General features: G+C 73.0%; 111 protein-coding genes and 3 pseudogenes (1 of these 114 running past the window's edge). 49 read left to right on the forward strand and 65 right to left on the reverse strand.

The features are described from left to right. From JT723_RS35085 to JT723_RS13815, 6 genes are all read left to right on the forward strand, one after another. On the forward strand, positions 1–551 hold a 551-nt coding region (locus JT723_RS35085; protein ID WP_443608058.1), incomplete at its 5' end, for a fascin domain-containing protein. Between the two features lie 170 nt (positions 552–721). Continuing rightward, positions 722–2,290: an MFS transporter gene (locus JT723_RS13795; protein WP_205044887.1), complete on the forward strand. Its 1,569-nt coding sequence runs from the start codon at positions 722–724 to the stop codon at positions 2,288–2,290. 109 nt (positions 2,291–2,399) lie between these two features. Further along, entirely contained in the window at positions 2,400–3,566 is a 1,167-nt protein-coding gene (locus JT723_RS13800) for an ABC transporter ATP-binding protein (protein ID WP_205044888.1), read from the forward strand. Continuing rightward, a complete protein-coding gene (locus tag JT723_RS13805; protein ID WP_205044889.1) occupies positions 3,563–4,288 on the forward strand; it encodes an ABC transporter permease in 726 nt (241 codons plus the stop codon). The genes JT723_RS13800 and JT723_RS13805 overlap by 4 nt, the downstream gene beginning before the upstream one ends. Then, positions 4,285–4,953, forward strand: a complete 669-nt coding sequence (locus JT723_RS13810; protein WP_205044890.1) for an ABC transporter permease — start codon at positions 4,285–4,287, stop codon at positions 4,951–4,953. The genes JT723_RS13805 and JT723_RS13810 overlap by 4 nt, the downstream gene beginning before the upstream one ends. A gap of 159 nt (positions 4,954–5,112) precedes the next feature. Continuing rightward, a complete protein-coding gene (locus JT723_RS13815) occupies positions 5,113–6,120 on the forward strand; it encodes an ABC transporter substrate-binding protein (RefSeq protein ID WP_251513127.1) in 1,008 nt (335 codons plus the stop codon). A gap of 58 nt (positions 6,121–6,178) precedes the next feature. On the opposite strand, the gene JT723_RS13820 is transcribed toward JT723_RS13815, so the two are convergent. The 5 genes from JT723_RS13820 to JT723_RS13840 form a co-directional block, all read right to left on the reverse strand. Continuing rightward, positions 6,179–7,927: a glycoside hydrolase family 35 protein gene (locus tag JT723_RS13820; protein ID WP_205044892.1), complete on the reverse strand. Its 1,749-nt coding sequence runs from the start codon at positions 7,925–7,927 to the stop codon at positions 6,179–6,181. Positions 7,928–8,086: 159 nt separating this feature from the next. Beyond that, positions 8,087–9,079, reverse strand: coding sequence for a LacI family DNA-binding transcriptional regulator (locus JT723_RS13825; RefSeq protein WP_205045129.1), 993 nt, complete (start codon positions 9,077–9,079; stop codon positions 8,087–8,089). A 179-nt stretch (positions 9,080–9,258) separates the two neighbouring features. Next, positions 9,259–10,596 (reverse strand): ABC transporter substrate-binding protein, encoded by a 1,338-nt coding sequence (locus JT723_RS13830; RefSeq protein WP_205044893.1) that lies wholly within the window; start codon positions 10,594–10,596, stop codon positions 9,259–9,261. Positions 10,597–10,651: 55 nt separating this feature from the next. Then, positions 10,652–11,521 (reverse strand): carbohydrate ABC transporter permease, encoded by an 870-nt coding sequence (locus JT723_RS13835; RefSeq protein WP_205044894.1) that lies wholly within the window; start codon positions 11,519–11,521, stop codon positions 10,652–10,654. Positions 11,522–11,526: 5 nt separating this feature from the next. Continuing rightward, on the reverse strand, positions 11,527–12,462 hold the full coding sequence (locus JT723_RS13840; protein WP_205044895.1) for a carbohydrate ABC transporter permease: 936 nt from the start codon (positions 12,460–12,462) through the stop codon (positions 11,527–11,529). 301 nt (positions 12,463–12,763) lie between these two features. Between JT723_RS13840 and JT723_RS13845 the strand changes: the two genes are divergently transcribed. After that, positions 12,764–14,266: an RICIN domain-containing protein gene (locus tag JT723_RS13845; protein ID WP_205044896.1), complete on the forward strand. Its 1,503-nt coding sequence runs from the start codon at positions 12,764–12,766 to the stop codon at positions 14,264–14,266. Between the two features lie 37 nt (positions 14,267–14,303). Here the strand turns inward: JT723_RS13845 and JT723_RS13850 are convergent, their stop codons facing one another. The 5 genes from JT723_RS13850 to JT723_RS13870 all read right to left on the reverse strand — a co-directional run bounded on the left by JT723_RS13850 (position 14,304) and on the right by JT723_RS13870 (position 17,830). Continuing rightward, positions 14,304–14,519 carry a helix-turn-helix transcriptional regulator gene (locus JT723_RS13850; protein WP_205044897.1) on the reverse strand — a complete coding sequence of 72 codons (216 nt, stop codon included), beginning with the start codon at positions 14,517–14,519 and terminating at the stop codon, positions 14,304–14,306. A gap of 95 nt (positions 14,520–14,614) precedes the next feature. Continuing rightward, positions 14,615–15,061, reverse strand: a complete 447-nt coding sequence (locus tag JT723_RS13855; protein ID WP_205044898.1) for a hypothetical protein — start codon at positions 15,059–15,061, stop codon at positions 14,615–14,617. Positions 15,062–15,095: 34 nt separating this feature from the next. Continuing rightward, positions 15,096–15,674 carry a GNAT family N-acetyltransferase gene (locus JT723_RS13860; protein ID WP_205044899.1) on the reverse strand — a complete coding sequence of 193 codons (579 nt, stop codon included), beginning with the start codon at positions 15,672–15,674 and terminating at the stop codon, positions 15,096–15,098. Positions 15,675–15,684: 10 nt separating this feature from the next. Next, positions 15,685–16,239: a GNAT family N-acetyltransferase gene (locus JT723_RS13865; protein ID WP_205044900.1), complete on the reverse strand. Its 555-nt coding sequence runs from the start codon at positions 16,237–16,239 to the stop codon at positions 15,685–15,687. A 163-nt stretch (positions 16,240–16,402) separates the two neighbouring features. Further along, positions 16,403–17,830 carry a multicopper oxidase family protein gene (locus JT723_RS13870; RefSeq protein ID WP_251513129.1) on the reverse strand — a complete coding sequence of 476 codons (1,428 nt, stop codon included), beginning with the start codon at positions 17,828–17,830 and terminating at the stop codon, positions 16,403–16,405. Between the two features lie 370 nt (positions 17,831–18,200). On the opposite strand from JT723_RS13870, the gene JT723_RS13875 reads away from it, so the two are divergent. Continuing rightward, positions 18,201–18,872: a DNA polymerase ligase N-terminal domain-containing protein gene (locus tag JT723_RS13875; RefSeq protein WP_205044902.1), complete on the forward strand. Its 672-nt coding sequence runs from the start codon at positions 18,201–18,203 to the stop codon at positions 18,870–18,872. Between the two features lie 34 nt (positions 18,873–18,906). Further along, positions 18,907–19,824, forward strand: coding sequence for a non-homologous end-joining DNA ligase (gene ligD, locus JT723_RS13880; protein WP_205044903.1), 918 nt, complete (start codon positions 18,907–18,909; stop codon positions 19,822–19,824). A 24-nt stretch (positions 19,825–19,848) separates the two neighbouring features. Here the strand turns inward: ligD and JT723_RS13885 are convergent, their stop codons facing one another. Together JT723_RS13885 and JT723_RS13890 are read right to left on the reverse strand one after the other, a co-directional pair. Beyond that, positions 19,849–20,955, reverse strand: coding sequence for a carboxylate-amine ligase (locus JT723_RS13885; RefSeq protein ID WP_205044904.1), 1,107 nt, complete (start codon positions 20,953–20,955; stop codon positions 19,849–19,851). Between the two features lie 40 nt (positions 20,956–20,995). Beyond that, on the reverse strand, positions 20,996–22,468 hold the full coding sequence (locus JT723_RS13890; RefSeq protein WP_205044905.1) for an aminotransferase class I/II-fold pyridoxal phosphate-dependent enzyme: 1,473 nt from the start codon (positions 22,466–22,468) through the stop codon (positions 20,996–20,998). Between the two features lie 140 nt (positions 22,469–22,608). Here JT723_RS13890 and JT723_RS13895 point away from each other — a divergent pair, with 140 nt between their 5' ends. Then, positions 22,609–23,676 carry an SDR family oxidoreductase gene (locus JT723_RS13895; RefSeq protein ID WP_205044906.1) on the forward strand — a complete coding sequence of 356 codons (1,068 nt, stop codon included), beginning with the start codon at positions 22,609–22,611 and terminating at the stop codon, positions 23,674–23,676. 577 nt (positions 23,677–24,253) lie between these two features. On the opposite strand, the gene JT723_RS13900 is transcribed toward JT723_RS13895, so the two are convergent. Both JT723_RS13900 and JT723_RS13905 read right to left on the reverse strand, forming a co-directional pair. Continuing rightward, positions 24,254–24,463, reverse strand: a complete 210-nt coding sequence (locus JT723_RS13900) for a hypothetical protein (protein WP_205044907.1) — start codon at positions 24,461–24,463, stop codon at positions 24,254–24,256. A 190-nt stretch (positions 24,464–24,653) separates the two neighbouring features. Next, positions 24,654–24,908, reverse strand: coding sequence for a hypothetical protein (locus JT723_RS13905; protein WP_205044908.1), 255 nt, complete (start codon positions 24,906–24,908; stop codon positions 24,654–24,656). A gap of 267 nt (positions 24,909–25,175) precedes the next feature. Between JT723_RS13905 and JT723_RS13910 the strand changes: the two genes are divergently transcribed. Further along, positions 25,176–25,631 carry a hypothetical protein gene (locus JT723_RS13910; protein WP_205044909.1) on the forward strand — a complete coding sequence of 152 codons (456 nt, stop codon included), beginning with the start codon at positions 25,176–25,178 and terminating at the stop codon, positions 25,629–25,631. 67 nt (positions 25,632–25,698) lie between these two features. On the opposite strand, the gene JT723_RS13915 is transcribed toward JT723_RS13910, so the two are convergent. Next, positions 25,699–27,555: a cholesterol oxidase substrate-binding domain-containing protein gene (locus tag JT723_RS13915; protein WP_205044910.1), complete on the reverse strand. Its 1,857-nt coding sequence runs from the start codon at positions 27,553–27,555 to the stop codon at positions 25,699–25,701. A 39-nt stretch (positions 27,556–27,594) separates the two neighbouring features. Between JT723_RS13915 and JT723_RS13920 the strand changes: the two genes are divergently transcribed. From JT723_RS13920 to JT723_RS13930, 3 genes are all read left to right on the forward strand, one after another. Next, positions 27,595–28,215, forward strand: a complete 621-nt coding sequence (locus JT723_RS13920; protein ID WP_205044911.1) for an L-threonylcarbamoyladenylate synthase — start codon at positions 27,595–27,597, stop codon at positions 28,213–28,215. 98 nt (positions 28,216–28,313) lie between these two features. Further along, entirely contained in the window at positions 28,314–28,484 is a 171-nt protein-coding gene (locus tag JT723_RS13925; RefSeq protein WP_205044912.1) for a DUF5670 family protein, read from the forward strand. Positions 28,485–28,670: 186 nt separating this feature from the next. Beyond that, a complete protein-coding gene (locus JT723_RS13930; RefSeq protein ID WP_205045130.1) occupies positions 28,671–29,894 on the forward strand; it encodes a PP2C family protein-serine/threonine phosphatase in 1,224 nt (407 codons plus the stop codon). 18 nt (positions 29,895–29,912) lie between these two features. Here the strand turns inward: JT723_RS13930 and JT723_RS13935 are convergent. Then, positions 29,913–30,451: pseudogene (locus JT723_RS13935) on the reverse strand (GNAT family N-acetyltransferase). Positions 30,452–30,581: 130 nt separating this feature from the next. Between JT723_RS13935 and JT723_RS13940 the strand changes: the two are divergent. The 3 genes from JT723_RS13940 (at position 30,582) to JT723_RS13950 (ending at position 32,607) form a co-directional block, all read left to right on the forward strand. After that, the gene (locus tag JT723_RS13940) at positions 30,582–30,905 is read left to right on the forward strand and encodes a plasmid stabilization protein (RefSeq protein WP_205044913.1); all 324 of its coding nucleotides are present in this window, start codon (positions 30,582–30,584) and stop codon (positions 30,903–30,905) included. Between the two features lie 21 nt (positions 30,906–30,926). After that, on the forward strand, positions 30,927–31,967 hold the full coding sequence (locus tag JT723_RS13945) for an SDR family NAD(P)-dependent oxidoreductase (protein ID WP_240165597.1): 1,041 nt from the start codon (positions 30,927–30,929) through the stop codon (positions 31,965–31,967). Between the two features lie 79 nt (positions 31,968–32,046). After that, positions 32,047–32,607 carry a type 1 glutamine amidotransferase domain-containing protein gene (locus JT723_RS13950; protein WP_205044914.1) on the forward strand — a complete coding sequence of 187 codons (561 nt, stop codon included), beginning with the start codon at positions 32,047–32,049 and terminating at the stop codon, positions 32,605–32,607. Positions 32,608–32,618: 11 nt separating this feature from the next. Here the strand turns inward: JT723_RS13950 and JT723_RS13955 are convergent, their stop codons facing one another. The 10 genes from JT723_RS13955 to gvpO are packed head-to-tail and all read right to left on the reverse strand — an operon-like array spanning position 32,619 to position 37,803. After that, entirely contained in the window at positions 32,619–32,903 is a 285-nt protein-coding gene (locus tag JT723_RS13955) for a gas vesicle protein K (RefSeq protein ID WP_205044915.1), read from the reverse strand. After that, entirely contained in the window at positions 32,900–33,130 is a 231-nt protein-coding gene (locus tag JT723_RS13960) for a gas vesicle protein (protein ID WP_205044916.1), read from the reverse strand. The genes JT723_RS13955 and JT723_RS13960 overlap by 4 nt, the downstream gene beginning before the upstream one ends. After that, positions 33,127–33,975, reverse strand: coding sequence for a GvpL/GvpF family gas vesicle protein (locus tag JT723_RS13965; protein WP_240165598.1), 849 nt, complete (start codon positions 33,973–33,975; stop codon positions 33,127–33,129). Before JT723_RS13965 ends, JT723_RS13960 begins: the two co-directional genes overlap by 4 nt. Then, complete coding sequence (locus JT723_RS13970; protein ID WP_205044917.1) at positions 33,972–34,328, reverse strand: gas vesicle protein; 357 nt, start codon at positions 34,326–34,328, stop codon at positions 33,972–33,974. The genes JT723_RS13965 and JT723_RS13970 overlap by 4 nt, the downstream gene beginning before the upstream one ends. After that, positions 34,325–35,386 carry an SRPBCC family protein gene (locus JT723_RS13975; RefSeq protein WP_205044918.1) on the reverse strand — a complete coding sequence of 354 codons (1,062 nt, stop codon included), beginning with the start codon at positions 35,384–35,386 and terminating at the stop codon, positions 34,325–34,327. The genes JT723_RS13970 and JT723_RS13975 overlap by 4 nt, the downstream gene beginning before the upstream one ends. A gap of 6 nt (positions 35,387–35,392) precedes the next feature. Further along, on the reverse strand, positions 35,393–35,974 hold the full coding sequence (locus JT723_RS13980; protein WP_205044919.1) for a hypothetical protein: 582 nt from the start codon (positions 35,972–35,974) through the stop codon (positions 35,393–35,395). A 28-nt stretch (positions 35,975–36,002) separates the two neighbouring features. Continuing rightward, entirely contained in the window at positions 36,003–36,242 is a 240-nt protein-coding gene (locus tag JT723_RS13985) for a gas vesicle protein GvpG (RefSeq protein WP_205044920.1), read from the reverse strand. A gap of 1 nt (position 36,243) precedes the next feature. After that, complete coding sequence (locus tag JT723_RS13990) at positions 36,244–36,972, reverse strand: GvpL/GvpF family gas vesicle protein (RefSeq protein WP_205044921.1); 729 nt, start codon at positions 36,970–36,972, stop codon at positions 36,244–36,246. 6 nt (positions 36,973–36,978) lie between these two features. After that, positions 36,979–37,425: a gas vesicle protein GvpJ gene (gene gvpJ, locus JT723_RS13995; protein WP_205044922.1), complete on the reverse strand. Its 447-nt coding sequence runs from the start codon at positions 37,423–37,425 to the stop codon at positions 36,979–36,981. A gap of 54 nt (positions 37,426–37,479) precedes the next feature. Further along, the gene (gene gvpO / locus JT723_RS14000; protein ID WP_205044923.1) at positions 37,480–37,803 is read right to left on the reverse strand and encodes a gas vesicle protein GvpO; all 324 of its coding nucleotides are present in this window, start codon (positions 37,801–37,803) and stop codon (positions 37,480–37,482) included. A gap of 103 nt (positions 37,804–37,906) precedes the next feature. Here gvpO and JT723_RS14005 point away from each other — a divergent pair, with 103 nt between their 5' ends. Beyond that, complete coding sequence (locus JT723_RS14005) at positions 37,907–38,452, forward strand: cysteine hydrolase family protein (RefSeq protein ID WP_205044924.1); 546 nt, start codon at positions 37,907–37,909, stop codon at positions 38,450–38,452. 15 nt (positions 38,453–38,467) lie between these two features. On the opposite strand, the pseudogene JT723_RS14010 reads toward JT723_RS14005, so the two are convergent. The 4 genes and pseudogenes from JT723_RS14010 to JT723_RS14020 all read right to left on the reverse strand — a co-directional run. Then, positions 38,468–39,253 (reverse strand): annotated as a pseudogene (locus JT723_RS14010) (molybdopterin oxidoreductase family protein); the annotation flags it as partial. 289 nt (positions 39,254–39,542) lie between these two features. Further along, entirely contained in the window at positions 39,543–40,472 is a 930-nt protein-coding gene (locus tag JT723_RS14015; RefSeq protein WP_372441305.1) for a Rieske (2Fe-2S) protein, read from the reverse strand. A 343-nt stretch (positions 40,473–40,815) separates the two neighbouring features. Then, entirely contained in the window at positions 40,816–40,944 is a 129-nt protein-coding gene (locus JT723_RS35755) for an LPFR motif small protein (protein ID WP_251513131.1), read from the reverse strand. Between the two features lie 99 nt (positions 40,945–41,043). After that, on the reverse strand, positions 41,044–41,355 hold the full coding sequence (locus JT723_RS14020; protein ID WP_205044925.1) for a hypothetical protein: 312 nt from the start codon (positions 41,353–41,355) through the stop codon (positions 41,044–41,046). A 244-nt stretch (positions 41,356–41,599) separates the two neighbouring features. Between JT723_RS14020 and JT723_RS14025 the strand changes: the two genes are divergently transcribed. Continuing rightward, on the forward strand, positions 41,600–42,790 hold the full coding sequence (locus tag JT723_RS14025) for a zinc-dependent alcohol dehydrogenase (protein WP_205044926.1): 1,191 nt from the start codon (positions 41,600–41,602) through the stop codon (positions 42,788–42,790). 56 nt (positions 42,791–42,846) lie between these two features. On the opposite strand, the gene JT723_RS14030 is transcribed toward JT723_RS14025, so the two are convergent. Next, on the reverse strand, positions 42,847–43,545 hold the full coding sequence (locus JT723_RS14030; RefSeq protein ID WP_205044927.1) for an HAD family hydrolase: 699 nt from the start codon (positions 43,543–43,545) through the stop codon (positions 42,847–42,849). Positions 43,546–43,702: 157 nt separating this feature from the next. On the opposite strand from JT723_RS14030, the gene JT723_RS14035 reads away from it, so the two are divergent. Next, positions 43,703–45,493, forward strand: coding sequence for a glycoside hydrolase family 15 protein (locus JT723_RS14035; protein ID WP_251513133.1), 1,791 nt, complete (start codon positions 43,703–43,705; stop codon positions 45,491–45,493). A gap of 8 nt (positions 45,494–45,501) precedes the next feature. Here the strand turns inward: JT723_RS14035 and JT723_RS14040 are convergent, their stop codons facing one another. From JT723_RS14040 to JT723_RS14060, 5 genes are read right to left on the reverse strand one after another with little or no spacing between them, the layout of a single operon-like run. After that, positions 45,502–46,509 (reverse strand): iron-containing redox enzyme family protein, encoded by a 1,008-nt coding sequence (locus JT723_RS14040; RefSeq protein ID WP_205044929.1) that lies wholly within the window; start codon positions 46,507–46,509, stop codon positions 45,502–45,504. Further along, positions 46,506–46,751 carry a CDGSH iron-sulfur domain-containing protein gene (locus JT723_RS14045; protein ID WP_205044930.1) on the reverse strand — a complete coding sequence of 82 codons (246 nt, stop codon included), beginning with the start codon at positions 46,749–46,751 and terminating at the stop codon, positions 46,506–46,508. Before JT723_RS14045 ends, JT723_RS14040 begins: the two co-directional genes overlap by 4 nt. Further along, on the reverse strand, positions 46,735–47,439 hold the full coding sequence (locus JT723_RS14050) for a HemK2/MTQ2 family protein methyltransferase (protein ID WP_205044931.1): 705 nt from the start codon (positions 47,437–47,439) through the stop codon (positions 46,735–46,737). Before JT723_RS14050 ends, JT723_RS14045 begins: the two co-directional genes overlap by 17 nt. 42 nt (positions 47,440–47,481) lie before the next feature. Beyond that, the gene (locus JT723_RS14055; RefSeq protein ID WP_205044932.1) at positions 47,482–47,700 is read right to left on the reverse strand and encodes a hypothetical protein; all 219 of its coding nucleotides are present in this window, start codon (positions 47,698–47,700) and stop codon (positions 47,482–47,484) included. 57 nt (positions 47,701–47,757) lie between these two features. Continuing rightward, complete coding sequence (locus JT723_RS14060) at positions 47,758–48,720, reverse strand: TIGR03557 family F420-dependent LLM class oxidoreductase (RefSeq protein WP_205044933.1); 963 nt, start codon at positions 48,718–48,720, stop codon at positions 47,758–47,760. 164 nt (positions 48,721–48,884) lie between these two features. Between JT723_RS14060 and JT723_RS14065 the strand changes: the two genes are divergently transcribed. From JT723_RS14065 to JT723_RS14080, 4 genes are read left to right on the forward strand one after another with little or no spacing between them, the layout of a single operon-like run. Continuing rightward, positions 48,885–51,968 carry an FAD-binding and (Fe-S)-binding domain-containing protein gene (locus tag JT723_RS14065; protein ID WP_205044934.1) on the forward strand — a complete coding sequence of 1,028 codons (3,084 nt, stop codon included), beginning with the start codon at positions 48,885–48,887 and terminating at the stop codon, positions 51,966–51,968. 41 nt (positions 51,969–52,009) lie between these two features. After that, positions 52,010–53,827: a thiamine pyrophosphate-requiring protein gene (locus JT723_RS14070; protein WP_205045134.1), complete on the forward strand. Its 1,818-nt coding sequence runs from the start codon at positions 52,010–52,012 to the stop codon at positions 53,825–53,827. Further along, the gene (locus JT723_RS14075) at positions 53,824–54,933 is read left to right on the forward strand and encodes an enolase C-terminal domain-like protein (protein ID WP_251513134.1); all 1,110 of its coding nucleotides are present in this window, start codon (positions 53,824–53,826) and stop codon (positions 54,931–54,933) included. The genes JT723_RS14070 and JT723_RS14075 overlap by 4 nt, the downstream gene beginning before the upstream one ends. Before the next feature lie 42 nt (positions 54,934–54,975). Continuing rightward, entirely contained in the window at positions 54,976–55,374 is a 399-nt protein-coding gene (locus JT723_RS14080) for an enolase C-terminal domain-like protein (RefSeq protein ID WP_205044935.1), read from the forward strand. A gap of 145 nt (positions 55,375–55,519) precedes the next feature. Here the strand turns inward: JT723_RS14080 and JT723_RS14085 are convergent, their stop codons facing one another. The 11 genes from JT723_RS14085 to JT723_RS14135 all read right to left on the reverse strand — a co-directional run bounded on the left by JT723_RS14085 (position 55,520) and on the right by JT723_RS14135 (position 63,610). Next, positions 55,520–56,281, reverse strand: a complete 762-nt coding sequence (locus JT723_RS14085) for a DUF899 family protein (protein WP_205044936.1) — start codon at positions 56,279–56,281, stop codon at positions 55,520–55,522. 500 nt (positions 56,282–56,781) lie between these two features. Further along, positions 56,782–57,150, reverse strand: coding sequence for a VOC family protein (locus JT723_RS14090; RefSeq protein ID WP_205044937.1), 369 nt, complete (start codon positions 57,148–57,150; stop codon positions 56,782–56,784). A gap of 136 nt (positions 57,151–57,286) precedes the next feature. Continuing rightward, positions 57,287–59,155: a complex I subunit 5 family protein gene (locus JT723_RS14095; protein ID WP_251513136.1), complete on the reverse strand. Its 1,869-nt coding sequence runs from the start codon at positions 59,153–59,155 to the stop codon at positions 57,287–57,289. 9 nt (positions 59,156–59,164) lie between these two features. Continuing rightward, complete coding sequence (locus JT723_RS14100; protein WP_205044938.1) at positions 59,165–59,509, reverse strand: sodium:proton antiporter; 345 nt, start codon at positions 59,507–59,509, stop codon at positions 59,165–59,167. Next, positions 59,506–60,258, reverse strand: coding sequence for an MnhB domain-containing protein (locus JT723_RS14105; RefSeq protein WP_205044939.1), 753 nt, complete (start codon positions 60,256–60,258; stop codon positions 59,506–59,508). Before JT723_RS14105 ends, JT723_RS14100 begins: the two co-directional genes overlap by 4 nt. After that, positions 60,255–60,560 carry a Na(+)/H(+) antiporter subunit B gene (locus JT723_RS14110; RefSeq protein ID WP_205044940.1) on the reverse strand — a complete coding sequence of 102 codons (306 nt, stop codon included), beginning with the start codon at positions 60,558–60,560 and terminating at the stop codon, positions 60,255–60,257. Before JT723_RS14110 ends, JT723_RS14105 begins: the two co-directional genes overlap by 4 nt. Then, entirely contained in the window at positions 60,557–60,892 is a 336-nt protein-coding gene (locus tag JT723_RS14115; protein WP_205044941.1) for a cation:proton antiporter, read from the reverse strand. Before JT723_RS14115 ends, JT723_RS14110 begins: the two co-directional genes overlap by 4 nt. Then, the gene (locus tag JT723_RS35760) at positions 60,889–61,164 is read right to left on the reverse strand and encodes a monovalent cation/H+ antiporter complex subunit F (protein ID WP_205044942.1); all 276 of its coding nucleotides are present in this window, start codon (positions 61,162–61,164) and stop codon (positions 60,889–60,891) included. The genes JT723_RS14115 and JT723_RS35760 overlap by 4 nt, the downstream gene beginning before the upstream one ends. Then, positions 61,161–61,721: a Na+/H+ antiporter subunit E gene (locus JT723_RS14125; protein ID WP_205044943.1), complete on the reverse strand. Its 561-nt coding sequence runs from the start codon at positions 61,719–61,721 to the stop codon at positions 61,161–61,163. Before JT723_RS14125 ends, JT723_RS35760 begins: the two co-directional genes overlap by 4 nt. A 348-nt stretch (positions 61,722–62,069) precedes the next feature. Then, positions 62,070–63,164, reverse strand: coding sequence for a cation diffusion facilitator family transporter (locus JT723_RS14130; protein WP_205044944.1), 1,095 nt, complete (start codon positions 63,162–63,164; stop codon positions 62,070–62,072). Then, entirely contained in the window at positions 63,161–63,610 is a 450-nt protein-coding gene (locus tag JT723_RS14135) for an STAS domain-containing protein (protein ID WP_240165599.1), read from the reverse strand. The genes JT723_RS14130 and JT723_RS14135 overlap by 4 nt, the downstream gene beginning before the upstream one ends. A 204-nt stretch (positions 63,611–63,814) precedes the next feature. On the opposite strand from JT723_RS14135, the gene JT723_RS14140 reads away from it, so the two are divergent. Beyond that, the gene (locus JT723_RS14140) at positions 63,815–64,144 is read left to right on the forward strand and encodes a helix-turn-helix transcriptional regulator (RefSeq protein WP_205044945.1); all 330 of its coding nucleotides are present in this window, start codon (positions 63,815–63,817) and stop codon (positions 64,142–64,144) included. 10 nt (positions 64,145–64,154) lie between these two features. On the opposite strand, the gene JT723_RS14145 is transcribed toward JT723_RS14140, so the two are convergent. Next, positions 64,155–64,583: a MarR family winged helix-turn-helix transcriptional regulator gene (locus JT723_RS14145; protein WP_205044946.1), complete on the reverse strand. Its 429-nt coding sequence runs from the start codon at positions 64,581–64,583 to the stop codon at positions 64,155–64,157. 120 nt (positions 64,584–64,703) lie between these two features. Between JT723_RS14145 and JT723_RS14150 the strand changes: the two genes are divergently transcribed. Next, complete coding sequence (locus tag JT723_RS14150; RefSeq protein WP_205044947.1) at positions 64,704–65,477, forward strand: alpha/beta fold hydrolase; 774 nt, start codon at positions 64,704–64,706, stop codon at positions 65,475–65,477. Here JT723_RS14150 and JT723_RS14155 read toward each other — a convergent pair. Both JT723_RS14155 and JT723_RS14160 read right to left on the reverse strand, forming a co-directional pair. After that, positions 65,458–67,824 carry a bifunctional polysaccharide deacetylase/glycosyltransferase family 2 protein gene (locus JT723_RS14155; RefSeq protein WP_240165600.1) on the reverse strand — a complete coding sequence of 789 codons (2,367 nt, stop codon included), beginning with the start codon at positions 67,822–67,824 and terminating at the stop codon, positions 65,458–65,460. The two genes, JT723_RS14150 and JT723_RS14155, sit on opposite strands and share 20 nt — an antisense overlap. Beyond that, positions 67,821–68,360 carry a hypothetical protein gene (locus JT723_RS14160; protein ID WP_205044948.1) on the reverse strand — a complete coding sequence of 180 codons (540 nt, stop codon included), beginning with the start codon at positions 68,358–68,360 and terminating at the stop codon, positions 67,821–67,823. Before JT723_RS14160 ends, JT723_RS14155 begins: the two co-directional genes overlap by 4 nt. 294 nt (positions 68,361–68,654) lie before the next feature. Between JT723_RS14160 and JT723_RS14165 the strand changes: the two genes are divergently transcribed. Both JT723_RS14165 and JT723_RS14170 read left to right on the forward strand, forming a co-directional pair. Next, positions 68,655–69,251 (forward strand): RNA polymerase sigma factor, encoded by a 597-nt coding sequence (locus JT723_RS14165; protein WP_372441307.1) that lies wholly within the window; start codon positions 68,655–68,657, stop codon positions 69,249–69,251. A gap of 3 nt (positions 69,252–69,254) precedes the next feature. Further along, a complete protein-coding gene (locus JT723_RS14170) occupies positions 69,255–70,184 on the forward strand; it encodes a serine/threonine-protein kinase (RefSeq protein ID WP_205044949.1) in 930 nt (309 codons plus the stop codon). Positions 70,185–70,283: 99 nt separating this feature from the next. On the opposite strand, the gene JT723_RS14175 is transcribed toward JT723_RS14170, so the two are convergent. Both JT723_RS14175 and JT723_RS14180 read right to left on the reverse strand, forming a co-directional pair. Next, positions 70,284–71,483 (reverse strand): S53 family peptidase, encoded by a 1,200-nt coding sequence (locus tag JT723_RS14175; RefSeq protein ID WP_205044950.1) that lies wholly within the window; start codon positions 71,481–71,483, stop codon positions 70,284–70,286. A 101-nt stretch (positions 71,484–71,584) separates the two neighbouring features. After that, positions 71,585–72,406: a trypsin-like serine protease gene (locus JT723_RS14180; protein WP_240165601.1), complete on the reverse strand. Its 822-nt coding sequence runs from the start codon at positions 72,404–72,406 to the stop codon at positions 71,585–71,587. 461 nt (positions 72,407–72,867) lie between these two features. On the opposite strand from JT723_RS14180, the gene JT723_RS14185 reads away from it, so the two are divergent. After that, positions 72,868–73,656 (forward strand): aquaporin, encoded by a 789-nt coding sequence (locus JT723_RS14185; RefSeq protein WP_205044951.1) that lies wholly within the window; start codon positions 72,868–72,870, stop codon positions 73,654–73,656. Here the strand turns inward: JT723_RS14185 and JT723_RS14190 are convergent. From JT723_RS14190 to JT723_RS14205, 4 genes are all read right to left on the reverse strand, one after another. Continuing rightward, a complete protein-coding gene (locus tag JT723_RS14190; RefSeq protein WP_205044952.1) occupies positions 73,647–73,976 on the reverse strand; it encodes a DUF1048 domain-containing protein in 330 nt (109 codons plus the stop codon). The two genes, JT723_RS14185 and JT723_RS14190, sit on opposite strands and share 10 nt — an antisense overlap. Before the next feature lies 1 nt (position 73,977). Beyond that, positions 73,978–74,334, reverse strand: coding sequence for a DUF1048 domain-containing protein (locus tag JT723_RS14195; protein ID WP_205044953.1), 357 nt, complete (start codon positions 74,332–74,334; stop codon positions 73,978–73,980). After that, positions 74,331–74,657 (reverse strand): PadR family transcriptional regulator, encoded by a 327-nt coding sequence (locus tag JT723_RS14200; RefSeq protein WP_205045140.1) that lies wholly within the window; start codon positions 74,655–74,657, stop codon positions 74,331–74,333. Before JT723_RS14200 ends, JT723_RS14195 begins: the two co-directional genes overlap by 4 nt. Positions 74,658–74,761: 104 nt before the next feature. Further along, the gene (locus JT723_RS14205; protein WP_205044954.1) at positions 74,762–75,868 is read right to left on the reverse strand and encodes a glycoside hydrolase family 18 protein; all 1,107 of its coding nucleotides are present in this window, start codon (positions 75,866–75,868) and stop codon (positions 74,762–74,764) included. A gap of 198 nt (positions 75,869–76,066) precedes the next feature. Here JT723_RS14205 and JT723_RS14210 point away from each other — a divergent pair, with 198 nt between their 5' ends. After that, positions 76,067–76,495, forward strand: a complete 429-nt coding sequence (locus JT723_RS14210; RefSeq protein WP_205044955.1) for a hypothetical protein — start codon at positions 76,067–76,069, stop codon at positions 76,493–76,495. A 47-nt stretch (positions 76,496–76,542) separates the two neighbouring features. Here the strand turns inward: JT723_RS14210 and JT723_RS14215 are convergent, their stop codons facing one another. Then, positions 76,543–77,691, reverse strand: coding sequence for a phosphotransferase family protein (locus tag JT723_RS14215; RefSeq protein WP_205044956.1), 1,149 nt, complete (start codon positions 77,689–77,691; stop codon positions 76,543–76,545). Positions 77,692–78,179: 488 nt separating this feature from the next. Here JT723_RS14215 and JT723_RS14220 point away from each other — a divergent pair, with 488 nt between their 5' ends. Then, positions 78,180–78,632, forward strand: coding sequence for a cytidine/deoxycytidylate deaminase family protein (locus JT723_RS14220; protein ID WP_205044957.1), 453 nt, complete (start codon positions 78,180–78,182; stop codon positions 78,630–78,632). A 9-nt stretch (positions 78,633–78,641) separates the two neighbouring features. After that, positions 78,642–79,184 (forward strand): GNAT family N-acetyltransferase, encoded by a 543-nt coding sequence (locus JT723_RS14225; protein ID WP_205044958.1) that lies wholly within the window; start codon positions 78,642–78,644, stop codon positions 79,182–79,184. Positions 79,185–79,731: 547 nt separating this feature from the next. Here the strand turns inward: JT723_RS14225 and JT723_RS14230 are convergent. Further along, the gene (locus JT723_RS14230) at positions 79,732–81,309 is read right to left on the reverse strand and encodes a glycoside hydrolase family 88 protein (protein ID WP_205044959.1); all 1,578 of its coding nucleotides are present in this window, start codon (positions 81,307–81,309) and stop codon (positions 79,732–79,734) included. Positions 81,310–81,359: 50 nt separating this feature from the next. After that, the gene (locus JT723_RS14235) at positions 81,360–83,765 is read right to left on the reverse strand and encodes a polysaccharide lyase 8 family protein (protein WP_205044960.1); all 2,406 of its coding nucleotides are present in this window, start codon (positions 83,763–83,765) and stop codon (positions 81,360–81,362) included. Between the two features lie 203 nt (positions 83,766–83,968). On the opposite strand from JT723_RS14235, the gene JT723_RS14240 reads away from it, so the two are divergent. From JT723_RS14240 to JT723_RS14265, 6 genes are all read left to right on the forward strand, one after another. Further along, positions 83,969–85,036, forward strand: coding sequence for a LacI family DNA-binding transcriptional regulator (locus JT723_RS14240; RefSeq protein WP_251513139.1), 1,068 nt, complete (start codon positions 83,969–83,971; stop codon positions 85,034–85,036). A 118-nt stretch (positions 85,037–85,154) separates the two neighbouring features. Beyond that, entirely contained in the window at positions 85,155–86,771 is a 1,617-nt protein-coding gene (locus tag JT723_RS14245) for an FAD-dependent oxidoreductase (RefSeq protein WP_205044962.1), read from the forward strand. A gap of 22 nt (positions 86,772–86,793) precedes the next feature. Continuing rightward, positions 86,794–88,089 (forward strand): ABC transporter substrate-binding protein, encoded by a 1,296-nt coding sequence (locus tag JT723_RS14250; protein WP_205044963.1) that lies wholly within the window; start codon positions 86,794–86,796, stop codon positions 88,087–88,089. Then, positions 88,086–89,036 carry a carbohydrate ABC transporter permease gene (locus JT723_RS14255; protein WP_205044964.1) on the forward strand — a complete coding sequence of 317 codons (951 nt, stop codon included), beginning with the start codon at positions 88,086–88,088 and terminating at the stop codon, positions 89,034–89,036. The genes JT723_RS14250 and JT723_RS14255 overlap by 4 nt, the downstream gene beginning before the upstream one ends. A gap of 103 nt (positions 89,037–89,139) precedes the next feature. After that, positions 89,140–89,934, forward strand: a complete 795-nt coding sequence (locus JT723_RS14260; protein ID WP_240165625.1) for a carbohydrate ABC transporter permease — start codon at positions 89,140–89,142, stop codon at positions 89,932–89,934. Between the two features lie 3 nt (positions 89,935–89,937). Beyond that, positions 89,938–90,909 (forward strand): acetylxylan esterase, encoded by a 972-nt coding sequence (locus tag JT723_RS14265; protein WP_205044966.1) that lies wholly within the window; start codon positions 89,938–89,940, stop codon positions 90,907–90,909. A gap of 13 nt (positions 90,910–90,922) precedes the next feature. Here the strand turns inward: JT723_RS14265 and JT723_RS14270 are convergent, their stop codons facing one another. After that, entirely contained in the window at positions 90,923–91,837 is a 915-nt protein-coding gene (locus JT723_RS14270) for an aminoglycoside phosphotransferase family protein (protein ID WP_205044967.1), read from the reverse strand. Between the two features lie 149 nt (positions 91,838–91,986). Between JT723_RS14270 and JT723_RS14275 the strand changes: the two genes are divergently transcribed. The 3 genes from JT723_RS14275 to JT723_RS14285 all read left to right on the forward strand — a co-directional run bounded on the left by JT723_RS14275 (position 91,987) and on the right by JT723_RS14285 (position 94,723). Then, positions 91,987–92,508, forward strand: a complete 522-nt coding sequence (locus JT723_RS14275) for a hypothetical protein (protein ID WP_205044968.1) — start codon at positions 91,987–91,989, stop codon at positions 92,506–92,508. Positions 92,509–92,597: 89 nt separating this feature from the next. After that, positions 92,598–92,861, forward strand: coding sequence for a hypothetical protein (locus JT723_RS14280; RefSeq protein ID WP_205044969.1), 264 nt, complete (start codon positions 92,598–92,600; stop codon positions 92,859–92,861). A 95-nt stretch (positions 92,862–92,956) separates the two neighbouring features. Continuing rightward, entirely contained in the window at positions 92,957–94,723 is a 1,767-nt protein-coding gene (locus tag JT723_RS14285; protein ID WP_205044970.1) for a serine hydrolase domain-containing protein, read from the forward strand. 17 nt (positions 94,724–94,740) lie between these two features. Here JT723_RS14285 and JT723_RS14290 read toward each other — a convergent pair whose 3' ends face one another. Further along, positions 94,741–95,310 (reverse strand): CGNR zinc finger domain-containing protein, encoded by a 570-nt coding sequence (locus JT723_RS14290; RefSeq protein ID WP_251513141.1) that lies wholly within the window; start codon positions 95,308–95,310, stop codon positions 94,741–94,743. Positions 95,311–95,385: 75 nt separating this feature from the next. On the opposite strand from JT723_RS14290, the gene JT723_RS14295 reads away from it, so the two are divergent. Beyond that, the gene (locus JT723_RS14295; RefSeq protein WP_251513143.1) at positions 95,386–96,651 is read left to right on the forward strand and encodes an MFS transporter; all 1,266 of its coding nucleotides are present in this window, start codon (positions 95,386–95,388) and stop codon (positions 96,649–96,651) included. 26 nt (positions 96,652–96,677) lie between these two features. Here the strand turns inward: JT723_RS14295 and JT723_RS14300 are convergent, their stop codons facing one another. Then, entirely contained in the window at positions 96,678–97,391 is a 714-nt protein-coding gene (locus JT723_RS14300; RefSeq protein ID WP_205044971.1) for a response regulator, read from the reverse strand. Positions 97,392–97,592: 201 nt separating this feature from the next. Between JT723_RS14300 and JT723_RS14305 the strand changes: the two genes are divergently transcribed. Then, positions 97,593–98,588 (forward strand): Acg family FMN-binding oxidoreductase, encoded by a 996-nt coding sequence (locus tag JT723_RS14305; protein WP_205044972.1) that lies wholly within the window; start codon positions 97,593–97,595, stop codon positions 98,586–98,588. A 115-nt stretch (positions 98,589–98,703) separates the two neighbouring features. Here the strand turns inward: JT723_RS14305 and JT723_RS14310 are convergent, their stop codons facing one another. Both JT723_RS14310 and JT723_RS35765 read right to left on the reverse strand, forming a co-directional pair. Beyond that, positions 98,704–99,600 (reverse strand): universal stress protein, encoded by an 897-nt coding sequence (locus JT723_RS14310; protein WP_205044973.1) that lies wholly within the window; start codon positions 99,598–99,600, stop codon positions 98,704–98,706. A gap of 131 nt (positions 99,601–99,731) precedes the next feature. After that, a complete protein-coding gene (locus tag JT723_RS35765; protein WP_205044974.1) occupies positions 99,732–100,595 on the reverse strand; it encodes a universal stress protein in 864 nt (287 codons plus the stop codon). A gap of 201 nt (positions 100,596–100,796) precedes the next feature. Here JT723_RS35765 and JT723_RS14320 point away from each other — a divergent pair. The 3 genes and pseudogenes from JT723_RS14320 to JT723_RS14325 form a co-directional block, all read left to right on the forward strand. Beyond that, positions 100,797–102,527, forward strand: a pseudogene (locus JT723_RS14320) (molybdopterin-dependent oxidoreductase); the annotation flags it as partial. Between the two features lie 470 nt (positions 102,528–102,997). Then, on the forward strand, positions 102,998–103,234 hold the full coding sequence (locus tag JT723_RS35105) for a molybdopterin dinucleotide binding domain-containing protein (RefSeq protein WP_251513145.1): 237 nt from the start codon (positions 102,998–103,000) through the stop codon (positions 103,232–103,234). A 49-nt stretch (positions 103,235–103,283) separates the two neighbouring features. Further along, positions 103,284–104,168 carry a universal stress protein gene (locus JT723_RS14325; protein WP_205044975.1) on the forward strand — a complete coding sequence of 295 codons (885 nt, stop codon included), beginning with the start codon at positions 103,284–103,286 and terminating at the stop codon, positions 104,166–104,168. A gap of 39 nt (positions 104,169–104,207) precedes the next feature. On the opposite strand, the gene JT723_RS14330 is transcribed toward JT723_RS14325, so the two are convergent. After that, positions 104,208–104,408: a DUF1918 domain-containing protein gene (locus JT723_RS14330; protein WP_205044976.1), complete on the reverse strand. Its 201-nt coding sequence runs from the start codon at positions 104,406–104,408 to the stop codon at positions 104,208–104,210. Between the two features lie 530 nt (positions 104,409–104,938). Between JT723_RS14330 and JT723_RS14335 the strand changes: the two genes are divergently transcribed. From JT723_RS14335 to JT723_RS14345, 3 genes are all read left to right on the forward strand, one after another. Further along, positions 104,939–107,665 (forward strand): tetratricopeptide repeat protein, encoded by a 2,727-nt coding sequence (locus JT723_RS14335; RefSeq protein WP_205044977.1) that lies wholly within the window; start codon positions 104,939–104,941, stop codon positions 107,663–107,665. Positions 107,666–107,988: 323 nt separating this feature from the next. After that, positions 107,989–108,852 (forward strand): universal stress protein, encoded by an 864-nt coding sequence (locus JT723_RS14340; RefSeq protein ID WP_205044978.1) that lies wholly within the window; start codon positions 107,989–107,991, stop codon positions 108,850–108,852. 407 nt (positions 108,853–109,259) lie between these two features. Next, positions 109,260–110,210, forward strand: the 5' portion of a protein-coding gene (locus JT723_RS14345; RefSeq protein ID WP_205044979.1) for a nicotinate phosphoribosyltransferase. 450 nt of this gene lie beyond the right edge of the window; 951 of the gene's 1,401 nt are visible here — the first part of the coding sequence; it begins with the start codon at positions 109,260–109,262; its stop codon lies off the right edge, out of view.

Here is a 110,210-nt window from a genome sequence, read left to right on the forward strand (position 1 = left end):
GCTCCGGCTTCCTGGCCCTCGACGAGGACGGCACCGCCTGCTCCTCCGACTACTACCTGCGCCTGACCGGCGACGGCGGCCGCATGCTCAAGGGCCAGATCGCCCTCACCGCGACCCGCCCGACGAAGCCGACCACCGGCTCCACCGGCAGCCAGGGCACGGTGGTGAGCCTGCGAGCCCGCGCCAACGGGCAGTACGTCACCGCCGACGAGGGCGGCGCCTCCCCGCTGATCGCCAACCGCACCGCGATCGGGCCGTGGGAGCAGTTCGACCTGCTGGACCTGGGCGGCGGCAACGTCGCCCTGCGCGCCCACGCCAACAGCCTGATCGTCTGCGCCGACAACGCCGGGGCCTCCCCGCTGATCGCCAACCGCACCTCCGCCGGCGCCTGGGAGACCTTCCAGCTGGTCCACAACTCGGGCGGCACGGTCAGCCTCAAAGCCCAGGTGAACGGGATGTACGTGACCGCGGAGAACGCGGGCGCCGCGGCCCTGGTCGCCAACCGGACGGCCGTCGGCGGCTGGGAGCAGTTCGACCTGATCACCGGCTGAGCCGTACGGCAGGACACCGCACGCGCCACACCAGGCGGCGGGCGGGTCGCCCGGGCGCGGCATCCGGGTGACCCGCCCGCCCGTCGGGTGGCGTCGGGGACGCCGCTGGCAGAACGTGGTGGCCATCATGCCCGCGCCGGCGCGGGCGGCCGCCGGCAGCGAGGAGCACCATGACCGCCACTGCGAAGCCTGCCGCGGGGTCGCGGAACCTCGTACTCGCGGCGATGATCTTCGCGGTCGCGATGACCTTCATCGACCAGACCATCGTCTCGATCGCGGTGCCCGACATCCAGCGCGAGCTGGACCTGTCAAACACCGGTGTGCAGTGGGCGGTCAACGCCTACCTGCTCACGCTCGCCGCGCTCTTCGCCTACGGCGGCCGGCTCGCGGACACCGTGGGGCACCGCAAGGTCGTGGTGCTCGGCGTGGTGGTCTTCGCCGCGTCCTCGCTGCTGTGCGGGCTGACCCCGAAGGGCGGCGTGGCGCAGGCCTGGATCGTGGTCTTCCGAGCGGTGCAGGGCGCGGGCGGCGCCATCATGTTCCCTGCGGCGCTGGGCATCGTCGTGCAGACCTTCGCGCTGCGCGAGCGCGGCAAGGCGCTCGCGCTCTTCTTCGGCATCGCGGGCGGCCTCACCGCGGTCGGGCCGATCCTGGGCGGCTACCTCACCGAGTGGACGTGGCGGGCGATCTTCTGGGTCAACATCCCGGTCGCCGCGGTGGCCCTGGTGCTGATCGCGGTCTCCAAGCCCGTCACCGACCACCGCCCGGCGCCGATGGACTACCGCGGCCTGGTCCTGATCGCGGCCGGTGTGACGCTGAGCGTCTTCGGCTTCCAGCAGGCCGAGATCTGGGGCTGGGGAAACCCCGGCATCGGCCTGGCGATCGGCGCGGGCGCGCTGCTGCTCGTCGCCTTCGTCCTGGTCGAACTGCGGACCGCCGACCCGCTGATGCAGGTGCGCATCTTCCGCGACCGGGCCTTCAGGTTCGAGAACATCGTGCTGGGCATCACGATGCTGACCTTCATCCCGGTCTTCTTCTTCGTCAGCGAGTACGCGCAGATCGCGCTCGGCAAGTCCGCCTCGCAGGCGGGCCTGTACCTGCTGTACTTCTTCCTCGGCTTCATCATCGCCTCGCAGCTCGGCGGGCGGATGCTGGACCGCGGCGGCGCCAAGCGCCCGGTGGTGCTGGGGTGCGCGCTGTCGGCGGTCGGCTTCTGGCTGTGGGCGGGCAAGGTGACCGACCTGGACTTCTCCGACCAGACCTGGTCGGTGATCCTGGCCGGCGCGGGGATGGGCATGATGCTCACCCCGGCGAGCACCGACGCGGTCAACCGCGCCTCCCGGGTGTCGTACGGCGAGGCCACCGGTATCACGCAGACCGTACGCAACTACGCGGCCTCGCTCGGCCTCGCGGTGCTCGGCACCGTCTCGGTCACCGAATTCCGCGACCACCTGCGGCAGTCGCTGATCGCCCGCGGCGTCCCGGCACCGCAGGCCGCCGACCAGGCGGCATCGATGGCGCAGGCGCATTCCGGCGCGCAGGGCGGCGGGGGTTCGATCCCGGGCTTCGTCCGGATGGACTTCGCCGAGTCGACACGGACGGTGCTCTCCTGCATGGCCGGGATCATGGCCGTGGCCGCGGTGGTGGCCTTCCTCGGCCTCCAGGCGGGGTTGCAGGCCGAGCATCCGGAGGGTGAGGGCGCGGCCGCGCAGGGGCAGCAGGAGCCGCCGCGCACGTGAGGCCATGAGCGCCCGCGGGGGCCGCGGTCTAAACTCTCCTGGCACCGGCCTGTTCGAAGGTGACCGGAGACAGGCCGTCCATGCCCGATCCCGAGGGGTATTCGGCACTTTGATACAGATAGAATCAGTCACGAAGCGTTACCCCGACGGCACGACAGCGGTCGACGACTTGTCGCTCGACATCCCGGACGGCTCGATCACGGTTCTGGTGGGGCCGTCGGGTTGCGGGAAGACCACCACCTTGCGCATGGTCAACCGGATGGTCGAGCCGACCTCCGGCCGTATCCTGCTGGACGGCTCGGACATCACCGAGCAGCCGGTGAACGCCCTGCGCCGCTCGATGGGTTATGTCATCCAGAACGCCGGGCTCTTCCAGCACCGCACCATCGTGGACAACATCGCGACCGTGCCGCGCATGCTGGGCTGGGACCGCCGCAAGGCCAGGGAGCGGGCCAGGGAGCTGATGGGCAGGGTCGGCCTCGACGAGGCGCTGGCCAAGCGCTATCCCTACCAGCTCTCCGGCGGGCAGCAGCAGCGCGTCGGGGTGGCCAGGGCGCTCGCCGCCGACCCGCCGGTGCTGCTGATGGACGAGCCGTTCTCCGCGGTCGACCCGATCGTCCGCAAGAGCCTGCAGGCGGAACTGCTGCGCATCCAGCAGGAGCTGGGCAAGACCATCGTCTTCGTCACGCACGACATCGACGAGGCCATCAGGATCGGCGACATGATCGCGGTGATGCGCACCGGCGGCCGGCTGGCCCAGTTCGCCCCGCCGCAGGAGCTGCTCAGCTCCCCCGCCGACGAGTTCGTCGAGGACTTCCTCGGCACCGACCGCGGCATCAGGCGGCTGTCCTTCTTCACCTCGGACGGACTGGCGCTGGAGCGCGGCCCCGTCGTCGCGGTGGACGCCGGCGCCGAGCAGGTCGCGCGGGCTACCGCGGCGGGAGCGCCGTATCTGCTGCTCACCGACGCGGACGGCAAGCCGCTCGGCTGGGTGGCGCCGCAGGACGCGGCAGGCGGTGCGGACAAGGTCGCGGTGGGCAGTCTGCTGCCCTACGGGCGGCCCTTCGCGGCCGGGCGCGAGTCGCTGCGGGACGCGCTGGACTGCGCGGTGCTGTCCCCCACCGGGTGGGCGGTCGCGGTGGACGAGCAGGGCGCGGTGGCCGGGGTCGTCTCCCAGGAGGCGATCGGCGCCGCCATCCGCAGCGCGCACGCGGGCCAGCGGGAGGACGGCCCCGCCGTCCCGGTCCGCACCACCAAGGCCGAGGTGGCCACATGAGCGGCCCCGGCTTCTTCGACATACCCAGCGACCTGCAGAACTCCTACCTCGGCCTGGTCGGTCTGCACGTCGAGGAGGCGCTGATCCCGGTGGCGATCGGGCTCGCGGTGGCGCTGCCGCTGGGCCAGTTGTGCGTGCGCTTCTCCTGGCTGTACCCGCCGGTGCTGTGGATCACGACGGTGCTGTACGCGATCCCGTCGCTGGCCTTCTTCATCTTCCTGATCGACTACACCGGTGCGACCCGCACCACCGTGATGATCCCGCTGACCGTCTACAGCCTGGTGCTGCTGGTGCCCGCTTTCGTCGACGGCGTCAGATCGGTGCCGCAGGAGACCCTGTCGGCGGCCAAGGCGATGGGCTTCGGTCCTGTGCAGCGCTATCTGAAGGTGCAACTGCCCATCGCGGTACCGGCGATCATCGCAGGGCTGCGGGTCGCGGTGGCCTCCAGCATCTCGCTGGTCAGCATCGGCGCACTGATCGGCAACCAGGGCGCGCTGGGCAACCTGCTGCAGGACGCGATCCTCTACCACCGCTCCAACCTGGCGCTGAACTCGGTGCTCACCACCGCGGTGCTCGCGGTGCTGCTGGACATCGCGCTGGTGCTGCTGCGGATGGCGCTGACGCCGTGGATGCCGCGCAGCGGCCGGGCGGCCCGCCGCGCGGCGCGTGACGCGGCCGTCGAACCCGCGGGCCGCGCGGCACTGGAGGACGCGTCCGTATGAGCATCTTCCAGTTCATCAGCGACTTCTTCCGGGACAGCGCGCACTGGCACGGCCAGGACGGCATCCCGCACCGGGTGCTCGAGCACCTCGGCTACTCCTTCATGGCGCTGGGCATCGCGGCGGGCCTCGCGCTGCCGGTGGGCCTGGTCACCGGGCACACCGGGCGCGGCGGAAACGCGCTGGCGCTGATCGCGACCGCGGCACGCGCACTGCCCAGTTACGGGCTGCTGGTGCTGATGTTCTTCTGGCTGGGCATCGGGCTCACCCCGGTGATGATCCCGCTGGTCGCACTGGCCGTTCCGCCGATCCTGCTGACCTCCTACGAGGCGATGCGCACGGTGGACCCGGCCCCGGTGGACGCGGCGCGCGGCATGGGGATGGGTCCTGCCGCGGTGCTCTTCCAGGTCGAACTGCCCGTCGCGCTGCCGCTGATCCTCAGCGGTCTGCGGTCCGCGGCGATCCAGGTCGTCTCGACGACGGCCATCGCCGCGACGGTCTCGCTCGGCGGTCTCGGACGCTTCGTCATCGACGGGCTCTACCAGCGCAACTACGAGACCGTGGTGGGCGGCGCGACCCTGATCGCGGGTCTGGCGCTGGCGATGATCGCGCTGTTCTGGCTGGTCGGGCGAGTGGCCGTGTCCCCAGGTGTGCGGGGCGGCCGGTGACATGTGAACACCGTGTTTCGTATCCGTCATCGATACCTATCGGTGACCCTGACGCACTTGACGAGGTTTGAGGCCGCTGGATTGGATCAGTTGAAGTACGGAACCGACGTTCGGATGACAGCTGAACGCCATCCGAACCCACCCCCGGAAGCGGGAATAGTGACTTCACACACGCAGAGCAGCACGCACACTGGCCCTCGACACCTGCGAGCAGCGGCGATCGTCATCGCCGCAGCAACGGCCGCGGCGCTTCTCGCGGGCTGTTCCGACTCCTCCGACTCCTCCTCGTCGCCGTCCTCGTCCTCCGGCAGCAAGGGCAAGCCCAAGGACCCGCTGGCGGCGCCGCCCGCGGCGAGCGACACCGTCGTCGTCGGCTCGAACAACTTCGCCGAGAGCGTCCTGCTGATGGACGTCTACGGCGAGGCCCTCAAGGCCAAGGGCATCAAGGTCAGCTACAAGCCGGACATCGGCACCCGGGAGATCACCTACGGACTGGTCAAGAACGGCACGATCACCGTGCTGCCGGAGTTCAACGGCTCACTGCTGTCCTACCTCGACAAGAACGCCGCCCCCACCTCGGTGGAGGAGGCGACGGCCGCGCTCAAGGCCAAGCTCGACCCGGCGCTGACGATGCTCGACCCGGCGGCGGCCGAGGACAAGGACTCGGTCACGGTCAATGCGGCGACCGCCGCGAAGTACCACCTGACCAACCAGTCCACCATCGCCGACCTGGCCAAGGTGGGCTCCCAGATCACCATGGGCGGCTCGTCGGAGTTCCAGACCCGGCAGCAGGGCCTGGTGGGCCTCAAGGCGCTCTACGGCCTGGTGCCGAAGTCGTACAAGCGGCTCGACGCGGGTGGGCCGCTGACGGTGGCGGCGCTGAAGAACAACGACGTGCAGGCCGCCGACGTCTTCAGCACCGACGCGTCGGTGGCCCGGGAGAAGTTCGTGGTCCTGCAGGACCCGAAGAAGCTGTTCGGCTTCGCGAACGTCCAGCCCATGGTGTCCAAGACGGCCCTGTCGCCCGCCGCGGTCTCGGTGCTCAACGCCGTGTCGGCCAAGCTCGACACCACGTCGCTGCTCGACCTGGACGACCAGGTGCAGAACCAGAAGAAGGACCCGCGGGACGTCGCCCAGGCGTGGCTGAAGTCGGTCGGCCTGAGCTGATCCTGCCGCCCGTGCCGGGACGGTCCCGCGGGGGCCGGCCCGGCACGGGTGTCCCGCCTCACTCCTGGGTCGGCCCGAGGTCCGGGGTGTCCCGCAGGTCGACGGCCGCCCTGGTGGTGGCGTGCAGTTCCAGGACGACGATGTCGTTGTCGCCGGCCCGCAGCACGGGGCCTGGCACGTACAGCCGGTTCTGCGGGCCGCGCGACCAGTAGCGGCCCAGGTGGAAGCCGTTGGCCCAGGCGTTGCCCTTGGTCCAGCCGGTCAGGTCCAGATACGTGTCCGCCACCTCTTCCAGAGCCAGGACGCCGCGGTGGAAGGCCGGTCCCACCGGCGGGGTGTCCGTCCTGCCGAACGGCAGCGGCGCCAGGTCCGCGAGGTCCAGCGGGCGGCTGGTCCACCGGGGCAGCGGGCGCCCGTTGGCACGGACCTGTCCGAGCACACCCTTGCGGTCGTGGATGCCCCGGCCGTAGTTGACCCGGCCCTGGTTCTCCACCAGCAGGTCGAGCCGCGCGCCAGCGGCGGGCGAGGTGAAGGCCAGGGCCCGGTGGTGGCTCTCCCGCTCCAGGACCCCGGCCGGCTGCCCGGCGACGAAGACCTGCGCCCGGTCGGCGACGCCCTCGGCCTCCAGCAGCACGGGACCCGCGGCGGGCAGGTCGGCCGAGTAGAGCACGAACCCGAAGTCCTGGCCCAGCTCCTCCATGGTCAGCGGCCGCGGCCCCGGCACCGCGTGGCCCAGCAGCTCGGCCGCGGCCAGCAGCGGCACGCTCTGCGGCAGCCGCACGTCCAGCACGGTGAGCTTCTTCGACGGCGCGGGCAGCGGGGTGTCGGGCACGGGTGCGTGCCGGGCGATGACCTCGCGGAAGGCGGCGTACTTCGGGGTCGGGTCGCCTGCCTCGGTCAGCGGTGCGTCGTAGTCGTAGGAGGTGACGGTGGCACGGTAGGTGTGCTTGTCGTTGGCGCCGCTGGTGAAGCCGAAGTTGGTGCCGCCGTGGAACATGTAGAAGCTGACGCTGGCGCCGGCCGAGAGCACGGTGTCGAGTTCGGCTGCGGCGTCCGCTGCGGGCCGGGTGGTGTGGACGCCGCCCCAGCGGTCGAACCAGCCGTTCCAGAACTCGGTGACCATCAGCGGCCCCTGCTGCTGGTGGGCGCGCAGCAGCGCCAGGTTGCGGGCGGCGCCGCTGCCGAAGTTGGCGGTCGCGAGGACCCCGGGCAGGCTGCCGCGGGCCAGGTCGCCCGGCTGGTCGCAGGTGAAGAGCGGCACGTCCACGCCCTGGCGGCGCAGCAGTTCCGCCAGGTGCTCCAGGTAGCCGCGGTCGTCGCCGTAGGCGCCGTACTCGTTTTCGACCTGCACCGCGATGACCGGCCCGCCCCGGGTGGACAGATGCGGTGCCAGGCGCGGCAGCAGCATGCCGAAGTAGCCGTCGACGGCGGCCAGGTAGTGCGGGTCGGTGGTCCGCAGCCGCATGCCGGGCTCCGCGAGCAGCCAGGACGGCAGGCCCCCGCCCTCCCACTCGGCGCAGATGTACGGTCCCGGCCGCAGCAGGACGTGCAGGTCCTCTGCCGCGGCCAGGTCGAGAAAGCGCGGCAGGTCGAGCCCGCCGGCCAGGTCGAGGGTGCCGCGGGTGCGCTCGTGCAGATTCCACGGGATGTAGGTGTCGACGGTGTTCAGGCCCATGCCGCGTGCTTTGCGCAGCCGGTCCTGCCAGTGCGCCGGGTGGACGCGGAAGTAGTGCAGCGCACCGGAGATGATGCGGAACGGCTCGCCGTCCAGGAGGAAGCCGTCGGCGGCTGTCTGCAGTTCTGCCATGGTCTGCCTGTTCTCCCGAAGGGGCCGGTTTCACAAGATCGGATGTTTGCGTAACCATGTCGAGTCTGGTCAGTCCTCCGACCAGGTGTCAAGGCACGGCTGTTCGCAGGTCGGCGCGGGTGGTGCGGGGCTCGGCCCGCGGCGGGCGGGAGCGGGCGGTCAGCCCGCGGCGGGCGGCGGCGCGGTGCTCTGGCGCACCACAAGCCGGGTCGGGACCAGCGTGGTGCCGGTCTCCTCCTGGTTGTTGCGGATCTGCCGCAGCACCCCGTCCACGCACCGCCGGCCGACCTCGGAGAAGTCCTGGTGGACGGTGGTCAGCGGGGGCAGGAAGGAGGCCGTCTCGGGAATGTCGTCGAAGCCGACCACGCTGATGTCCTGCGGGACCCGGCGGCCCCGCTCGTGCAGCGCGCGCAGCACCCCAAGCGCCATCTGGTCGTTCGCCACGAAGACCGCGGTGCAGTCCGCCTCCTCGGCCAGCCGCAGCCCGGCGCGGTATCCGGACTGCGCCGACCAGTCGCCGCGCAGCGGCGCCGGCACCGCCCTGCCGCCCGCCTCCAGCGCCGAGCGCCAGGCGCCGACCCGGCGTTCGGCGGAGAAGGAGTCGGCAGGCCCCGCCACATGCCACACCGTGCGGTGCCCGAGGCCGAGCAGGTGCTCGACGGCCGCACGCGCCCCGCCGACCTGGTCGGTGTCCACGACGCAGTAGCGGTCGCCCGCGTTGGAGTCGGCGACCACCACATGGGCGTTGGGCGGCAGCGCGACCGTCACGGCGTCCAGCAGGTGGACCTCCATGAGGATGACGATGCCGTCCACGGCCAGCTCCCCCAGCCGGGTGAAGGCGCCGCGCACGCTGTCCTGGGTGGGGACGGCGACCGGGAGCAGCGTGGTGGCGTAGCCCTCGACCGCGGCGGAGGTCGCGATCGCCTCGATGGTGCGGGTGTTGCCGGTGCTGGAGAGGTTGAAGGTGATCACGCCGATGGTGTGGAACTGCCCGCTCTTGAGGGCGCGGGCGGCGCTGTTGGGCCGGTAGCCCAGCTCCTTCATCGCCTGCAGCACCTGCTTGCGGGTGGACTCCAGGACTCCGGCGTAGCCGTTGGAGACCCGCGAGACGGTCTGCGCGGACACCCCGGCCAGCTGGGCCACGTCGGCCATCGACGCGCCGCGCCTGCGCCGCGCCTCGGGGGCGCCGCTGTCTTCCGTACTGGCCGTGTCGCTGCTGTCCACTTGCTGCTCGCACCTCATACGTGGTTCGCCGGTGGTGCCGTGAACCGAAATTGTAGGTCGCGGGGGTGCGCCGGCCGCACTCCCCGCGACCTGCGGGGACGGCGGTGTCAGCCGACGCTGAAGCCCTGCTGCTTGGCATAGTCCAGTGACTTGTCCTGCCAGTTCTTCAGGCCCTCGGTCAGCGGGGTGCCGGAGACGTAGGCCTTGCCGACGGTGTCGTTGAAGACGGAGTTGGCGTAGACCTGGTAGGGCAGGTAGGACCAGCCGGGCAGGACGTTCTTGGCCGAGTCCGAGAAGATCCGGTTGGCCTGCTGGCCGCCGAAGTAGGGGAAGGGCGCGTCCAGGAAGGCCTGCGAGTTCAGGTCCGCGGTGGTCGCGGGGAAGGCGCCGCCCTTGATCCTGGCCTGGACCCCGGCGCCCTGGTTCGCGTACTGCAGGAAGGCGTAGGCCAGGGCCTTGCTGCTGCCGGCCTTCATCACCGCGAGCGAGCTGCCGCCGTTCTCGGCACTGGCGTGCTGCCCGGCCTGCCACTGCGGCAGCGGTGCCGCGCGCCAGTCGCCGGCGGCGGCCTTGACGCCGGAGGTGAAGTTGGCGGGCATCCAGGCGCCGGTGGCCAGGGTCGCGATGGTGCCGTCGCCGAGGCCCTTGTACCACTGGTCGCTCCAGGGGACGACCGGCGAGAGCAGGTGCTCGGAGATCAGCGGCTGCCAGACCTTGGCGAAGGCGGCGGTGCCCGCGTCGCTGTCGAAGCCGACCGAGACCTTGGTGCCGTCGACCTTGTAGGGCTTGCCGCCGGCCTGCCAGATCAGGCTGGTGGTCATACCGGCGTCGCCGGTGTCGCTGGTGATGTACGCCTTGGGGTCGGCCTGGTGGAGCTTGCGGGCGTCGTCCAGGTACTGGTCCCAGGTGGTGGGCACCGGCAGGTGGTATTTGTCGAAGACCTTCTTGTTGTAGAACAGCGCCATGGGGCCGGAGTCCATCGGCAGGCCGTAGACCCCGCCGCCGATGTTGACGGCGTTCCAGGGGCCGGGCGAGTACGTCTTGGCGAGGTCCTTGGCGCCGTATGCGCTCAGGTCGGCGACCGACTTGCCGAGCGCGAACTGGCTCAGCGCGTAGTACTCGATCTGGGCGACGTCGGGCACGCCCTTGCCGGCCTCCACGGCGTTCTGCAGTGCGGTGTACTGGTCGTTGCCGGTACCGGCGTTGACCAGGTTCACGTGCACCTTGGGGTACTTGGCCTGGAAGTCGGTGACGACCTGCTTGAGGGTCGGCTCCCACGCCCACACGGTGATGGAGCCGCCCTTGGCCAGCGCGGACGCGGCGGAGTCGGCGTCGGCGCCCGAGTCGGAGCCCGAGCCCCCCGACCCGCAGGCCGTCAGCCCCAGGGCGGCCGCGGCGGCCACCGCGATGCCCGGCGCCCAGCGGCGCAGCAGCTTGTTCGTCATCTGGATTCACTCCGTTGTGGGTGGTGGTCGGTGGGCAAGAGCAGGGGGGCTTGCGTCATTCCTTGACGCTTCCGGCGGCCAGGCCGGACTGCCAGTACCGCTGGAGCAGCAGGAAGGCCGCGATCAGCGGGACGATGGTGAGCAGCGAGCCGGTGATCACCAGGTGGAAGACGGGCTGGCCGCCGACGGTCGCGGCCTGCTGGTTCCAGGAGTTCAGGCCCAGCGTGAGCGGGTACCAGTGCGGGTTCCTGATCATGATCAGCGGCAGGAAGTAGTTGTTCCAGGTGGCGACCGTGGTGAAGAGCAGCACGGTGACGATGCCGGGGGCCAGCAGCGGCAGGCTGATCCGGAAGAAGGTCCTGATCTCCCCGGCGCCGTCCATGCGGGCGGCCTCCAGCAGTTCGTCGGGTATCGCCTCGGCGGCGAACACCCACATCAGGTACAGGCCGAACGGCGAGATCAGCGACGGCACGATCACCGCCCAGGGGGTGTCGGTCAGGCCGATCTTGCTGAACATCAGGAAGGTCGGCACCGCGAGCGCCGCACCGGGCACGGCGACCGCGCCGATGACCACGGCGAAGACCGCCCGCCGTCCGGCGAAGTCGAACTTCGCCAGCCCGTAGCCGCCCAGCACGGCCAGGAAGGTCGCGCCGCCCGCGCCGAGCACGACGTACAGCAGGGTGTTGAGCAGCCAGCGGACGAAGATGTGGTGGTCGTAGGTGAAGGTCTCGCTGACGTTGTCCCACAGGGCGAAGTGCCCGCTGAACCACAGGCCGAAGGAGTCGAGCAGCCGCGGCTGGGTCTTGGTGGCGTTGATCAGCAGCCAGCCGAGCGGCAGCAGCGAGTAGAGGGTCACCACGGCGGTGAGCCCGGTCAGCAGGACGCTGCGCCGGGGGCGTCCTGGTGTGCGGGTGGCGGTGCTCATACCGCTCACACCTCCTTCCGCATGCCGCGCAACTGGACGGCGTAGGCGACGATCATCGTGACCAGGCCCATCACGATCGCGACGGTGGCCGCGTAGTTGTGCTGCTGCCCGGCGAAGGAGAGGGAGTACGTGTAGTAGTTGGGGGTGAAGTAGGTGGTGATCGCGTTCGGGGCGAGGCTCTTGAGGATGCTGGGCTCGTTGAACAGCTGGAAGCTGCCGATGATCGAGAAGACGGTGGCGATCACCAGGGCGCCGCGGATCGCCGGGAGTTTGATGGCGGCGACGATCCGCCACTGCCCGGCGCCGTCGATCTCGGCGGCCTCGTAGAGCGATCCGGGGATCACCCGCAGCGCCGCGTAGAAGATGAGCATGTTGTAGCCGACGAACTCCCAGGTCACGATGTTGCCGATGCTGGCCAGCACCCAGCCGGGGGCGAGCGGGTCGGGGAAGGAGGTGTGCAGGTGCTCGTTGACGCTTGCCACCAGGCCGAAGCGTTTGCCGTACATGAAGCCCCACATCAGCGACGCCACGACGGCGGGCACCGCGTAGGGCAGGAAGATCGAGATGCGGAAGAAGTTCCTGCCGTAGAGCCGCCCGCTGTCCAGGGCCAGCGCGACCAGCAGCGCGACTCCCAGCATGATCGGCACCTGGACCAGCAGGAAGAGGCCCACCCGGCCGAGGCCCGACCAGAACTCGTGGTCGCCGAAGGCCTGCTGGTAGTTGTCGAGGCCGACGAATCGGGTGCCGCCGATCAACTGGCTGCGGTAGAGGCTCAGATAGACCGAGTAGCCGATCGGTGCCAGGAAGACCAGCGCGAAGACGATCAGGAAGGGGCTCACGAAGCCCCACCCGGCCCACTGCCTGCGGGATGCGGCGCGGGTGGGCGGGGCGGAGCCGCGGGTGGTCCGCTTCCCGGTCCCCGGCGGTGAGATGACGGCCATGGCTGATCCCTGACATGAGCGGGCAGGAGGAAGTTTGCGTAAACATCCGCCGTTGCATGCGGCCGACGTTTACGTAAACATTTCGGTGCGGCGATGCTGGCACCGCACCCGGGCGGCCGTCAAGGCTCGCAGCGGGAAGGGTTGCGCGGACCCTTGACGGGTCCCGGGCACGGGGCGAGACTTTCGACCGCCGAGGGATGGTTGCGCAACCATCCCCGGCGGGCCGGGCCTCCCAGCTCGACCGGCGGTCCCCCACCCCCGGCTCCGGTTTCCGCGTGTCCCACCTACGAAGAGGTGACGCATGTCCGCCCCACCGGTTCTGCTCACAGCACACGCACGGCCCGGCCTGCTCGCTCGTACCCGCCTGTGGCGGCTGCTGGCCGCCGTGCTCGTCGTCCTCGCCGGCGCGGTCGCCGGCGCCGCGCGGGCGCCCGCCGCGACCGCGGCCGTCTTCACCCCGGGCGCCGCCTGGCAGGACAGCTCAGGGGCGCCCCTGCAGCTGCACGGCCTGGGCATCGTCAAGTCCGGGTCGACCTGGTACGGCTTCGGCGAGAACAAGTCCGGCGAGTCGTCGAGTTCGGCGTCCTTCCAGTCCATCGCCTGCTACAGCTCGACCGACCTCGCGCACTGGAGCCGGCAGGCCGACGCGCTGACCCGGCAGGGCAGCGGGGACCTCGGCCCCGGCCGGGTGGTGGAGCGTCCCAAGGTGATCTACAACGCGTCCACCCGGACGTATGTGATGTACCTGCACATCGACAGCAGCTCCTACGGCGAGGCCAAGGTCGGCGTCGCCACCAGCAGTTCGCCCTGCGGGCCGTACTCCTACCGGGGCAGCTTCCAGCCGCTGGGGCAGCAGAGCCGCGACATCGGGCTCTTCCAGGACACCGACGGCTCCGCCTACCTGCTCACCGAGGACCGCGCCAACGGGCTGCGCATCGACCGGCTCTCCGCCGACTACCTGTCCGTCACCGAGTCGGTGCACCTGTTCGGCGACTACGAGGCACCCGCCATGGTCAAGGCGAACGGGCGCTACTACCTGTTCGCCTCCAGCCTGACCGGGTGGTCGACCAACGACAACGTGTACTCCACCGCCACGTCCCTGACCGGCAGTTGGTCCTCCTTCCGCACCTTCGCGCCGGTCGGCACGCACACCTACAACTCGCAGACCGCCAACGTGATCCCGGTGGCGGGCAGCAGCGGGACGACGTACGTCTTCGCCGCCGACCGGTGGACCACCGGCGACCTCGGCTCCTCCCCCGAGGTGTGGCTGCCGCTCACCCTGGGCGGCAGCACGGCCGTCGTGACGTGGCAGAACTCCTGGACGCTGGACGCGGCGTCCGGCACCTGGACCGGCACCTCGAACCCGGCCGACGGCACCTACCAGCTCACCGCTGCCCACAGCGGCAAGCGCCTGGACGTGAAGGACGCCGCCACCGCGGACGGCTCCGGAGTCGTCCAGTGGAGCGCCAACGGCGGCACCAACCAGCAGTGGCGGCTCGCCCGCACCACGGGCAGCACCTACACCGTCACCGGGGTCGGCAGCGGCAAACTCCTCGAGGTCCCGGGCAGTTCGACGGCCACCGGAACCCGGCTGGACATCTGGTCCGCGAACGCGGGCGCCAACCAGCAGTGGGTGCTCCAGGCGACCGGCAGCTACACCTCCACGGCCAACCGCAGCTACGTCCTGGTCAGCCTCTCCAGCGGCCTGGCCGCCGACGTGGTGAGCGGCTCCACCGCGGACGGCGCCGAGGTCGAGCAGTGGACGGCCAACGGCGGCGCCAACCAGACCTGGTCGCTGAGCTGACGCAGCGGCGGACACCCGCCATCACGGACGCGAACCGCTACCGGGCCGAAGAGGTACCGGCCCGGTAGCGGTTCGCGCGGATCTCGTCGTGGTGGTCGCAGACCCAGCCGATCAGCTGCATGACGATCTCGTGCAGGCCGCGGCCGAGCGGGGTCAGGGTGTACTGGGCCGGCGGGGATCCTCGCCCTCGTCGGCAGGAGGGCGGCGACGGCGCCTTCCTGATGACCACCGGCGCCACCGCCGTGCGCCCCATGCCCTACTGGAGCGGCGTCGGCCCGCTGATGGCCGCGGCCCGCAACTGCCGGCCGGCTGACGGGCGGGCGGGCGGGCGGGCGGGCGGGCGGCGGATCAGGCCTTGTGCTTGTCGAGTTCGGCCGCCACGGCGTGGATGGCGCCGCGCCCTTCCAGGGTCATGCTCGCGCCGTCCGCCATGGTGATGGTGACCGGCTGCCAGCTCTTGCCGCCCTCCACCTTGATGGACGCGATGTTCTCGTACGGGACCTGCCCCAGGTGCTTGCCGACCCGGTTGAGCATCGGGTCGGCGGTCCACACGTGCAGGGCGCTGCTTCCGGCGCCGAACACGACTGCCGCGTCGAGCGGGACGCCCGTCTGCTCGGTGATCTTCTTCGCCGACGAACGGGCGGCGGGCCGGGCGACCAGGTAGTTGCCGAGCGGTGTCAGCATGCGGGCCGGGCTGAGGCTGGTGTTGACCCGCGCGTAGGCCGCAGCGGTGATCGTCTCGTCACCGAGCTGCCCGCTCAGAACTTCGGCCAGCTCAGCGTCTTTTGCGTACATGGTCGCCCTCTCGGTTGCGGATCGCCCCAGGAGGCTACCGCAGGCCCGAGTCTGACTCACCGTCACCGTACTGGTCGCGGTGCGGGGACGCCGGCGGGCGCCTGCCGAGCCACTGCTCCGCGTCCCAGGCGCGGAAGCGCTCCACCTCGGTGAAGCCGAGCTTGGCCGCCAGACGCATCGAGGCGGTGTTCGCGGTCTGGGTGGCGAGCACCACCGGCTCGCCGGGCAGGACGCCGTCGAACCAGTCCAGTGCCGCAGAGCAGGCCTCGGCGGCGTAACCGAGCCCCCAGGCCCGCGGCAGGAACAGGTAGCCCAGGTCGGCACGGCCCGCGGCGGCCGGGCGGTGCTCGGCCGGCGCCCGCCGCAGCAGGATCTGGCCGATCATCTCCCCGTCCAGTTCGACGGCGAAGCTCCCGGGCCACTGCTCGGGCGCCGCGGGCAGCTCGCGCTCCAGCTCCTCGCGTGCGCGCGGGCCGCCGAGGTAGGTGTGCACCTCGGGGGAAGCCAGCAGTTCGACGAAGGCGGCACGGTCGCGGGCCTCGGGCCGGCGCAGCACCAGCCGCGCCGTCCTGATCGGTTCTGGCGGCCATATGACAGGGCTCAGTTCCGGCATGCGGGCCACGCTAGCGCGAAGTCCGCGGAGGTTCGGCCGTGTCGCCGAGGTTCCGCTCCCACAGCAGGTCGTCCCGCCAGCTCCCGTCGATGAAGATCGAGGAGTGCGCGATGCCGTAGGGGCTGAACCCGTTGCGGCGCAGCACCTGATGCGACGCCAGGTTCTCCAGGCGGGTGGCCGCCTCGGCGCGGCGCAGTCCGAGTTCGCCGGTCATCACCTGCAGCACGAGCCCGAGGGCGCGCCCCGCATGCCCGCGGTTCTGGGCCGCGCCGGCGATCCAGTAGCCGACGGTGCCGCGGCGCATGTGCGGCTCCGGCCGGATGTCCAGGACGGTGACCTGCCCGATCACCTGACCGTCCGCGAGGACCACCCCCGGCCAGGAGGAACCGGCCCGGTATCGGGCCAGCAGCGTCTCGATCCGCTCGGCCTGGCCTTCGGGGGTCAGGAAGCCGGCCGGCCGTTCCGGCTCCCACCGCCGCAGGGCCTCGGCGTCCCGCGTCCTGTGCGCGGCGATCCGGACGGCGTCGGCGGGCTCTATCAGGCGGATCCTGGTGCTGCCGGGCATGGCCTGCTCCTCGTTCGCGGTGCGCGGGACGGCCCGGCCGGCTTACGAACGCCCGCCCGTGCGCCCGGCCGGAAGCGCGGCAGGGCCGGAGTGGACCACGGCCGGCGGGGCGCCTCGGGACACCCCGCCGGCCGTGCGCTTGCGGTACGCGCCGCCGTACGGCTCAGACGACCTGCATCTGCGCCATCATGCCCATCGACGCGTGGTCGAACAGGTGGCAGTGGTAGAGGTAGACACCGCGGTAACCGGTGAAGGTGGCCTGCAGTTTCACCGTCTCGCCGGCCCGCAGGAAGACCGTGTCCTTCAGACCGGTCTCGGCGCCCTCGGTGACCGGCACACCGCCGCGTTCCAGCACCCGGAACATCACCAGGTGGATGTGGAAGTTGTGCGGTGCGATCTTGTTGTCGTTGGTGACGGTCCAGATCTCCGTGGTGCCGTAGTCGATCGTGGTGTCGATGCGGTCGGGGTCGTACTCCTTGCCGTTGATGTACGCCCACGCCGGCTCCTGCGACGACTCGTCCATCAGCAGGCTGAAGGAGCGCTCGACGGTGGCGGGCCGCAGCGCGGGCAGGGTGCGCAGCTTCGCCGGGACGACGCTGTGGTCCCGCTCGGTGCGGGTGACGCGGAACTGCAGGACCTGGTTGACGTCGGGCGGCGTCCCGGGGGCCTGGGTGATGACGTTCCTCAGTTCCAGTTCCGTGCCGACCGGGTAGCGCGAGAAGTCGACCACGATGTCGGCGCGCTCACCGGGCGAGAGCAGCACCGAAGTGGTGACGTACGGCTCGGCCAGCAGGCCGCCGTCGGTGCCGATGAGGGTGAAGGGCGAGCCGTCGCCGAGGGCGAACTGGAAGCTGCGCAGGTTGGCGGTGTTGTAGATACGGAAGCGGTACTTGCGCGCGGCGACCTCGAAGTACGGCCACGCCTTGCCGTTGGCGAGGACCACCTGGCGGTTGAAGAAGTCGTCCATCTCGAAGTGCAGCTGGCCGTCGGCGTCGAAGCGGGCGTCGCGCACCGAGATGGGGATGTCGTACTTCCCCGACGGCAGGCCGAGCCGCGCCTCGACCTGGTCCCGCAGGATGTAGGTCCCGGTCAGGCCGCGGTAGACGGTCTCGGACTCGATGTGGTGGGCATGGTCGTGGAACCACAGGTTGGCGTGCGTCTGCTCGTTGGGGTACGTGTACGTCTTGGTGCCGCCGCCGGGGGCTATCAGGTCCATCGGGCCGCCGTCGCTGGACGAGGGCACGTGCGCGCCGTGCAGGTGGACCGAGGTGGGGACGTCGAGCTTGTTGGTCTGCTCGATGACCACCCGCCGGCCCGACCAGGCGTCGATGACCGGACCGGGGAAGCTCCCGTTGAAGGTGTTGACCTTGGTCTGGAAGCCCGGGATGACCTCCTTGTAGGCCTCCGCCATGGTCATCCGGTAGTAGTCGGTCGTGAACGACACACGGCGGGGGCGCTGGTGGGGCAGCACCGGCATCTTGAGGACGTATTTGGCGATGCTTCCCGGGTCGATGCCCGTGGCGGTCGTGGCGCCGCTCGTCGTCGGCGCGGGCGCCGCGGCGCTGCTCGGCGAAGCGGAGAGCAGGAGCACGCCTGCGCCGGTAGCACTCGCGGCACCCGTCGCCGCCACAGCGCCGCCCAGCAGTAATGACCTGCGCTTGATCACAGACTCCCCCAGGTGAGGACGGTGGGCGGCACACGGTCCATGCGCCGCACGGTCGGCGACCACGGGAGCCGAACGTGTTTACGAAGATCGTTTCCGCGGCCGACGACAGTGTGCGACAAGTGACTTGTGGGCCAGTTGGTGCCGGACAGGTGTCCGGCAGGGGCGCCCCGTACCGCCGCCGCCCGCGCGTCCGCCGGCCGTATCCGCCGCGGTGCCCGGCGGTGCCGCTGTGCTGGGCGGATATCCGCCGGGGTTGCGGGTACGCGCGGGGAGAGCCGGTGAAAGGAGGCACGCCATGGCCCCCCGCGACGCGCTGGCGGAGTACCGACGCCGGCGGGACTTCTCGAAGTCCCGCGAGCCCTCGGGCCGCGGCGAGGAGAGCGGTGCGCTGGAGACCGGCGGTGCGCCCGAGGGCGGCGGTGCCTCCTTCGTGGTGCAGATCCACGACGCCTCCACCCTGCACTTCGACTTCCGGCTGGAGGCCGACGGGGTGCTGAAGTCGTGGGCGGTGCCCAAAGGCCCCTCCGACGACCCGCACGACAAGCGGCTCGCGATGCCGACCGAGGACCACCCGCTGGACTACCGCGCCTTCGAGGGCGCCATCACCCGCGGCGAGTACGGCGCCGGCACGGTCATCGTCTGGGACGAGGGCACCTACGAGAACCTGACCGCGGACCGGCGCGGCCGTCCGCTCACGCTCGCCGAGGGAGTCGGACGCGGCCATGTGTCCTTCCGGCTCGCGGGCCGCAAGCTGCACGGCGGCTACTCGCTGACCCGCTTCCGCGGTTCCGGCGACGAAGGCGGGCGCGAGGCGTGGCTGCTGGTCAAGCGCGCGGACGCCCAGGCGGGCCGGCACCCCACCCCCGACCCGCACCGCGCCCGGTCCGCGCTCAGCGGCCGCACCCTCGGGCAGATGCGGGCGGCGGCGGAGGCGGGCGAGGCAGACACCTGGACCCGTACGGACTGACGCGCGGACCGGGAGGCTGCGAGGGAGGCCGACGATGAGTGCTGCGACCTACGAGACGGTACGGGCGGGCCGCCGGAGCGTGCGGATCAGCCGCCCGGGCAAGGTGCTCTTCCCCGCTGACGGCCTGACGAAGGCCGACGTGGCGGCGTACTACAAGACCGTGGCCCCGCGGATGCTGCCGCAGGTGCGCGGCCGGCCGCTCACGCTGGAGCGGCACCCCGACGGCATCGACGGCCCGGGCTTCATGCAGAAGGACACCCCTGACCACGTACCGGACTGGGTGCGCAGGGCCGAACTGCCCAAGGAGGGCGGCACGGTCACCTACACCGTCTGCGACGACACCGCGACGCTGGTCCACCTCGCCGGGCAGGCGTGCGTGACGCTGCACCGCTTCCTGTCCCGCGCGGACCGGGCGGACCACCCGGACCGCCTGGTCTTCGACCTCGACCCGCCGGACACGGCTTTCGAGCCGGTGCGGGACGCGGCACGGCGGGTGCGGGGACTGCTGGACGAGCTGGAGCTGCCCTCGACGGTGATGACGACCGGCTCGCGCGGGCTCCACGTCCTGGTCGCGCTGGACGGCAGGGCCGCGGTGGACGACGTCCGGGCCTTCGCACGTGACGCGGCGGACCTGCTGGCCGCCCGCCACCCGCGCACCCTCACCGCCGAGCCGCGCAAGGCCGCCCGCCGTGGCCGCCTCTACCTCGATGTGCAGCGCAACGCGTACGGCCAGACGTCGGTGGCCCCCTACGCGCTCCGCTCCCTGGCAGGCGCCCCCGTCGCTGCCCCGCTGACCTGGGACGACGTGGACGACCCCGAGGTGAGTGCCCGCCGCTGGACGCTCGCCGACGCCGACGCGCTGGCCGCGGCCGACCCCTGGCGGGACGCCCCGCGCCCCCGCTCGCTCGGCCCCGCGCGCCGCCGCCTCGACGCCCTGCTGCGGGAGCGCTGAGCCGGCTCGGGACGTACCCGGTCTTCACGGCGTGCCCGGCCCCGGCGCGATCAGGTCGAGCAGCCCTTCCGTGCCGGCCTTCGCGAAGACGGCGCGCTGGCGGGCGGCCCCGGTGCCCGCGTCCAGGATGCGCCCGACGCCCTCGGTGACCCGCTGCTCGTCGCCGAGGTCGCCCAGCGCGGGCGTCAGGTGGTCGAGCAGCGCGCCCACGGCGTCCGCCGCGGGAACGGGTACGCACCGCCGGGGGTCGACCAGCGTGCCGTCCAGGCCGTGCCGGGCCGCGTGCCAGGAGGCGGCGTCGAGCACCCCGGGCGGCGGGTCCAGGGGCCGCACTCCCCTGCGGGCCTGCCGCAGCCCGGTCACCACCAGGGCGCGGGCGACGCCGGCGAGGGTGACGGCGGTGTCCACGTCCAGTTGCACGTCGGCGGCGCGGACCTCCAGCGTCGGGTACTCCTCGGAGAGCCGGGCGTGCCAGTACAGCTGGTGCCGGTCGGGTATGACGCCGGTGGCCAGCAGCGCCCGCACGTGCCGGTCGTAGCCCGCGGCGTCCGCGGTGAAGGGCGGCGGCCCGCTGACCGGCCAGCGCCCGAAGACCACGGTCCGCCAGCTGGCGTACCCGGTGTCGCCGCCCTGCCAGTACGGCGAGTTGGCGGCCAGCGCGATCAGCACCGGCAGCCAGGGCCGCAGCCGCCCCAGCGCCGCCGCGCCGGCCGCCCGGTCCGGCACCGCGACATGGACGTGCATCCCGGCGATCAGCTGCTCCTCGACGAGCTGCGCGGCGTCGACCCGCATCTCCCGGTAGCGCCGCTCGCGGGTGACGGGCACCTCGGACGCCGCTGTCAGCGGTGCGGCGCCGGTGGCCGCCAGCCGGCATCCGGCCTCCTGCGTGGGCGCGGCCAGCGCCTGGCGCAGCCGGGCGAGGTGACCGGTGACCTCGTCGAGCCCGGTGCAGACGGGAGTGGCGACCTCCACGAGCGCCTGCAGCAGTTCGTTGTCGACCTCGCCGCGCCGCAGGACGGGTTCGTAGCGCGCCGCGGCCTGTACGCGGGCGGCCCGCGGCACGGGCAGCCCGGTGTCCTGGTCGAGCAGGACGTACTCCTCCTCCACCCCGAGTGTTGCAGCAGTCCTCATACGGCCCGGCTACCCGGCCTGAGCCGGATCACCGCACCGCTCAGCCGTGCTTCTCGACCAGCACCCGCACGGTCCGTGCCGACGGGTCGGCCGCGTCCGGCACGACCATGCCCGCCGCGACGCCGGACCGCAGGTAGTCCACGACGGCCGGGTTCAGCCGCTCGCCGGGGAGCGCGGCGGGGATGCCGGGCGGGTAGGGGGTGAGCATCTCGGCGGCGATACGGCCCGCCGCCTCGCCGCAGGGCACCTGCTCGACGTGGCCGAAGAAGGCGTCACGCGGCGAGACGGCCTGGTCGAGCCGCAGCTCTGCGGGGCTCGGCAGCGCCACCTCGGGCGCGGGGCGCAGGTCCCCGGTGTGCGCGGTCAGGTCGCACAGGGCGTGCACCAGCCGCTCCGCGGTGGTGTCGTCGTCGGCGTGGGTGAGCTGGGCGCTGATCCTGCGGTGGTCGGCGACGTGCAGGTTGATCCTGTGGTGCTGCCTGAGCCAGTCGGCGGCGTCGTATCCGCTCACGCCGAGCGCGGTGACCTCGACGAAGACCTGGAGGGTGTCCATGTCGGCGGCGCGGCCCGGGCCGCAGAAGTCGTCGCGCCCGTTGACGTGCAGGCCGTCGATGCCGGCGATACGTACCCGGGTGCGGTCGGCGAGCGCGAGCGCCTCGTCGTACAGCTCGCGGCCCTGCTCGACCATCTGCCGCCGCCAGCCGTCGAGGCCCGCGTAGAGCAGCACCGAGGGACTGGTCGTGCCGAGCAGGTCGGCCCGGGCGGCCAGCGTCTCGGGGGTGATGCGGTCGCCCTGGAGGTGGAAGACCGAGCCCTGCTCCAGCCCTGAGCCCATCTTGTGCACGGAGGTGACGCACACGTCCGCCCCCGCGTCCATCGCCCAGGTCGGCAGCCCCGGGTGGAAGGGCAGGTGGGCGCCCCACGCCTCGTCCACCACGACGGGCAGGCCGCGCTCGTGCGCGACCCGGACGATCCCGCCGAGGTCGGCGCACGTGCCGTACGGCGTGGGGCTGGTGACCAGCAGGCCGCTCGCGTCCGGGTGCTCTTCGAGGCGGGCGGCGAAGGCCTGCGGGCTCGGCGGGTGGGCGAGGTGGCGTTCTGCGTCCCACTGCGGGTCCACCCAGACCGGTCGGATCCCGGCGAGGATCAGCCCGGCGATGACGGACTTGTGGGCGTCCCTGCCGATCAGCAGCTCCTCGTGCGGCCGGGCGACCGCGAGCATCGCGGCCTTCACGGACAGCGAGCTGCCGCAGGTGGAGAAGAAGGTGTGCTCGGCGCCCACCGCGTCGGCCATCAGCTGCTGCGCGCGCTCCAGCACCCCGCCGGTCGAGCGCCGGTCGTCGAGACCGGCCACGGCCAGCACGTCGGCGGCGAAGACGGCGTCCCCCAGCACCGCCCGCACCCGCGGGTCCGCGCCGCGGCCCTGCTTGTGGCCCGGCGGGGTGAAGGGGAACTGCCCTTCGCGGTGGTAGGCGGCGAGGGCGTCCAGGACGGGCGCCACGGAATGGTCCATAGCGGGCGGTTGCCCCGCCCGGGAGTGCGGTACTCCCGGTGGCCCCCGGATGGCCGGCCCCCGCAGGCCGTGCATGCCGCCCCGCGGAGCGGGCAGCCGTCAGCCACACCGCTTTCCCTACCCGGACAGGACGTGTGGCCATGAGCGAGGCATCGAACGGCGACGAGGCGGCAGGCGGCCGGCCGGAGGCGGCGGGTCCCACGGTGGTGGTGACCGGCGCCAGCGGCGGCATCGGGCGGGCGACGGTACGTGAGTTCGCCCGGCGCGGCGCCCGGATCGGGCTGCTGGCGCGGGGCCGCGCGGGACTTGAGGCGGCGGCGGCCGAGGTGCGGGAGCTGGGCGGGCAGGCGCTGGCGGTGCCGACCGACGTGGCCGACGCCGCGGCGGTCACGGCGGCGGCAGACGCGGTCGAGGCGGCGTTCGGGCCGCTCGACGTGTGGGTGAACGTGGCCTTCACCTCGGTGTTCGCCGAGTTCACCGACATCACTCCGGAGGAGTTCCGGCGGGTGACGGACGTGGCGTATCTGGGGTACGTCAACGGCACGCGCGAGGCGCTGGCCCGGATGCTGCCGCGCGACCGCGGGAGCATCGTGCAGGTCGGCTCGGCGCTCGGGGAGCGGTCGATCCCGCTCCAGTCGGCCTACTGCGGCGCCAAGCACGCCGTGAACGGCTTCACGTCGTCGGTCCGCACCGAGCTGATGCACCGCGGCAGCAACGTGCACATCACGGTGGTGCAGATGCCCGCGGTCAACACGCCGCAGTTCTCCTGGGTGCTGTCCCGGCTGCCGCGGCACCCGCAGCCGGTGCCGCCGATCTACCAGCCGGAGGTGGCCGCCAGGGCGGTCGTCCACGCGGCGGCGCACCCGCGGCGCAGGCAGTACTCGGTGGGCGCGTCCACGGTCGCGACGGTCCTGGGCAACAAGGCGGCGGCGGGGCTGCTGGACCGCTACCTGGCGCGTACCGGCTACGACTCGCAGCAGACCGCGGAGCCGGTGCCGACCGGCCGGCCGCACAACCTGTGGCGGCCGGTGGACCGGCTGGGCGGCGGCCGCGACTTCGGTGCGCACGGCGCCTTCGACGAGGTCTCCCACGCGCGCTCGCCGCAGGCCCTCGCCGCCCGCCATCCGGCGGCGCTCACGGCGGCCGCCGCCGCGGCCGGCTTGACGCTGGCCGCGGCGGCGGTGGCGGCGGGTCGCCGCAAGGGGTGAGGGTCAGGCGAGGTCGCTGCGGTCCCAGTTCCAGCCGCCCTCGCCGGAGTCCCAGTTCTTGACCGGGGCGGCGATTCCGCTGCCGGTGCTGGTGAAGGTCCACAGGGCGGCGTGGTAGTCGCTGTTGTCGTGTCGGTCACCTTCGCCGACAGCGTCACCGTGCCGGACAGGATGTCACCGGCTGAGGGTGCCGTCACGGTGGAGACCGCGGGGGTGGGCGCCGGGTCGTCGACGACGTTGTCCGCGCGGACCGGCTTGAACGTCCCGTAGCCGCTGAAGTAGGGGTAGGGGACCTGCCGGTAGTGCACACCGGAGCCGGTGAACTCATAGGCCCAGTAGCGGGTCTGGGAGGAGTCGGTCCAGCCGGCGAACAGCGCGATGTGGCCCGGCTGACCGGGGTGACGGACATACGTGTCTCCTGACGGCATGGGTGTGCTGCGACGGTGTGCTGGCAGGGGCGCGCATGGGTGCGCGTGGGTGTGCGCCGACGGTGCGCGAGCGGGGCGGGGGCGCGTGAACGTATCGACGTGCGCGGGTGGGTGTGAGCAGGCGGGCGGGCGGCGCGGCCCGCGGCGGGTCAGTCCCAGATCATGTTCTGCGGGTCCACGGTCCCCGGGTCGCCGGTCTCCACCGGGGCGGGGTCGGCCGTACCGTCCGCGGTGACGTGCACCACGGCGGTGCGCGACGCGGCCGGGGCGGTGAGGTGTGCGGCGGCCGGGGCCAGCAGGGCGGCGCCCAGGGCGAGGGTGGCGACCGCGGCGGCACGGGAGGTGCGGATACGCGACATGACGGGTCCTTGTCCGATCACGAGGGAGTGGGTGTCGTCCCGGACCGCGTCCCGCGGTGACGCCGGGTCCGGTGTGCCGCCCGGGCTGTCGCCCTTGCGGCACCCACTACCTTTCCCGCAGGTCAGACCGAGTGGAAGGGCTGACGGGTGGCCACCAGCGGCCGTGGACGGTTCCGTCCCTGACGGCTGATCACCCGTCGAGGCCGAACCGCAGCAGCGGCACCTGCGCGTCCGTCACGCCCCAGCCGCTCAGCTCCGGCCGGGCGTAGAGCACGTGCCGGCACAGGTCCGCCGCCCGCTGCTCGGCGTCCTCAAGGCGGTCCGCGAGCAGGTAGACACCCAGCACGGGGGTGGCCGACGCGGGCCGGTGCACAACGACGTGTTCGACGGAGTCGGCCTGCCGGGCCGCGTCGACGATCCAGGAGGGCGCCTGGATCGGCAGCAAGGCGCCTTCTCGGTGTCGGAGGTGCACATGGACGAGGTACATGAACCGATCATTCCATCGCGGCAATTCAGGCACAAACACGGCTTCCTGGACACTTCCGGCCATGGCCTAAAGAGGCCAGCGATTCCTGATTGCATCGAACGGAATTCCCGTTGCCTGCGTTGCATATTGAGGGCCGGAACAATCAGGTTGTTCATCTCGGCCGGGGGGCCTGCCGTGCTAAGCACCGTTGGACTTGATGCTGCGTCAGAGGCTGTGTACAGGAGGATGCTCGCCAGTCCCGGATCCGGTGTTCGCGAGCTGCAGGAGGAACTCGGCATTTCCGAGGAGGAGGTACGTTCCGCGCTGGACACCCTCAGCGAACTCGTCCTGGTGATCCCGTCCCAGGAGGGGGACGCCGGGCTGCAGGCGATCTCCCCCGACCTGGGCATGGAGGTGCTGCTGTCCCGGCAGCAGGCGGAACTCGCCGAGCAGCAGCGGCGGCTGGAGGTGTCGCGCCGTCTACCTGGACAGCGTCAGGAACAGCCCGCCGACGATGCGTTACGTCGAGTGGCTGACGGCGCAGGGAGCGCAGGTGCGGACGTTGCCCATGCGGCCCACCCGCGTGATCATCGTCGACCGTGCGCGTGCGGTGATCCCCGTCAGCAGCGACGACACGGCCGCCGGCGCTGTACTGCTCAGCGGACACGGCACGCTCACCGCGCTGTGCGCGCTGTCACATGAAGTTCACCGGCCCGGCCGCGGCGGAGTCCTGCGTCCGTGAATTCCCGCTTTCCCGCCGCGCCCTCTCTCACCGCAGCAGTGCGTCGAGAAAGGCGCTGGACAGCACCCGGTGGGGGTCGAGCCGGTCGAGGACCGCGACCGCCTCGTCCCAGCCGGGTCCGCCCCCGGCCCGCTGGCTGGCGGGAACAGCCTGCGTGAGGACGCCGGGGTCGGACCACGCGGCGCTGTCGGTGTAGGCCCAGCCCTTGGACCACTCCACCCGGACCGTCGCCCGGTCCCCGTCCAGGCTCAGCAGGAACTGCTCGATGTCGCGGTAGAAGCGGTGCAGGGCGGGCGTGGCCGGCAGGGAGAGGATGTCGAACCACACGGCGGTGTCGACGTCGGGCCGGTCGGGGCGGGGTCGCAGGGCGGACAGCAGCGGGGGCACGGCTCCTGGCACACCGCACACCGCCGGGTCCTCCAGCCCGGTCACCCGGATCTCCACCTGCCCGTTGACCGGGTATTCGCCGCGGGCCGCGTACTGCGCGAGCAGCGTGCGGTAGAAGTCGGCGAACTGGCTGACGGCCCACTGAAGGTCGGCGCGGCGGACGAGGACGGCGTAACCGTTCGCGGTCTCCCGCAAGGTGGTGGGCCGCACGTACTCCAGCAGGTTGCGGGAGGCGCCCCACAGGTCGGAGCGCAGGCCGTCCGCGAGCAGGTGGGTGAGGACGTCGCCGGTGAGCACGTCCCGCACCAGGGTCCCCGACAGCAGGACGTCGGTGATGTCGCCGGTCAGGGCGACCTTGGCCAGCAGGTACTGGACCTGCCCGAAGAGCGGCGCGCTCGCCCAGGCCCCGGACACCAGGCTCCCGGCCAGTCGCGCCACCGGCTCGGGCAGGGAGTCGGAGAAGGGGTAGTTGTACGGCCCGGTGACCGCGCGGGCCGCCGGCGGGCGGTTCGGGGTGACGGCCCAGGTCTTCAGCCAGGGCCTGTCGGTGAAGGCGAACCAGATCGCCTCCACCCGCCCGGTGGCGTCCACGAAGCCGGCCAGCGTCCGGGTACCGGCCGGCGCTCCTGGCGCCGCGAACAGTTCGGCGGCCGGGATGTCCAGGTAGGAGCGGCAGCGCAGGTTGCTGTCGGCGCCCACCCGCAGCACGGTCTCGATGACGAGCGCCCGCCCGAGGTGGGTGAGCAGCGCACCGCAGTCGGCCTCGGCCCGGCCCACGGTCCGCAGCACGTAGCGGCCCGCGGCACCGTCCCAGACGACCGCGGTCAGCTCGGTGACCAGGTTGCTCAGCGACCCGTGGCCCTGACCGGGTGACGGGCTCTCACCGGCGGCGGGGACGGCCGTGCCGTGCGCGCCGATCGCCAGTGCGCCGCCCACCGACAGGTCACCGGGCGCCGGGGCGGAGGTGACCCCGTATCCGGCGGCGCCGGCGAAGGCGAGCACCGCCTCCAGCGACGCGCCCGCCTGGACCCGGACCGCCGCCGACCCGTCGGCCGCCTGCCCCTCCAGGGACATCGCGGTCAGGTGAGCGGTGGTGTCCAGCAGCACGACGTCGGCCGCGGCGGGGGTGCCGTCGGCCACCGTGAGGGGCGCCCAGCCGTGCCGCATGCCTTGCGCGCGTACCGTCCAGCCGGCGCCGTAGGCCCAGTTGACGACGTCGATCACCTCCTGCGGGCTGCGCGGGGCGCAGGTCCACAGCTGGTCGGTGCGGATCTCGCCGGCCCAGTTCTCGTACACGCGCTGGAAGAGGTCGAGCCCCGCCGGGAAGCCGGGCGGCGGCGCCGAGGCCGCCGCGGCGGCGCCCGGCCGCACCAGTGCGCGCAGCAGCCACACCGCGCCGCCGGCCGCGGCCGACGACGCGAGCAGCGTGCGCCGCGGCAGTCCGCCGCCCGCCGCCGGGTCCACGCCCCTGCCCCCGTCCGAGGGATCGTCAGCCATCTCCGCCGCCCTTCCCCGCACCGCCCCTAGGCTTGCCTGATGGCACGATACTTCGACGTACACCCGGAAAACCCCCAGCCGCGCGTCATCAGCGCGGTCGCGGACGGCATCAGGTCCGGTGCGCTCGCCGCGTACCCGACGGACTCCTGCTACGCGCTCGGCTGCCGGCTGGGCAATCGTGACGGCATCGACCGCATCCGCTCGATCCGCAACCTCGACGACCGGCACCACTTCACCCTGGTGTGCCAGAACTTCGCGCAGCTCGGGCAGTTCGTGCAGGTCGACAACGCCGTCTTCCGCGCCGTCAAGGCGGCCACGCCCGGCAGCTACACGTTCATCCTGCCGGCGACGAAGGAAGTGCCGCGCCAGCTGCTGCACCCCAAGAAGAGGACGGTGGGTGTCCGCATCCCCGACCACGTCGTGACGCAGGCGCTGCTCGCCGAGCTGGGCGAACCGCTGGTGTCCAGCACCCTGCTGCTGCCCGACGAGGCCGAGCCGATGACGCAGGGCTGGGAGATCAAGGAACGCCTCGACCACGTGGTGGACGTCGTGGTCGACTCCGGCGACTGCGGCACCGAGCCCACCACGGTCGTGGACTTCTCCGGCGGCGAGGCCGAGGTCCTGCGCCGCGGTGCGGGCGACCTCACCCGCTTCGAGTAGGCAGGCCCGCCGACACCGCTGCCCGCGGGGCCGGCGGCACGAAGGCCGTGCATACGGGCGCGGACCGGGGGCAGACGGCTGCGTGGAGGTTGATATCCATGGGACCGTTGCTCGTTGTCCTACTGCTCGCACTGCTTCTGTTCGGTGCGGGATTCGCGCTCCATCTTCTGTGGTGGATCGCCGTGGTGGTACTCGTCCTGTGGCTGCTGGGGTTCTTCGCCCGCGGCACCCACACCAGCGGCCGCCGCGGCCGCTGGTATCGCTGGTAGCACCGGCCTCGAACGGTCGGCGGGGTGGTGGCGGCACAGCGGTGCGGCCGCCACCCCGCCGCCGTCCGGGGCACGGCCTCAGACCCTGGATGCCGCTTGTGTGGTTGTCTGGAAGGGAAGGGCCGGAGCCGGTACGGACGTCAGGGGCGCAGCGTGGTCCAGGGCAGGGACGCGGGCGGGCGGGCGATGCTCGCCGGTCTGCTGGACGCCAGCCACCTGATGCCGCTGGAGGCACTCGCGGACAAGACCGCTGAGCACGTCGGTGCTGCGGGGTTCACCGAGGTGCTCATCTACGTCGCGGACCTCACGGCCACGGGCCTGCATCTGCTGGAGGGCCGCGGCGGCGCGGGAGCGGGGGCGGAGCCGGACATCAGGATCGAGGGCACCGCGGCCGGACGCGCCTTCCAGTACGGCAGGCCGGTGGCTGCCGCGCCGGCCGACGCGGGCGGAGCCCACTGGTGGGTGCCGCTGGTCGACGGCACCGAGCGGGTGGGGGTGCTGCGGGTGCGGTCGGTGCACGACGACGACCGCGCACGGCAGGACGCGAACCGGCTGGCCGCGCTGCTTGCACTGATCATCGTCGGCAAGCAGGAGTCCAGCGACACCCTGGCCCGGCTGGTGCGGAACCGGCCGATGACCGTCGCCGCAGAGATGCAGTGGAATCTCATGCCGCAGCGCACCTACGCCGACGGGCGGGTCGTGATCGCCGCGTCCATGGAGCCCGCCTACGAGATCAGCGGCGACGCCTACGAATACGCCCTGGACGGGCCGCTCGCCCATCTGACGATCTTCGACGCGATGGGTCACGACACCGCCGCGGGCCTGTGCGCCGGGCTGGCGGTGGGTGCCTGCCGCAACGCCCGGCGGCAGGGCGAGGACCTGATCGCCAAGGGCGACGCGGTCGAGGCCGCGCTGATCGAGCAGTACGGCCAGGAGCGCTACGTCACGGGCATCCTGGCCACCCTCGACACCCGGACCGGCATGCTCAGCTGGGTCAACCGCGGGCACCTGCCGCCGATCCTCATCCGCGACAACCGCTGGACGAGCCATCTGCGCTGCACGCCCGGCCACCCCATGGGCACCGACCTGGGTCTGCCCGCCACGGTCTGCCACGAGCAGCTGCAGCCCGGCGACCGCGTCGTGCTCTTCACCGACGGCATCACCGAGGCCCGCCGACCGGGCGGCGCCGAGTTCGGCCGGGACCGCTTCACCGAATTCCTCATACGCCACCACGCCGACGGCCTCCCGCTGCCGGAGACGCTGCGCCGGCTGGTCCATGCGGTTCTGGAGTACCACGAGGGGCAGCTGCAGGACGACGCCACGGTCCTGATGTGCGAGTGGCTGGGCGCCTCGGGCGACACCGGGACCGCGGCGTCGCTGACCGGCCTTCCCGACGAGCCGGGGTTCTGACCGCGGGGGCCGGTGCGGTCAGCTGCCTGCCGCGTAGCAGCGCACGGTCACGGTCTGCCCGGGGCCCCACCACTGCTCGACGGTGTCGAGCAGCTCCCAGCCGAGCCGCTCGTAGAGGGCCACCGCCGCACCGTCGGATTCCACGACGTCCAGTACGGGGTGCAGGCCGCGCTCACGGGCCTCCGCGCCTGCGCCATCAGCAGCGCGCCGAGGCCGTGGCCGCGTGCGGCCGGCGCGACGAAGAGCCGGCCGACCACCGCGGCCTGGTCGGCGCGCACGCCCTCGCGGCGGCTCCACAGGGCGGCTGCCGCGTCGCCCGCCTCACTGCGGGACAGCCCGGCATGGCCGACGACCCGGCCGTCCAGTTCCGCGACCCAGGCCGCCAGCTGCGCGGACGGGGCCAGCCAGCGGGCCGGGCGGTCCGGCCAGTTCACCGGGTAGCCGTCGCGGGTGTGGACCTCCGCGAGCGCGGCGACGCAGGCGTCGAGGTCGGCGTCGGTCCTGCGGCGGACCGTGCGCCCTGGGCTGGCGGCTTTCGGGACGTTGTCGCTGCTCATCCGCCCCAGTAAACACCGCACCCCGGGTTCCCGGGACGCGCCGGGAGGGCTGTGCGTACGCGGTACTGCACTGGGCAGGCGAAGGGGACGGCCGGGAAAGGCCGGGGAAAGCCCCAGGAAGGCGGCCACCATGCCCAGAGGATCGAGTGCCAAGCGCGAGCGGCAGTACGAGCACATCAAGGACAGCGCCAAGCAGCGCGGCGAGTCCGAGAAGCGCGCCGAGGAGATCGCCGCGCGCACGGTGAACAAGGAGCGGGCGCGCTCGGGTGAGTCGAAGACCGCGAGCCGCACCTCGACGAAGGACATGTCCTCGTCCCGGCGCGGCGGGCAGCGCTCCCACTCCGGGTCGCAGGGTCCGACGAAGGACCAGCTCTACAACGAGGCCAAGCAGCGCAATCTCAAGGGCCGCTCCCAGATGAGCAAGGCCGAGTTGAGCAGGGCGCTCGGCCACTGAGGAGCACCGGGAGGACTTGTCATGCTCAGCATGTTGGCCCCGGCCGGGACGAGGTCCCTGGACGGGCTCTCCGCGGTGGTCACGGGTGGTTCGCGCGGGCTCGGGCTGCTGATCGCCGAGCAGCTGGTCGCGCGGGGCTGCGCCGTGACGATCGCGGCGCGTGACGGGGACGAGCTGGACAGGGCGCGCGAGTACCTGACGCGCGACCGGGCCGGCGCCGCCGTGCGGACTGCTCGGTGCGACGTGGCCGACCGCGGGCAGATGACCGCCCTGATGCAGGACGCGGCACTGGCACAGGGCGGCCTGGACGTGGTCGTGGCGAACGCGGGCATCATCCAGGTCGCGCCGCTCGACGCGCTCGGGCCGCGGGACTTCGCGTCGGCGTCCGACACGATCTTCATGGGCGCGGTGCACACGGCGCTCGAGGCGCTGCCCCGGCTGCGCCGCAGCCCGGCAGGCGGCCGGCTCGCGCTGATCGGATCGGTGGGCGGGCTGGTGGCCGCACCGCATCTGCTGCCGTACTCGTGTGCGAAGTTCGCGGTGGCGGGGCTGGCCGACGGGCTGCACGCCGAGCTGGCCGGCAGCAGTGTCAGCGTCACGGCGGTGCACCCGGGTCTCATGAGGACCGGCTCGCATGTGGCGGCCGAGTTCGGCGGGCGGCAGCAGCAGGAGTTCGGGTGGTTCTCGGCCGCGGCCGGCAGCCCGCTGCTGTCGATGGACGCCCGCAGGGCCGCCTCGCGGATCGTCACGGCCGTGGAGCGCCGCAGGACCCGTCTGGTGCTCACGCCGGCCGCGAAGGCGGCCGACCTCGGCCGCGGAGTGGCGCCGGTCCTCACCACGCGGCTCACCGCGCTGATGGCCCGGGCACTGCCCTCCGCCCCGTTCGACGACCGGGTTCCCACGATGGCGCCGGGCCGTGAGGTGGAGGCGGCGGCGGAGGCGGACCTGCCGCCGGTGCTGCGCAGGCTCCGCTCGTGGGGCAGCGCCCTCAACGACCGCGCCTCGGCACGCCTCAACCAGCGCGGCGGCGCCCGCCGCGGCCCGCAGCGGGGCCTTGCCTGAGGCCGTCTGCGCATCCGCGCACATCACCTCGGCGGCGGCCTGGCCGCCTCCGGCCGCAGTACACGGAAGGTGACGACCCATGACCGGGAAAGATCTTCGGGGACGCAGGGTACTCACAGTGGTCACCAACTACGGAGTCGAGCAGGACGAGCTGGTCGTGCCCGTCGAACGCCTGCGGGGCGGCGGTGCACAGGTCGACGTGGCGGCCGTGTCCGACGAGCCGGTGCGGACGCTGGTCGGCGACAAGGATCCCGGGCGCGAGGTCGATCCGACCACGACCCTCGACCGGACCGACACCGCAGCGTACGACCTGCTGCTGGTGCCGGGCGGCGCGCTGAACGCCGACCGTCTGCGGATGGAGCCCGCGGCTGTCGAGGCGGTCCGCGCCTTCGCCGGCTCCGGCCGCCCGGTCGCGGCGATATGCCACGGCCCGTGGGCGCTGGTGGAGGCGGACGTGCTGCGCGGCAAGACGCTGACGTCGTACCCGTCCCTGCGAACGGACATCGGCAACGCCGGCGGGCACTGGGTGGACAGCCCCGTTGTCAGCGACGGTACGGACGGCTGGGCTCTGGTCACCTCCCGCAGGCCGGACGACCTGGACGACTTCCTGCGGGAGGTCGAAGCGGCCCTGGCCGGGTGAGGGGACGGCGTTCACCAGGGATGTTCCGCAAGCAGCGGCCCCAGCGGGCCGAGGTGGAGGTTGAGGTCCGCACGCCGCAGCTGGTGGTGGTCGCACAGGTCGTCCATGGCCGCGTCGAGCTGCATCAGGGCGGTGCCCAGGCGCTCCTCCTGCTCGGGAGTGAGGTCGGCCTGGTCGAGGCGGCGGACGGCCTGGCGTTCGAGGAGCTGACGGACCAGCTCGATCAGGGTGAGGACGAGGGAGACCAGGTCACGGGCTGCGTTCCCGGGGTCGAGGTCCACGCGGACGTCGCTCACAGCGGTCCTCCGTCGCTCCAGGGGGCGGGAACCCGTTCGCTGACCGAGGCCAGCAGGGCGTGCAGGGACAGCCGGACGAGCGGCACGTCGGCGATCGCGATGACCAGGTCGCCGCTGATGACCACGCCGGTGGCCAGGACCCGGTCGAGCAGGTCGACCAGCGGCACGCCGAGCGGCGCACCACTGTCAGGACCCAGCCAGGGGACGACGTCGCCGCCGGCGGTCACGGCTCCTCGCCAAGGCTCGTGAAGGAGTACGGCACCCAGGGTCCTGAAACCTCGACGTGCACGTCGAGTCCCGCGTGCGCGCCGCCGAGGGCGCGGACCGCGGCGACCAGGTCGGTGGCCCTGCTGTCGTCCACCAGGAAGGCCGCGTTGAGCACCTGGGGCCGGTCCTTGCCGGTGATCGCGGTGCCGTGCGGTGTCCGGCGTACGGCGGCCACCGCGTGGGCCGCGGCTGCCTCGTGGACACGCCCCGCCACGCGCAGGAGGGCCTCGTGGCGGGCTTGCCGGTCCCGCTCCCTGCCGCGTACCCGGGCGAGGTACGCGGCCCCCGCACCTGGCCGGCCGGGGGCCGCTGCGGGGTCCTTGCCGTCCGCGGCCGGCGGCGCGGGGGCGTGCTGCGCCACGTGGACCTTCACCGCCCACTCCGCCCGTCCTTCGACCCGGTCGAGCACATCGAGGATGCGGTCGCGCCGGTCGGCCAGGGCGGCGGACGCCCGTCCTGAGGCGGTGAAGAGGGTGGCCAGCGGCAGGGGTACGACGGCGCCACCCGCCGCGGCCGCGGTGATCACGGCGTGGTGGGCGCGCGCACAGCGCTCGAGTTCCAGCGGGTCGCCGAGCCGCCGGCGCAGCGCCTCCTGGGTGAAGTCCGCGGCCGGCACGTCCTGGACGACGGCCTGCAGGTCGCCGCCCGGGAGCGGCAGGAGGCCGACGGCTCCCCCGCCGGCATGGCCGGGTGTCAGCGCCGGTGCCTGCCGCCCGCCGGTCCGCAGGACCGCGAAGACGCATGTGGCCATGGCGCCGCCGCCGGAAGTGCCGGTACGGGGGTGCCCCACGTCGGTGGCCGTCATGCGCTCTCCTTGGCCCGGTTGCGCTTCGGGGTGCCGGGCGGCCGGCCCTCCAACTCGGCCACCCGGCCGCGCAGTTCCTCGTTCTCCCGGGCCAGGGCGCTCTGCGCGGCGCGGGAGGAGAGGGCGGGGTCGGTCTCCCACCAGTCGATGCCGGCCTTCTTGGCCGTCTCCACCGACGAGATGAACAACCGCAGCCGGATTGTGAGCAGTTCGATGTCCAGCAGGTCGATCTTGATGTCGCCCGCGATGACGATGCCCTTGTCGAGGATGCGTTCCAGGATGTCGGCGAGGTTCGCCGTGGACGGAGTCGGGCTGTAGGGGGCGGTGGCGCCAGGGTGGTCGAGCGCGCTCATCTGCGACCCCGCCGGCTCTTGCGCGGCTCGTTCTCGTCCTCGTCCTCTTCTTCCTCGTCCTCCGCGTCTTCCCCGTCCTCGTACTCCCCCTCCTCGGGCTCCTCGTCCCAGTCCTCGTCCTCCGGCCCCTCGTCCGCCTCGTCGTAGGCGTCCTCGTCCTCGTCGTAATCTTCGCCGTTCTCGCCGTTCTCGCCGTCCTCAGCGGCCTCGTCGTCCTCCAGGCCCTCCTCGTGGGAGCGGACGACCTCGCCGTCGCGGACCTCGCCGCGCCAGCCCTCCAACTCCTCGTCCGCGTGGAGGGTGATGTGCCGGCCGAAGTGCTTGAGGTCGAGGCGGAGCCGTCGGCCCTGTGCCCGCCACAGGTTGCCGGTCTTCTCGAAGAAGCCGGCGGGGCTGTACTCCACCACGACCAGGATCCGGGTCAGGTTCTGACCGAGTTCGTGGAAGCTCACGCAGCCCGTTGTGCTGCCCTTGGCGCCCTCCGACGTCCACACGATCCGCTCGTCGGGAATCTGCTCCTGGATGGTCGCCTTCCAACTGCGGCTGGAGGGGCCGACCTTGACATTCCACGTGGTCGTGGTGTCGTCCTCCTGCGAGACGCCGTGCACGCCCTTGGTGAAGCCGCTGAAGTCCTCGAACTGCGTCCACTGGTCGTACGCCGTGCGGAGCGGCACACCGACGTCGATGGACTCCACGATGTTGACGGCCTTGATGCCGCCGCCCTTGCCGCCTCCTCCGCCGCCGCCTCCGACGGCGTCCTTGACCTTGCCGACCACCGCGTCCTTGGCGTCCTTGGCCTTCTGGCCGACCGCCGCCTTGAGCGGTGAGTCGCCGTGCAGGACCCGGCTGCCGATGCCGAGCAGGCCGCCGCCCTTGCCGCCGTCCTCGCCGCCGCCCTTGCCCTCGGCGATGTCGGAGAGCCGGTCTGTCAGGTCCGACACCTTGTCGCTCGCCTTGTCGACCCACCCTTGCGTCACATCGCTCAGGAAGTGGCCGAACTCCTCGCGGAGGTCGTCCAGTCCGGTGGGGGCGCTCGGCTTCTCCTTCTGCCTGGCCATGTCCGCCTACCTCCCGCGCCGGTTCGTCGTGGACCGCGACCGGCTCGACGCGGTCTTCTTCGCCGCGGTCTTCTTCGCGGTCCTCTTGGCCGGGCCGGTCTTCCCTGACCGGGTCTTCTTCGCGGCAGACTTCTTGGCCGCCGCCTTCTTCGCGGGCGCCTTCTTCCGGCCCTTGGCGGGCGCCTGGCGGCGGTCCGACGAGTCCTGCGCCGCCTCCTCCTCGTCCTCCTCCTCCGCTTCGCCGGCCTCGTCCGCCTCGTCCTGCGGGGGCTCCCCCAGCAGGTCCTCGCGCCCGCGCTCGCGGAGCGTGTCGGCGAAGGCGGCGAAGCGCCGGTCGGCGGACGTGGACGCCGCGGCGCGTGCGGCGTCCAGGAGGTCCCCGCCGATCTGCTCGCGCAGCCCGGCCAGTTGGGGGCTCTCCCGCAGCTGGCGCAGTCCTTCCGCGGCGAGCGCCGCCGGTGTGAGTCCGAAACGGCGGCCGGCCAGGAAGGTGCCGATCGCGAAGGCCATCTTCGCCTTGCGCGTACGCCCGAGGACGTATCCGCCGGCCACTGCCGCGGCGATCGCGGCCCTGCACGTACTGTTCATCAACGAGCACCTTTCGCGGGGTGGGGCGTCATCTGCCGCCGGTCAGCGGGCGGTCGAGCAGGTCGAGCAGCCGTTCTTCCGCCGCCTCGAACCGCTCGTCGTCGATCTCGCCCTCGTCGTAGGCGCGGTGGAGGGCGGCGAGCCGCGCACGGAGCACGGCGGGGTCGTACATCTCGGCCTCCGCTGCGTCCTGCAGGACGCCGGCGATCCAGCTGACCCCCTGGACCGGGGCGAGCGGCAGGAAGAGCAGGCCCTTGAGTACGCCCATGTCAGGCCCCGGCGGGAGCGGGCAGCCCGGAGAAGCTGTAGCAGGGCAGGGGTCCGGTGAGCCGGAGTTCGGCGCGGTCGGCGAGCTTTTCCGCGGCGCTGTCGAAGGCCGCACGGCATGCGGCGACCCGGTCCGCGGCGACCAGGAAGGAGGCGTTGAGGACGCAGCCCGGTACGTCGGGGCCCGGCGCCACCTCGTCGGCCAATGCCGTGAGGGCCGCTGCCACCTGCTGCGCGGCCCCGGCGGCCCGCCGCCGCAGGCCGGCCATGACGGCCTCGCCGAGCCTGATGCTCACGTCGTATCCGGGACGCCGCCGGCTCTCCTGCTGCAGCCGCTGCAGGCGCGGGTCCGAGCGGACCAGGTCGGCGAGCCCCGCTTCCACCGGCGACGCCTTGAGATTCAGCTCGCAGCGGCCGGCCACCCGCTCCAGTGCCGACGTGTAGCCGGCGGCGTCGGCGTGCAGCCTTGCGGTCACCGCCGCCTCGTCGGCGACCACGACGCCGAAGCGGGTGGGCAGCAGCGGACCCGCGGCGGCCACCGCGAGCAGCACGCTCTGATGGGCCTGCACATACCTGCGGCGGGCGCGCAGGCCCTCGGGGGCGTCGCCGACCACGGCTGCCAGGTCCCCCGCGACGAGTTTGCGCACCTTGCCCGGGGGGTCGCCGACACCGCGGGCGTCGCGGGGGACGGGCACCTCGGCCCGTGTCACTCCGTACAGATAGATGCTCACGCGTGGTCAGCCTTCGTCGTCGCGGTGCCGGGAACGGGTCTTGCTTCCTGAGGACTTGGCGGAGCTGCGGCGCCTGGCCGGCTTGCGGTCCTCCTCCTCGTCGTCGTGTCCGTCGCTGATGCCGAGTGCGTCCTTGACCTTGCCGCCCACCGAGTGCGCGGCCTTCTTGGCGCCGGCGCGGCCCACGGAGCCGGCCCCGCCGAACAGCTCGGGGACGGTGCGGCTGGTGGAGTCGTGGTCGAGGTCCAGCCGGTTGCAGATCTCGGCGAAGCGCAGATAGGTGTCCACGCTCGCCACGACGATGCGGGCGTCGACCTTCAGGATCTCGATGCCGACCAGGGACACCCGGAGGAAGACATCGATGACGATGCCCCGGTCGAGGATGAGGTCCAGGACGTCGTAGAGGGTGCCCGCGCGGGGTGCGCAGACGACTTCATCGGCTATGACGGTCACGGCGGCACGCTTCTTTCGGTCGGGGGGACTCCCTGCGGAGCCCGCTCGGCTGGGTCATGCGTCGACGGCTCCCCGGCGGTAGCGGCGGACCCGGCGGTAGCCGCGGAGCGTGCCGTCACCGGCCAGGTCCACCTCGTAGGTCGCCAGCAGGCTCGTGGTGTCGGGGATCCGCGGGACCTCCACCACGTCCACGCACACGCGCCAGCCGTGGTCGTCGGCAGGTGCGACCTCGGAGCAGCCCTCGGCCGTGTGGCCGATCAGCTTGCTGAGGCCGCGGGCCGCACGCTGGGCGGCGTCCTCGGCGCCCTTGACCCGCGTGGAGCGGGTGCTGCCTGGGCGGGCGGCGGGCTTGGACGAGCGGGCACGTTGTTCTGCCATGCCCCCAGCCTCGGGTGCCCGGCGGCAACCCGCACACGCGAGTGGACCACCTGGGGGCACGGCCCCCGCGGCGGCGCCCGCCGGTCCGCGGCAGGATGGCGTCATGGAAGGTGGCAAGGCCTGCGCGCTCGTGGTGGTCGACATGATCAACACCTACGGCCATCCGGACGCGGACCTGCTGGTCGAGTCGGTGCGGGAGGTGCTGCCCGCCGTCACCCGTGCGCTGGCGGGCGCGCGTGGGCACGGCGTGGAGGTCATCTACGTCAACGACAACTTCGGGCGCTGGCGCTCGCACCACGACGAGCTGGTGGCCGCCGCGCTGGACGGCCCGCACGCGGAGCTGGTGGAGCCGCTGCTGCCCGACGAGGAGTCGCTCTTCGTGGTGAAGGCCCGTCACTCGGTCTTCTACCAGACGCCGCTCGAGTACCTGCTCCAGCAGCAGGGCATCGGCCACATCGTGCTGTGCGGCCAGGCCACCGAGCAGTGCGTGCTGTACTCGGCGCTGGACGCGCACATCAGGCACCTGGAGGTCACCGTGCTGCGCGACGCCGTCGCACACATCCACGCCGACCTGGCGGAGGCGGCGCTGCGGATGATGGAGCGCAACATGGGCGCGCGCCTGACCGCCGTCGACGACATGCGGTGGTGACCGCCTCCCCGGCCTTCACCGCCCGTCGGCAGCCGGCGGCGCGGGGCCGGTGACGGGGGCGGAGGCCGCGGTCGACGGGGCGGGGGCGGGGCGGCCGTCGCCGCGTCTGGTCAGCCGGATGCCGGCGATGCCCGTCTTGAACAGCGGCTGCTTGGACGCGGGGTCCCAGTCGGTGATCGTGGTCTCGTTGGCAGCCCGGTGGGCGCCGGAGCCTTCGGCGCCGCCGGGTACGTCCCAGTAGCCGTAGTGGAAGGGCAGGAACAGCACACCGGGCCGGGTGCCGCTGACCCTGACCCTGGCGTGGACCGTGCCGCGGGGGCTGCCGACCTCGGCGAGGTCGCCCTCGGCCAGCCCGAGCCGGCCCGCGTCGGCGCTGCTGACCTCGACCCACACGTCGGGTGCGGCGGCGTCGAGCTGCGGGACGCGGCCGGTGTTGGTACGGGTGTGGAAGTGGTGGATGGTGCGGCCGGTGGCCAGCCAGAACGGGTGGTCCCGGTCCGGCGTCTCGGGCGGGGGCGCGTAGGCGGCAGCGCGCAGCACCGCCTTGCCTTCGGGGTTGAGCGAGCGCTACTCGTCCTCGCCCGCCGCCTCACCGCTCAGCAGATCCTTGCCGTACGTCTCGCACACGTCGGGGTGCGCCCACCAGGTGCCGCCGGCGTACAGGCGCTCGGTGCCGTCGGGGTGCCGTGCCGTGCACGGCCACTGGATGCCGCTGGGCGCGGCGCGCAGCCGCTCGTGCGACAGGCCCGAGTAGTCGCAGGGGCGGCCGGCGATGCACCGCTTCCACGCCTCGAAGGCCGAGGGCCCGCCTGCCGCGCACCCCCGCGATCCGGCCGCCGGCGACCGCGATGTCCATGGCGTCGCCGTTGGAGTGCAGCAGCGAGGCGGAGCGGACCCACGCCTCCACGTCCTCGGGTTCGACGCCGTCGGCCGGCTGGGTGTCCACCCGCTCCGGCCGGCGGCCCCCTGCGGGGAAGGGTGTTCTGGCGCCCCGGGGCTCTGCGATGCGGTCCGTCGCCGGCTTCATCGGCCTCGTCCGTCCTTCCTCGCGGTGGTGCGTCCGGGCTGTGCGCCGGCGGCGGCACGCCGCTCAGTGCCGCACGGGCGGCGGGGTGCGCAGGCGTACGTACACCTGGCCGTCCTGCAGGCGCGTGTCGAAGACCGGCTGGGGGGCGGTGGCCGGGCCGGTCGCGTTCCAGCCGTCGGCGAGGCGGAAGGAGCTGCCGTGCCACGGGCACTGCAGGCAGCCGTCCTCGACGCTCCCCTCGGACAGCGGGCCGCCGTCGTGGCTGCACCGGTCGGCCAGGGCGCGGCAGGAACCGTCGCCGTCGCGGACCACCGCGACCGGCACCTCGCCCACCATGCGGCGCACCGGCTGTTTGTGCGGGATCTCCGCGAGGGGGCCGACCGGGGTCCAGCCGGGCGGTACGAGGTGCGGTACGTCCTCGGCGTGGTTGGCGCCCGCCGCCTGACGGTACGCCAGGTGGCCGCCGGCCGCGGCGGCCACGCCCAGCGTGCACAGCCCGGCGAGCGCGTACGCCCGCCCGCGCAGCCCGTGGCCGGTCAGCCGCGCCGCGAGGGATGCGCTGTAGCACGTGACGGCGCCGACGTTCAGTGCGGCGTGCAGCAGGCCGACACGCGCCTGCGGCCTTTCCAGTTCGGCCCAGTCGACGAGCCCGGCGGCAGCGGCGGGCACGGCCCCCGCGAGTCCCACCGCGACGAGCAGCCCCGCGGCGCGGCCGCCGCCCGGTTTCGAGTCGAGCACCGCCGCCGAGATCCAGGCGCCGACGGGCACTTCCACCAGCACGGGGTGCACCGGGTGGCCCAGCCAGCGGCCGTGCAGCAGGTCCCTGCCCTTGCCCAGGGGGACGGCGCGGACCGCGCGCCGCAGCGCCTCGGCGAGCGCGTCGAGCGGCTCGGCCCGCTCGACGCGGCCCATCAGCGCGAGGACGCGCCCGGGCTCCTCGGGATCGGGCAGGGCGTGCCGCAGCACCGTCCCGGCCGTCGTGGTCGTCCTCACCGGCCTTCACCCCTTCTCCGTGCTTCTGCCTGTCTCTCCGTGCTTCTGCTGTACTTCTGTGTGCTTCTGCGTGCTTCTGCATGTGCGGCCGGCGCGTGGACGGCCCTCGCGGGCCTGCGCCGTGCCTGCGGCGTCACCGCCGCCGCGGCTGGCCTTCGTCCCGGCTCGGCGCCCGCTCCGCCGGCCGGCGGGCTCCGCGGGCGGGCCCCGCGTCCTGGGACGACCGCCCGCCGGCCGGCCCGGGACCGCCCTGGCCCTGCAGGTCGGGGGTCGCCGTCCGGGGCGGCAGATCGGGTGTGACCTGCGCGTTCCGATACGTGCTCACAGTTTCACCCCCGCCCGGTCAGTGGTGTCCGTGCGCGGTGTCCGACGCGCCGCCGAAGAGCCGTGCCAGCGCCCGGAAGGGCAGCGTCATGACGGTCGCAACGGCGCTGCCGACCGACCTGAGGACGTCTGCGATGGCCTTTAACACGGTGGTCTCCTCCGCTCCTGGAAGGTCCCCGGCCGTTCTCCCGGCCGGCCCCCGACACCGTTCGGCTACCCCGCGAGCCGCGGACCATGGGTGCCGGTGTCATCCGCCGGCCAGGCCCCGCTGGACGCGGCTGGCGAGGGCGTTCACCGGCGGGAGCGACATCGCGGCCCGGGCGGCGTTCGCGCCGGGGGCGCCGTGGACGGCGCCCCCGCTGTCGACCTCCAGGGCGAGCCGGGCGGGGCGCTGCTGCTCGCGTACGACGGTGGTGCCGGACACCGACCACGGCCCCAGCTCGACGTCGTGCTCCAGGCTCGCCCCCTCCTGCGGCCACTCCCCCGTACCGCCGTGCGAGCGCGAGGTCCCGGCGACCCAGTCCGCGTAGGCGCTGCGGTCGGCGAGGACCGCCCACACCTCCTCGCGCGGGCGTCTGACCCAGGTGGTGGCGAACAGCCATGGTGCCCTCCGGGGGTGGGGGTGTCGGACTCCTGCGCCCTGTGGACACGCATTTTCCCGCAAGATCGGGCAAAACACCCGGAGACGTTCCGTTTCGCGGTGGATGCGCCGGGCAGCCGCACTGGAGGCCGCCGGGGTCCGGTGACGGGCCGGGGGCGGCCGGGAGACCAGCCGACAGGCACGTCCGGAGGAAGGTGCAGCAATGCGCGCCACCGTATGGCACGGCAAGCGGGACGTCCGGGTGGAGCACGTCCCCGATCCACGCATCCAGGAGGACACCGACGCCGTCATCCGCATCACCTCGTCCGGGCTGTGCGGCTCGGACCTGCACCTGTACGAGGTGCTGACGCCCTTCATGACACCGGGTGACATCCTCGGGCACGAGCCGATGGGCATCGTGGAGGAGACCGGTCCCGCGGTGCGCAACCTCAAGGCCGGCGACCGGGTGGTGGTGCCCTTCCAGATCGCCTGCGGCACCTGCTGGATGTGCTCGCGCGGCCTTCCCACGCAGTGCGAGACCACGCAGGTCACCGAGTACGGCATGGGGGCGCAGCTGTTCGGCTACACCAAGCTCTACGGGGCGGTGCCGGGCGCGCAGGCGGAGTATCTGCGGGTCCCGCAGGCGCAGTTCGGCCCGATCAAGGTGCCGCACGGCCCCGACGACGACCGCTTCGTCTACCTCTCCGACGTGCTGCCGACCGCCTGGCAGGCGGTGCGGTACGCCGACGTGCCGGACGGCGGCAGCCTCGCGGTGCTCGGGCTCGGCCCGATCGGCGCGATGTCCTGCCGGATCGCCCGGCACCTGGGCGTCGGCACGGTCATCGGCGTGGACCTGGTGCCGGAGCGGCTGGAGCGGGCGCGCGCCGACGGGGTGACCGTCCTCGACCTGCGCGAGCACACCTCGCGCGACGACCTGGTGGACGCGGTCAAGGACCTGACCGACGGGCGCGGGCCTGACGCGGTGATCGACGCGGTCGGCACCGAGGCGCACGGCAGCCAGGCGGCCCGCCTGGCGCAGACCGCGGCGGGCCTGCTGCCCTCGTCGTGGGCGGAGAAGCTCATGCAGGTCGCGGGTGTCGACCGGATGGCCGCGCTGGACCTGGCCATCGCGCTGGTGCGGCGCGGCGGGACCATCTCGGTCAGCGGTGTCTACGGCGGTGCGGCCGACCCGCTGCCGCTGCTCACGATGTTCGACAAGCAGGTCCAGCTGCGCATGGGGCAGGCCAATGTGCGGGCCTGGACGGACGACATCCTGCCGCTGCTCACCGACGACGACCCGCTGGGCGTGGACGGCTTCGCCACGCACCATGTGCCGCTCGACGAGGCGCCGGACGCGTATGCGACGTTCCAGAAGAAGGAGGACGGCGCCGTCAAGATGCTCTTCCAGCCCTGACACGCTGCCCTGACGCCCTGCGCCGACAACCTGGTGTTCTGACCGCCCGGGACCCTTCAGTCCCGGGCGGTCAGCCGTCCGAGCGGGCAGGCGTCCAGCTGCCCGAGCAGGTGCGCGGGCGAGCGGTAGACCCGGGCGGCGCCGGCCTCCAGCAGCTCCTCGCGTGAGTAGCCGCCGCCGGTGAGCACGCCCAGGCCCGTCACGCCGGCCTTGCGGGCGGACTCCAGGTCCCACACCGCGTCCCCGACGAAGACGGCACGTCCGGGCGGCACACCGGCCCGGTCGAGCGCCTGGCGCACGATGTCGGGCGCGGGTTTGCTGGAGTCGACGTCGTCGGCGGTGGTGACCGCGTCGACGGCGTCCCCCGCGCCGAGGGACTGGAGCATCACGTCGGCCTCCTTGCCCGACGCGGAGGAGGCCAGGACGACCCGCAGGCCGCGGCCGGCGCAGGCCCGCAGCAGGTCGGCGGCGCCTTCCAGCGGCGCCAGGCGCGACCAGAACTGGGCGTAGAGCGCGTCGTGTGCGCTCGTCAGCGCGGTGTCCCCCGCACGGTCGCGGTCCTCGCCCGCGAGGGCGTCGAGCAGGTGGTCGCTGCCCATCCCGACGGCCCGCTGGATGTCGGTCATCGCCACGGTGCGCCCGCTCTGCCGCAGCGCCTCCCACCAGGCGACGGTGTGCAGCTGCACGGTGTCCATCAGTGTGCCGTCGACGTCGAAGAGCGCCGCGCCGCGGCCGGAAGTCCCGTCGTGCGCCATGTGCGCCTCCCTCGCCCGGTCCGGTGAGCGGGTGCCCGCTCACCCCGGCGGGTACCCGGTGGGGGAGGCCGCATTCACCGCCCGGCTCCGGGGCCGGGGTTTGGCGCCCGGTGCCGGGGAAAGCCGGTGGGTCTGTGGCGGTGGCGGAAGGAGCGCGGTGAGCGGACGGAGGAGCTCCGCGGAGCACGGGCCGGACGAGGGCCGCGGGCTGGATCCGTTCGGACCCCGGTCGCTGCGCGACTACGCCCTCGTGGCCGACGGGGAGCGCGGTGCGCTGCTCGGGCCGCAGGGCGAGTACGTGTGGATGTGCGCGCCGCGCTGGGAGTCCGGTGCCGTCTTCTCGTCCCTGATCGGCGGGCGCGGCGGGTACGCGCTGGCGCCGGTGGGCCGCTACGTCGCGGGCGGCTACTACGAGGAGGGCTCGCTGATCTGGCACAGCCGGTGGGTCACCCGCGACCACGGGGTCGTGGAGTGCCGGGAGGCGCTGGCATTCCCCGGCGACCCGCACCGGGCCGTGCTGCTGCGCCGGGTGCTGCCCCAGGAACGCCCGGCGGCTTTGCGGGCGCTGCTGGAGCCGGCCGCGGACTTCGGCGACGGGCCGCTGCGCGATGTGCGGCGCGACGAGCACGGTGTGTGGCACGGCAGGGCGGGCGGGCTGTGGCTGCGCTGGTCCGGGGCCGCAGAGGGTGCGCGCCCGGTCGACGGGGGCCTGGAGCTGGACCTCGCGCTGTCGCCCGGCACAGGGTGCGATCTGGTGCTGGAGTTCTCCGACCGGCCGCTGGAGGGCGAACCGCCCGACCCCGGGCGTGCCTGGGCGGCGACCCGGGCCGCGTGGCGCGACGCGGTGCCCGGCCTCGGGCATGCGCTGGCACCCGGCGACGCCAGGCGTGCCTACGCCGTCATGCGCGGCCTCACCGGCCGGGCTGGGGGCATGGTGGCCGCCGCGACGACGAGCCTGCCCGAGCGGGCCGAGGAGGGCCGCAACTACGACTACCGGTACGTGTGGATCCGCGACCAGTGCTATGCGGGCCAGGCGGTCGCCGCAGCGGGCGCGTACCCGCTGCTGGACGACGCGGTGCGCTTCGTCACCGCCCGGCTGGCCGAGGACGGTGCGCGGCTGCGGCCCGCGTACACCGGCGGGGGACTGCCGATCCCCGGGCAGCGGCGGCTGGACCTGCCGGGCTATCCCGGCGGCTTCGACCTGGTGGGCAACCAGGTCAGCGGGCAGTTCCAGCTGGACGCCTTCGGCGAGTGCCTGCTGCTGCTCGCCGCCGCGGCCCGGCACGGGCGGCTGGACGCGGACGGGTGGCAGGCCGCGCTGACCGCCGCCGAGGCCGTCGGGAAGCGGTGGCAGGAGCCGGACGCGGGCATCTGGGAGCTGTCGCCGCGGCACTGGACGCACAGCCGCCTGGTCTGTGCGGCGGGTTTGCGGGCACTGGCGGGCGCGGGCGCACCGGCGCGGCGGGCGGCCCGCTGGAACGCGCTGGCCGATGCGATCGTCGCCGCGACCGACCGGGGCGGCCTGCACCCGTCGGGCCGCTGGCAGCGCGCCCCCGACGACCCGCGGGCGGACGCGGCCCTGCTGCTGCCCGCGCTGCGGGGCGCCGTCCCCGCGGACGACCCGCGCAGCACGGCGACGCTCGACGGGTATCTGGCGGAGCTGGCCGACGACCACTTCGCCTACCGCTTCCGGCACGACGGGCGCCCGCTCGCGCACGCCGAGGGCGCGTTCGTGATGTGCGGCTTCGTCGTCGCGATGGCCGAGCAGCAGCAGGGCAGGACCGGGTCCGCGTACCGCTGGTTCGAACGCAACCGGGCGGCCTGCGGCCCGGCCGGGCTCTACGCCGAGGAGTACGACGTGGCGCAGCGCGAGATGCACGGCAACCTGCCGCAGGCGTTCGTGCACGCCATGATGCTGGAGGCGGCGGCGCGGCTGGCCCCCGGCTGAGCTGCGGCTCAGCAGCGTAGTGCGGAGCGGCCGTCGCCCCATGCGGCCAGCAGGCGGGCGGACAGGCGGTCCTCCAGGTAGGTCGTGGCGTCCGCGCCGAAGGCGACGTCGGCGGACAGCTCCGGCTCTGCGGACAGCAGTCCGTCCACGACCTGGTGGCGTACGACCTGCTCGTGCACCGCGTCGGCCTCGACGTGCTCGTCGTAGAAGCGCTGGGCCGCCGCACCCGCCCCGGCGCGGCGCAGGCCGGCCGCCAGGTGCCGGGAGCCCGGCGAGGAGGTGACCTCGACCCAGGCGAAGTGGCCCACCAGTGCGCCGCGCAGGTCGCGGTGGAGGCCCAGCAGCGACATCAGGTCGACCACCGCAAGCATCTCGGCCGGCGCCCGGTCCAGGTAGCGGCCGTATGCGGGATCGAGTCCCAGGTCGGCCATGAGGTCGGCGAACAGCCGCGCGTGCACCTGGTCCGCGCGGCCCGCGCCGAACTCGTCGTACTCGATCGCGGCCATGGCCGCCTTGGCCTGCCCGTGCAGGCGGGGCAGGACCCAGGCGTGCGGGTCGGCTTCCTTGAGGTGGTAGAGCGACCGCATGGCGGCGTACTGGCGGAAGTGGTCGAGGTCGCCGTGCCGCCGCAGGTGGTGGGAGACCGAGCCGGCCGGGTCGGCGGGCTCGGTGAGCAGTTCCGCGAAGACCTCCGCGGGTGTCCGCGGCCCCGGCACGTCCCGGCGGAGCGCGGCGAGGAAGCGGTCCTCCAGGGCGCCGCGTACGGCCAGCAGGGCGGGGTCCCACTCACGGTCGCCGCCGACGCCCGCGAAACCGCGGTAGTGCAGCTCGTAGAGCACGTACAGGGCCAGGTGCAGGTCGTCGCCGTAGGGGTCGGCGTCCGCGGCACGGCCGTGCAGGGCGGGGCCGGGCTCACGCCCGGTGCGCAGCGCCCGGAGCACACCGTGGGAGAGCGGGCCGCGCGGTGCGGGAAGCGCGGGCTCCCCTGCGCCGGACCGCCGGACCGTCGCGGTCACCGCCCGCCGTCCTCTTCCCGGCCTGTCGGGCGCGGCCGGCGGGCGCGGTGGCTGGTGTCGCACCACGGGTAGGTCGCGCTGCGCCGGCAGGTGCAGATCGCGACGGCGAAGCGCCGTGAGACGGCCACGGTGCCGTCGTCGGTGACGACCTCGACCGGTCCTTCCACCACGACCGGGCCGCCGCGCTCGACGGTGATCCGGCGCGGCCGCGGGGACTGCGCGTGCTCATCGGCGTTCCGCACGGATCACCACCAGCTCCTCCTCGTCGTCGGCCGCCGCCAGCAGGCCGCGGGCGCGCAGCCAGGGCAGCCGGGAGCGCAGCACCGGCCCGAGCGGGACCCGGGTGCGGGCTCCGACGCGGGCCGACAGGCCCAGGGCGGCCAGCTGGTCGACGGTGGCCTGCGGGCCGCACAGCGCGGAGTGCACCATCAGCAGCACACCGCCGGGCCGCAGCAGCCGCGCGGACGCCGTGCACAGCGCCTCCACGACCTGCCGGCCGTCGGGGCCGGCGTTCCAGGCGCGCTCGGCCCGGTGCGCCGCGGCGGCCCGCCCGGCGGGCACGTACGGAGGGTTGCTGACGACGACGTCGTAGGTGCGCCCGCCGGCGCGGCGCCCGGGACGGCGGATGTCGCGCCGGTGCACCTCGATGCTGTGCCCGCCCCGCAGGGCGTTCACCCGGGTCACCGCGAGGGCGCGCCAGGAAATGTCCACGGCCTCGACGTGCCCGCCGAGCCGGGACGCGTACAGCGCGAGGGCGCCGCTGCCGGTGCCGACGTCCAGCACGTCGCTGCCCGGTACGACCTCGCGGCTCAGCGCCGCCGCGAGCAGCGCGGTGTCGGCCTGCGGCCGGTAGACGCCGGGCAGGCGCCAGACCCGGTCCAGCGCCGGCGCGAGCGACGGTGCCTGCACGGTGGGGGCCTGGTACGTCACGTCGGCTCCTCTCGTCCGGACGCGGGCGGGACTCACGGCCGGTCAGCTCGGCGGGTGGGGGGCGTCGCGCAGCACCCGCGCGAGGTGGGCGGTGTTCGCCGCGACCGTGGCGGCGGCCCGCACGCTGGGGTCGCCGCTGACGTTGTGCTCCCCCCGCGCCGCCGGCACCTGCTCCGCCGGCAGCTGGGAGCTGGAGGGGGCAGGCCCGGGCTCGGGGGTGCAGATCGGGGCGGGTACTGGCAATTCGTCCTGATGGGTCATATCTGGCGGGTAACCGCCTCGCCCGGTGCGAAACATCGGCGGGGCGCCGGTGGGCGCTCAGGCGGCGGTCTGGAGGGCGGGGAGCACCTTGGTGCGGTAGGCGTCGAAGAACTGGCGCTGGTCGGGGCCGACCTGGCCGACGTACACCTCGTCGAAGTCGGCCTCGGCGTAGGCGCGGACGGCCGCCAGGTGCTCGTCCGGGTCGTCGCCGAAGGTGCCGGCCGCGGCGACGGTGTCGCGGTCGACGAGGGTGCGGGCCTGCTGGAAGTGCTCGGGGGTGGGCAGGATCTGGTTGAGTTCGCCGGGCAGCTGCTCGGTGGCCCACAGCCGGTGCACGGTGTCGATCGCGCGGTCCCGGTCGGTGTCCCAGCACACCTTCAGGCCGCCCACGGCGGGCTTGTCGCCCCCGCCACCGCGCCGGAAGCTCGCGACCAGGTCGGCGTCGGGCTTCATGGTGACGAACCCGTCGCCGACCCGGCCGGCCGTGGCTGCCGCCAGCGGACCGAAGCCGGACACGTAAAGCGGCGGCGGCTCGTCGGGGCGGGTGTAGAGGCGGGCGTTCTCCACGGTGTAGTGGGGGCCGCGGTGGGTGACCTGCTCGCCGGTGAAGACCTTGCGGATGACCTGCACCGCCTCCTCCAGCATCTGCATGCGCACCGGTGCGTCCGGCCAGGCCTGGCCGGTGATGTGCTCGTTGAGGGCCTCGCCGGTGCCGATGCCGAAGCGGAAGCCGCCCTCCAGCATGGCGGCGGCGGTGGCCGCGGCCTGGGCGTTGACCGCGGGGTGGATGCGCACGGTCGGGCAGGTCACGAGCGTGGTCACCGGCAGCGACGTGACCTGGGACAGCGCGCCGATCACCGACCAGACGAAGGGGCTCTCCCCCTGCTCGTCGATCCACGGGTGGTAGTGGTCGGAGACTGCCAGTGCGGTGAAGCCGGCCTGCTCGGCCATCCGTGCCTGTTCCAGCAGGTCCCGCGGGGCGAATTCCTCGCAGGACAGGAAGTAGCCGTAACGCGTCATGGGGGGCCTCCCTCAGCGGTGCTGCCCGGTCGTTGCTGCCCTGCGCGTGCCCGATCGGCGGGCGGTCATGCGCACGGCAGGGTCCGTACGCCGTCGCCGCCCGCGTGTCCTGCGGCGGCGGAATGCCCGGATTACCTCGTCGGCCTTCGGGCAGCCGACCTTTCATGAGCACTGTCGAACGTCCGACGCCCACCGCCGCCGACAGCACGCAGGACCTGGCCGCGCTGGAGGAGGCGCTGCGCGCCGAGGTGGCGGGTGAGGTGCGCTTCGACGCGGGGAGCCGGGGCGCCTATGCCACGGACGGGTCGAACTACCGGCAGGTCCCGCTCGGCGTGGTGGTGCCCCGGGACGTCGAAGCGGGGGCGGCGGCGGTCGCGGTGTGCGCCCGCTTCGGCGCCCCGCTGCTGTCCCGCGGCGGCGGGACGAGCCTTGCGGGGCAGTGCACCAATGCGGCCGTCGTCATCGACTGGACCAAATACTGCGACGGCGTGGTGTCCGTCGACCCCGAGGCCCGCACCTGCATCGTCGAGCCGGGGGTCGTGCTGGACGACCTCAACCGGCAACTGGCCGCCTGCGGGCTGATGTTCGGCCCGAAGCCGTCGACGCACAGCCACTGCACGGTCGGCGGCATGGTCGGCAACAACTCCTGCGGGGCGTCGGCCCAGGCGTACGGCAAGACCGTCGACAACGTGCGGCGGCTGGAGATCCTGACATACGACGGTGTGCGCTGCTGGGTGGGACGGACCTCGCCCGAGGACTTCGACGCGATGACGGCCCTGGGTGACCGGCGTGCCGAGCTGTACGCGGGGATGCGCCGCATCGGGGACCGCCATCTGGCCGACATCCGCCGGGGTTTCCCGAAGATCCCGCGCCGGGTCTCCGGCTACAACCTGGACGACCTGCTGCCGGAGAACGGCTTCCATGTCGCGCGCGCCCTGGTCGGCAGCGAGGGCACCCTGGTGACGGTGCTGCACGCCGAGCTGGAGCTGGTGCCGGTGCCCGCGGCCGACGCGATGCTGATCCTCGGCTACCCCGATATCTGCGCCGCCGCCGACGACGTCCAGCGGGTACTGGCGAACAGCTCACCGGCCCAGCTGGAGGCGCTGGACGACCGGATGGCGCAGTTGATGCACGAGGAGGGCAGCCATACGGAGTCGCTGCGGACCTTCCCCGAGGGCGGCAGCTGGCTGCTGCTGCAGTTCACCGGCGACGACCAGCAGGCGGCCGACCGGCAGGCGGAGGAGCTGCTGCACGCACTGGGCAGGAGCAAGGACGACCCCGACGTGGCGCTGTCCGACGACACCGCACGCGAGCAGCGCATGCTCAAGGCGCGCGAGGCGGGCCTCGGTGTGACGGCCCGCCCGCCGGACGAGCGCGAGACGTGGGAGGGCTGGGAGGACTCGGCGGTGCCGCCGGAAAAGCTCGGCGGCTACCTGCGCGACCTCAAGGGCCTGTTCGAGCGCTTCGGCTACGACCACCCGTCCCTCTACGGGCACTTCGGGCAGGGCTGCGTGCACACCCGCATCCCCTTCGGGCTGCGCACCGCGGAAGGCGTCGCGCGCTTCCACGACTTCCTGCGGGCCGCCGCCGACCTCGTGGTGTCCTACGGCGGTTCGCTGTCCGGTGAGCACGGCGACGGGCAGGCACGCGGGGAGCTGCTGTGCACCATGTACGGCGACGAACTGGTGGGCGCCTTCGGCGAGTTGAAGGCGCTGTTCGACCCGCGCGACCGGATGAACCCCGGCAAGGTCGTCGGGCCGCACGCCGCCGACCAGGACCTGCGGCTCGGTGCGGACTGGCGCCCGCACGACGACTCCGACGCGCGGTTCGGCTACACCGAGGACGGCGGCTCCTTCAACCAGGCCGTCATGCGCTGCGTCGGCATCGGCAACTGCCGCAGCCACCAGGGCGGGGTGATGTGCCCCTCCTACCGGGCGACAGGCGAGGAGGAGCACTCCACGCGCGGCCGGGCCCGGCTGCTGTTCGAGATGATCGGCGGCCACGAGGACTCGCCGGTCACCGGCGGCTGGCGCTCCCCCGAGGTCAAGGACGCCCTCGACCTGTGCCTGGCCTGCAAGGGCTGCAAGTCGGACTGCCCGGTGGGCGTCGACATGGCCACGTACAAGGCGGAGTTCCTGTCCCACCACTACCGGGGCCGGCTGCGTCCCGTCGCGCACTACGCGCTGGGCTGGCTGCCGCTGTGGGCGCGTGCGGCACAGCTGGCACCGGGCGTGGTGAACGCGGCGCTGCGCGCGCCGGGGCTGGCCGCGCTCGGCAAGCGGATCGCCGGGGTCGCGGAACGGGACGCGCCGCTCTTCGCCGGCGAGTCCTTCGTGCGGTGGTGGCGCGAGCGCGGCACCCCCGAGCCCGAACCGGGCGACCCGCGGGCGGTGCTGCTGTGGCCCGACACGTTCAGCACGTACTTCCACCCGGCGGTGGCCCGCTCGGCGGTCCGCGTGCTGGAGAGCGCCGGCTTCCGGGTCGCGGTGCCGCACGAGAGCGTGTGCTGCGGCCTGACACTGATCTCGACCGGCCAGCTCGACCGCGCCAAGCGGGTGCTGACGAGGACCGCGGCGGCGCTGCGGCCGTGGATCGAGGCGGGCACCCCTGTGGTGGGCCTGGAACCGTCGTGCACGGCCGTCTTCCGCGCCGACGCGCCCGAGCTGATGCCCGACGACCAGGACGTACAGCGGCTGGCCGGGCAGTTCCTGACCCTGTCGGAGCTGCTGCTGCAGCGGGCGCCTCAGGACTGGTCGCCGCCGGTCCTGACGCGCGCGGCCACCGTGCAGACGCACTGCCACCAGCACGCCGTCACCGGCTTCGACGCCGACCGCGAGCTGATGCGCAGGGCGGGCCTGGACGCCGACGTCCTCGACGAGGGCTGCTGCGGCCTTGCGGGCAACTTCGGCTTCGAGCGCGGCCACCAGGAGCTGTCCGAGGCGATCGGCGAGCTGGGTGTGCTGCCCGCGGTCCGCCAGGCCGCCCCCGGCGCGCTGGTCGTCGCCGACGGCTTCAGCTGCCGCACCCAGATCGAGCAGGGCGGCACGGGCCGCCGCGCCCTGCACCTGGCCGAGGCGCTGGCGCTCGGCCTGGACGGGCCGGCGCCCGCCGACCACCCGGAGAAGGCCGCCGACCGGCCCGAGCCGCCGAGCGCGGCCCGCGCCCGGCTGGTCACCGCCTCGGCGGTGGCCGCCGCCGGAGCCGCGGCGGGCGGTCTTTTCGTCCTGCTGCGCCGGGCGAGCCGCTAGGACCTTCTGTACGCGCGACGAGAGAGGACGACCCCGTGTCCATGAAAGTGTCGGACTACGTACTGCACCGCCTGCGCGAATGGGACGTCGACCACGTCTTCGCCTACGCGGGCGACGGCATCAACGGACTGCTCGCCGCCTGGGGGCGGGCCGGCGACAAGCCGCGCTTCGTCCAGGCGCGGCACGAGGAGATGGCCGCCTTCGAGGCGGTCGGCTACGCCAAGTTCTCCGGCAAGGTCGGGGTGTGCGCGGCCACGTCGGGACCCGGGGCGATCCACCTGCTCAACGGGCTGTACGACGCCAAGCTCGACCACGTCCCCGTCGTCGCGATCGTCGGGCAGACCAACCGCAGCGCCATGGGCGGCAGTTACCAGCAGGAGGTGGACCTGGCGAGCCTGTACAAGGACGTGGCCGCCGACTTCTGCGAGACCGTCACCGTGCCCGAGCAGCTGCCGAACGTGCTGGACCGCGCGCTGCGCACCGCGTACGCGCGGCACACCGTCACGGCCGTGATCATCCCCGCCGACGTGCAGGAACTCGAATACAGCGCGCCCACGCACGCGTTCAAGATGGTCCCCTCCAGCCTGGGCGTCGCGCACTACGCGCCGGTGCCCGCCGACGACGACCTGCACCGGGCCGCCGAGGTCCTCAACTCCGGTGAGAAGGTGGCGATCCTGGTCGGGCAGGGCGCGCGGGCGGCCCGCGCGGAGGTCGAGCACACCGCGGACGTGCTCGGCGCCGGCGTGGCCAAGGCCCTGCTCGGCAAGGACGTGCTGCCCGACGACCTGCCGTATGTCACCGGCTCCATCGGCCTGCTGGGCACCCGGCCCTCGTACGAGATGATGCGGGACTGCGACACGCTGCTCGTGGTCGGGTCGAGCTTCCCCTACACGCAGTTCCTGCCGGACTTCGGGCAGGCGCGGGCGGTGCAGATCGACGCCGACCCCTTCATGGTCGGGCTGCGCTACCCCTTCGAGGTCAACCTGGTCGGCGACGCGGCCGGGACGCTGAAACGGCTGCTGCCGCAGCTGGACGCCAAGAAGCACGGCAAGTGGCGCAGGACGATCGAGCGCAACACCGCGCGCTGGTGGGAGGTGATGCAGCGGCGGGCCGCCGTGGACGCCGACCCGGTCAACCCCGAGTACGTGGTGCACGCGCTGGACGAACTGCTCCCGCACGACGTCATGCTCGCCGCCGACTCCGGTTCCGCCGCCAACTGGTACGCCAGGCACCTGCGGATGCGCGGCGCCATGCGCGGGTCGCTGTCGGGGACGCTGGCGACGATGGGTCCCGGCGTGCCGTACGTCATCGGCGCGAAGTTCGCGCATCCCGACCGGCCCGCGCTGGCCGTCGTGGGCGACGGCGCCATGCAGATGAACGGCATGGCCGAGCTGATCACCGCGGCCAAGTACTGGCGGGAGTGGGCCGACCCGCGGCTGGTCGTCGCCGTCCTGAACAACCAGGACCTCAACCAGGTGACGTGGGAGATGCGCGCCATGGAGGGCGCACCGCAGTTCCTGCCCTCGCAGTCCCTCCCGGACGTCCGCTACGCCGACTTCGCCCGTTCCATCGGCCTGGACGGCATACGCGTCGAGGAGCCCGGCGGGGTGCGGGACGCCTGGCAGCGCGCACTCGGCTCGGACCGGCCCTTCGTCGTCGACTTCCGCACCGACCCCGCGGTCCCGCCGATCCCGCCGCACGCCACCTGGGACCAGATCGAGGCCGCGGCCAGCGCCGTCCTCCAGGGCGACCCCGACCGGGCCGCGATGGTCCGGCAGGGCGTCAAGGCCAAGATCCAGGAGATGCTGCCGGGACGCCGCCACCGCGAGGACCGCCCCGGGGCCGGGGACGAGGGGTGAACCCGGCCTCGCCGCGGGTGGAGTCGCTGCGGACGGCCGTCTACACGGTGCCGACCGAGCAGCCCGAGGCCGACGGCACCCTGTCGTGGGACGACACCACGCTCGTGGCCGTGCACGCCTCCGCGGGCGGTACCACCGGCCTCGGCTGGACGTACGGCTCGCCCGCCGCGGCCGGTGTGGTGGACGCCCATCTCGCCCCGGCGGTCACCGGCCGCTCCGCGTGGGACGTGCCCTCCGCCAACGAGGCGATGACCCGGGCGGTGCGCAACGCCGCCCGCCCCGGCATCGCCGGGCACGCGGTCTCGGCGGTCGACATCGCCCTGTGGGACCTCAAGGCCCAGCTGCTCGGCCTGCCCCTCGTGGCCCTGCTCGGCGCGGCCCGCCAGGACGTGCCGGTCTACGGCAGCGGCGGCTTCACCACCTACGACGACGCGCGGCAGGACCGCCAGCTGCGCACCTGGACCGAGGAGTACGGCATCCCCCGGGTGAAGATCAAGATCGGCGGGTCGTGGGGCGCCGAGGAGGACCGCGACCGGCACAGGATCAGCGCCGCCCGCCGCTCGGCAGGCGCCGCGGAACTGTACGTCGACGCCAACGGCGCCTACTCCGCCAAGCAGGCGGTGCGGCTCGGCGGGCACCTCGACGCGGAGGACGTCAGCTGGTTCGAGGAGCCGGTCTCCTCCGACGACCTGCCGGGCCTCGCCCGGGTCCGCGACGCGGTGCGCTGCGACGTCGCCGCCGGCGAATACGGCTACACGCTGGCCTACTTCGGGCAGATGCTGGCCGCGCAGGCCGTGGACTGCCTGCAGGCGGACGCCACCCGCTGCGGCGGCATCACCGTCTGGCTGCGCGCCGCGGCCCTGGCCGAGTCCCGCGGCCTGGAGATCTCCGGCCACTGCGCCCCCCACCTGCACGCCCATGCCGCCGCAGCGGTCCCCAACCTGCGCCACCTGGAGTGGTTCCACGACCACGTGCGCATCGAGCAGCTGCTCTTCACCGGCGCGCTCGACCCTTCAGGCGGCGCGATCCACCCCGGCACTACGGGCGCCCCGGGCCACGGCATGGAGCTGCGCGAACAGGACGCGGCGGCCTTCAGGACCGGCTGACCGGGGGACCGGGGCGGTTCAGCCGGCCGGGCGCCAGGTGTGTTGCGGGGTGAAACCGAGGAGGTCGCGGCTGCGGCGGGTGGCGAAGGCGGCCTGACGCCCACCCGCAAGCTGGTGGCACTGGCCGAACTGCTCGGTGTGCGCACCGCCTTCCACTCCCCCGGCGACATCTCGCCGGTGGGCGTGGCCGCGAACCTCGCGGTGGACGTGTCCACGCCCGCCTTCGGCTACCAGGAGTCGCACACCTACAACGAGGCGACTCACGAGGTCTTCCCCGGCACCCCGGTGGTGCGCGACGGCTATCTGACGCCGTCCGACGCGCCCGGCTGGGGCGTCGACCTGGACGAGCGCGAAGCGGCGAAGCACCCGCCGGTGAAGTTCCTCCACGAGAGCTGGGCCGCCGGGGTGCGCCACCCCGACGGCGGCCTGGACGCGCCCTGAGCGGCGGGACTCGGGTTCCTGGACAGCGCCGCCACCCTGGCCCTACGGCGCTCGGGCAGCCCGACGCCCTGCTGCGGCTGCCCCACGATCGCCCGGAACCGCGCGTACAGGCCACTTTGCCGGCGGGGGAAGAGGAGGCGATCCGTCAGTGGTGTCCGCGCCGCCCCGACGTCTCGACCGGCGTCGCACCGGGACGTGTCCACTGCGGTACGGGCCGGCTGGTCTCCCCCCATGTGGGGTTCCCTTCCGCGTCCGCACGCCAGTACCAGCACGGCGCCTTCCCCTCCGGCCAGCCCTCGGGGACGTCCTGCCACGCCTCGCGCCGCCCGTACGGCGTCATGTCGAGCAGCGCGAACATCGGGTTGGTCACCTCGCTGCCGCGGCCCGTGGTGGAGTACGTGAGGTAGACGCGGTCGCCGTCGCGCAGGTACGAGGTGACACAGCCCATGCTCCCGCCGATCGGTTCGGCCGTACCGCGCACCGAGTACCAGGGCTGGGTATAGCCCATGAAGTCCACGTAGTCCGCCACCTCCGGCCACTCCCCGGTCGTGACGATGGCGAAGGACACCCCCCGCGCGTTCAGATACACCGCGTCCTTCAGGCTCCACGCGGTGAAGGTGCAGCCCTCGCACTGCCCCTGCGGCGGGGCCCCGTCGTGCCACATGTGCTTGTAGACGATCAGCTCGTCCCGCCCCTGGAAGAGGTCGAGGAACGGCACCGGTCCGTTCGGACCGACGACCTCGGCGGTCCCGTCGAACTCCACCATCGGCAGCCGCCGCCGGGCCGCAGCGATGGCGTCCCCCTCGCGGGTGTGCGCCTTCTCCCGGACCAGCAGCTCGTCCCTGGCAGCCTGCCAGGCCGCCATGTCCACGACCTCCGGTCGCCCGTCCGTCCCGTTGCCCGCCATGCCGCCCTCCACATCCGTCTCCGAACGGGCGTCCCGCACGCCCGCTGTCCGGAAGTTCTGACTCCTGCCGGGCCCGGAACTCATCGCTCCCGCAAGAACGCCCGCCACCCCGACGTCCTCGCTGCTCAGCGATGCGGCCTGATCGGCCCGCCCCTGTGGGCTCGACTGCGTAGCCTTGTCGCATGACACGCAAGGGCAGGTATCGGTGGCGGACCCGGCTCCGGCGCAGCCTGCCACGGGTTCTGGTCGATCGCGGGGTGGCCGCGAAAGGCGCCGGTGACTACGGCGCACACGAGTGGTACAACCACGACGGGCTCGTCGCGCATTGCTACCACTGCGACGTTGGCGAGCGTCCATGGCCGGCGATGAGTCACGGCGAAACGACACCTTCTGTCGTCTGAGCTCTCGCTCCGCGATCATCGCGGTGTGGGCGAGAGGTCTTTCTGACGGCTGTCGGATTACGCGCCGTGGCAGACGGCCTGTGGGCTGTTCCGCGGGCGTCAGTGGCGGCCGGTGTCGATGACGCAGAAGCGGTTGCCCTCGGGGTCGGACAGGACGACGAAGTCGGGGTCGTCCGGGTAGAGGTCCCAGGGGACGCGGTGGGCGCCGAGGGTCAGGAGGCGGGTGACTTCCGCGGCCTGGTCTGCGGCGTCCCCGGCGTAGAGGTCGAGGTGGACGCGGGGGTGGTCCTGGACCGGGGTCCGGCTCAGGGCGAGGGCCACCTGCACACCCGCGCCCTGGGAGGGGACGAGGACCACCCAGTCGTCCTCCATCTCCTCGCGCGGGACGTATCCCAGGGCCGCGCACCAGAACGCCGCCGCACGGCGCATGTCGGAGACACCCAGCACCACGGAACCGACTCTCAGCATGGGCCGATTCTCGCGCACGTCCGCCGTCCGCGGCGGTCGACACCGTCGGTGCCCGGGCGGGCGTGCACCCGCCGACGGAGCTGGACGCACCGCCCGAGCCGCCCGAAGACGCCGTCCGACGGCTGCTGACCTCGCGTCAGATCTGTGCGGCCAGCGCCACCAGCAGGCCCGCCAGCCCGACCATCAGCCAGGTGACGTAGTCGCCGAGGTGGCCGGAGTGCAGGCGGCGCAGCGGCACGACCAGCCGTCGTTCGGCGGCGCGGGAGGCGGTACGCAGCGGGCGCAGGGATCCGGTCGCGGGGTACAGGGCGCACAGGGCGAGGGCGACCGCTGCCGCCGCCGACAGCAGGCCGAGCAGCACGCCGGTGGTGGTCCACTCCGCCGCCGGGGGCGGTACGAGCGGCAGCGGCGCGCGCAGGCCGGCGACTTGCGCCGCATAACCGGTGCGGTCGGTGAAGGCGGTGGCCGCCGCGGCGAGTGCGCGGCCCGCGGCGGGCAACAGGCCCAGGGCGAGCGCCCCGAGAAGCAGAGCCGCGGGCACCGCCGTCATGGTGCGCGGCACGGGCCTGCGCGGGTCGCGCACCTCGGGCTCCTCGCCGGAGCCGCTGGTCTCGACGTCGGAGGGGCGCGGCTCGGGGCGCTGACCGGCGCCGCGGAAGATCCGCAGGCCCGCGCGCAGCACGGCGCCGCCGGTCAGCGCCGACACCAGGACGTACAGCGCGGGCAGCCACGCCAGGTGGTGCCCGGCGGCGTCCTCGGCGACGGCTTTGCCGAGGGCGGTGCCGAAGGGCGGGAGCCCGGCGAGCGCGAGGGCGCCGGTGAGGAAGAGGGCACCGGTGTACGGCGAGCCGCGTTCCGTGCCGTACAGGCCGTGTTCGTCGACCGAGCCGTGCCGGTCGAGCAGTACACCGGTCAGGCCGAAGAGCGCTGCCTTGACTCCGGCGTGCCCGGCGACGTAGACGGCGGTGCCCGCGGTCGCGGTGGCGCCGGGCAGGCTCAGGCCCAGCAGCCACAGGCCGGCGTGCGCGATGGTGGAGAAGGCCAGCATCCGCTTGAGGTGCCGCTGCTGCCAGCACATGACGGCGCCGGTGACGGCGGTCAGCGCGCCGAGCGTGCCCAGCGTGCGCGTCACCGCCTGCTCGGGGATGCCGCCGGGTCCGCCGAAGACGACGAGGTGGACGCGGGCGGCGCCGTAGAGGCCGAGTTCGACCATGACGCCGGACATCAGCATGCACACCGACGTGGGCGCCACCGCGTGCGCGTCGGGCAGCCAGAAGTGGAAGGGCACGATCGCCGCCTTGACCAGCAGTCCTGCCATGACCAGGACGAACGCGGTGACGGTGAGCGTGTCGGTGCGGTGTCCTGCCAGGGCCGCACCGATCTGCGCCATGCCCAGTTCCCCGGTGCGGGCGTAGAGCAGCCCGATGCCGAGCAGCGAGCAGTACGCGGCGAGGGAGTTGACGACGCCGAAGCTGAGCGCTCCGTGCAGCGGGCGCGGGTCCTCGATGCGGAAGCCCGTCAGGGCGTAGGCGACCACGCCCATCAGCTCGAAGAAGACGAAGGCGTCGAAGAGGTCGCCGGTCAGGGCGAATCCGCACATGCCCGCTTCGAAGAGCAGCAGCAGCGCCGGGAAGGTGCCTCGGTGCCGGCTTGGCGGCTCGTCGAAGTAGCGCCAGGAGTAGACGAGTACGGCGGCGACCAGGACGGCGACCAGCAGCGCGAGTCCGGCGCCGACCCGGTCGGCGACCAGGACGATGCCGACGCTGTGCCCGCCGTGCGGCGTCCAGCCGCCGGCCCAGGACACCGCACGCCCTCCCGAGTCGCCCAGCCGCGCCCACAGCAGGGCGGTCTCGGCGGCGGTGGCGGCGGCGAAGGCGGTGGCGAGCGCGTCGACGCCGGTACGCGGCAGCAGCCGGCCTGCCAGCACCAGGACGGCCGCGCCCAGCAGCGGGATCGCCACGGCGAGCGGCAGCAGGTCGGCGGTCTCCCGGCCGGCGGGCAGCACCTGGTGTCATCAGCCTTTCAGGTCGGTGAGCGCTTCGGGGTCCACGGTGCCGGTGCGCTTGCGGATCTGGATGACCAGGCTCAGCAGCAGCGCGGTGACCGTGGCCCCGACGACCACGTCGGTGAGGACCAGGGCCTGGACGACCGGGTCCACGACGGGGGTGCCGACGGGGATGTCGGAGAAGACCGGCGCCGTGCCGCCGCGGCGGTAGCCGATGCCGAGCAGCAGCACGTAAGTCGAGGACTGCGCCACCGCCAGGCAGCCGACGGCGTGCACGAGGTTGCGGCTGGTGACCATGCCGTAGACGCCGACCAGGAAGATCCAGCCGGCCGCGAGGAAGGGCAGCACGCTCATCGGCGGCCCCCTGCGTCCTGTGCGGGTTCGTCGATCTCGACGGCCTGGTCGAGGAACTGCGCGACGAGCACGATCACCCCGGAGGCGACCTCCACGCCCACGGCGGCGTTGACCAGCGGCACCAGGCCGCCGGAGGCCAGCTGGTTGAAGGTGCCCAGCGGCAGTACGTTCTCCAGGAAGGCGCCGCCCGCGATCAGCCCGGCGAAGCCGAGCAGGGTGAAGGCCCCGGCGCCGACCGCGTCGAGCGCGGCGAACACCGCGAGCGGGCGGACCCGGCGCAGCACCCGGTAGTCGGCGGCGACGTACGCCAGGTGCAGCCCGGTCGCGAGCATCACCCCGCCCTGGAAGCCGCCGCCCGGGCTGAGCTGCCCGTGGGCCACGACGTAACCGCCCACCAGGACGGTGACCGGCAGCAGTCCCGCGCCGAGCAGCAGCGTGGACGGCAAAACGGGGCGCGGTGCGGGTTCCGCCCGGTCCTCGTCGCGCGCCCGGCGCAGCAGGACGACGGCGCCGAGCACCGCGCCGAAGAGGATGGACTCCTCGCCGAGGGTGTCCAGGGCGCGCTGGTCGAAGTTGACCGACGAGACGGCGTTGGCGGTGTGCTGCCGTACGGCCGCCGCGACCGCCCGGGCCCCGTAGGGGTGGTCCGCGGTGCCGAAGTGCGGCAACTGGGTGCAGGTGAGGGCGAAGAAGACCGCGAAGACGGCGGCGGCCAGCAGGAAGACGGTGCCGCGCACACGGCGGCTCACCGCCCGGGCTCCCGGTCGTCCCCTCGGTCCGCCCCCGGCCCGCCGCGCGGGCGGCGGCGGACCTTGCGGACCGTCAGCAGGACCAGCAGCGGGGTGATCGCGCTGCCGACCGCGAGCTGCGACAGCGCCACGTCGGGCGCCTGCACCAGCAGGAACAGCAGCGCGAGGCACACGCCCAGCACCGAGAGCACCACCGACTGGCGCACCGGGTCGCGGGTCAGGGCGGCGGCGGTCGCCGCCGCGACCACCAGGACGAGGGCGACGGCGACCAGGAAGTCGGCGGCTGCGGGTGCGGTGTTCATGCCGGCGGCTCACCGGCCCTCGTGCCCGTGCCCTGCGCCGGTGCGTCCTGCTCTCCGGTGCGGATCATCGTGCGGCCGATGACGACGGTCAGGACGGGACCTGACACCGCGGTGAGCGCGCCGACGACCAGCAGCTTGACGGCCGCGCGGCCCGCGCCCGCGTCCACCGCCAGGCCGAGGCACACCAGCGGGACGCCGAGGCCCGTCGCCGGGGCGAGGGCGTGCAGCCGGCCGTAGGCCGTGGGGAGCACGGCGAGCGCGGCGGCGGACAGCAGCAGCGCGGCGGCGCCGCACCACAGCAGCACCAGGGCGAGGACGTGGCCCGCGCTCATCGCGCCTCCTCCTCGCGGTTGCCGCCGCCGGCCAGGCAGCGGGCGTAGACCAGCGTCGAGGTCGGTGCCAGCACCGCCGCCACGAGGGCGACGTCGACGTACGAGGACCGGTGCAGGCCGCGGGCGGCGAGCAGCAGGACCGCGACCGCCATGGTCGCGGCCAGCGAGGTGGCCGCGAGCCGCTGCGCGGGTTCGCCGCGGCAGGCCCGCCATACGCACGGGACGACGCCCGCGGGCAGCAGGACGCAGGCGGCGAGCAGCCAGGCGTTCACGGCAACCGCCCTACGCCGAGGGCGCGTTCGACGGCGGAGGGTTTCGCGCCGAGCAGGTGGACGCGCAGCTCCCGCTCCCCGTCCGGCGCCTCGTCCGCGATGTCGACGACGCACGCGCCCGGCGTCGCGGACAGAAGTACGGCCGCGAGCCCGGTGTCGGCACCCGCGGGGAGGCGTACGGCGACGGGCGCGTCGGCCGCGGCGGCGCGGTGGCGGGAGCCGCGTACCGCCCGGCCGACGGCCATGGCCAGCTCGGCCGTGTCCTGCAGCAGGGTCGCGGGCAGTGCCGCCAACGCGGCGGCGGTGCGCCGGTCCGCGTGGACCGAAGGGTGTTCCGCTCGCCGGACGGCGTCCGCCGCGAAGCCGCCGAGTACGGCGAGGCCGCCGCCGACGGCCCACTCCAGCGGGCTGACCGCGGAGATCAGGACGACGTATAGGGCCACCAGCAGGACCGTCCAGGCCGCAACCGTCGCCGCCGAGGCGGCGGTGCCGTGCGCGCTGTGCGCCATCGCGGTCGCCTCCGTCCTGGTCGTACGGTCCGCCGGCGTGGAGGACACGCCTGGCGGCCCACTCCTATGCCATGCGCACCGTCTGTCCCGGCTGCCGCGCCGAAAACCCGATCCGCTCCCGCACGTCCGGCGTACCCGCCCCCCGCCGTGCCCGTCCTGCGGCGCGCGTGCGCGCACCGCGGCTGCCGCCGCGCCCCGGAACGAACCCTCACAACCTCCCGGCACCCGGAAGCCAGAGGTCACACCCACCCGGCGCCCCGGAACGAACCCTCACAACCTCCCGGCACCCGGAAGCCAGAGGTCACACCCTCCCGGCGTCCGGGGACGAACCGCCGCATCCTCCCGGCACCCTGAGGCCGGGTGTTCCGGCCTTCCGCGGCGCCCGGGGTCCGGGCGTCACCCGTCCCCGGGGTGGTCCTGGGGCGGGCCGCCCCGGTCGGCCGCTTCCTCTGCCGCCACCGCCCGGTCGACCGCCTGGCGGCGTTCGCGGGCGCGGGTGCGTTCGGCGCTGTCGGCGTCGATGATGTCGAGGAAGATCTCGGTGAAGGCCGGGCACCTGCGGTGCAGTTCGTCCTTGATGCGCACGCTGACCTCCTCGACCTGTTCGCTGTCGATGCCCTCGTGCAGGTCCACGCGTGCCGCGAGCAGCGCGGTGTCCACGCCCAGCCGCATGGTCATCAGCGTGGTGACGGTGTCGATCTCCGGCTGTTCGGCGAGGATGCGGTACGCGTCCTGCTGCTGGCGCGGATCGGCGGCCTGGCCGACCAGCAGGTCGCGGGCGGCACGCCCGAGCCCGTAGGCGACGAGGACGAGCAGGACGGCGATGGCGAAGGCCGCAGCGGCCTCCCAGCGCTGCGAGCCGGTGACCTGGTGCAGCAGCACTCCCCCGGCGGCCAGCAGCACACCGAGTACGGCGGTGGCGTCCTCGGCGAAGACCGTGCGAACGGTCGGGTCCTTGCTCGCGGCGACCTCGCGCGCCAGGGAGCGCCCGTGCTGCCGCGCCCGGCCGTGCAGCTGCGCGGCGGCGCGCAGCAGGGAGGTGCCCTCGGCGGCGAGCGCCACGCCCAGGACGGCATAGGTGGCCACGAAGCCGGCCGTCGACTGCTTCTCCGGCGTCACCCACGCGTGGACGCCCTGGTAGAAGGAGAAGCAGCCGCCGGTGACGAAGATGCCGACCGCGGCGAGCAGCGCCCAGAAGAAGCGCTCCTTGCCGTAGCCGAAGGGGTGGAGCGCGTCGGGGCGGCGCCGGCTGCGGCGGACCGAGGCGAGCAGGAAGACCTCGTTGAGGGTGTCGGCCACGGAGTGCGCGGCCTCGGCGAGCAGCGCGGGGGAAGCCGTCAGCACACCGGTGACGGCCTTGGCGACGGTGATGACGACGTTGGCGAGCAGGGCTACAAGGACGGTGCCGGTGGTCCGGCCGTCGTCCTTGTCCCGCTCGGCGCCGCGCGCCTGCGGCTGCGGGCCCCTGTCGCCGTCGCCGCCGGAGGTCACGGGCGGCGCGGCGCCTTTGCTGCCGCCAGGTGGGCGGGGACCACGGCTTCCGGGAAGACCTCGTCGCAGTGGGTGAGGGCCAGCAGTCGGGAGACCGCCGGCGAGACGGCCAGGACGGTCAGCTCGGCGCCGGTGGCGCGGGCCTTGGCGCGGGCGCGCAGCAGCACGTTCAGGCCGGCGCAGTCGAAGAAGCCCGTTCCCGTCAGGTCGACGTCCACACCGGCCGGGGTCGACTCCAGGCAGTCGGCGAGCACCCGCAGGAGGGTGTCGGCGGTGTCGAGGTCGACCTCGCCGTGGACCGCGATCCGGGTGCGGCCGAAGGCTTCGGTCATCCGGAGGGTGAGCCCGGATCGGAGGTGCCTGACCACCCGTGTTGCAGAGGCGGCCGGCAGCGCGGGCTCGCCGCGGTACGTGCCGTCGTACGACTGGTGGGCTGCACCTGCCATGGGTCGCGACCTCCCGGGTCTGAGGGTGTCCGTCTCGGTGGCGGTTCGGTTGTCGTGCGCTTCGGCCGGGTGGCCGTCGCAGGGCGATCACGACCGCGTACCGGCGACACCAGCCTGCGATGCGGACGCGACCCCCGTCAAGCGATACGCGAAATATAATTCGTGCTTTGATTGACCGGAATCCGCCGTCGTAGGATGTCCTGCATGGATGATGCCGCCCACCCTCGAACCGGATGGACCTTCCTCACGAACCATGCCCGCGTCCTGGCCGCCATCGCCCGCAACCCCGCGATCCGGGTGCGGGACATCGCCGGGCGGTGCCTGCTGACCGAGCGCGCCGTCCAGAAGATCATCGCGGACCTGGAGTCCGACGGCTACCTCAGCCACACCCGCGCCGGACGCACCAACGTCTACGCGATCCCCACCGACACGCCGCTGCGCCACCCCGCTGACGCCGGTCCCACGGTGGCGGCGCTGCTGTCGCTGTTCGACGTGGACAACGCGGCCAGAGCCGACCAGGACGGCACGAGGTAGGAACCGGGCGTCAGCCCAGGTCCTGCGGCTCCGAGCCGAGGACCGTGTCGAGCAACGCGCCGAGCTGGTCGAGCTGATCGGCCGACAGCGGCTCGAACGAGGTCGCGACCACGCCGTCGACCACCTCCTGCCCGGCCTCGCGGAGCCGGGCGCCTTCCCCGGTGAGCCGGTGCCGCACCGCCCGCCCCGGCCCGGGGACCCGCTCGATCAGGCCGCGGCCGGCCATGCGGACCGCGAGGGTGCCGAAGGACTGGTCGGTCTGGAAGGTCAGCACCGCGAGGTCGTGCAGCGAGGCGTCAGGCTGCGCATGCAGGTGCCGCAGGGTGTCCCACTGGACGAGCGAGAGCCCCAGCGGCGCCAGCGCCCGGCTCAGGGCGCGGTGGTGGCGGTACTGCAGGCGCTTCACTGCGAGGGCCACGTCGGCGGAGCGGTATCCCATGCCGCCGAGCCTACCCCAGGGCATCAGCATGCTTACCCAAGCATGCTTGTCTCATATTGCTTACCTAAGCTTCCTTAGGTAAGGTTCCTGATATCAGCCCTTCGACGGACGGCAGGCATCATGGACACCCCCGCGACCACCCGCACCCTCCGCATCGGCACCACGTGCCCGGTCGACATCACCGTCCGGGACCACGCCGGCGACCGGCCCTTCCTGCTGCTCCACGGGGGAGGCGGCGCCCCGACGATGGCCGGCTTCGCCGCACTGCTGGCCGGGCGCACCGGCTCGCGGGTGCTGCTGCCCACCCACCCCGGCTTCGCCGGTACGCCGAAGGCCGCAGGGCTGACCGGCGTCACCGCGCTGGCGCGCGCCTACGTCGCGATGCTGGAGCAGCTCGGCCTCACCGGCGTGACCGTGGTCGGCAACTCCTTCGGGGGCTGGCTCGCCGCGGAGATCGCCGCGCTGAACAGCCCCCGCGTCGCGGCGGCGGTGATCGTCGACGGTATCGGCGTCGAGGTCCCCGGTCACACGATGCTCGACGTCAGCGGGCTGTCGCGGGCCGAACTCCTGGCGCACTCCTTCCACGACCCGGACAAGGCCCCGGTCCCGCCCGGCGGCGGCACTGGCCCGAGCCCGGACGTCCAGGCGCTCATCGGCTACACCGGCCCGGCGATGTCGGACCCCGCCCTGGCCGGGCGGCTGGCCGCGGTCGACATTCCGGTCCACGTCCTGTGGGGCGAGAGCGACCGCGTCGCGACGCCCGCCTACGGCAAGGAGTTCGCCGCCGCGATACCGGCGGCCACCTTCACGCTGCTCCCCCGCACCGGCCACCTGCCGCAGGTCGAGACGCCGGAGGACGTGCTCGCCGCGCTGCTCACCGCGGTCGGTCGGTGACGTCGCCGTACGGGTCGTGCCCGTACGGCGACGGGGCCTCGTAGTGGTCCCCGTAGAGCCCCGGCGTCTGGCCGCTGCGCAGGTAGGTGACCTCGCCGGCTCCCACCCCGCCATGGACCTCCTGCAGCCAGTCCTCGGCGAGTTCCCGCTGCGGGACGTGCCCGTCGGACGGGGCGGGTGCAGGCACCTCCGCCGGGGCGGACGGCACGGTGAGGCTGCCGTAGCGCTCCATGCGCTGCCAGCGCAGCCGGTTCCCCGCCAGGGCGGTGGCCACCGACTGGACGACGACCAGGTACATCAGCTGGCGGTAGACGAACTGCTGCAGCGGCAGCGTCCACAGCGCGCCCGGGCGCTCGCCGTCCAGCCGGAAGGCGTAGGCGCCCATGGCCGCCTGGAGGGCGAGGAAGGCCAGCCACAGGCCGACGATGCGCAGCGGGTCGAGGAAGACCAGGCCGTAGACGGCGAAGACGTCGACCACCGGCGCGAGCAGCGGCAGCAGGACCTGGAAGAGGAGCAGGTAGAGCAGACCGCGGCGGCCCAGCTTCCCCGCGGCCCCGCCGGAGACGACGGCCCTGCGGTGCTTCCACATCGCCTGCAGCGTGCCATAGCACCAGCGGTAGCGCTGGCGCCACAGCGCTCCGAGTGACGCGGGCGCCTCGGTCCAGGCGACGGCGTCCTCCTCGTAGACCACCCGCCAGCCGTCCCGGCACAGCGCCATCGTCAGGTCGGTGTCCTCGGCGAGCGTCTCGTCGCTGACACCGCCGACCCGCAGCAGCGCGTCCTTGCGGAAGGCGCCGACCGCCCCGGGGACGGTCGGCATGCACTGCCCGAGGTCGAACAGGCGGCGGTCGAGGTTGAAGCCGACGACGTACTCGATGTGCTGCCAGCGCCCCAGCAGGCCGCCGCGGTTGACGACCTTGGCGTTGCCGGACACCGCGCCGACCCGCGGGTCGGCGAAGGGCTGGACCAGGGCGCGGACCGCGTCCGGCTCGAAGACGGTGTCGCCGTCGACCATCACCAGCAGGTCGAACGAGGCGGCGGCGATCCCGGTGTTGAGCGCGGCCGGTTTGCCGGCGTTCGCCTGCCGGATCACCCGCACGTAGGGCAGGCGCAGCGACTCCACCAGGTCGGCGGTGCCGTCGGTCGACCCGTCGTCGACGACCACGACCTCGACCGGGTGGTCGGAGGCGAGCAGCGAGCGGACCGCGGCCTCGATGCCCGCGCTCTCGTTGTAGGCGGGCACGATGACGGTGACCGGTTCCGTGACCGGTGGACCCCACGCCCTGCCGCGCCGCCTGACGTGCCGGCGGGCGGCGGCGACGACCGCGGCGGCGCGCAGCACGGCGAGCACGCCTGCCGCGAGCAGCAGCCAGCCCAGGATCCGCAGCACCCAGGCACTGGCGGTGAGCGTCCCGATCAGGGCCAGGCCGAGCCGGTGGTCCCCCGCGCTCGCCGGGCGCATGGCCTGCGGGATGCCGACGGCGTCCCCGACGGTGGCGAAGGTGAAGCCCCGGGCGGCCAGTTGCGGCAGCAGCCGGTCAAGCGCCGCCACGGTCTGGGAGCGGTCGCCGCCCCCGTCGTGCATCAGCAGGATCTGGCCCGCGCTGCCGTGCGGTGTGGCGTTGGCGACGATCGCGGCGACGCCGGGGCGCTGCCAGTCCTCGCTGTCCTGGGTGGTCAGCACCGTGAGGTAGCCGTCGCCGCCTGCGGCCTCGACCGCGTCCCAGTCGCGGTCGTCCAGCGCGTCGTTGCCCGAGGAGTACGGCGGGCGCAGCAGCGAACTGGTCTTCCCGGTGGCTCCGGCCAGCGCGAGTTGCGCCTCGCGCAGTTCGAGCGAGCGCTGCCAGCCGGGAAGCCTGCCGAGGTTGGCGTGGGTGAAGGTGTGGACGCCGATCTCGTTGCCGTCGGCCAGGATCTGCCGGACCAGCGCGGGATGGGCGGCGACCTCGGTCCCGACCACGAAGAAAGTGGCGTGCACATGGTGGCGGCGCAGGACCGCGAGGATCTGCGGGGTCCACCGCGGGTCGGGGCCGTCGTCGAAGGTCAGAGCGAGGGTGTGCGCCCGCGGGCGGGCGGTGCGGGCCGGGGTGGTGGCGCTGTCGATCACCGGGCCGCCGTGCACCACCGCGGCGGGCACCCGGCCCGCGCTTCCGCCGCCCGCCCCCGCGGCGTCGTCGCCGATGCCGAACATGTGCCGCGTGTAGCCCTGGATGAGCAGCGCACCGGCGAGTGTGAGAACCATCACGGTCAGCAGCAGCCAGTGGGTGCGCAGCGGCACGTTGCGCACGACGCCGCGTCGTCCGCGCCCGGCACGGCGCCCCTTGCGTACGGCCCTTCTGCGGCTCATCCGCGGCCGTGCGCGGTGTGCGTGGGAACGGGGTGCGTCGCGGTGCTCCTGCCGTGGGTGACGGTGGGCGTCGCGGTGGCCGGGCTCCCGGCTGCGGGTGCGGTGGTTCTGCCCGGCGCCGACGGGTGCGGCGACGCCGCCGCGGCGGTCGGTGCGCTGCCGGCGGTGGCCTTCGCCGATGGCGAGGCCGGGCCGTGGGCGCCGCCCTTGCCGGCGGCCGACGGCGTACTGCCCGCGGTGTCAGGAGCCGTGGCCCGCGGGGACGCGGAACCCGCGCCGTCGGCGTCCCCGGCCGGCAGCGGGAGGTACGGCGAGTCGACCGACGGGCCGCCGAGAGCGGCGCTGAGCAGCAGCGCGACGTACCCGGCGGCGGGTATGACCAGGAGCCGACCGAACCGCCTGACCCGGCGCTGCCGCCGTCCTGACGGATCGACGAAGACCGGTCGGGCGGCCGTCGCGGGGTCGCCCGACCGGTCGTCTGCCGCCCTGGGCGCCGGGCGGGCGTCGGAGGGCGGATGTCCTACGGGGTGGTGCATAGCGGCGCACCATACAAGACGTCCGCCGCCGTGGCGACGCGGCGTATATTCCGGTCATCTCACCCTTTACCGATAAATACCGGTGCGTCGGACGGCCGTTGCGAGTCCGCCGGCACCGGCACCCCGGACCAGGGGTGTGACGTTTCCCGGACAGGCCGCGCCTCCCCCTAGGGAAGCAGCCTGGGTCCGGCCCGATCACCTGACCCCCGGAGCGGGCCGGACCCGGGTGTGGCACTCTGCTGCACAGGACACGGACGGCACTCGCGCGGTGCGGGCGGGCACGAAGAGGACTGGGTGGGCGAGGCGAGACTGCACCGGCACACGCGGATGGACGACGAGGCGCTGGGCGACGCGGTCGCCCGGGCACGTGCCGGGGAGGAGGCCGCCTTCGGCGTCGTCTACCGGGAGCTCCATCCGATGCTGCTGGGCTATCTGCGCGGACTGATCGGGGACGACGCGGACGACATCGCCTCGGAGACCTGGCACGACATCGTCCGCGACCTCGGGGCCTTCCGCGGCGGCGGCCAGTCCTTCCGCGGATGGGCTGCGACGATCGCCCGGCACCGGGCGCTGGACCACGTACGGCGCGGCCGCGTACGCCCGCGCACCACGGCACTCGACGAGAGCGTCGCGGACATGGTCGCCGAGCGCACCAGCGCCCGGGACTCCGAGGGTGCGGCCCTGGAGAACATCTCCACCGCACGGGCGCTCTCGCTGATCGCGGAGTTGCCGAAGGACCAGGCCGAGGCCGTGCTGCTGCGGGTGGTGCTGGGGCTCAACGGCCCCATGGCGGCCGAGGTGCTGGGGAAGCGTCCCGGCGCGGTGCGCACGGCCTCCCACCGGGGGCTGATGCGTCTGTCGGAGCGCCTGAGAGGCGCTGAGGAGAAGTAAGGGATGAACGAGAGCCACGAGTACGGCCTGCAAGACGACGACGCCCGGGACGAGTCCGTCCCGGGCGGGCGCGGCCCGGGGCACGGCGGGCAGGACCTACCCGGCGAGCCGGGCGGCTGGCCGCGGCCGGCCGTCGCGGAACAGCTGCTGAACGGGGAGGACGTCGCCGACACCGACCCGCGTACCGCCGAGGTGGCCGGGCTGCTCGCGGCTGCGCGCGCACTGCCGCCGGGCAGGCCGCAGGACGAGGCCGCGGTGCTCGACGCCTTCCGCCGCGCGTCCGCCGCAGGTTCCGGCGCCCGTCGCACCGCGGTGGCGGTCCCGGTCGTCCGCGGCCGGCGGTGGCGTACGGCTCGCGGGCCCCGCCCGGTCCGGCTGCTGGTCGGCGGCGCGCTGGCCGTCTCCGCACTCGGCGGCGTCGCGATCGCCGCGCAGGGCGGCGGCCTCCCGCACCCCTTCGGCTCCTCCGACGGCAGCACCCACGGCCCGTCGGCACCCGCGCCCACCGGCGGAGGTACGGGGACGGCGCCCGGCCTGCCGCGTACTCCCGGTGCGACGACCGGGTCCGCATCACCCAGCGCACTCCCCGGGACCGGGTCCCCCACGCCGGGGACGGTGTCCCCCGCGCCCGGTGTGCCGACCGCCACCGGCACCCGCGGGCTGTGCGAGGCGTACACGAAGGCGGAGCGCGAGGGAACGACGCCCGAGGGGTCGGTGATCGCGCGGCTCGCCGAGGCGGCGGGCAGCGCTGCCGGGGTCGACGCGTACTGCGCCGCGCTGACCGGCTCCTCCCCCGCGCCCGGTCACGGGCACGGGCAGCGGACCGCCCAGCCGCACCCCGGAGCGTCCTCGAACGTGCCCGTCGTGCCCAAGTCCGCCACACCGACCGGTGCGTCCGTCCGGGTCGCGCCGAGCGCGCCCCGGCACAAGTGAGAGCGGGCACCCGGCGGCAGAGGTGCGGGCCGGAGGGGGACGCCCCTCCGGCCCGCGGCCGGTGCCCCTGCGGGGCGGGTGTGACCGGTCAGGACGGGGTCAGAAGGCCCCGATGCCGTTCGGGGTGCCCAGCCCGGTCGGGCCGTCCCAGCCGGTGCGGGCGTTGCACCACTGAGTGGTCGGGCAGCTGCCGTTGCTGCCGGAGGTGACGTCCCACAGCGACGAGGCGTGGGTGTAGGGGTAGTTGTTGTCGATCGAGCCGGTGTTCCCCGCGAGGGCGTACACCGAGGCGATGACGGGCGAGGACACGCTCGTACCGCCGAAGACCATCCAGCCGACGTAGCCCTGGTAGGCCGTGCTGTCGTAGACCGCGACACCGGTGGACGGGTTGGCGACCGCGGAGACGTCGGCCTCGGCCCGCTTGGCGCAGCCGGTGGCGAAGGAGGCGGCACCGCTCAGCGCGGTGTTGTACGCCGAGCAGCCGCTGCCGGCGCCGGACCAGGCGGTCTCGCTCCAACCGCGGGAGTTGGAGGCGGTGTTGAGGGTGGTGCCGCCGACCGCGGTGACGTAGTGCGAGGACGCCGGGTAGCTGGCCCCGTAGCCGGCGTCACCGGAGCTGGCGGTCACCGCGATGCCCGGGTGGTTGTAGTAGGAGCCGTAGGACGCGTCGGAGGCGTCGGAGCCGCCGTAGCTGTTGCTGATCGCGACGACACCGGGGGTGGCCGCCGCCCGGTTCACCGCCGCGCCCAGGTTGGCGAAGGAGGAGGACTTGGCCTCGACCAGCAGGATGTGGCAGTTGGGGCAGATCGCCGAGACCATGTCGAGGTCCAGCGAGATCTCCTGTGCCCAGCCGCCGTCCTTGCGCGGGTAGGTGGTGCCGCCGTTCTGGTCGATCTTCTTGAAGCAGCCGTTGGCGGTGGTGCAGGCCGGCAGGCCGAACTGGCTGCGGTAGACCGCCAGGTCGGCTTCCGCGGTCGGGTCGTCGTAGGCGTCGACGATCGCGACGGTACGGCCGGAACCCGCCGTCGCCGAGGGCAGGTTGTACGCCGACTGCAGGCTGGACGGCCCGTAGCCGGAGGGGGTGGCGTTCGGCGCGACGGACTTCGCGGCGACGACGTCGGTGCGGACCAGCGCCTTGCAGGAGGCGAAGCCCGCCTTGGCGGTCGCACAGGAGTGCGCGGTCGCTCCGGCCGAGGCGGCGGCGCCCGAGGGTGCCGCGGTGCCGAGGACCGCCAGCGGGATCGCCGCCAGGGCCGTGACGACTGTGCCGAACAGCCGTGCGCGTGAGCGCAGTTGCATGTGTCTCTCCTTGGATAGTGGTCGATCGGGGGTGTCGACCTCGGCATCCGTCCTGACCGCCGCCGCCCGGGTCGGGTGGACGGCGGCCGGTGCTGCCGCGTTCAGGGGAGGGCGACGAAGGGCGCGAGGAACGCCCGGGCCGCCGGTGCGTCGAGCCGGTAGGCGACGTTGGTGGCGTAGCAGGGGCCGTCACCGGTGATGGTGGTGGCCGCGAGGACGAGGGCTCCGTCGATCTCGGCGAAGTTCGGGCCGCCGGAATCGCCGTAGCAGGCACCGCCGTTGCCCTGCGGTGCGGTCATGCCCAGCCGCACCCACGAGGGGTTGAGGGCGTTGAAGGCGACCGGCGCCTTCATCCGTACGCCGCCGCCGGGGTGGGTCTGGCCGCCCGGTCCGCGCTGCGCCTCCTGGGTGCCGTAGCCGGCGACCTCGAAGGGGGTGGTGTTCAGCTGCTGCGGTCCGAGGGCGGCCAACTCCCCCGCGGTGGGCAGCTGGGCCGGTGTGAAGGTCCAGCGCCGGGCGACGGCGGCCGCGGGCAGCTGGACCACGGCGATGTCGTGCGGGTCCGCCGACGGTCCCGGATAGCCGGGGTCGGTGTGCGCGACTCCTTCGACGCCCACGGCCGCGCCGATCGCGGCGGGGTCGCCCGGGTGCGCGTGCGCCGCGGCGTCGAGGGCGCTCTGCACGTCCTGGTCGAGCGAGACGTAGAAGCGGACGCCCGGTGCCCAGTCGGTCGTGCAGTGCGCCGCGGTCACGAACGTGTCGCCGTCCAGCATCGTGCCCGAGCACTCCCAGTCCACCCGGTCGGGTGTGGCCGGGTCGCCGTCGTCGTCCCACTGGACGACGAGCGCGCCCACCTCGGTCCGCTCGGGTGCGGGCGCCGCGTTGTAGGAATTGATCGCTCCCGCCGAATATGTCAGGCTCATGACAACCATGAAAAATCCGGCGACCCCGACCGCCCCGCCGCCCAGGCGCCGTACGCCGCCACCCATCCCCATCGCCCCGCGGAACGCCACGACTTGCTCCCTCCACCGCCGACGCGGACCCCTCCGGGGCACGCCGACCAGCCGCATCGCCGCCCGGCAGGGGCCGGGCACCCGTACTGAGGGTGCAGTGTGAGGCCCAACGGGTGCGCTGCGCAAGGGGCCACACAAAGCAGGGCAAAGCCTTGACCGAGCACGGGCGTTCGGCGCACCTGGGCACCGCAGACCGGGTAAGGCCGGCATCGGCACCCGCCGATGTGCAAGTATCACCCCATGCTGATGTCAGTCGACGCTGATCTGTTGCGGGTTCTGGCCGACCCCCACCTCAAGGTCCGGCGCGAGGCAGGCATGGTGTCCTGCCCCTGACCCCACCCACCCGTACCCGCCTGCTTCCTGGAGACCCGTTGAGCGCCACCGCCGACGCCGCCCTGCCCGCTGCGACGGACTCCGCCGAGCCGGAACCCGCCCCGACCCCGAGAGCGACACCGCGCCCGGCCCCGCTGACCGCGCGGGCCGCCGCCGAACTGGTCGGCACCGCAGCCCTCGTCACCGTGGTGGTCGGCTCCGGCATCCAGGCCACCGCACTCACGCACGATGTCGCGCTGCAGCTGCTGGCGAACTCCACCGCCACCGTCTTCGGACTCGGCGTCCTCATCGTGCTCCTCGGCCCGGTCTCCGGCGCCCACTTCAACCCCGCCGTGACGCTCGCCGAGTGGTGGACCGGCCGCCGCGGCGGCTTTGGCGTCACCCTGCGCGAAGCCGCAATCTACATCCCCGCGCAGATCACCGGCGCGATACTCGGAGCAGTCCTGGCCGACGCGATGTTCGCCGAGCCGCTGGTGAGGTTCTCCACCCACGACCGGTCGGCAGGGCACCTGCTGCTCGGCGAGGTCGTCGCCACCGCGGGCCTGATCCTGCTGATCTCCGGCCTCGCCCGCACCGACCGCCTCCGCTTCGCCCCCGCCGCGGTCGCCTCCTACATCGGGGCGGCGTACTGGTTCACCTCGTCCACATCGTTCGCGAACCCGGCGGTGACCATCGGCCGCACCTTCACCGACACCTTCGCCGGTATAGCCCCCGGCTCCCTGCCCGGGTTCATCGCCGCCCAACTCCTCGGCACGATCGCCGGCCTGGCCCTCACCGCCCTCCTCTTCGCCCCCGGGAGGCGGACCGACGGACGGCCTCAGTCCTGACCCGAGGCGCCGCCTTCCGTCCTGAGGGACTCCTGGTGGATCTCGGCGTAGGTGGGCGAGTCCTTCACCAGGTCGTCGCAGAAGGCGGCGATGTCGTGGCCGACGAGCGCCAGGACCCGCGTGCCGTCCGCGGCCCCCGCCTCGAAGAAGTCCAGGACCCCCGTGAGCAGGGTCCCGTCGGCCAGGCCGACCGGTCCGACCTTGAAGAAGTACTTCTGCATCTCCTTGTAGACGACCTGGTAGTCCGGCGGGAGGGCCTTGACCCGCGCCATGTGCGCCCGCCACTGCTTCTTGCCCTCGACGATGCCGTGGATGCCCACGTCAACCTCCCAGCCGGGCCAGTTTCCTGGCGACGTTCCGGTTCAACTGCTCGCGCCACCGGTCCCGGTAGGTCCTGGCACCCTCTCCGCCGGCCAGTGCCGCGCAGAATCCCGCGATGTCGTCGCCCAGCACCTCCTGGACGCCCTGCCCTTCGGCCGCCGTCTGCTCGAGCAGCCCCAGGGCGGCGTCGAGGATCGGCATCAGGTTGCGGCCGGTGAAGTTCCCGTACGGGAAGAGGTGGGCCTTGATCTGCTCCCAGGCCGCCCGGTGGTCGTCCGGCAGTGCCGCGGCCCGGACTTCGAACGCCGTCCAGTCCCTGGTGAGGTCGCTGCCGGTGACGGTCTCCCAGAACCTCATCGTCCGCCCTCCTTGAGCTTGTCGATCCGCGAGGAGAGGTACTCCCACTTCGTCCAGAACCTCGCGACCTCTTCGCGCCCGGCGTTGTTGAGCGCGTAGAACTTGCGCGGCGGACCCATGCCGGACGGCCGCTTCGTCACCTGCACGAGTCCGTTCCGCTCCAGCCGCAGCAAGATGGTGTAGACGGTCCCCTCGACGACGTCGGCGAAGCCGAGTTCGTTCAGCCGGCGCGTGATGGCGTACCCGTAGGTCTCCTCGCCGCCGATGATCTCCAGCACACAGCCCTCGAGCGTGCCCTTCAGCATCTCCGTCAGGTCGTCCACCGCGAGCGCCCCTTCCACCCCCGGTACTCCGTAGTACCGAGTACCACTACACGGTATCACGGAGTACCGGCGGCCTTCACTCCGCTGCGGCGGCGCCCCGCGGGTCAGCTCTGGCGCAGGGGGGCCATCGGGATGGGGACGCCGAAGGCGGTGGCTCCCGCGCCGACGCCGCCCTCACAGGAGTTGGGCGGCGTGGTGGTCACACCGCGGGTCGAGGGGCGCTCCGCGGCCCAGAACATGTAGCCGAGCAGGCCGGTGGTGGTGCCGGCGCCCGCGGGGGCCGCGTTCTGGGTCCAGGTGCCGGTGGCGTTCTGCAGCGAGGAGGAGAAGTCGGTGCACTCGGGGCGGACCTGGGAACCCTCGGCGATGTAGAGGCCGCCGGTGAACTTCGCCGGGGCCAGTGGCGGGATGGCCGGGCTGTAGTTGGACTTGCCGGTGATGTGCTCCTGCCAGTTGGACTCGGCAGAGCCGGCGGACGGCTGCTTGCTGGGCACCATCGCGTTGGCGTAGTCCAGTACGGGGTTCGCGGGGGTGAGCCAGTTGGCGGTCGCGTACTGGTCGAGGGCGATGAGCCAGCGGTCGCCGGCGGCGACGTCGATGGTCAGGCGGGCCGTCGGGTCCGCGCCCGAGGCGTCGTAGGGGTGCGCGGCCCGGTAGGCGTCGATGAAGGCCTGCAGGCCGGCGGTGTCCGGGCTCGCGCTCTGCTCGTAGTCGATCTCGATGCCGACGCCCAGCCGGGAGGCGAGGGCGGCGGCCTTCTGCCCGAGCAGGGTGGGGTTCTGGGCCAGGGCGGTGTTCCAGTCGTCGGTGTACGTGATGCCGCCGATCGAGAGCATCACGCGGACGCCGTGGCTGGTGAAGTAGTCCACGACGGCCTGGTTCATGCCGACCGGCACACCGGCGGAATTCCCGCTGTTCGTGGTGCCGTTGAGCAGGGTCAGCGGGTTGACGAAGCTGAGCACCACCAGGTTGACCGACGGGCGGCCGTCACCGCGGTCCACCAGCCAGTGGTTGGCGTGGTCGAAGTCGGCCATGTCGCGCACCGTCGCCCATGTGCACGCGTCGTTGCTGCACTGCCAGGCGCCGTACACCTGCGGGGGCGTCCCGGTGGCGGCGCCGGCCGGGGCGGCAGCGGCGGGCACCGCGAGCGCGGCCGCTGCGAGCACGGCTGCCGCGGCGAAGGTCTTCACTTTTCCGAACGGCACACGCATGAACGCCTCCTGGCGATCAGGTGGTTCTCTGTGAGGGGCGTCACACCGTGCCGAATTGGTCTGGACCTTGTCAAGCAACCGCTCATTTCAGCACTTTCGGTACGCCCCCGCGAGGGTGTGACGTTTCCGCCGCGGCCTGCGCCTTGGGGGGAGACCGCGGGATCCGCGGTGTCGGTCCGAACGGCTGGAGGGCGGCGTATGGAACAGGTCGCGCACGTGGTGGACCAGGTCAGGGCGGACGTCCTCGGTCCGCGGCTGGCCGAGGACGTGGTCGCCATGACGGCCAGAGCCGGCATCCGGCTCGACTACGCGCCGGACAGCCTCGCCCTGATCGACCGGATCATCGACGGCCTCCGCCACACCCGCCCGCCGGCCGGCGGCCCCGTTCCGCCCGCGCTGCGCAGCTTCGGCGCGTACGCCGGCGAGGTCCTGCACAGGCGCGCGGGCGCGGAGTGGGTGGACTTCGACGCGGCCCAGCGCGAGATGTTCGGACAGCCCTTCGGGATCAGGACCACCGACGGGCGGGTGTGGAACCCGCTAGGCAAGGCGGTCAAGCGCTACCAGGCCGGTACGGCGGAGAGTCTGCTGCTCTTCCACCTGGCGGTGGTGGGCCGGGCGCGCGGCTGAACCCGGCGCTGACCCGGCGGGAAGGCCGAACCCGGCCTCCCGCCGCTTCAGCGCCGGACCGCGTACGGCGGGAAGGCCGCCGGGTCGGCGAGATCGCGGTCCGCGTCGGGCCAGCGCCTGCGCAGCAGCTCGGCGACCCCCCAGAACCAGCCGGTGAGGTGCGGCAGGGCCTGGTGGGTCCGAGCGGTGCCGGCCGTGGCGTCCAGGGTCGCGACGAGTTGGAGCCGGCTGTGGTCGCCGGGTGTGCGGGCGTCGAGCGTGGCGAACCGCTGGAGGCGCCGCAGCGCCCAGGCAGCGCATGCGGCGGCGAGGCCGTCGCTGTAGCGCCGGTCGTCCTCCGCCGCCGGGATGCCGCGGGCCAGAGCGCGGCGGTAGGCGTCGGCCAGGCCCGTGGCGGCTGGATCCCCGACCGTCAGCCAGGCGGGGCCTGGCACGTAGAGGCAGACGGCGTCGGCGAGCGCGTGGGCGTACCCGGCGAATTCGAAGTCGATGAGCCGCGCCCGCGCGGGGCCGGAGGCGTACAGCAGGACGTTGTTGGCTTCAGCGTCCCCGTTGCTCAGGGCGAGGAAGGGACCCGGGTCGGCCAGTACGCCCAGGGCGCCGTCGAGTTCGGCGAGGGAGCGGCCGCCGAGGGCCGCCCCCAGGGCCGCGGCCTGCTCGACCGCGCTCCCCCGCAGCCCGGCCAACCGCCCTGCACGGTCGGCGGCGGCGTCGAGCGCCGTCAGCCCCAGGCGGGCGTGGTAGCCCTCGGCCCGCCCCGCGGTGGCGGCACTCAGCGCTCCGCGCGCTTCGGCGAAGGCCGCCAGCCGCTCGCGGTGCGCCGCCGCCCCGTCCCGCCGCAGCAACCGGTCCAGCGCGACCCGCGGGGCGAGGTCCTCCAGGACGACGAAGCGGCCACCGGTGTCCTCGCCGATCACCTGCGGTGCGAGTTGGACCCCGAGGTCCTCGGCGAGGAAGCGGAGGGCCGCGCATTCGGTACGCAGCCGCCACGCCGCCGTCCGCGCGTCGCGTTCGCCGTCCGGCACCCACTTGACGACGACGGACGGCGGCAGCGCCGGCGTGGCGTCGAGCCACACCCGCGCCACCGCCCACGGCTCCAGCCGCTCCACGCGCGCGACCGTGACGGGCGAGTCGTACAGCCCCTCCAGCAGGCGCCGCAGCGCATCGAGGCGGGACGCGCCCCCGAATGCGGTCATCCGCTCACCCTAGGCCGTGTTTTGGAAGTAGGGCCGTCCGCCCACAGGGCGGGCCCCGCGGCGTCCGGTGCGTGCGATCGCAAGGCGGAGGGTCGTCCTCGTAGTGGGCCTACTCGGACGACTCCGACAACGCAGCGAGCGTGCGTGCCAGGCGTCGCGGGGCAGGCGGGACTTCCAAAACACGGCCTAGCCGGGACGCCACGGCTCCCTGGCCGGCACCAGGCCGTGGCGGCGCCCGGACGTCACCACGGGCAGACTTCCACCTGGTTGCCGCGGGAGCCGACGTCGACGTCGGCGTCTCCGGCACCGATGACCACGCACATCTTGTTGCTGTTCCACGGGCCGTGGTACCAGCTCGGGCCGTCGAAGACGCATTCAATGCGACGGCCCGGGTCGAGCAGATCACCCCCCGCACGGCGCGCCAAAACCGCTTGCCCGTCCCCGCCGCGCCGACGATGGTCGGCGGGTACCCGGCGAAGGCGGAGCAGATGACCACGACGGACCATGGCGTCGACCACGAACTCATCGAGGCCGCGGCGCATGTCGCCCGCACGCGCTGCCGCGGCGACAACCACACCGTGGCGGCCGCGGCCCGTGCCCGGGACGGGCGGATCGTCACCGCGGTGAACGCCTACCACTTCACCGGCGGGCCATGCGCGGAACTGGTCGTCATCGGGGCGGCGGCCACCCAGGGGGCGTACGAACTGGATGCCATCGTCGCGGTGGGCGACCGCGAACGGGGCGTCATCCCGCCGTGCGGGCGCTGCCGCCAGGTGCTGTTCGACTACTTCCCGCAGATCCAGGTCGTCATCGGCGCGGGCGGCCGCCTGCGGTCCGTACCCGTCGCCGACCTGCTGCCGGAGACGTATGTGTGGGCCGACCACCAGCTCGAAGCAGGTCAGGAGGATTCCGGGTTGCCGCCGGGCGGTGCGGCCGGGTAGGAATCGAGCATGCTACGAGGCGGCAAGGTCGGGCTCAGGGCCCGGCACGACGAGGACATCCCGATCCTGCGGACCGAGCTCTACGACGACGTGGCCAACGCCTCGCGTGCCGAGGGCGGGCCGTGGCGGCCGATGACGCCGGGCTCGAAGGACCCGCGGCTCGTGGTGGACGACACGGACGAGGGGCGTGTCCTGTTCTCCGTGGTGGAGCTGGCGGGCGACACCCTGGTCGGCACCGCGGCCCTGTGGGGCATCGACACCCACAACCGGGGCGCGCACATCGGGCTCGGCCTGCTGCCTGCCGCCCGCGGCAAGGGCTACGGCACCGACGCGGTCGCGGCGCTGTGCCAGTACGGCTTCGTCGTACGCGGCCTGCACCGGCTGCAGATCGAGACGCTGGCGGACAACATCCCGATGCTGCGCTCCGCCGAGCGCAACGGCTTCGTCCGCGAGGGCGTGCTGCGCTCCGCGGCATGGGTGATGGGCGAGTTCCTTGACGAGGTGCTGCTCGGCCTGCTGGCCCGGGACTGGAAGCCGGACCCGCAGGTCTAGGCCGTGTTTTGGAAGTAGCGCCGTCCGCCCACAGGGCGGGCCCCGCGGCGTCTGGTGCGTGCGATCGCAAGGCGGAGGGTCGTCCTCGTAGTGGGCCTACTCGGACGACTCCGACAACGCAGCGAGCGTGCCAGGCGTCGCGGGGCAGGCGGGACTTCCAAAACACGGCCTAGCGGTGGACGTGCCCTTCGCCGCGTATGTGCCGCAGCCGGCCGAGCGGCACGGCCCGGCCTCCGCGGTGGTGGCGGCGGCCACCGGCGGCGACGTGGCGGCGCTGGCCGCGCTGCAGGCCCGGACGCGGGGTGGTTCCGCGGCGGACTGGGCGGACCGCATCCGGCGCGACCTGGGCGAGGAGCAGCGCCTGGTGGTGACGGCGAAGGTGGCCGGCGAGGCCGTCGGGTACGCCAACGCGGCTTTCCTGCCCGGGCATCCCGTGGACCGCGCACCGGCCGGCTACTGCCTGACCGGGGTCACCGTGGACGCCGCCTGGCGGCGGCGCGGGATCTCACCCGCTCGCACCGCCACCACGGGACCGTCTGACGGCGGGTCAGCCGCCGGCCCCGGCGGAGAAGTAGAGGAAGGCTCCCAGCCCGTGCAGGTCGTTGGTGGCCTGGGGGCGATTGACGTAGTAGGTGTAGTCCCCGACGTTCGTGCCGACCGAAGTCGTCGTCAGATACGTCAGGCCGTCGCTGTGCAGGGAGATCCTGGCCAGTACGCCTGCCCTCCCCGCGGTCACCGCGGACTGGTAGGTGTCGCGGGGTACGTATCCGCGGGCGATCGCGGTCTCGATGGTCTGCGTGAACATCGCCGAGCACGACGTCTCGGTCCAGTTGCCCGCGCTGCCGCCCTTGTCCACGACCTGGAACCACCGTCCGCTCGCCGGGTCCTGGTAGGCCGCCATGCCGCGGACCAGGTTGCGTACGATCGCGGTCAGCTGCACCCGGCGCGGGTGGTCGGCCGGTATCAGGTCGAGGATCTCGGTCGCGGCCACGCCGTACCAGCCGACCGCGCGGCACCAGTACTCGGGGGCCAGCCCGGTGGCAGGGTCCGCCCACGACGCGGACTTCGACGCGTCGTACGCGTGCTTCATCAGGCCGTCGGGCTGCTGGAGGTGGCTCGCGTAGACCACCAGCTGCTGCGTCGCGATGTCGAAGGACCGGGCGCTGTCGCCGACGTACCTGCCGTACTGCGCCATGAAGGGGTCGGCCATGAACGTGCCGTCGGACCACAGCTGGTCGGCCCGGTCGGGGCTGTCGGCGTGCCAGAAGCCGCCGTCGGGGGTGGTCGGGTACCCGGCGCCCGGCAGGAGGCGGTCGTGGATCTGCTTGGCGGCCAGGCCGTACTTCGTCTGGCCGGTCTCGCGGTACAGCGCGATCATCACCTGGCCCGGCATCATGCTGTCCAGGCTGGTGAAGCTGTTGGCGATGTGCCCTGAGGCGTCGACGAAGCGGTCGGCCCACGCCTTGACGTACGCGACGAGGGCGGCCCGCCGCACGGGGTCGGCGGTGCGCTGGGCGAGTTGGTACTGCCCCATCATGTACAGCGCGACCGGGTAGCTCCAGCCGCCGACGGTGGCGGGGGTGTAGCGGTGCATCGTGGAGTCGGCCATCGCGTCGGCCCAGTCCGTGCCCTGCTGGTCGGCGACGGTGAGCGAGTCGAGGTCGGGCAGTCCGCCGGCGGTCGTCGCGGTCACCCGGATCAGGTTGCGGCCGGCCCGCAGCGTCACGGGTAAGCGGGCCACCGCCCAGGTGTCCCAGTCGGCGGTGGGGCCGAAGTCCGGTGCGGGCGCCGCCGTGCCGTTGACGCCGAGAGCGGCGGCGCGGGCCGCGTCGGTGCCGTTCGAGTACCGCAGCGCCAGGGTCGCGGCCCCTGCGGCCGGCCGGTCGACGGCGAACTCGACGTAGGCGCCGGACTCGTTGGCGCTGTTGACGAAGCCGGTGCCGGTGAACCCCAGGTGGTCGGAGTCCACCGTGCCGTGGAAGACGGTCGCGTCCTCCGCCTCGTACACCGACGCGGTCGCGTCCTGCGCCTGGTCCGCCGAGGACGCCGCGTGCGCGGCGCCCGGGGTCACCGAGCACAGCGCGGCCAGCATCCCGATCACTGCTGCCATTGCCTTCGTACGCATGAGGGGTCTCCTCTTCGGGCAAGCGGGTGCGGTGGGGGGAGTGGTGGCGGCTATGCGGTGAAGCGGGCGGTGAAGGTCCTGCCCGCCGCTCCGCCGACGTCCACGGCGAGGCGGAGGTTGGGGGTGGTCGCCAGGACGGTGACGCCGGGGTCGGCTGACGTCACGGCGGAGACGGCGCCGTCGACGGTGACGATCACCGTGCCGGTGAGCTGCTGGGTCGGGTCGCTGACGGCGACGCCGACCTTGCCGTCCGCCCGCCGGGTGACGACCGAGGCGGTCCTGTCGACCTGGATGCCGGCCGCTTTGGGCGCGCCCGCCTGCCAGACGTTGGCCATGGCGACACCCGATCCGGAACGGCTCACGGCCTGCACCTGGGCGGTGTTCGCGGCGACGGTGACGTCGTTGGACGCGGCGAAGGCGGCGGTCTGGGCGGAGGTCGCGGCGGGCAGCTGGATGTAGCGGTAGCTGCCCGCGGTCGGGCTGATCCCGTGGTCCACCCACATGGTGACGAAGCGGCGGGTGTACGCGGCGGTGTCGTCGTACACCCCGCGGTGGTCCATGTCGGTCCACCTGCCGGTGCGGTCCTCGCGCACCATCGTGACGTGGCCCCCGGCGGGGAAGACGTATCCGCCGAGGTTGTCGACGTAGACCCACTGCGGCTGGAAGACCGTCGGCGTGCTGCTCGGGGTGGCGAGCACGACGCTGCCGTCGACGTGGACGTCGGAGCGCCCGTTCGGGCCGGTGTTGCGGTTCTCGATGACCGTCTCGACGGTGTGGCCGTCGGTGCTGGTGATCCCGGCGCCCAGGCAGATCACCGCGTCGTCGATGCAGAACCAGGACTTGCGGCCCTTGAGGGTCTGCACGGCGAAGGACAGCCCCATGCCCGCGGCCACGTTCCCGTCCAGCAGCGCCCCGCCGGCCCAGGTGTTCGTGGAGCCGCGGTTGGTGCCGAGCGCGAGGGTCTTGGTGTCGAGGGTGACGCCGGGCACGCGGTATTTGTCGGCGGCCGGCCAGTAGCCGTTGGTCCAGTGCCCGGGCTGCGTGGCCAGGTAGAGGTAGGCGGCGCCCTCGCCGGTGTACCAGCCCTGGAGGTTCTCCTTGTTCGCGCTCTCGTAGGGCTTGATGAGCGTGCTGTCCATCGCGATGGCGAAGGCGAAGGCCGGCCGCCGGTGCACGACCCGGGCCATCGACGTCGCGACGACGGAGGTGGTCGACTCGCTCCCGGCGGGTATGCCGGTGTCCGTGACGACCGCGCGGCCCAGTGCGATGGAGGAGACCCGCACCTGTTCGAGCGGCACCGGGTCGTAGCGGAAGAAGTCCTGGTAGGTGTCTGCGGTGATCCAGCCCTTGACCTGCGAGCGGAGGGTGTGGGCGTGGCCGGCCGGGAGGACGCCGGCGAGCTGGAGCAGGGTGGCGGAGGTGAGCCGCCCGATGCGGTGGTCGGTCTCGTAGAAGCGGGACAGCGCCCGGCCGCGCACCATGTCCATGAAGGCGCCGCGGTAGATCCACGGCACGTAGTTGGCCTGCGTCCAGGTGTACACCCGCTGCACCTGGTCGGCGCTCGCCGCCCACGGGGTGTTCTGGACGGCGACCAGCAGATACGTCAGGTACTGCAGCAGGGACACGCCGTAGGAGCCGTTGTAGGCGTAGACCTTGTGCTGGATGAAGCCGCCGTCGGGGTAGAAGCCGTCGCCGCTCGTGCTGTACGGGAAGAGCTGCGCGATGGCCGCCATGGCGCTCTCGATGACGCCGGCGTCCTGGCTGAGCGCGCCGCGGACGGTGGTGATGGCGCAGGTCCAGTTGAGGTTGGCGCCGGTGGCCGTGGCGCCGCCCACCCGGCTGGGGTCGGGCAGGTAGCGGGCGATGGCGGCCATGGCGGTGGCGGTCTCGGCGGCGGTCAGCTGCGCGGAGAGGGCGACGCAGATGTCGTTGAGGGCCAGCGGGATGCCGATCTGGAAGTCCCACCAGTTGTCGTACTGCCCGGTGACGCCGTACTTGTGGGCGAGGAACCAGTCGAGGGCGGAGCGGATGTCGGCCAGCAGCTGCGGGTCGCCGGACAGCGACGAGCCGGGTGAGGCGTAGCCGAGGGCGAGCTGGCGCAGCCGCCCCACCACGTCGCGCTGCACCGCGGAGACGGTGCTGCTGTCCAGGTCGGCCCACAGGTAGGTGCGCGAGGCGGAGGTGTCCAGCGTCGACCACAGGCCGCTGAGGGTGCCGGCGGTGTCCTGCACGTAGCCGGCGATGACCGGGTCGGCGGTGTCGTAGCTGCCGATCAGGGTGTCGCGCCACTGGTTCCTGACCGTCGTGAAGTCCGCGGCCGTCGCGGCCTTCGCCCGGGCCCCGGCGCGGCCCGGGGCGCCGAGGCCGGTGCCGAGGAACCACGCGGGGGCGAGCGCGGCGCCGGCCAGCAGGGTGGAGCGGCGGGTGATGCCGCGGGAGGAGTGCTCAGCGGACATGGAGGAACCCTCACGTCAGGGGAAGGGGAGCGCGCGGGAGCGGCCGGAGCGGGCGCTGCCCGGGGCGTGAGGGATCGTGGCGCCGCGCACCCATGGAAGTCAAGCGATAATACGTATTACCATGGGCCGGGGCGGAGACCGACCGGATCGCACCGGCACGGAGACGGCCGTCCGGAGGCGAGGGTGGCACTACGATGCGACACGTGACGCAGCGCCGGAAACGGGTGACCCAGGCCGAGGTGGCACGCCTGGCGGGCGTCTCCCAGGCGATGGTCTCCCTGGTGCTCAACGACTCCGACGGGGTGCGTGTGGCACCCGAGACCCGCCAGCGGGTCGTGGAGGCGCTGCGGCAGACCGGCTACACCGTCGACATCATGGGCCGCCGCCTGCGCGGCAAGTCCAACCAGATCATCGGCGTCTTCACCTACGAGGCGGTCTTCCCCTCCGGCTCCGCCGACTTCTACGGCCCCTTCCTCGGCGGCATCGAGGAGGAGGCCGAGGCGCAGGGCTTCGACCTGCTGCTGTTCACCAGCCCGGGCCGCCGGCAGGGCCGCCGCAAGGTCTACGAGCAGGGGTCGAACCGGCTCGGCATAGCGGACGGCTGCATCCTGCTGGGCCGGCACACCGACCGCGCCGAACTGGACCGGCTGGTCGACGAGCGCTTCCCGTTCGTCTTCATCGGCCGGCGCGAGTCGTCCGCGGGTCCGGTGAGCTACGTCGGCGGTGACTACGCGGCTGCGACCGCGGCCCTGTACGAGCGGGTGTGGGCGCTCGACCACCGCCGGGTGGCGCTGGTCGGCTACCACGAGGAGAGCGAGTCGACGGCCGACCGCCGCTCGGGGTACCTGCGCGCCTGCAAAAGGCACCGCAAGACGCCGCTCGCCCTCAACGACGCCGATCCGTCGGCGGTCTTCGAGCGGCTGCGGGCCGAGGAGGTGACCGCGGCCCTGGTGGAGACGACGGAGATGGCCGCGGCCCTGCGGGCACTGGCCACCGGATCGGGGCTGCGGGTGCCCGAGGACCTCTCGGTCGGCGTGCTCGGCGACACCGACCCGACGCAGACCTCGGCATGGCCGCTGCGGCCGGCCTCCGACACGGACTGGACGACCTTCCGCATCCCGCGCCGCGACATGGGCGCCCGCGCGGTGCGGATCCTGGTCGGGATGCTGCGCGGCGAGATGGAGCCCGGCCGCAAGACGCAGGTCCTGCTCCCCTGCGAGCTGGTCGACGGCACCACCGTCACCGAGGCCCCCCGCGCCCCACGGCGCTAGGGACACGCCCCAGGACACGCCTCAAGACTGCCGGGCACTTGCTCGAAACTTCTCGTTGACTTCTCCGAGATCCTTCCCTAGCGTGCGCTAATACGAATTATCAAGGAAGGACTCGCGGGTGAAGGAACTACGCACGGACGTGCTGGTCGTCGGCGGCGGGCTCGGCGGCGTCGCCGCAGCCCTGGCCGCGACCGAGCACGGCGCACAGGTGGTGCTCACCGAGGGCCCGCGCTGGCTCGGCGGGCAGCTCACCGCACAGGCCACCCCGCCGGACGAGCACCCGTGGGTCGAGATGCTCGGCGTCACCGCGTCCTACCGCTCGATGCGGGAGGGCATACGCGGCTACTACCGGCGCCACTACCCGCTGACGGCGCAGGCGATGCGCGCCCGCCAGCTCAACCCGGGCGCCGGCCTGGTGAGCCGGCTCTGCCACGAGCCGCGGGTCGCGGTCGCGGTACTGGAGTCGATGCTCGCCCCGGCCCGCAGCTCGGGCCGGCTCACGGTGCTGCGGCCCTACCGGGCCGAGTCGGCCGCGGTCGACGGCGACACCGTCACCGCGGTGACCCTGGTGCCCGACGGCGACACGGTCGACGGCCCGGTCACGGTGCACGCCCGGTACGTCATCGACGCGACCGAGACCGGCGACCTGCTGCCGCTGGCCGGCGCCGAGTACGTCACCGGCGCCGAGTCCAGGAACGACACCGGCGAGCCCAGCGCCAAGGACACCGCGGAGCCGCTGACCATGCAGGCGGTGTCCTGGTGCTTCGCGGTCGACCACGTCGACGGCGACCACACCATCGACCGCCCGGCTGCCTACGACCACTGGCGGTCGGTACGTCCCGCCGTCTGGCCGGGACCGCTGCTGGCGTTCTCCTGGCCCAACCCGCGCACCCTGGAGCCGTCGCAGGGCTGGCTCGACCCGAACCCGGACGACGACCCGCTGGCCGTCGAGGCGGACCAGAGCAAGGACGCCGGGACCGACGACCTGTGGCGCTTCCGCCGGATCGCGGCCCGCAGGCTGTTCGAACCGGGCGCCTACGCCAGTGACATCACCCTGGTGAACTGGCCGATGATCGACTACATGGACGGACCGCTCTTCGAGGTCTCGGCCGACGAGGCGGCCAAGCACCGGGCCGGCGCCCGGGAGCTGGCGCTGTCCGCCCTGTACTGGATGCAGACCGAGGCGCCGCGGCCCGACGGCGGCACCGGCTTCCCCTCGCTGCGGCTGCGCGGCGACCTGCTCGGCACCGACGACGGCCTGGCCCAGGACGTCTACGTGCGCGAGTCCCGCCGAATCCGGGCCGTCACCACGGTCCGCGAGGACGACGTCTCGCTGGCGATACGCGGCGAGCACGGTGCGACCCGCTACCGGGACTCGGTCGGCATCGGCATGTACCGGATCGACCTGCACCCCTCGACCGGCGGCGACACCTACCTCGACGTGGCCTCGGCCCCCTTCCAGATCCCGCTGGGCGCGCTGCTGCCGCAGCGGATGGTGAACCTGCTGCCGGCCGCCAAGAACATCGGCACCACGCACATCACCAACGGCGCCTACCGGCTGCACCCCGTCGAGTGGAACATCGGCGAGGCCGCCGGCGCCCTCGCCGCCCACTGCGTCACCACCGGCCGCACACCGCACGGGGTGCACGCCACGCCCGACCACCTCGACGACTACCGGTCCCTGCTGTCCCGGCGCGGCATTCCGCTGGCCTGGCCCGAGATCCGCGGCTACTAGAACCGAACCCTCTGGAGCAACGATGAGAACCAGACGCCTCCGGCTCACCTCCCTCGCCCTGTCCGCCGCCTCCCTGCTGGCGCTCTCCCTCGCGGGGTGCTCGAACGGGTCCGGCTCAGGCGGCGACTCGAAGGTGTCGCTGCGGATGACCGTGTGGAGCAACGACCCGTCGCAGACGGCGCTGTTCAACAGCATCGCGGCGGACTACCGCAAGACCCACCCGGACATCACGTCGATCGCCTTCGACTACATCCCCATCGACAACTACACCACCGCCCTGACCACGCAGATCGCCGGCAGCAACCCGCCCGACATGGCGTGGGTCCTGGAGCGCGACGCACCGGACTTCGTGTCGTCCGGGGCGCTCACCGACCTGACCCCGACGCTGAAGAAGGCGGCCGGCTACCAGTACGACGACCTCACCCCTGCGGCCACCAAGCTGTGGAAGCAGGGCGCGGACCTGTACGCGTACCCCTTCTCCACCTCGCCGTTCGGGATGTTCTACAACAAGGACCTGCTCAAGAAGGCGGGGGTGACGCAGACCCCCGACGAGTTGCTGGCGGCCCACCAGTGGACGTGGCAGAACGCGGAGAAGATGGCCACCCAGGTCGCCGCGCACACCGACAAGCAGGGCCTGGTCGTCCGCGACTGGGACTACAAGACCTGGATCCAGCTCGCCGGCATGTGGCGCGGCTGGGGCGCGGACGCGTGGTCGGCCGACGGGAAGACCTGCGGCTTCGACTCGCCGCAGATGCAGCAGGCGATGACCTTCCTGCACGACGCGATCTTCACCGACAAGGCGCTGCCGGGACCCGGTGAGACCGCCGACTTCTTCGCCGGCGAGTCCGGGCTGACCATCACCCAGATCAGCCGTGCCACGCTGCTGGCCAAGCACCCCTTCGACTGGGGCATCGTCCCGCTCCCGGCCGGTCCCGCCGGCGCGTCACAGGTCATCGGCCAGGCCGGCATCGGCGTGATGACCAAGGGGTCGCACAAGCAGCAGGCGGCCGACTTCCTCGCCTACTTCTCCGACGCGGCCAACTCCGCCAAGCTCGCCCGCTACTTCCCGCCCGCGCGCACCAGCCAGCTCACCACCGCCACCCTCGCCAAGGCCAACCCCATGTTCACCCCGCAGCAGTTGCAGGACGTTGTCATCGACGGCATCAAGACCGGCGCCGTCCTGCCGTCCCACAAGAACAGCGCCAAGATCGCCAACCTCGTCCAGAACGCGCTCGACCCGATGTGGAAGTCCGGCGCCGACGTCGGCAGCGTCCTTGCGGGTGTGTGCAAGGCCATCGCACCGGCCCTGTCCGAATGACGACGACGCACAAGACCACCCGGGAGCCGGCGGGCACCGCCGGCCCGCCGACCGGGCCGGGACGCTTCTGGACCCTGCGGCGGCAGGACGCCGCCAGCGGCTGGCTGTTCGTGCTGCCGCAGGCGCTCGGCTTCCTCGCCTTCGTCCTCTACCCGCTGATCGCGGTCGTCTACTACAGCTTCCACACCTCCAACGTGCTGTCGGGCGTGACGAAGTACGCGGGCACGAAGAACTACTCGCAGTTGGTGCACGACCCCGCCACGCCGTCGGTGGCGCGCGCAACGGTGCTGTTCTGCATCGGCCTGGTGGTGATCAACATCGCGCTGGCCATGCTGCTCGCCGTGCTGCTGAACCAGCGGCTGCGCGGCACCACGGTCTTCAGGACGCTGTTCTTCTCGCCCGTCGTCGTCTCGCTCGTGGCGTGGACCATCACCTGGAACTTCCTGCTGCAGAACAACGGCGGCATCAACTCGATCCTGCACGTGGTCGGCATCGACGGCCCCAACTGGCTGCGCGGCGACAACTCGGCGCTGGTATCGGTGGTGATCGTCCAGGTCTTCAAGAACGTCGGGCTCAACATGGTCCTCTTCCTCGCAGCGCTCCAAGGGGTCCCGCGCTCGCTGCTGGAGGCCGCCGAGATCGACGGCGCCGGGGCCTGGCGGCGCTTCCGCTCGGTGGTGCTGCCGATGATCAGCCCCACGACGCTGCTCACCACGATCGTGACGATCAGCGGCTCGCTGCAGGTGTTCGCGCAGATCCAGATCCTGACAGAAGGCGGTCCGAACAACCGGACCAACGTCCTGGTGTACTTCTTCTACCAGCAGGCCTTCGACAACCACGACTTCGGCTACGGCAGCGCCGTCGCGGTCGTGCTGTTCGCCATCATCCTGGTGCTCACCCTGATTCAGTGGCGCCTGCGCAAGAAGTGGGTGTTCTATGAGTCTTGAGACAGCCGCCCGCCGGCCGGTCACCCTCCCCGACGCCGCAGCGCCGCCGCGCCCCGCGGGACGGCGCGGCAGCCGGTGGCGCAAGCCGCTGCTGTACGCGCTGATGGTCGTGCTGGCGGTCCCGTTCGTCTTCCCGACGTGGTGGATGATCACCTCCTCCCTGCTGCCGGAGAACGAGGTCCTCAGCTACCCGCCGAAGCTGCTGCCGCTGCACCCGCAGTGGTCCAACTACAAGACGGCGTTCGCCCACTACCCGCTGGCGCACCAGTATCTGAACAGCCTCTACATCGCGCTGCTGGTCACCGCGGGCACGATGCTGGTCGCGTCCCTGTCGGGGTACGCCTTCGCCCGCATCCCCTTCCCCGGCAACAAGGTGCTCTTCCCGCTGATCCTCAGCGGCCTGCTCATCCCGACCGAGGTCACCGTCATCCCGCTGTTCAAGATGGTCGACCGGCTGGGGCTGACCAACACCCACTGGCCGCTGATCGTCATCCCGATCCTCGGCGCGCCGAGCGTGCTCGGCACCTTCGTGATGCGGCAGTTCTTCCTGGCGATCCCCGACGAGTTGGAGGACGCCGGCCGCATGGACGGCCTGGGCCGCTTCGGCCTGTACTTCCGGGTGGCGCTGCCGCTGGCCCGGCCCGCGCTGGCGTCGGTGGCGATCTTCACCTTCCTCAACAGCTGGAACATGTACCTCGAACCGCTGGTGTACGAGACGGACAAGAGCAACTACACGCTGCCCGTGGCGCTCACCCAGTACACCGACGCCTACGGGTCCCACCTGTGGAACATCCAGCTCGCGGCGTCCGTCACCACGGTCGTCCCCGTCCTGCTCGTCTTCGTCGCCGCCCAGCGGCACTTCGTCGAAGGTCTCGCACAGACCGGCCTGAAAGGCTGACCCATGCCCTACGCCGACCTGCCGCTCGACCAGTTGCGCGGCCACCTCTCGGAATCCGTCGAACCTGCCGACTTCGACGCCTTCTGGGCCGGGACGCTGTCCGAGGCCCGCGCCCACGGCGAGCCGCCGGCCTTCACCCGGGTGGACAGCGGCCTGTCCCTGATCGAGACCTACGACGTACGCTTCCCCGGCTTCAAGGGGCAGCCGATCGCCGGCTGGCTGCACCTGCCGGCCGGCACGACGCAGCCCCTGCCGTGCGTCGTGCAGTACATCGGGTACGGCGGCGGCCGGGGCCTCGCGCACGAGAACACCCTGTGGGCGGCGGCCGGGTTCGCGACGCTGGTGATGGACACCCGCGGCCAGGGATCGCACGTCAGCGTCGGGGTGACCCCCGACCCCGAGGGCTCGGGACCCGCCTACGCGGGCGTCATGACTCGCGGCATCGGCGACCCGCACACCTACTACTACCGGCGGCTGGTCACCGACGCCGTCCGCGCCGTCGACGCCGCCCGCGCGCACCCGCTGGTCGACCCGGCCAGGATCGCGGTGGCGGGCGCGAGCCAGGGCGGCGGCCTGACGATCGCCGCCGCGGCGCTCGCCGGCGACGTGGCGGCTGCGCTGCCCGACGTGCCCTTCCTGTGCGACTTCCCGCGCGCCACCTGGATCGTCGACAAGGCGCCCTACGACGAGATCGTGCACTACGGGGCGACCCACCGCGACCAGGCCGGGACCATCGCCCGCACCCTGTCCTACGTCGACGGTGTGCACTTCGCGGCCCGCGCCACGGCGCCGGCCCTCTTCTCGGTGGCCCTGATGGACCCCACCTGCCCGCCTTCGACGGTGTACGCGGCCTACAACGCCTGGGCGGGCAGCAAGCAGGTGCGCGAATACCGCTTCAACGGCCATGAGGGAGGTGGCGCCTTCCACACCTCAGAACAGCTGTCGTGGCTCTCGGAGCGCCTGTGCCGCGGTTAGGTGTGCTGGTCGGTTAGGTGTGCTGGTCGGTGAGGCGGCGCAGGGAGGCCCCGGCGGGCGGGCCCCAGCTGGGTTTGCCGCCGGGGCGGCCGTGGCGGCCGGCGTCGGCGATGTGCAGGCAGGCCAGCGCCCGCCCCACCGCCCAGCCGCGGGCACGCCGCAGGGTCGCCGGGTCCGGGGCCGGGCGGTAGGCCCGGTGGAAGAGGTCTGCGGCGCCGTCAGGGAGCAGGATCCAGGCGGCGGCCAGGTCGACGGCCGGGTCGCCGGCGAAGAGGTCGCCGAAGTCGATCACCCCGCAGAAGCTGCCGTCCGCGGTCACGACGTTGGCCGGGTGCAGGTCGCCGTGCACCCACAGGGGCGGCCCGTCCCATTCGGGCGCGGCGGCGGCGTCCTCCCAGACCGCGCGCACGGCGTCCGGGTCGCCGACCAGCCCCAGTTCCGCGGCGGAGGCCAGCCCCCGGCCGAAGTCCTCCGCGGTGTCGGCCAGCGGGCCGCCGCGGCCCCGCCCGGCGGGCGCGTCGCCGGGAGCGGGCCGGTGCAGGGCGGTCAGAAAGCCGGCCAGCGCTTCCGCCGCCTCCCCCGCCCGCGTGGCCGGCGCCCGGTCGGCGGGCTCCCCCGGCACCCAGGTGGTGACCACCCACGGCCGCGGGAACCGCCCGGAGGGCTCACCGAGCCGCTGCGGCACGGGCACCGCCAGCGGCAGGTGCGGCGCGAGCCGCGGCACCCACGTGTGCTCCTTGCGCAGCAACTCGTCCGCCGACTGCGTCGCCCACGGCAGCCGAACGGCGAGGTCGTCCCCGAGCCGCCACACCTGGTTGTCCCACCCGAGCGCCCCGAGCACGAGCGGCCGGTCCGCCAGATCGGGGTGCTGGTCACGCAGCAGCTCGCGGACCAGGTCCTCGGTGATGTCCGTCCGGGTGGCAGTCATGGCAGGCAAGGGTAGTGGGCCTCCCCGGCCGGCCGCCGTCCGACCGGCGCGCGCGGCCCGCAGGACCTCAAGGGGCCTGCGCACCGGGGATGTTCCATACTTGCCCGAACGCCGCTTCGGACATCGGAAGGTGGTCCTGCCACGGTCTCGTGGGCCGCGCTCGCGGGCGGTGCCGTCCTCGGCGGGCTCTCCGTCCGCTCCTGGGTGCCGTCGTCTGCGACGCCTCCGACGTCCTGGTCGCCGACAACGACCTCCAGGGCAACCTCACCGCCCCCTACCTGCTCACCGGGACGGCCACAGCGCAGACCCGCTTCACGGCGAACAAGGGCGTCGAGCAGATCGACGGCTGGCTCGTCGCGACCGTCCCCGGGGCGGTCACCGACGGCGTGTACGACTTCGGGAACCTGCTCTACCTGTCAGGGCAGCGGATCAGGGTCACCAAGGTCATCAGGAAGCTCGCCGCCGGCACCTGCGACGTCCGCCTGGACGCCGACAGCGCCTCCGCGGGCGGCAGCGCGCTGGCGGCCACCACGGCCGTGCAGACCACGACCCTGGCCTCCGCGCTGTCCGTCGACGGCACCGCAGACCCGGTCAGGCTGCACGCCCACGTCCTGGGCGCGGCAGGGGCCCAGGACCTCGAAGTGCAGTTCGCCTACCAGGTCGTCAGCTGAGGCCCGCCCACAGGGAGACGGGCACCGCCTGCCGGCGCAGGCGTAGGCACGACTGGCCAGGTAGCTCCCCACCCCACAGGAGCCGCACCATGGACAGACGCACCTTCCTCGGCAGCGCACTGGCCGGGGGCGCCGCAGTGCCGCTGCTCGGCGCCCCCGGCGCCCGCTCCCGGATGGCCCTGCCCCAGGACGAGCTGCGGACCGAGCCGTCCAGGGCCGACGGCCGCTACGTCTTCCCGCGTGGCGACCAGTTCCTGTCCCCGGTGGGGAAGATGACGGCCGGTCAGCGCTGGACGCGGCCGGTGACACCGGGGGCGGTTGGGGTGGTTGACCGGGCAAGTGGCGATCAGTAACTTACCCGTGCCGATCACCACCTGGTGAACAGTTCCGGGCTCCACCCCCACCGCCGCCCCGGCATCGTGAGACGGCCTGAACGGACGAGGTTCGCATGCGGATCCCTGCACTGACGGCAGCCGTCGCGCTGTTCACCTCCCTGACCCTGTCGCTCGCCGGGGGCGCCGCCGCGGCCCCGGCCGGGCACCCCGGGGCGCACGGGAACGGCGGGCGGTTCGACCGGCCGTACACCGGCTTCGCGCCGCCCGGCACCGTGCTGCGCCGGGGCAGCCCGCGCGACGCGGGGCTGGAGGCGGCCCCGATCGAGGCGTTCGAGCGCCAGATGGCCGGCTGGGAGGACCCGGCAGCCGGCGCCGGCTACCTCTTCCCCGGCGCCACGACGCTGATGGCCCACGACGGTGTCGTGGTCGAACGCAGCGCCGGCGGCTACGCGGTGAAGTACGCCGACGGCACCACGGAACTGCCCCAGGACCAGTGGATCCCGGCGCGCACCGACACCATCTACGACCTGGCCTCGCTGTCGAAGCTGTTCACCTCGATCGTGGCCATGCAGCAGCTGGAAGCCGGGCGGATCGACCTGGACACCCCGGTCGCCCACTACATCCCGGAGTTCGCGGCCAACGGCAAGGCCGACATCACCGTCGAGCAACTCCTCACCCACACCTCGGGGTTCGACGCCGACCCGGTCCCCTCGCTCTGGCAGGGCTACTCCGACATCCCCTCGCGCGAGAAGGCGATCCTCGACGCCAAGCCGATCCACGCGCCGGGCACGACGTACCTCTACTCCGACCTGAACATGCTCAGCATGCAGCTGGTCCTGGAGAAGGTGACGGGCAGGCCGCTGGACACGCTGGTGCGCGACGGCATCACCGGGCCGCTGCACATGACCGACACCGGCTACAACCCGCCCGCGGCCGAGCTGCCGCGGATCGCCGCCACCGAATACCAGACCAGCCCGGCACGCGGCATGGTGTGGGGCCAGGTGCACGACGAGAACTCCTGGGCGCTGGGCGGCGTCGCGGGCCACGCGGGTGTCTTCTCCACCGCCGACGACCTCGCGGTGCTGGCCCAGACGGTCCTCAACGGCGGTACGTACGCCGGGCACCGCATCCTCAGCCAGAACAGCGTCCGGCTGATGGAGCAGAACTTCAACCAGGCCTTCCCCGGCGACTCGCACGGCCTGGGCTTCGAACTCGACCAGATCTGGTACATGGGCGGCCTGTCGGGCCCGCAGAGCCTGGGCCACACCGGCTACACCGGCACATCGCTGGTTATCGACCCGCAGTCGCGGTCCTTCGCCATCCTGCTGAGCAACCGGGTGCACCCCAGCCGCACCACCCCCTCGACCAACCCGCCGCGGCGGGCCATCGGGGTGGCGCTGTCGCAGGCGATGCGGGTGGCGGCGCCCGGCGGCGGCCCGCTGTGGTTCTCCGGGCAGCCCGGCGGCACCACCAGCACCCTGACCACCGGCCCGCTCACGGCGACCGCACCGGTGGCCGTGGACTTCTCCGCCTTCGTCAACACCGAGTCCACCGACCTGCTGACCCTGGAGGACTCCACGGACGGCGGGGCGACCTGGCAGGCGCTGCCGCTGAACGTCACGGGCGAGGGCGCACCGGCCGGCAGCCCGACGTCGCTGTCCGGGCAGTCAGTACGCGCCTGGTGGCATGTGCACGCGCAGGTCCCGCAGCAGTCCGGTCCGCTGCAGATCCGCTGGCGCTACGCCACCGACCCGGTCTACGAGGGCCGGGGCGTCGACCTGGCCCGCCTGTCGGTGACCTCCTGCGGGCACCCGGTGCCGGGAGCCGGGCAGTTGGCGCCGACCGGGGCCTGGCAGCAGGTCGCTCCCGGCTCCCGCTGAGCACTTCAGGCGTACGGTCAGGTGTCCGCGCCCGCGCGGCGGGCGCGGAACACCGCCGTCTTGACCCTGTTCTGACAGGCCGTGGAGCAGAACTGGCGCCCCGCGTTGCGTGAGGTGTCGACGTAGACGCGGTCGCAGCGCGGGGCCGCGCAGACGCCCAGGCGGCCGGCGTAGTCGCCGCCGAGCGCCATCGCAAGGCCGGTGGCGCAGCCGGCGCTCCAGCCGACGGCGTAGGAGTCGTCGGAGCCGTGGAAGTGCACCTGCCACGGCTCCCCCGGGCTGCGGTCGAGTTGGGGGCGGGCGCCGGTCTCGCGCAGCAGTGCGTTGAGCGCGGGGACGGCGTCGTCCAGGCGGTCGGCGGCCGCCGCCTCGAAGATGGTGCGCAGGGCGCGGGCGGTGCCGGCGAGCAGGTCGGCCTCCGCGGGGTCGAGGTCCGGCCCGGCAGAGAGGGCTTCCCGGACGGCGGCGACACGTTCCGCACCTTCGGGGGCGGTGTAGCGGCGGCCGTGCGACTCGCCGGGGGTCAAGGCGTTGACGAGGGCCGCCGAGGCGGAGAGCAGCGTCCGCATGTGACTGTCGAACAACACTTGACCAGTTACCTCTCACTCGCCTACCGTCGCTGTCACTGACCATAGTCCATTGACCAGTGACAGGGAGGCGCTGTGCCGCGCTCGGACCCGCCGCCCCGGCCCACTCCGGAGCCCCCACCCGCCTCCGCACCGCCGCCCGGGCCGTGCCCGGACGCGCTGCCCGGACCGCCCACGGAAGCGCTGCCCCGCACGGTCCGGCTGCTGCTGCTCGCCCGGGTCGTCAACCAGCTCGGCGCCTTCTCGATGCCCTTCCTCACCGCCGTGGTCTTCGCCGACCACGAGGTGAGCCTGACGACCGCAGGCCTGGTCAGTGCGGCCTTCGGGCTGGCGACCATCCCCTCCCGGCTGGCCGGCGGGGTGCTCGCCGACCGCATCGGCCGGCGGACGACCATCGTGCTGGGGCTGTGCGGATGCGCGGTGGCGCAGCTGGGCGTGGCGGCCGGCAGGTCGCTCGCCTGGACGGCCGCCGCCGCCGTCCTGCTCGGACTCGCCTTCGAGCTGTACGAGCCGCCCAGCCAGGCGATCATCGGCGAGTCGGTGCCGGAGCGGCAGCGGGTGCGGGCCTTCAGCCTCTTCAGCGCCGCGCTCGCGGCCGGCGGCATGGGGGCGGGGCTGCTCGCGGCCCTGCTCGGGCACTGGGACCTGCGCTTGCTCTTCGTCGCCGACGCGGCCAGCTGCCTGACCTGCGCCGTGCTGATCCGGCTGGCACTCCCCCACGACCGCCCGGCGCCCCGCGCGTACGACCGCGGCGCGACCGCCGTACGGCCGCTGCGGGACCGGGCGCTGCTCACCGTCCTGGCCACCGGGACCGCGTACACCCTGGTCAACCAGCAGACCGTGATGACCCTGCCGCTGGCGCTCACCCGCAAGGGCCTGCCCGCGGCCGACGCGGGCCTGCTGTTCACCGCCACCGCGGCCACCACCGTGCTCGCCCAGCCGCTCGTCCGCCTCGCCTGGACGAACCGGCTCACGACACCCGCCGCGCTGGCCCTGGCCCATCTGCTGCTGGCGGCGGGGCTGACGGGTTACGCGGTCTCCGGCTCCCTGCCGCCGATGGCCGCCTCGGCCGCGGTGTGGAGCCTCGGCGACCTGCTGATCATGGGGCGCGTCTACGCGCTGGTCACCGGCCTCGCGCCACCCGGCGCGAGCGGCCGCTACCTGGCCGTCTTCGGGACGAGCTGGGGTGTCGCCGCCACCCTGGCCCCGGTGCTCGGCACCCAGCTCCTCGCCCGCGCGGGAACGACCGCGCTGTGGTCGGCCATGGCCGGGATGTGCGTGCTGCTCGCCGCGCTGCACCTGCGGGTGACACCGCGTCCGGCGGGTCCCGCGTCAGCCTGACGCGCCCGGCCCCGCAGGCCCGCGGTTCACCCGTGGCGGCGGTGCCCGTGCTCGGGGCCGGGGTCAGGATGCGTGCCCTGGGTCGCCAGGACCGCGGCCTGGATACGGCGCTCGACACCGAGCTTGGCCAGCAGCCGGGAGACGTTGTTCTTCACCGTCTTCTCCGACAGGAACAGGCGCTTGCCGATCTGGCGGTTGGTCAGGCCCTCGCCGACCAGCTCCAGGATGTCCCGCTCGCGCGGCGAGAGCGCCGCCAGCTGCCGCTGCTCGGGCTCGGCGGGGGCGCTCTCCGAGCGCAGGCTGCTCATCAGCCGCGCCGTGGTGGCCGGGTCGAGCATCGACTGGCCCGAGGCGACCGTGCGGACGGCCGAGACCAGGTCGGAGCCCTTGATCTGCTTCAGCACATAGCCGGCCGCACCCGCCATGATCGCGTCGAGCAGTGCGTCGTCGTCATCGAAGGACGTCAGCATCAGGCAGGCCAGATCCGGCATCGCAGAGCGCAGCTCGCGGCAGACCGAGATCCCGTCGCCGTCGGGCAGCCGCACGTCCAGCACCGCCACGTCCGGCCGCAGGGCGGGCCCCCGGGCCATCGCGTGGTCCGCGGTGCCCGCCTCGCCGACCACCGCGATGTCCGGCTCGGAGTCCAGCAGGTCGTGGACACCGCGCCGGACGACCTCGTGGTCGTCGAGCAGGAAGACCCGGATCGGGTCCTCCGCGGAGAACTGCCGTACCTGACCCATCGCACAACCTCACCCTGTCGTGTGCGGACTCACGCCCCGATCATGGCCCGCGCGCCCCGACCCGTACTAGGGCCGAACGGACCCCTCGGCGGCCCCTGCACCGTCGGGGCCGGACGGCCCCCCGGTCGGCGCCCGACGGCCCCTGCCGCACTCCGCCCCGGTCCGCGAACCTGGATCGAGAGCAACGTCGAGGAGGCAGCCATGACCACCACCGCAGCGCTGGACGCGGCCACGCTGGAGAAACTCGTCTCCGCGGCCGTGGCGGCACCCTCGATCCACAACACCCAGCCGTGGCGCTACCGGCTGGACCCCGACACCATGACCGTCGAGGTGCGGGCGGCCTGGGACCGCACCCTGCAGCACACGGACCCCGAGGGGCGTGCCCTGCACATCTCGGTCGGCGCGGCCGTGCTCAACCTGCGGGTCGCGGTGGCGCACTTCGGCTGGGAGCCCGTCGTCCGCCTCCTGCCCAGGCCCGCGGAGCCCGGCCTGCTGGCGACCGTACGGCTGGCAGGGCCGCGGGGCCACGCGGCCCCGGCGCGCGAGGCGGACCTGTACGACGCGATCTGGCGCCGGCACAGCAGCCGCTTCCCCTTCTCCGAGCAGCAGGTGCCCGGCGACGTCCTGGCCGAGATCGCCCAGGCCGCCGACGCGGAGGGCGCCCACCTGTCGTGTCCGCGGCCGGGCGAGAACGCCCGGATACTGCAGCTCACGGAGGAGGCGGAGCGGTTCGCCGTCAGCGATGCCGACCGCGGCGCCGAGAGCCGCTCGTGGGTACGCGAGGAAGCGGCCGACGGCATGCCCGGCGCGGTCCTCGGCCCGTACGACTCCGCCGGCCACCTGCCGATGCGCGACTTCACCGCTCTGCGGCCCGCGAACCGGCGCCCCTCGGCCGCCTTCGAGCGGCACCCGGTCGTCGCCGTGCTCGCCACCGCCCACGACGCGCCTGCCGACTGGCTGCGGGCGGGACAGGCCCTGGAACGCGCGCTGCTGGTGGCCACCGCCCACCAGGTGCGTGCGTCGCTGTTCAGCCAGGCCGTGGAGGAGCCGGACGTGCGGTGGGCACTGCGCGACCCGCGCGGCGGGCACGAGCACGTGCAGATGCTGATCAGGTTCGGCTACGGCCCCGAGGGTCCCGCGACCCCGCGGCGCCCGGTGCGGGACGTCCTGGACACCGGGGGGCGGCCACCGCACTGACGCCGCGGGGGCCGTCGCCGTATCCGCTGCTCGCCGCCGCCGACACCGCCGACACCCCAGCCGCCCTGCCGCCGGCCGGTGCCGGAACCAGTGGTCCCCGCAGAGGACCGGGGCGTCATCGTGCGACGCCGGCCCGGCTGCCCACAACGGCCACCGGGCAGCCGGCGTGGTGCAGCATCGCCTGGCTCACCGAGCCGAGAAGCAGCCCGGTGAACCCGCCCCGTCCACGCGCTCCGACGACCAGGAGTTGTGCCGTACCGCTCTCGGCGACGAGCGTCTCCCTCGTGGCCGCACGTACCGACCGCTGCTCGACCGGAACCTGCGGATACCGCACCGTCCATCCGGCGAGTGCCTCGGCGAGCAGGCGTTCCTCGTCGGCCGCCAGCTGGCCGGGCGGGTAGGCGTAAGGCGTTGCAGGGTCCTCGGGGGGCGGCGGTACGGGGACGTTCCAGGTGGTCCAGGCGTGCACTGCGAGCAGGGCGGATCCACGCAGAGCGGCCTCGTCGAAAGCGAACGCGATCGCGTCGCGGGCGGCCGGGGATCCGTCGACGCCCACGAGTACCGGTCCTGAGGGATCAGGCCTCCCGCGCACCACCAGGACCGGGCATCCGGCATGTGCGGCCAGACCCACTCCCGTCGACCCCACGAGCAGCCCCGCGAGCGCCCCCGTCCCCCGGGACCCGACAACCACGAGTTGGGCGTCGCGCGACTGCTCCACCAAGACCTTGAGGGCATCGCCCGTGACGACCTCCCGGGAGACGGCCACCCCCGGGGCCGCCGCACGCGCGCGTTCCACCGCCCGCGTGAGCAAGGGATCGGTCAGTGCCCGCATGTCACGCTCGGTGCACAGCAGCGGAGTCGCCCCCGGCGGGAAGTGCACCTCGGGCCAGCCGAAGGCGTGCACCACGCGCAGACGGGCGTCACGCCGTGCCGCTTCACCGGCCGCCTCCGCCACCGCGTCCAAGCTCGGCGCTGAACCGTCCGTCCCGACCACGACCAGGGCACCCACCATGCCTCCCGCCTCCGCCCCCACTGCCAGGTTCTCCCCGGCCCTGCCCGGCCGCCACCGGAACACCGCGCCACGGCGTGAGCGCACCAGCCAACGGGCGCCTGCCGCCCGGCCCCTGGAAGGGCCGTGGGATGTCAGTCGTGAGGTACCACGACCACGGGGGCGGTGACATGGTGGAGGACATCGTGCGTGACCGGGCCGATCCGCATGCCGAGGACCGGCCGGTGCACCTTGCGGCCGACGACGACCACGGCCGCGTCCGACGCGGCTGCGGCCAGCGTCCCGCCGGGGCTGCCCCGGACGACCTGCTGGACGACGCCGAGGCGTGGATACCTCCGTTTCCACGGGTCGATCGCATCGGCCAGCGCGCTCTCCTTGCGTGCCGCCATCGTGCGGTCGTCGTCCACGAGTTGCACGGACTGCCGGTCGTAGCGGACGTCGGAGGGCACGTCCCACGCATGGACGGCACGTACCGGGGCCCCGCGCTCGTCGGCTGCGGTGAACGCGAACCGGAGAAGCGGCTGGGCCGGGCGCTCCAGGTCCTGCAGCCCGACGACCACCTCCCGCCCCGGGCGTCCGCCGGCGGCCGTTCCGCCCGCCCGCACCATCGCCACCGGGCACGGGGCGCGCGCCAGGATCTGGTGGCTGACCGACCCGAGCAGGAATCCCGAGACGGCGGTGTGCCCGCGCGACCCGAGGACCAGCATCTCGGCACTGCCCGCTGCCGCCAGCAGGGCGACGTCCGCCTGTTCCATGATCATTTCCGTGGTGACCCGCACCTGGGGACAGGCGGACTCCACAGCCGTGCGAGCGCCGCACATGGTGCGCTTCGCCCGGCTTCTCGCCGTGACGTCCAAGGGTGCGGGAAGCTGGGGATGCCATCCCCAGGCGTGCACAAGGTGAACCAGCAGGCCGCGGCGGAGCGCCTCCCGCGCAGCCCAAAGGGCGGCGGCCGCGGCCTCCTGTGAGCCGTCAACGCCGACGACGAGCCGACGCATAGTGCCTCCTCCGGGGCGTGAGTCGGACCTGCTCTCCTCACCTCTCAGGCTCACGCCGGCACACCGCACCCGCCAGCGCTGGTCACTCCTGCTCTCACCGCCCCCCACAGGACCGGGACCGAGGGGAACAATCCCGAGTGCACCGCACACGACCGCGTGTCCCAATTGCCAGCTCTGATCCACATCGTCACGATGAAGGGCATGTCGCCCCGTGGCACATCTGACCGTTCCGACGCGTTCCGCGCCCTGGCCGAGCGGCACGGCCGAGGCGACCGGTTGTTGCGCTCGCTGGTCACCGCGAGGACCGACACGGTCACCGGCCCCGAGGCCGGAATCGACCTGCCCGCGCTCTGCCACGACGACCGGCTCCGCCCGGCGGGGTCGTGCCGCACGTGCCTGGTGCGTGCCGACGGGAGGATCGCGGCTGAGTGTGTGACTCCTGCCGCCCCGGGCACGCAGGTCGAGGCGGCCACCGAGGAACTCCGGGCGCTGCGCCGCGATGCGGTGGAGGTCATCGTCTCCGCGTTGCCGCCCCGCGCGGTGACCGGCACAGCTCGCAGCGAGCTTGCCCTCCTGTGCGGGTCGCTGGGCATCGGTCCGGATTCGGCCAGGCATGCGGCGAAGCGGGGTGTGGACGACTCCCATCCGTATGTCCACCTCGACCGGGACCTGTGCATCGCCTGTGGGCGGTGCGTGCGGATGTGTGCCGACGTGCAGGGCACATTCGCCCTCACACTCGTCGGCCGGGGGGCAGGCACCGTCGTCGCCCCGGGCACCGGCGGGCGGTGGAGTGAGTCGGACTGCGCCGCCTGCGGCGGCTGTGTCGATACCTGCCCCACCGGCGCGATCACCCAGGTCGGCCCGGGCAGCGGTCTCACCTCGGGCGTCTGCCCGCCTGACGCGCGAACCAGCACCACCTGCGGTTATTGCGGCGTGGGCTGCACGCTCGACGTCGTCACCGCCGCCGGTGAGGTCGCCGCCGTCCTGCCCGCGCGGGAAGGCCCTGTCAACCAGGGGCATGCGTGCGTCAAGGGCCGCTTCGCCCACGGGTTCCTCACCTCGGCCGAACGGCTCACCGAGCCCCTGGTGCGCCGGGACGGACGCCTTGCGGCCGCGACCTGGGACGAGGCCCTGGCATTCGCCGCGCAGGGCATGAGGGCGGCCGTGGCGGCCGGCGGCCCGGACGCTGTGGCGGCGATCTCCTCGGCCCGCTTCGAGGCCCACCCGGTCGTGGGAGCCCGGCTGCTGCAACACGCCCTGCGCGGCGCCCGGCTGATCGTCGCCGACCCACGGGCCGTCGGCCTCGCCCTGCACGCGGACGTGCACCTGCGGCCCCGCCCGGGCACCAACGTCACCCTCTTCCACGGGCTCGCCCACATCCTGCTCGCCGAAGGGCTGGCAGACGAGGCGTTCCTCCGCCAACGGGCCGCGGGCCTGACCGAACTCACCGAACTGCTCGAGGACTACCCACCGGATCGGGTCTCGGACATCACCGGTGTGCCGGCCGCCGACCTGGTCGCCGCCGCACGGCTGTACGGGCGGGCGCGACGTCCCGCCGTGTTCTACGGTCTCGGCGTCACCGAGCACCTCCACGGCACAGACGGCGTACGGACCCTGGCGAGCCTGGCGATCCTGCGCGGCGCCGTCGGTACAGACAGGGGTTGCGGTGTCAACCCGCTGCGCGGCCAGAACAACGTCCAGGGCGCCTCCGACATGGGCGCACTGCCCGACGTCCTGCCGGGGTACGGCGGCGTGACCGACCCGGACACCGACCAGGTGACCCGGGCGCTGGAGGCGTGTCCGCTCGTCATCTGCAACGAGCTCTTCCTCTCCGAGACCGCCCGCCACGCCGACGTCGTCCTGCCCGCCGCCTCCTGGCTGGAGAAGGACGGCACGTTTGTCAACTTCGACCGCCGGTTCCAGCGGGTACGGCCCGCTCTCCCGCCGCCGGGTCAGGCCCGTAGCGACTTCGCGGCGGTGCACGGCCTCGCCGCGGCCCTGGGCACCGACCTCGGCTGCCCGACCCCGGCCGCCGCCCTGGCCGAGTGCGCACAGCTGTCCCCCCACTTCGCCGGCATCTCCCACGAGCGACTGGACCGCGACGGCGCCATCCCCTGGCCCTGCCCCTCCCCCGACCTCCCAGGAGAAGCCACCCTCTACCGGGAACGGTTCGCCACCCCCGACGGCCGGGCACATCTGTCCGCGGCCCCCTATCTTCCGCCCGGCGAGCAACCCGACGACACGTACCCGCTGATCCTGGTCACCGGACGCCGGTGGGCGCACTACAACTCCGGCAGCATGACCCGCAGAAGCGGCAACCTCGCGCTCGAGGGGACCGACGTCCTGGACATCCACCCGACGACGCGGCGCACCTCGGCCTGCGCGACGGCGACCAGGCCACGGTGGAGAGCCGGCACGGCGCGGCGCGGCTCGTCGCACGTACCGGTGTCCAGGTGCCGCCCGGCCAGGTCTTCTGCGCCTTCCACTTTCCGCAGAGCGGCGTCAACAGCCTCACCTCCGACCACACGGACACCGCCACGTCCTGCCCCGAGTACAAGGTCACGGCGGTACGGGTGAACCCCCTGGGATCCACGGCCCGTCCCCATCGGTCCGCACACGGTGCGCCCACGAGGCCCTGACCCGCAGCTGTGTCCGCGGTCCGGAGATAGCAACAGACGGGAGTCAGCAATGACACGACCGCAAGGACGTCCCCCGATCGTCGTCGGCGTCGGCCCAGGCCCGGGCGGGAACGTGGCACTAGCCTGGGCCGCCGACGAGGCGGATCGGCGGCATCTGCCGCTGCTGCTGGTCCTCGCGCAGGACCTGGCAGCTCCCCGCCGCCACCCGGCGGCCCGGCGGCAGTCCTGGGAGCGGTGGAAGGACGTTCTGCGCGCCGGGGCGGACCACACCCTCAAGGAGGCCGTCGCCTTCGTCGGGTCCCGTCGTCCGCAGGTGCGGGTGGAGGCGCTCCTGGCGGAGGGGCACCCGGCGCAGGTGCTGCAGGAGCAGGCGCAGAACGCCAGCCAGGTCGTACTGGGCTCATGGCATCTGAGCGCCGTCCAGGAGCGGTTCACCTCCGCCGCGGTGGCCATGCCGCTCGTCGCCCGCGCACCGTGCCCCGTCGTCGTCGTACCGGAACCGGAGCACACCACAGCCGAGGACCCCTACTTCGTGGTCGGCGTCGACGGCAGCCAGTGCTCCGCCGCCGCCGTCGACTACGCCTTCGCGGAGGCCGCCCGACGCGGGGCACTCTTGCGCGCCCTGCATGTGTGGCTGCCCCCGCGGCCCGGATCCGTCGACGAGGCGACCGGCCTGCAGGAGTGCCGGCGTCTGCTGTCGGAGACCGTGGCCGGGCGTACCGAACGGTATCCGGAAGTGGGCGTGCGCCATGAAGTCGTGGCAGGGCACCCGGTGGACGTCCTGACCAGAGCCTCGGAACACGCCCTCGGCCTGGTCGTGGGCTCACGCGGCCGGGGCGGCTTTCCCGGCATGCTGCTGGGCTCCGTCAGCCAGGGCGTCGTGCTCCACGGACGATGCCCGGTCGTCATCGTCCCGCACCCGCACGAGGACTGACGGCGCCGGTCCTCGCGGATCTGCTCCCGGGGCGCCGACTCACCCGGTTCGTCCACCGGCCGGCTCCACATGGGCCTCGGGTCCCGGGAAGAAGACGGTCTCACGATCGTCCTCCGTCCAGCGCACCACATAGGGCGGCGTACCGTCGGGGTGCTCGAGTTGCACGATCCGCCCACGGCGGCGCGGCCCGTCCAGATGCAGGGCCTCGACCACGATCCAGTCTCCTACTTCGGCGTGCACGGCATACTCCTTCCGCTACACCTCCTTCCACTGTGCAGCCGCACGAGGGCAGGTCGCCACACCAGGCACCGCACGCCGGAGCGGTCACAGCGCAGGCGCCACCGCACGGCGGCACTCCTCCCGCGCCTGCCGGGTCCTCCGGCACCCAGGAGCAGGGCCGAACAACCCACGACAGATGATCTCCGCGGTGGCAACGTGGACATGAGAGCGCCCGCCGGCTGCCTCGCCCCGCCCGGACCGCACGGCCCCGCCGGGCCACGCACAGGGAACTCGCACCGCAGAGGAGGCATCGGCGATGACCGGAGGCCTGCACACCGTCCGTGACGTCACGACGTCAAGACGGGGTAGGTTCTCGCCTCGGACCTGATGCCGGCGCCGGCGGTGACCGTCGAGGATAGCGGCACGCTCTCCGGCGCCGCGCGCATCATGGCCACCAAGCCGCAGCCATGACCACGTGCCGGGATGCACGCCGCACCGCACCGTCGCAGGCTGGTGGGAGACGGACCCACCACCGGATGGGGGAAGTTCTCGTGATCCATCCGAAGCCGGGCCGAGTGGCCCAGTCCTCCCTCCCCCTGCGATACCCGGGCCGCCGGTGGCTCGTCTTCGGCGTTCTCACGGCCGGGCTGATCGCCATGGCCTACTGGGCCGGTCGCACCTGGAAGGGCGCCACGGCGGACTGGGGTGCGTGGACGTGGCTGAACGACATCTTCGGCGGCGTCGCGGGACTGCTCGTCGGGAGCAACGGCGGCGAGAACGTACCGGCGAGTGCGCGGTTGGCGGCACTCCTGCTGCTCATCCTCGTCCTCGCCGTGTGGCGACGGGCGCTGCTCGCCCGCAACGCGTACAAACCCGGTCCGGTCGACGTGCAGCCGCTCCAGGACACCACCGGCAAGTCCGTGGCCCCGCCGGTCGCCGACCTGACCGCACAGCTCCGCAAGCAGCTGTCGGAGACGAGCCTGAACCCCCCGCCCGGCGTCCCGGAACCGCCGGCGGACAGCTTCCTGGACGTGGTGGGGACCGTCGACCCCGACCCGAAACTCCTCGGGATCAGCATCATGCGGGCGCTGGCACGCCTGAAGCCCAAGATCGCCTACCAGGTCAGGGGCGAACTGCAGATCCGCGGCAAGGAACCCCGCTACGGCGTGACCGTGACAGTCGTCTCCTACGCGCTCGGCGGCTGCCGCATGACGACGGTGTGGGGTTCCAGCTGGAAAGAGGCCGTCCACAGCGCCGCGTACTGGGTCATGTCGTCGCTCCTGCCCGTCACCCGCCCCGGCAAGCTCCAGCCCTGGCGTGACTGGGTGGGGCGCGAGCTGCCCCCCGCACTGTTCGAAGCGGTCCAGCGAGGGAACCAGCTGGGCAAGGCACATAAGAACGACGAGGCGCTGCACTGGTACTACGAGGCTCTGAGACTTGATCCGCTCAACCCTTACCTACGGTTCAAGCTGGCGAAGGTACAGCAGGAATGCGGCCTGTACATCGACGCCCTCGACACGATGCAGGGCTCGCTCATCTCCGACGGGCAACGGGACGACGACTACACATGGCGCCTCTGGCAGTCCTTCGGCCATCTCCGCCGCCCCCGATACCTGCTGTATCTCCGCCGCCGCCCCGACGCGATCGACGTGCGGTACTCCCATGCCATGCTGCTCCGGCTCTACGACCGGAACGATCTGGCTACGCAGTGGTGCAAGGACAACCGCCGAGACCACTCACGCGAAGCGGTGCGCCAGGGGATCCGCGACCGGCTGACCCCACTGCTCGCGTATCGCTACTGGCCGATCGGCCTTATGGACTTGGACGGTGGTCCTGAGTCGGGGAGCATGAAGGAGAGGGAGAAGAGTCACGGCCGAGATGCACGAACGAAAGTCGAGGACATTCTCCGCAACGGTTCCTGCGACCGCGTACGTCTGTTCTTCCAGCGAGCGTCCGCACAGGAGATGATCAGGCTCGCCTCCGACCGCTGGCTCGCCTTCCTCGTGCCGGGCATCTCCTCCACCCGCACGTGGACGGACCTGAGGATCTGCCGCGACCTGCTGTGTCCCATGGAGCTGTCCCGAGCAGAGGACGAGTGCCACATCCATCCGGAGACCGCGGCGCTTCCACGTTTCGGCCGACGCGAGAACCAGCAATGGCACTCCTCCAACCCGTCGTCCCTGGCGACCGGCTCAGTGGAGGAACTCGAGAAGCGGATCTGGAAGCACTTGAACTGGCCTCGCTGGCCTCTCCGGATGAAGTGGCCGCTGCGAACGGAAAGCAGGCAGTGGCAGGATCACTACAACGCGGCCTGCGTTTACGGAGCTGCCATGCGGAACCCCTGGCACCTCAGGAAGGAGAAGACACGGAGGGAACGCGACGACAAGCTGGCCGAGCGCGCCATTCGTGAGCTGCAAAAGGCGCTGCGCACGTCCGACAGCGCCTACTCCACCGTGACCACCGAGAAGAACATGTGGCTGATCTACGGTGACCCCGACCTGGCGGATCTCAGAGGAGATCAGGCCTTCACCAACTTCGTCGGTTCCGTGTACCCGCAGCCCAAGGCGCTCGGCGAACCCGAACCCGATCTCGTCCTGCGCCAGATGGCGAGCTACGACAAGCGGTTTCTCGCCGCTGAGGCCCACGCGATGGAGGAGTCCTGGCATCGGCGAGGCCGAAGCTGGGGCGAGGACGTCCACTCCATGATCGGCTGGTTCCGTGAAGAGGAGGACAGGTGGAAGACTCTCCGGTCGATCGCGCAAGAGGAAGCCCATGACTGGCCGACCAGGTTCGAACTGATCAAGAAGGTCAGAGACGAGTCGGCTGCAGCAGCCCCGGCAGCGGAGGACGTTCCTCCCGGTGTTCCGTCGGCGAAGGACCTGGAGGACCGCAAGGACCGCAAGGACCAGGAGCACCTCGCGAAGAACACGGCGGTCCCGGAAGAACTTCGCCTCATACTCAAGGCCTTGGACAAGTACCTGGTGGAGGACGTCCCCGAGTCCGTGCAGGGCCGCCCCGAGCCGGTGGCCGCCAAGACTCGTGAGTGGCGCACCAGGCTGCTCGCCGCCGACTCCGCGGGGGTCTCCCACCTGCCGCGGAGGGAGGTGGAGGAGCTCTGCATGGCTTACGCCGGAGCCTGGCAGACCCTCGGCGACTGGTTCGAGTCCCCCACGAAACAGGCGGAGCTCTCCTTTGCCGAGGCAGTGGAGAAAGTACCGGACCCCCCGCAGAACCTCACGGACCCCCGGGGCCTCGGCGCCCCGGGGAAGTTCTGGTGACGCCCGGCGCCACGCAGGACCTGGCTGAACCGCCGCTCCCTGTCTGCGCTCCTAGCAGACTGGTGGCGCGGCAGGGACCGCCCGCCGGTCGGACGCCCTCATGCGGGGACTGGCGTACCGGGCGCAACGGCAAGCCGGCGCCGGCTGACGTCATGGGCGCCGACCGCGGGCCGACCGCACCCGCGTACCGCCCGCCCGCATGAGCCTGACGGCCATCGTGGAGGTCCTGTCGGCCCTATCGCTTCGTGCCGGCATGGGTGACTCTTGGCAGAGCGGCCAGCAGGGCACTCCCAGGACGAGGACACGGCGAGGCGGTGTCGGCGATGGCGAAACATCTGGTTGTCGGGATCGACGGATCATCCGCGAGCGCGGCGGCGGCGGTATGGGCCGGGGAGGAGGCGGCGGCGGTAGGCGCGGATGTACTTCTGCTCAACGTCTGGCAGCCGCCGACCGGCGACACGCAGGTCTCCCCCACCCCCGACATACTGCGCCTGTGCGAGGAGGAGCAGCTGCGTGTCGCGGCCGCAAAACTCATCGCCCGCAACCCCCGGCTCGACGTCGGGATGGAGCAGGTCACCGGTACTCCCGCCACAGCGCTGGTCGACGCCGCGACGGCCGGTGACGAGATCGTCCTCGGCTCCCGGAGGCTCGGCAGGATCGCCGGATACCTCTACGGCTCCGTGGGCCTGCACGTTGTCGCGCACAGTGACTGTCCCGTGGTGCTGGTCAGGGCGCCAGGCAGCCGACCGGGCGGCGCGGGGGCGGGGGTCGTGCTCGCCCTCGATCTCGACCGCCCCTCCGAGGCGTTGACGGCGTTCGCCTTCGAGGAGGCTTCGGCCAGGGGGGCCGCCCTGCGCGTGGTGTACGTCTGGGACGTCCGCGGTCTGTACGGCTACGGTGGGCCGATGACGGATCGGCAGGAGGCAGCACGGATGCGCCACGAGCGGGGTCGGGAGCTGGCCCTGTTCATCGAACCCTGGCGTGCCGCGTTCGCAGACGTCGAGGTGACCGCGGACGTCGTCGCAGGCCCCGTGACTGACTGCCTCGTCAAGGCGGGGCAGGACTGCGCCCTGCTGGTGGCGGGCCGTCGGCGCCGGCACCTTCCCGTCGGCGTCCGAATCGGCCCCGTCACCCATGCGGTCGTCCACCACGCCCCGTGTCCGGTCGCCGTCGTCCCCCACGACTGAGCCCGGCGGTACGACAGCCCAAGTCCGGCGGTAGATCGTCCGCGTCGCGGATGGCGGGGGCAACCAGCCCGCCGCCGCGCAGGGAGACCGCGACCCCAGGCTGCGGTTCCTGGTCCTGTCCTCACGGCTGCCTCCTCCCGCATGTCGGCGCAGGTGATCCGCTCGCCGGGGCCGGTTCCGTGCACGGACGCGAGATCCCACCTCCTCCGCCCGGTGGCGGACGGGCCGGGCCGCTGCGGCCGTGCCACCTGCTCGCCCGGTCCCCGGCGGAAGGGACATCCCAGGACAAGCGACCTCGGCAGTGGGAGGGTGGCTTAGAGGGCCGGCCCCGCCGGCTGCCGGACCCGCCGGCCGACGAGCCGGCAGACAGCCGGAGGCGCCATCGTCGCGGGACAGGAGCGCCCGGCATGTCGAACGCGCAGATCACCGACCTCTACGAAGTGTCCATGGCGCACTCCTACCTCAGGGAGCGCATGATGTCGGCAGCCACCTTCAGTCTGGCCGTCCGCAAGCTGCCGCCCGGCCGCGGCTACCTCGTCGCCGCCGGGCTGGAGTCGGCACTGGACATGCTGTCCGGTCTTCGGGTCGACGACGACGACGTCGAGGCCTACGCCTCTGCTCTGGGCCGGCCGGCGGAGGACCTGCGCCCGCTGTCTGGGCTCACCTTCACGGGTGAGGTGCGGGCCGTACCCGAGGGGACGGTCGTGCTGGCCGGAGAGCCCCTGCTGGAGGTGACAGCTCCGCTGCCGGAGGCCCAACTCGTCGAGACGATGCTGCTGAACCAGGTGTGCCACCAGACGGCGGTGGCCACCAAGGCGGCTCGGTGCGTCGCCGCCGCGTCGGGCCGGCCCGTCGTCGACTTCTCCCTGCGGCGGACCCACGGGGTCGAGGCCGGGATGCAGGCGGCCAGACTGGGCGCGATGGCCGGTTTCACCGGAACGAGCAACGTGGCCGCCGCACGCGCCTTGGGGCTGCCCGCGGTCGGCACCATGGCGCACTCGTACATCGAGGCCTTCGAGGACGAGGAGACGGCGTTCCGGGCATTCGTCTCCGCCCACCCAGGCCCGGTCACGCTGCTGGTGGACACCTACGACACGGAAGCCGGCGCCCTCACCGCCGCCCGGGTCCTTCGCGACGAGCGACTCGCGGACGGCTGTGCGGTACGGCTGGACAGCGGCGACCTCGGTGCGCTCGCCGTCCTTGTCAGGCGCATCCTGGACGCCTACGGCCTGCCTTCGGTGCGGATCACCGCGAGCGGCGGTCTCGACGAGTACGAGATCGACCGGCTGGTCCGGCTGGGAGCACCCGTCGACGTGTTCGCGGTCGGCACGCGCTTCGGGGTCTGCGACGACGCGCCC

The sequence above is a fragment of the Actinacidiphila bryophytorum genome (assembly GCF_016916835.1).
Lineage (GTDB): Bacteria > Actinomycetota > Actinomycetes > Streptomycetales > Streptomycetaceae > Actinacidiphila > Actinacidiphila bryophytorum.

Excerpts from the sequence above, each read along its gene's own strand:
- JT723_RS35765 (WP_205044974.1), bottom strand. The coding sequence starts at position 100,595 with ATGCGTCGGCTCGTCGTCGGCGTTGACGGCTCACAGGAGGCCGCGGCC.
- JT723_RS14340 (WP_205044978.1), top strand. The coding sequence starts at position 107,989 with ATGGCGAAACATCTGGTTGTCGGGATCGACGGATCATCCGCGAGCGCG.
- JT723_RS14235 (WP_205044960.1), bottom strand. The coding sequence starts at position 83,765 with ATGTCCGCTGAGCACTCCTCCCGCGGCATCACCCGCCGCTCCACCCTG.
- JT723_RS14285 (WP_205044970.1), top strand. The coding sequence starts at position 92,957 with ATGCGGATCCCTGCACTGACGGCAGCCGTCGCGCTGTTCACCTCCCTG.
- JT723_RS14115 (WP_205044941.1), bottom strand. The coding sequence starts at position 60,892 with ATGAGCGCGGGCCACGTCCTCGCCCTGGTGCTGCTGTGGTGCGGCGCC.
- JT723_RS14270 (WP_205044967.1), bottom strand. The coding sequence starts at position 91,837 with ATGACTGCCACCCGGACGGACATCACCGAGGACCTGGTCCGCGAGCTG.
- JT723_RS13975 (WP_205044918.1), bottom strand. The coding sequence starts at position 35,386 with ATGGCCAGGCAGAAGGAGAAGCCGAGCGCCCCCACCGGACTGGACGAC.
- JT723_RS14305 (WP_205044972.1), top strand. The coding sequence starts at position 97,593 with ATGACCACCACCGCAGCGCTGGACGCGGCCACGCTGGAGAAACTCGTC.
- JT723_RS14060 (WP_205044933.1), bottom strand. The coding sequence starts at position 48,720 with ATGACGCGTTACGGCTACTTCCTGTCCTGCGAGGAATTCGCCCCGCGG.
- JT723_RS14100 (WP_205044938.1), bottom strand. The coding sequence starts at position 59,509 with ATGAGCGTGCTGCCCTTCCTCGCGGCCGGCTGGATCTTCCTGGTCGGC.
- JT723_RS13970 (WP_205044917.1), bottom strand. The coding sequence starts at position 34,328 with ATGAGCGCGCTCGACCACCCTGGCGCCACCGCCCCCTACAGCCCGACT.
- JT723_RS13845 (WP_205044896.1), top strand. The coding sequence starts at position 12,764 with ATGTCCGCCCCACCGGTTCTGCTCACAGCACACGCACGGCCCGGCCTG.
- JT723_RS13925 (WP_205044912.1), top strand. The coding sequence starts at position 28,314 with ATGGGACCGTTGCTCGTTGTCCTACTGCTCGCACTGCTTCTGTTCGGT.
- JT723_RS13805 (WP_205044889.1), top strand. The coding sequence starts at position 3,563 with ATGAGCGGCCCCGGCTTCTTCGACATACCCAGCGACCTGCAGAACTCC.
- JT723_RS14325 (WP_205044975.1), top strand. The coding sequence starts at position 103,284 with ATGACACGACCGCAAGGACGTCCCCCGATCGTCGTCGGCGTCGGCCCA.
- ligD (WP_205044903.1), top strand. The coding sequence starts at position 18,907 with ATGAGTGCTGCGACCTACGAGACGGTACGGGCGGGCCGCCGGAGCGTG.
- JT723_RS14280 (WP_205044969.1), top strand. The coding sequence starts at position 92,598 with ATGGACAGACGCACCTTCCTCGGCAGCGCACTGGCCGGGGGCGCCGCA.
- JT723_RS13885 (WP_205044904.1), bottom strand. The coding sequence starts at position 20,955 with ATGAGGACTGCTGCAACACTCGGGGTGGAGGAGGAGTACGTCCTGCTC.
- JT723_RS14025 (WP_205044926.1), top strand. The coding sequence starts at position 41,600 with ATGCGCGCCACCGTATGGCACGGCAAGCGGGACGTCCGGGTGGAGCAC.
- JT723_RS14195 (WP_205044953.1), bottom strand. The coding sequence starts at position 74,334 with ATGAGGTTCTGGGAGACCGTCACCGGCAGCGACCTCACCAGGGACTGG.
- JT723_RS13810 (WP_205044890.1), top strand. The coding sequence starts at position 4,285 with ATGAGCATCTTCCAGTTCATCAGCGACTTCTTCCGGGACAGCGCGCAC.
- JT723_RS14300 (WP_205044971.1), bottom strand. The coding sequence starts at position 97,391 with ATGGGTCAGGTACGGCAGTTCTCCGCGGAGGACCCGATCCGGGTCTTC.
- JT723_RS14090 (WP_205044937.1), bottom strand. The coding sequence starts at position 57,150 with ATGCTGAGAGTCGGTTCCGTGGTGCTGGGTGTCTCCGACATGCGCCGT.
- JT723_RS14265 (WP_205044966.1), top strand. The coding sequence starts at position 89,938 with ATGCCCTACGCCGACCTGCCGCTCGACCAGTTGCGCGGCCACCTCTCG.
- JT723_RS14225 (WP_205044958.1), top strand. The coding sequence starts at position 78,642 with ATGCTACGAGGCGGCAAGGTCGGGCTCAGGGCCCGGCACGACGAGGAC.
- JT723_RS13855 (WP_205044898.1), bottom strand. The coding sequence starts at position 15,061 with ATGTACGCAAAAGACGCTGAGCTGGCCGAAGTTCTGAGCGGGCAGCTC.
- JT723_RS13835 (WP_205044894.1), bottom strand. The coding sequence starts at position 11,521 with ATGAGCACCGCCACCCGCACACCAGGACGCCCCCGGCGCAGCGTCCTG.
- JT723_RS14255 (WP_205044964.1), top strand. The coding sequence starts at position 88,086 with ATGACGACGACGCACAAGACCACCCGGGAGCCGGCGGGCACCGCCGGC.
- JT723_RS14250 (WP_205044963.1), top strand. The coding sequence starts at position 86,794 with ATGAGAACCAGACGCCTCCGGCTCACCTCCCTCGCCCTGTCCGCCGCC.
- JT723_RS14065 (WP_205044934.1), top strand. The coding sequence starts at position 48,885 with ATGAGCACTGTCGAACGTCCGACGCCCACCGCCGCCGACAGCACGCAG.
- JT723_RS14170 (WP_205044949.1), top strand. The coding sequence starts at position 69,255 with ATGAACGAGAGCCACGAGTACGGCCTGCAAGACGACGACGCCCGGGAC.
- JT723_RS13840 (WP_205044895.1), bottom strand. The coding sequence starts at position 12,462 with ATGGCCGTCATCTCACCGCCGGGGACCGGGAAGCGGACCACCCGCGGC.
- JT723_RS13875 (WP_205044902.1), top strand. The coding sequence starts at position 18,201 with ATGGCCCCCCGCGACGCGCTGGCGGAGTACCGACGCCGGCGGGACTTC.
- JT723_RS14210 (WP_205044955.1), top strand. The coding sequence starts at position 76,067 with ATGGAACAGGTCGCGCACGTGGTGGACCAGGTCAGGGCGGACGTCCTC.
- JT723_RS13865 (WP_205044900.1), bottom strand. The coding sequence starts at position 16,239 with ATGCCCGGCAGCACCAGGATCCGCCTGATAGAGCCCGCCGACGCCGTC.
- JT723_RS13945 (WP_240165597.1), top strand. The coding sequence starts at position 30,927 with ATGCTCAGCATGTTGGCCCCGGCCGGGACGAGGTCCCTGGACGGGCTC.
- JT723_RS13895 (WP_205044906.1), top strand. The coding sequence starts at position 22,609 with ATGAGCGAGGCATCGAACGGCGACGAGGCGGCAGGCGGCCGGCCGGAG.
- JT723_RS14135 (WP_240165599.1), bottom strand. The coding sequence starts at position 63,610 with ATGGCAGGTGCAGCCCACCAGTCGTACGACGGCACGTACCGCGGCGAG.
- JT723_RS14070 (WP_205045134.1), top strand. The coding sequence starts at position 52,010 with ATGAAAGTGTCGGACTACGTACTGCACCGCCTGCGCGAATGGGACGTC.
- JT723_RS14055 (WP_205044932.1), bottom strand. The coding sequence starts at position 47,700 with ATGACCCATCAGGACGAATTGCCAGTACCCGCCCCGATCTGCACCCCC.
- JT723_RS13980 (WP_205044919.1), bottom strand. The coding sequence starts at position 35,974 with ATGAACAGTACGTGCAGGGCCGCGATCGCCGCGGCAGTGGCCGGCGGA.
- JT723_RS13830 (WP_205044893.1), bottom strand. The coding sequence starts at position 10,596 with ATGACGAACAAGCTGCTGCGCCGCTGGGCGCCGGGCATCGCGGTGGCC.
- JT723_RS13850 (WP_205044897.1), bottom strand. The coding sequence starts at position 14,519 with ATGGGGCGCACGGCGGTGGCGCCGGTGGTCATCAGGAAGGCGCCGTCG.
- JT723_RS13910 (WP_205044909.1), top strand. The coding sequence starts at position 25,176 with ATGCTCGCCAGTCCCGGATCCGGTGTTCGCGAGCTGCAGGAGGAACTC.
- JT723_RS13795 (WP_205044887.1), top strand. The coding sequence starts at position 722 with ATGACCGCCACTGCGAAGCCTGCCGCGGGGTCGCGGAACCTCGTACTC.
- JT723_RS14230 (WP_205044959.1), bottom strand. The coding sequence starts at position 81,309 with ATGCGTACGAAGGCAATGGCAGCAGTGATCGGGATGCTGGCCGCGCTG.
- JT723_RS13860 (WP_205044899.1), bottom strand. The coding sequence starts at position 15,674 with ATGCCGGAACTGAGCCCTGTCATATGGCCGCCAGAACCGATCAGGACG.
- JT723_RS14150 (WP_205044947.1), top strand. The coding sequence starts at position 64,704 with ATGGACACCCCCGCGACCACCCGCACCCTCCGCATCGGCACCACGTGC.
- JT723_RS14155 (WP_240165600.1), bottom strand. The coding sequence starts at position 67,824 with ATGAGCCGCAGAAGGGCCGTACGCAAGGGGCGCCGTGCCGGGCGCGGA.
- JT723_RS14085 (WP_205044936.1), bottom strand. The coding sequence starts at position 56,281 with ATGGCGGGCAACGGGACGGACGGGCGACCGGAGGTCGTGGACATGGCG.
- JT723_RS13915 (WP_205044910.1), bottom strand. The coding sequence starts at position 27,555 with ATGGCTGACGATCCCTCGGACGGGGGCAGGGGCGTGGACCCGGCGGCG.
- JT723_RS14175 (WP_205044950.1), bottom strand. The coding sequence starts at position 71,483 with ATGCAACTGCGCTCACGCGCACGGCTGTTCGGCACAGTCGTCACGGCC.
- JT723_RS14215 (WP_205044956.1), bottom strand. The coding sequence starts at position 77,691 with ATGACCGCATTCGGGGGCGCGTCCCGCCTCGATGCGCTGCGGCGCCTG.
- JT723_RS14005 (WP_205044924.1), top strand. The coding sequence starts at position 37,907 with ATGGAAGGTGGCAAGGCCTGCGCGCTCGTGGTGGTCGACATGATCAAC.
- JT723_RS13920 (WP_205044911.1), top strand. The coding sequence starts at position 27,595 with ATGGCACGATACTTCGACGTACACCCGGAAAACCCCCAGCCGCGCGTC.
- JT723_RS13985 (WP_205044920.1), bottom strand. The coding sequence starts at position 36,242 with ATGGGCGTACTCAAGGGCCTGCTCTTCCTGCCGCTCGCCCCGGTCCAG.
- JT723_RS14180 (WP_240165601.1), bottom strand. The coding sequence starts at position 72,406 with ATGAGCCTGACATATTCGGCGGGAGCGATCAATTCCTACAACGCGGCG.
- JT723_RS14030 (WP_205044927.1), bottom strand. The coding sequence starts at position 43,545 with ATGGCGCACGACGGGACTTCCGGCCGCGGCGCGGCGCTCTTCGACGTC.
- JT723_RS14310 (WP_205044973.1), bottom strand. The coding sequence starts at position 99,600 with ATGGTGGGTGCCCTGGTCGTGGTCGGGACGGACGGTTCAGCGCCGAGC.
- JT723_RS13950 (WP_205044914.1), top strand. The coding sequence starts at position 32,047 with ATGACCGGGAAAGATCTTCGGGGACGCAGGGTACTCACAGTGGTCACC.
- JT723_RS14205 (WP_205044954.1), bottom strand. The coding sequence starts at position 75,868 with ATGCGTGTGCCGTTCGGAAAAGTGAAGACCTTCGCCGCGGCAGCCGTG.
- JT723_RS14260 (WP_240165625.1), top strand. The coding sequence starts at position 89,140 with ATGGTCGTGCTGGCGGTCCCGTTCGTCTTCCCGACGTGGTGGATGATC.
- JT723_RS14160 (WP_205044948.1), bottom strand. The coding sequence starts at position 68,360 with ATGCACCACCCCGTAGGACATCCGCCCTCCGACGCCCGCCCGGCGCCC.
- JT723_RS13930 (WP_205045130.1), top strand. The coding sequence starts at position 28,671 with ATGCTCGCCGGTCTGCTGGACGCCAGCCACCTGATGCCGCTGGAGGCA.
- JT723_RS14220 (WP_205044957.1), top strand. The coding sequence starts at position 78,180 with ATGACCACGACGGACCATGGCGTCGACCACGAACTCATCGAGGCCGCG.
- JT723_RS13890 (WP_205044905.1), bottom strand. The coding sequence starts at position 22,468 with ATGGACCATTCCGTGGCGCCCGTCCTGGACGCCCTCGCCGCCTACCAC.
- JT723_RS13940 (WP_205044913.1), top strand. The coding sequence starts at position 30,582 with ATGCCCAGAGGATCGAGTGCCAAGCGCGAGCGGCAGTACGAGCACATC.
- JT723_RS14140 (WP_205044945.1), top strand. The coding sequence starts at position 63,815 with ATGGATGATGCCGCCCACCCTCGAACCGGATGGACCTTCCTCACGAAC.
- JT723_RS13965 (WP_240165598.1), bottom strand. The coding sequence starts at position 33,975 with ATGACGGCCACCGACGTGGGGCACCCCCGTACCGGCACTTCCGGCGGC.
- JT723_RS13825 (WP_205045129.1), bottom strand. The coding sequence starts at position 9,079 with ATGGCCGACGTGGCCCAGCTGGCCGGGGTGTCCGCGCAGACCGTCTCG.
- JT723_RS14145 (WP_205044946.1), bottom strand. The coding sequence starts at position 64,583 with ATGGGATACCGCTCCGCCGACGTGGCCCTCGCAGTGAAGCGCCTGCAG.
- JT723_RS14110 (WP_205044940.1), bottom strand. The coding sequence starts at position 60,560 with ATGAACACCGCACCCGCAGCCGCCGACTTCCTGGTCGCCGTCGCCCTC.
- gvpO (WP_205044923.1), bottom strand. The coding sequence starts at position 37,803 with ATGGCAGAACAACGTGCCCGCTCGTCCAAGCCCGCCGCCCGCCCAGGC.
- JT723_RS13820 (WP_205044892.1), bottom strand. The coding sequence starts at position 7,927 with ATGGCAGAACTGCAGACAGCCGCCGACGGCTTCCTCCTGGACGGCGAG.
- JT723_RS13900 (WP_205044907.1), bottom strand. The coding sequence starts at position 24,463 with ATGTCGCGTATCCGCACCTCCCGTGCCGCCGCGGTCGCCACCCTCGCC.